Origin of the sequence: Streptomyces cyaneus (assembly GCF_004028635.1) — a bacterium.
GTDB lineage: Bacteria > Actinomycetota > Actinomycetes > Streptomycetales > Streptomycetaceae > Streptomyces > Streptomyces cyaneus.
In genome coordinates this window covers 562,715-676,241 of record NZ_RQJW01000006.1, presented here as the reverse complement: position 1 = coordinate 676,241, position 113,527 = coordinate 562,715, and the positions used below count along the sequence as shown (strand labels likewise).

The following is a 113,527-nucleotide window of genomic DNA, read 5'->3' as shown; positions in this document are numbered from 1 at the left end:
GCTGCCGCTGTGGTGCGGTGCGCTGACCGCGATTCCGACGGGCCCGAGCCCGTTTCCGCCGGATGTGCGGGTGACGGAGAAGCAGGCCGAGCAGATCGTGGCGGCGATCGGGAACGCCCTCGACGGGGTGTGTCTGACTGTGGAGGAGCTGGGCGAGGCGGTGGTCGCCCGCACCGGTTCCTGGGCCGGTGACCTGGTGATGCCCGCCTTCCAGGACCTGTGGCCGCGCTGGCGGCAGGTACTGCACCGGGCGGGCCAGTCGGGCGCACTGTGCTTCGGCCCGAACCGGGGGCGGAAGGTGACGTACACACGGCCGCCGGAGTTCGAACCCGGACCGGTGCCGGGGCCGGCGGCGCTGCGCGAGCTCGTACGCCGGTATCTGCGCGCGTACGGCCCGGCGACGCCCCAGCACTTCGCCAAGTGGCTGGCGGCGCCCGGGGGTTGGGCAGTCAGCCTCTTCAGGGGGCTGGCTCAGGCGGGGGAGGTCGAGGAGGTCGCCTTCGAGGGGGCGGCGGCCTGGGTGGCGGCAGGTGACACGGAGTTCCCCGTCGGACGGGTGCGTGGCGTGCGGTTGCTGCCGTACTTCGACGCGTACGCCATCGCCGCGCAGCCGCGGGAGTCGCTGTTCCCCGGGGAGGCGTACCGGCGGGCGCTCGCGGGTGGCCAGGCGGGGAACTATCCGGTGCTGTTGGTGGACGGGGTGGTGGCCGGGGTCTGGCACCAGCGGCGCCGGGGCCGTCGTACGACCGTCACGGTGGAGCCGATCGGACGGCGCCTGACGGCGCGGCAGGAGCGGGAGTTGGGCGAGCAGGTGGAGCGGGTGGGGGAGGTACTGGAGGCGAAGGCGGAGTTGGTGGTCGGAGAGGTGACGGTCGGCCCCCATGCGTGAGGGGCGCGCAGACGGGTGTGAGGTTCGCGCCGGGCACGCTCAGGCGTCGGGCTTGCGGGCCTCGAAGAGGTGGCGGGCGCTGTGCGCGACGAAGGGGCCGTCGGTCTGGATCTGCTCGTGCAGGGCGCGCAGTCGGGGTCGGTACTCCTCGACGGTGAAGCCGGGGACCATCCACACCACCTTGCGCAGGAAATGGACGACGGCTGCGATGTCGTAGAACTCCATGCGCAGCCGCTCGGCCCGCACCTCGACGATCTCCAGACCGGCCGCCTCGGCGTCGGCGCGCTCATGGTCCGGGTGGCGGCCGGCGCTCTGCTCCTGCGGGAGGGGGCCGAGGAAGTACTCGACCAGCTCGAAGACGCTGCGGGGCCCGACGTGCTGGGCGAAGTACGTGCCGCCGGGCTGGAGGAGGCGGGCGATCTCGGCCCAGTGCGGGCTGACCGGGTGCCGACTGCTGACGAGGTCGAAGGCGCCGTCGGCGAAGGGCAGCGGGGCGTCCTCGGGCGAGGCGACGACGGCGACGCCGTGCGGGCGCAGGAGCGCGGTCGCCTTGGCGATGTTCGGCGGCCAGCCCTCGGTGGCGACGGCGAGGGCGGGTGCCTCGGGAGCGGCGCGGCGCAGGGCGAAGTCGAGCACCTCGCCTCCCCCGGTCTGGATGTCGAGGGCGGCGGTGGACCGGGCGAGCCGCTCGGCGAGGGACGCGGCATACCCCCATGACGGCCGCGCCTCGGTGGCCCGCCCCTCGAACCAGGAGAAGTCCCAGCCTTCGGTGGGCACGGCGGCCCCTTCGGCGACAAGGTCCTCGAAGGTACGGGTGCTGTGCTGCGGGCGCGGCTCCTTCATACGGTGATCGTCCCAGGGCGTTGTCAGCGGGCGCCGCTCATTTTTCCGGGGCGGACAGAACGAGCAGTACGTGTTCGTCGTCGCCGTGGTGGATCGTGTCGGCGCGTTGGAAGCCGTGGCGTTCGAGGAGTCGCACGGAGGCGGTGTTGTCGTGGAAGGGGTCGGCGTACAGCGGACGGGTCGTCTCCAGCGCGAGGAAGAGGGCGAGGGCCTTGGTGCCGATGCCCCGCCCCCAGTACGGCCGCCCGAGCCAGTAGCCGAGGAAGCGGCGGTCATCGTCCCACCAGGAGATGACGCTTCCGGCCACGTCGTCCCCCACCGTGACCGTCTGCACGAGGCAGGTCTCGTCCGGGAGGACTCTCGTCCTCCAGTGCTTCAGGAAGGCCTCGCGCGGCCGAGGCGTGAATCTCGACCGCCGGACGGCCTCCGGGTCGTGCTCGTAGGCGAGGAAGGCCTCGAGGTCGGCGTCCCGCACGTCTCGGAGCCGTACGTCTGCGTAGTCGTTGTCGCTCAGTTTTTCGCCCATGCCCAGGAGTGTGGCAGGAGCCACTGACAACGCCCCTGCGCCGACGAACGGTCCGAACGCGCTACGGCACCAACGGCCGCACTTCCTCGGCCACGAACCGAACGAACCCCTCCGGGTCGGGCTCGTCCCCCGTCGGCTGCAGCACCACGGTGTCGGCACCGGCATCCGCGAGCCGCTGCACCGCCTTCGCGACGGCGCCGGCGTCCCCGGCGACACCGAGGTCGGGCACGGCGGCGAGCCCCTCGGCTTCGAGTTCGGCCCTGAGCCGGGCGGGACCGTCGACCCCGGTGGCGGTGAGCAGATAGACGACGATGCGATGTGGCTCGGCACCGGCGCGTCCGGCGGACTGGCGCCCCTCGTCGATGAGTTGCCGCGCCTTGCGCACCACGTCGGGCGAAGCCGAGGCGGTGAGCAACGTCCCGTCGGCCGCCTCACCGGCCAGCCGCAGCGAGCGCGGCCCGGTGACCCCGGCGATGACGGGTACCGGCTCGGCGGGCGGCCAGTCGAGGGCGACGTCGTCGAGCTTGACGTACCGCCCCTCGACGGTGACCCGCTCCCCGCGCAACAGGGCCCGCAGCACGTCGAGATGCTCGCGCAACAGAGTCACCGGCGACTCGACCCGAGCCCCGACCTGACCCATCCAGTCCTGCACACCGTGCCCGACGGCGAGGATGGGACGGCCCGGGAACATGCGGCGGAGGGAGGCGACTTCCATGGCGGTGATGGCGACGTTCCGCAACGGGACGGGGAGGAGTCCGATGCCGACCCGCACGCGTTCGGTCCACGCGAGTGCGGCTGCGGCCGTGGAGATCCCTCCCTCCCGGAAACAGTCCTCCCAGAGCCAGAGCTCTTCGAGGCCCGACTCGTCGGCGAGGCGAGCGACGGATCGGAGTCGTTCGGGGGCGAGTTGGGGGCGGAAGATTGCACCGAGTCCGGTCATGGGGGTTTTCCTACCCGGCCGGCACTCGGCGGACAACAGAGTTTTGAAGAGGCTCCCAGGAGGTGTCCGACGCATGGGACGACGGTGGCGTGATGGGCCGGGGACGATGGTCGTGCACGGCGAGCGGGGTGACGTTTCGGTTCCCCTGGAGGTCGCGTCGTCGTATCGGGCCCGTACGAAGGGGCTCCTGGGGCGAGACTCCGTCGACGGGGCGATGCTGCTCACGCCCGCCAGCGGCGTGCACACCTTCCGCATGCGCATCCCCATCGACGTCGCGTACCTCGACCGCAAGCTCACCGTCATCGCCGTACGCACCATGAAACCCGGCCGCCTGGGCCTGCCCCGACTCCGCTCACGGCATGTGCTGGAGGCGGAGGCCGGGGCGATGGCGGGGTGGGGGGTGCGGGTCGGAGTGCGGGTCGGGGTGCGGGTGCCGGTCGAGACCGAGTGACGAGCCTCAAAGCCTTCGCACGAGCCGGACAGCTGATCGGTCACTCTGCGTCGATGTCGGGTCGGATCTCCACGGTGAACACCGCGTCCTCGGGCCCGTCGCCTTCCCTGTCCTCCCAGACGATCACGCGCACATGCCTCTGCCCGGCGCCCCCCATCTCCCACTCGGTCACCAGGTCGGTGACGACGAGGGCTGCGACGTACTCGGCGGTCTCTTCAGGATCGTCGGTGACGACGGTCCCCCGCCACCGCTCAGGACGGCTGCCGTAGGGGCCCCAGCCCTGTGAACCGTGCGGCTCGTCCACCCGGTACACCCAGCCCTTCTCGGTGCCCATGGCACCGATCCTGCCACTCGAGGGGGCCATGCGCTGTTCGGATCGGCCTCCCCCTCCAGCCGGCGAGCAGGACGTTCACGTCAGCCCTCCGTACGCGGGAACGACACCTCCACCCGCCGGTTCTTCTTACGCCCCGCCTCCGTCGCGTTCGAAGAGATCGGGTACTGCTCGCCGTACCCCCGTACCTCGTACGTGACCGTCGAGTCGTTCAGTTCCGCTTCCAGGATCCCCTGTACGGCGTTCGCGCGCTTCCTGGACAGGACGTCGCCGTGGGCCGAGGAGCCGAGGTTGTCGGTGAAGCCGAAGACGCGGATCCGGGGGGCTTTCTGGGTCTTGATCTCCTCGGCGATCTCCGAGATACGGGCCTTCGCCTCGCCGGTCAGCTTCGCGCTGTCCTTGGGGAAGAGGACCTCCGCCTGGAGGGCGAACTTCACGTCCGTGTTGGTGTCTTCCCGGCGTTCCTCACCGGCCTGGTCCTCGACGACCTGCTTGATGTCCAGGACCTTGGGTTCCGCAAGGGTCGCCCCCTCGGGAAGCTTGAGGTCGGGGTCGTTCGCGTCCACTTCGACGGGCGCGGCGGCTGTCGCTTCGGTACCGGGCGGGACGACGGGGTCGTCGGCTGCGTCGGCTGTTGTGGCGCCGAGGATGTGGGTGGCGAGCATGACTGTGGCTGCGGTGAGGGTGATCGAGATGCGGGTCATCGGGCGCCTCATCCGGAGATCTGGATGGCCGCGGCGGCGAAGGTCGGCAGCTGGAAGGTGACCTCGGCGGTGTCCGTGGGCGGAGAGGGGAACTGCATGAACACGGCCAGGCTCTCGCCGGCTTTGAGGGACGAGAAACCCGTGGTGGTCAGCGGACGGCCGTCCGTGTCACGCAGGACGTAGTACCGCTTCTTGCTTTTCGAGTCGACGAGTGTGGCACCGCCGAGCGACCTGCCGTTCCTGATGATCTCGGTCTCATTGCCGCTCAACGCGGACGGGACCGAGATGCTCTTGGCCCCGTCGTTCTTCAGGTTGCCGTTCACGGTGATGAAACCGCCAGAATCCCGCTGGGCAGAGGTGATCTGGAGGAGCAGTCCGTCCGAACCCTTCAACTCCGCCAAGGGCTCGTCCGCCTGTCCCTCTTGGGCACTCAGGTCGGATCCACCGTTGGTGGGAGCGGAAGCCGAAGCCTGCGGCTTCTTGTCGTCGTCCCCTCCACCGCCACAGGCGGCCACGCCGAGGGCCAGACCAGCCGCAACGGTCAGCGCGACCATCCCCCTGTGGGCCTTCGTCGTGAACCGAATGCTCATGCCTCTGCTTCCTTCGTCACTCGTCGTTCGCTTGTCAGTCGGCCAGATGGACGTCGAAGAGGTCCTCAGGGTCCGGAAGGGTGGTCGGATCGTCCGGGTCCGGGTCCCAGTTCTCGTCCTCGCAGGTGAGTTGCGGCAGTGGCAGTACGTCGTTCCCGTCGCCGCCCCCGGAGCCCTCGCCGGGGAGTTCGAACGTGCACCGGGGCTCGATCACGGCAGTGGCGAACGCCACCGACTTCTTGTTCGCATTGCCGGGGACGATCGAGTCTCCGACGGGCTTGTCCGTCCTGACCTCGACCTCGTAGCGCAAAATCCCTGGATCGCAGCTTTCTACATGCGCATCGTTCTGCGCCGCGAGCTGATCTGCCCGCCAGCACGACAGATCCAGGCCCTCCACGTCACCGTCGAAAATGTCCTGCCACTTCGTCGGGTCGAGTACGTCCTCCACCCACTTGCCCGCGAGTTGGTCCCGCGTGTCCAGCGCCGCCGCCAAAGCTGCCGCGTCCGCCGCAGTTTGGGCGCCGTTCCGGTTTGCCGCGGCCTGGCCGACCGCAAGGTAAGCGAACGCGAGAAAAAGCAGGCCCGCCACCACCGTGATGTAGATGGGGAAGGCCTGCCCGGCGTCGCCGTACCTTGGTGGTCGCATCAGCCGCCGGTCACCTCGGTGATCTTGTCCGTGATCGCATCGAAGATCGTCTGACCGATGTCCGTCCCCGTAATCGCCAACACGATCGCCACAACCACCGCGATGATCCCCAGATACTCCACCGCCGTCTGCCCCTTGTCGTCGCGAGCGGCACGGGAGCGCAGGTACTCGACGGTCGTGTTGATCCAGTTGCTCATGGTGTTCCCCTCCGGTGTCCGGCGATCGCTGAGCGCTTGGCTCATGCACAGGAGAAACGTAAGCGTGAATACCGGAAACACCAGAGGGTCCCTGGGCCCAATTCCGGGCCCCGGCCGAAAACCATCGCTGTGTCATCGCCGGTCAACTCCGTCCTGGGTGTGAACCCGGGGCCGTACCCAGCCACTTGGCCGCCGCTTCCGCGCGACTGGTGCTATGGAGTTTGGCGAAGATCCTGTTGATGTGGTTCTTGACCGTCTTCTCGCTGATGAAGCAGGCGGCGGCGATCTGCTGGTTGTTCATGCCCGATGCGATGAGGTCCATGATCTCCGCCTCCCTCCTGCTCAGCTGGAACCGCGACCTGTACGACGACGACTGTCCCATATCTGGTTGCAGTTGCGAAAGCGGTTCCTCGAAATTCCCTGTAGCGGTTGGATCCTTGGCGTTTGCTTGCGCGAGGGACGCCAAAGCCGTGGAAGTGAAGTGGGGGCGGCCGTCCTTCATGTCCCGCACCGCCCTGACCAGTTCGTCCGCCGTGAACTCCCCGTGCACCAGATAGCCGACCGCCCCTCGACGCATCGCCGCGCGGACCGTCTCCGACTCCCCGCTGTACGTCAGCATCATCACCGGGGCTGTACGGACAAGGTGCGGGAGCGCCTCGATGCCGTCCATGCCCGGCATGCGGACGTCCAGGAGAATCGCGTCGGGGCGGTGCTGGAGGGCGGCCTCGTGGGCCTCGTGGCCGTTGGTCGCCTCGGCCACGACCGTTATGTCCTCGTGGGCGGAGAGGAGAGCCGTCAGACCTGCGCGGACCACTGGGTTGTCGTCGGCCACGACGATCCGGAGGGGGGTGTTCATGTGGTCGCCTTTGTTGTCGTCAGGGCTGCCAGCGGGAGTTCCAGTCGGACCTCCGTGCCGCGGGAGTGGCTGCCCTTGCCGAGGTGCATGCGGGCGCCGATCGAGGCAGCTCGTTCGGCCATGCCGATCAGACCGAAGTGGCCTGACCGGCGGAGGTGTTCGGAGCTGGTGTCGGTGGGCAGTCCCTGCCCGTCGTCCTGGACCGTCAGATGCAGCACGTCGCCCTGGACACCTGCTCGTACGTCGACCCGGGTCGCGTTCGCGTGGCGGTGGGCGTTCTCCATGGCCTCCTCGGTGATGGTGAGGAGTTGACGGGCGACGGCCGGCGGCACCGGAGGTGCGGGGGCCTCGCCCATGGAGACGTATGCGGCTCGCATGCCGGTACGGGTCGCGAAGTCCTCGATACGAGCGGCCAGTTCCGACGCGATGTCCGTCGCCTGGTCCGGATCGGACTCGCGGCGCAGGTCCGCCAGAAGTTCCCGGGACTCCGCCGCGGCTCGGCGGGCGGAGCGTGCCACCAGTTCCGCCTGCTGCCTGATGCGGGCCGGGTCCATCGAGGCCGACGCCGAGGAAGCCGCCAGCCCCTCCGCCGCCAGCGCCACACCGTGCAGCGTCTTGGCCACCGAGTCGTGCATCTCGCGGGCCAGGCGGGCTCGTTCCGCGCTGACCGCCTCCGTCACCGCCAGGCGGGCCTGGATCGTCGTGAGGGCCTGGGTGGCCGTGCCGAAGCGGAGCATGAGGTTGCGCAGGGACGAGCCGAGCGCACCCGTTATGACGCACAGGCCCGGCAGGAGGAGCTTCTCCGCCAAGCCGCTGCCCGCCTGCGCGTCCCTGTTGATCGCGTAGGCCAGCAGCAGGATCAGGGACTGCGCGCTGGCGAACACCGCCGCGCCCCGGTAGCCGTAGACGATGCCGGCCAGGAGCGGGGTGCAGACGCTGACGTAGGCCAGGGTGGTGTCCGGGCCGGCGGAGATCAGCAGGAGGGAAGTGAAGAGGGTGTCCACCGCCAGGAGGGTGGGGTGGCGCAGGAGGAGCGGTCCGAAGCGTTCCCAGTCGCGGAACAGGGCGTACGAGGCCATGAAGGTGATGACCACCGCCGCGCCCACCAGCCGGGTGCCCAGGCCCGGTGCCGCGTTGAGCAGGGCCCCGGGTGCCGCGAGCGCGATCATGGCGAGGCGGAAGCCGAAGACCTGGCGACACATCGCCTGGAGGGCGTTTATCTGGAGGGGGATCTTCGACGACTGCTCGACTTCCCCGGACTTCCCGGAAGCCCCGCGGCGTCGCAGACGCCGGAAGCCGACCCTCCGTACGCCCGTCCCTGGGCCTGTGCCTTGGCCTGTGTCTGTGCCTGTGTCTGTGCCTGTGTCTGTGCCTGTGTCTGGTGGCCCTGCCCCTGCCCCTGCGCCTGACCCCGAACTCGTCTCCGACCCCGCACTCCTCCCCGACCGCGACCCCGACCCCGACCCCGTCCTCATCCTCACCGGCACACCCGCCATCGCCCGCCCTCCCCTCTACTCCCCCGTCAACGACCCGAAGTCCGTCCCCGACCCCAGCAACAGCCCCGCGCCCAGCAGGATCATCGTCGCCGGGACCATGAACGTCGTGATCATCATCGTGGCCTTGGGTACCGCCCGAGCCGCCTTCCGCCGGGCGTTCTGGGCGTCCGTGCGGCGCATGTCCTTCGCCAGCGCCACCAGCGTGTCGACGATCGGCGCGCCCAGTTCCTCCCCCTGCTGGAGTGCCGTCACGAACATCGCCACCTGCTCGGAGTCGTTCCTGCGCCTCAGCTCCGCGAAGGCCTGGCGGCGGCTCATGCCGAGGTCCATCTGGCGCAGGGTGATGCGCAGTTCGTCGGCCCAGGGGCCCTCGTACTTCGAGGCGACCCGGTCCAATGCCTGGCGGAAGCCCAGGCCCGCGCTCACCACCACCGCCAGTACGTCCAGGAAGTCCGGCAGGGTGCGTTCGATCTCGTCCTTCCTGATCCGGATCGCCGACCAGATGCCGACCTCCGTCCAGAAGGCGCCGAAGGCCAGGAGGAGGAGAGCTATCAGTACCTGGCCGCGCAGGAGGAACACCAGGAAGCCGACCGCGCCCAGGAAGCCGTACACCGCACGCCTGGCCGCATAGCGGTCGATGGTCAGGCCGCCGGGGTTGCCCGCGAGGTCGATCTTGCGGCGGTACTTGGCGACCAGCTTCGGGCCCATCAGGCGCAGCACGGCGGGGGCGTAGCGCATGCCCATGCGGTCGATGAGCGAGTCCACGGCGCCGGTGCGGGTCGCGCCGATCTCCAGGGCCAGCGCCAGATCGCCGGGCAGTTTCGCCTCCGCGCGGTACATGCGGATGCCGGCGAAGATCCCCCACACGCTCAGGGCGGCCACCAGCGCCAGGAGGAATCCCAGTGGTCCCAGTCCCATCATCGTCCCCATCGTCTTCGTCCTCCCTGCCCGCGCCTCAGACGTCGATCCGCGACAGGCGGCGGATCAGGATGAAGCCGACCGCGTACAGCCCGAACGCGATCAGCACCGCCGCCTGGCCCGCCGGCGAACCCGTCATGCGGTCCAGGGCGCCGTCCTTCACGCCGTTCATCAGGAACAGGGAGCCGACGCCCAGTGCCGGGACCGCGTACGACGTCATGCTCACCTGGGAGAGCTGTGTACGGACCTCGCGTCGCGTCTCCTTGCGCTCCTCCAGCGTCTCCGTCAGGTTCCGCAGCGCGCTGACCACCTGGCCGCCGGCCCGGTTGGACAGCACCAGCGTGGTCACCAGGACGACCAGCTCGCGGGACGGCAGGCGTTCCGTGAGCTCACCGAGAGCGTCGTCCATGGAGGCGCCCAGGGCCAGCTGGTTGGAGACCTTGGCGAGTTCCTCGCCAGCCGGGGCCTCCAGTTCCTCCGCGGCCAGGCCGATGGCCGTGCGGAGGGCGAGGCCCGCGTGGGCGGCGTTGGCCAGGATGCGGGCCAGTTCGGGGAGTTGGTTGATGAACTTCTCGATGCGCTTCTGGCGTTGCCAGTTGAGGAACTGGACCGCGGCCCAGATGCCCAGGAGGCCCGCGATCGGGCCGAAGAAGGGCGCGAGGGTCGCCTGGCCGATCAGCCACAGGCCCGCCACCGTCGCCAGCATGTAGACGAAGAACTCGCCCGGGGTGACGTCCAGGCCGGTTGCCGCCAGGCGGAGTTCCAGCCGCTTTCCCAGCTTCGTACGGCGCAGGCGACGGTCCAGGTCCGTGAAGCGGCGCCGGCGGCCGCCGGATCCGGTGAGCTGGCCGGTGGAAGTCAGGCGGTCGACCAGGGCCTGGCGCTGGGCCCGGCCGGCGGCGTGGGCGTGGACGCCCACCACAGCCAGGGCGCAGGTCAGCAGGGCGACGCCGGTCGTGAGGGTGATGCGGGTCTGCAGGTCCATGGGTGGGTCCTACCTGGCTTCTCGGGTGGCGAGCTCGAGCGGGGACTGGGCGACGCCGAAGGCCTGGGGTATCGGCTGGCTCGCCATGTAGAGGCGGTCCGCGGTGCGGCGCGGGAGGGGGTAGTACGCGAAGGCGCCGTGGACGCGGCCGTCCGGCGTCATGGGATGGGCGTTGAAGCGGGCCGCCGTCGCCAGGCGGTACGGCTCCGCGCCGTGGCTGTCCAGGATGGCGATCTCGGTGATCCTGCGGGCGCCGTCCGGGAAACGGGTCAGCTGGATGATCACGTCCACCGCGCTGTTGATCTGGTCGTGCAGCGCCTCGAAGGGGACCGTCACGTCGGACATGGACGCGAGGGTCTTCAGTCGCATCAGGGCGTCCTCCGTGCTGTTGGCGTGCACGGTGGCGAGGGAGCCGTCGTGACCGGTCGACATCGCCTGGAGCATGTCCAGGGACTCACCGCCGCGGACCTCACCGACGACGATGCGGTCGGGGCGCATGCGCAGGGAGTTGCGGACCAGGTCGCGGATGGTCACCTGGCCCTTGCCCTCCACGTTCGGCGGGCGCGACTCCAGCCGGATCACATGGGACTGCTGGAGCTGGAGTTCGGCCGAGTCCTCGATGGTGATGATGCGCTCGCGCTCGGGGATCAGCCCCGACAGGGCGTTGAGCAGCGTGGTCTTGCCCGTGCCCGTGGCGCCCGAGACGATGATGTTGAACTTCGCCTGCACCAGCCCGGCCAGCAGATACACCATGGGCTCGTCGAGCGAGCCGAGGCCGATCATCTCGTGCAGGGTGAAGGAGCGGGGGAAGCGGCGGATCGTCAGCGTCGCGCCGGTGAGCGCCAGCGGCGGGATGATGACGTTCACGCGCTCGCCGGACGGCAGACGTGCGTCCACCATGGGGTTCGACTCGTCCACGCGCCGGTTCACCGTCGAGACGATCCGCTCGATGGTCTGCATCAGCTGGTCGTGGGAGGGGAAGCGCAGCGGCAACTGCTCGACGCGGCCCGCGCGTTCGACGAAGATCGCGTCCGGGCCGTTCACCATGATCTCGGTGATCGACGCGTCCTCCAGCAGCGGCTCCAGGATGCCCAGCCCGAGTGCCTCGTCGACGACCCTGCGGATCAGCTGCGAGCGCTCGACCGTCGACAGCACCGGGCCCTCACGGCTGATGATGTGCCCGAGCACCCGCTCCAGGCGGGCCCGGCGCTCGGCCGCGGCAAGCGAGCTCATCTCGGCGAGGTCGATCTCCTCCAGGAGCTTGGCCCGGTACGAGGCGACCAGGTGGCCGTCCTCGCCCCGCCCGGTGTTCTCCTCGGGGGTGTTGATGCGTGACCTCAGGCTCATGTGGATCCTCGTTCAGTGGTCGAGCGGCATGGTCGCGGTCTTCTGGGCGTCGTCGAAGTTCCAGCCGGGGACGATCGACGGGATCTCGACGACGGCGGTGACGGTGACCTCGTCGCCGCCCTCCGCGGGGACGCAGGTGACGGACAGCCAGTCGCTGATCGCGGTCGCACAGGCGTCCTGCGCGCTCTCGTCCAGCGAGGCCGCCCGGGCGCCCGCCCTGGCCGCGGTGCCGGCCTGCTGGGCGGTGTAGGCGATGAGCCCGACCTGTACGCCGGCCATGGCGACGAGGATCAGGATCGGGATGAACCCGAGGTACTCGATGGCGACCTGGCCGCGGTCGCGGCCTTCGCGGCCTTCGCGGCGGGGGAAAAGTCGGTACGACATCTCAGTCCTTCTCCTCCTGCACGGCCCCCGCATGGCCCTCGACGGTGAACGGGAAGCCGATCGAGCCGGGGAAGAGGACGGGCACCTCCAGCTGCACATCGGCCGTCACGTACAGGCCGTTCGCCTCGCACTGCACACCGGCGCCGCCCTCCCACGCGCTCGGCAGATGCTGTAGCCCGGCCTCCTCGCAAGCCGCCTGCCCCTCGGAGGCCGCGCCCGCCCGCGCTGCCTCGTCCGCAGCATTCCCCGCCAGTGAGAATGTGTATCCCAGCAGCACGAACTGCCACACCAGCACCAGGGTGATGATGATCAGCGGGGTCATGCCGAGGAACTCGATGGTGACCTGGCCCTTGTCGCCCCCGATCCGCCGCCCCTGGTCCCTCCGCCTCTCCTTGTCCCTCCGCCGCCCCTCGTCCCCCCGCCGCCCCCTCACCGCCCGAGCTCCTTGCGCCGCCGGAACGTCAGCGCCGTACGGTCCCCGCCCCGCGCCCGGCCGTTGCGGCGCTGGTGGGCCGCGCCCTCGGTGCCCTTGACCAGGCCCAGCTCCCCCGCGAGCGCCCACAGGGCCTGTTTGACCGACCCCTTGCTGTCCAGCTCGTGCACCCGGCCGGCGTCGACCGCGCCCTGGAGTTCCTTGAAGTTGGCGGGGATCGCGGTGCTCGCGATGCCCGTGCCGGTGATCCGCTGGATCAGGGCGGGCTGGATCTCCGTAGCGCGCGAGTAGCGGTTGACGACGATCGTGGTCTCCTCCGCCTTGCGGATCTGCAGGCGGTCCCACATCCGTACCGTCCGCTTGGCGCCGCGCACCGCGACCACGTCCGGGGTGGTGACGAGGAGCGCCGTGTCGGCCATCTCCACGGCGGCCGCGCTCGCGCCGGTCAGCTGGGCGCCGCAGTCGACGACGACGACCTCGTAGCGGGAGCGCAGGGCGCTGACGATGTGGCGGGCGGCGCGGTCGGTGACCTCCTCGCCGCGTTCGCCGTCGCCGGGGGCGAGGAGCAGGGCGACCCCGGTGTCGTGCCGGAACACCGCGTCCGCCAGCACGCGCGGGGTGATGTCGTTGATGGTGGCGAGGTCGACGACCGAGCGGCGGAACTGGATGTCGAGGTAGGCGGCGATGTCGCCGGTCTGCAGGTCCATGTCGAGCAGAGCGGTGCTGCGACCCGACGCCTGGGCGGCGAGGGCCAGTTGGATGGCGGTGAGGGTGGTCCCGACCCCGCCCTTCGCACCGCTCACCGTCACGACCGTGCCGCCGACGCCGCTGAACACATCGCCGCCGGCGCCCAGATGCCGCCGTACGCCCACCGACCACTGGGCCACGGCGTGGACGCGGCTGGCCAGCTCCTCGTAGCTCAGCGGCAGGGCGACCAGGCCCCGCGCGCCGTAGTCCATGGCGGCCTGGAAGAGGCCGGGGCCGGCGTCGGAGGTGACGAGGATGACGCCCACCGCGGGGAAGCGGAGGGCGACCTCACGGATGAGTTCCAGGGCCGGGACGGGGCCGATGCGCTCGTGGACGACGACGACCTCGGGCAGCTCGTCGATGGACTCGGCGGCCAGCCGGGCGAGGGTGTCGACGAGCTGGGTGGAGTCGGCCACCGGGGCCACCGGCTCGGCGTCGGGGAGCTGGCTGAGCAGCGTCGTGAGGGACCGGACCGCGTCCGCGTCGCCGACCGCCGGGAGGATCCTCGTGGGCATGGGGGCCTCTCACTTGTCCTTGGCGAGTTCGTAGGTGCGGTCCGTCGCGTCGACGTCGGAGCCGGTACCGGGTGCCACCAGGGCGAGCCGGACCTCGTCGGCGAACGACTCGGCGTACGTGATGCGCTGAGCGTCGATGGTCTGGAGGGCGAAGGTGATCGGGAAGGCGTCGGTGGGCTCGCGGTCGCGGTCGTCGGCGTCCGGCTTGAGGGTGATCGGCTCGCCCACGTCGATGACCCTGGCGTTCTCCACGATCAGCTTGGACTGGTCGGGGTCGCCGTCGCGCTGCCCCTGGAAGGTGGCGTAGACGTTGACCGTGGAGCCCGGGGTGATCTTGCCGGCCACGCCGGTCGCCGCGTCGATCATGATGGCGATCTCCTGCTCGCCCGACTTCAGGGCGGGCTGGTCGACGATCATGTCGCTCTGGAGCAGGGAGCCCTTCTGCAGGGTCGTGACGGCGATCTTGCCCTGGATCTCGCGGAGGTCGGTGACCGCGTTCTCCGACAGCCACCGCTCGGGCATCTCGGTCTTCTCGAACTGGCCGGCGCTGAGCTGCGTGTAGGGGGCGACGTTCGCCTTGACCCGGTAGGCGGTGACCTCGGGACCGACCTTGGACTTCACGTCGTTGATGACGGAGAGGACGCCGGCGAAGGCGCCGAGGGCGCACACGACCGACAGGAGCAGGAGTATCACGCCGCGGCGCTGACGGGAGTTCATGAACCGGACAACCTCATTGGGGGAATCGGTCGGGAGCGGTCGGGTGGGTCGGGGCGGCCTTGAGCGGCCGGGGTCCGGTCAGCCTGCGCGGGCCGGTTGCTCGTGGGCGGGCGGGAGGGCGGAGCAGAAGACGCAGCGGTCGCCGATGACGTCGATGCCGCACCAGTGACAGGAGTTCTGCCGTACCGAGGTGACGAGCTGGTAAAGCACCGACAGGTCGGGCAGATAGGCGCAGAACTCGATCAGCTTGGGCGTCCCCCACCAGGTGGCCGACTCGGCGGGCAGCACCGCCTCGCGCAGGCCCTGCGCGTTCCAGACCTTGACCAGGTTGGAGGTGACCCAGTCGGACTGCAGCTGCCCCGGGGCGACCAGCATCGACGTGCGGAACTCCGGGCCGCTGAGGGTGGCGCCGGGGGCGATCCGGACCAGTTGCGGGGTCGGGTGGGCGAGCACGCCGAACTGGCTGCCGGGCACCCAGGACTTGGCGTGCGACTTGAGGTCCACGGGGACGCGGTCCAGCTTGGCGACGGAGCCGAGGAGCGCTCCGGCGTGGATGTAGTGGGTGAGCAGCCGGCCGGCCGAGGCGAGGACGCCGGGGCTGAGGTCGCAGGAGGCCAGCTGCCGCAGCTGGCGGGCGAGGACGGCGAGTCCGAGGGGGGGCAGTTCGGGGCGGAACACGGCGATGCGGTCGCTCTCCAGCAGGGACCGTACGGTGTGCAGCCGCTGCTCCACGGCCCGGGGGACGGCCTGGGAGCAGACGACGACCACATGGCCGTACTGCTCGATCAGCCCCTGTATGTCCTCCAAGGACCGCTCCAGCGGCTCCCGGTCGAGGTCCCCGAGCACGACGGCGGGCACGGTTCGCTCGTCCTGCGCCGGCAGCGCCATGTCGGCGCTGGTCACGGCAATGGCAGTTGGCACGCGCAGCTCCCCGATGACTTCATTGCGTGACTATCTCAGCACTGTATCCACGGCTCTGCGGCCGGAAAACAGCTTCTGTCCAGCCGAGAAGCAACTCCACTCGCACAAGTCACGCCAAAACGGGGCAGGTTGCGCACACGGTTTCTCCACTACCGGAATCTCTTGACAGGTGAATTGGTCTGGACCAAGTTGTTCAGCATGTCTCTTGTCATGTCCATACGCAGCAGATTCCGGGTGGGCGCGGTCACCGCCGCCCTCGCCCTCGCCTTCCTCCCCGCAGGCCCCGCCTCGGCCGCGGACGTCAACAACGCCAAGAACGCCGGCTTCGAGTCCGGCCTGAGCAACTGGACCTGTTCCGCGAACAGCGGCACGACCGTCTCCGCACCGGTGCACGGCGGCTCGGCCGCGCTCAAGGCCACCCCGGCCGGGCAGGACAACGCCCGCTGCACCCAGGCGGTGGCGGTGAAGCCCAACTCCACGTACACGCTGAGCGCGTGGGTGCAGGGCGGCTACACCTACCTGGGCGTGACGGGCACGGGCACGACCGACGTGTCGACCTGGACGCCGGACTCGACGGCCTGGAAGCAGTTGTCGACCACCTTCACCACCGGCGCCTCGACGACCTCGGTGACGGTGTACACGCACGGCTGGTACGGGCAGGCGGCGTACTACGCGGACGACGTGTCCGTGTACGGCCCCGACGGCGGCGGTGGCACCGACCCCTCCCCCACGATCCCGGGGGCGCCCAGCGGCCTGTCCGTGTCGGGTACGACGTCCTCGTCGATCTCCCTGGCCTGGAACACGGTCTCCGGCGCGAGCGGCTACAACGTCTACCGCAACGGCACGAAGGTGACGGCCGTGACCGGCACCTCGGCCACCGTGACCGGGCTCGCGGCCTCGACGTCGTACTCCTTCCAGGTCACGGCGACCAACGCGGCCGGTGAGTCGGCGAAGTCGGCGGCGGTGACGGGCACGACGAACACGCCGACCGGCCCCGGCCCCGCGCTCCCCAAGCACGCGGTGACCGGCTACTGGCAGAACTTCAACAACGGCGCCACCGTGCAGAAGCTCGCCGACGTCCAGTCCCAGTACGACATCATCGCCGTCGCCTTCGCGGACGCGACCTCGACGCCGGGTGCGGTGACCTTCAACCTGGACTCGGCCGGGCTGGGCGGCTACACGGTCGACCAGTTCAAGGCCGACATCAGGGCGAAGCAGTCGGCCGGGAAGAAGGTCATCGTCTCGGTCGGCGGCGAGCGCGGCACGGTGGCGGTGAACGACGCGGCGTCGGCCACGAACTTCGCGAACTCGGTGTACTCGCTCATGCAGACGTACGGCTTCGACGGCGTCGACATCGACCTGGAGAACGGCCTCAACGCGACCTACATGACACAGGCGCTGCGCTCGCTCTCGGCGAAGGCGGGCTCGTCGCTGATCATCACGATGGCACCGCAGACCATCGACATGCAGTCGACGTCGAACACCTACTTCCAGACCGCGCTGAACATCAAGGACATCCTCACGGTCGTCAACATGCAGTACTACAACAGCGGTTCGATGCTGGGCTGCGACGGCAAGGTCTACAGCCAGGGCTCGGTGGACTTCCTGACCGCCCTGGCCTGCATCCAGCTGGAGGGCGGCCTGGCCCCGTCCCAGGTGGGGCTGGGTCTGCCGGCCTCCACGCGGGGCGCGGGCAGTGGGTACGTGTCACCGTCGATCGTGAACAACGCCCTGGACTGCCTGACGAAGGGCACGAACTGCGGCTCGTTCAAGCCGTCGCGGACGTACCCCGACCTGCGGGGCGCGATGACCTGGTCGACGAACTGGGACGCGACGGCGGGCAACGCCTGGTCGGGCGCCGTCGGCCCGCATGTGCACGGGCTGCCGTAGGGGCCCTCACCCCATGGGCCGGTAATGGCCGAGCACCCAGGCCAGCTGCGGGAACCACTCCTGCAGTCGCGTCCGGGGCTTGGCCTCCACCACGCACTCGTAGAACCTGCCGTCCACATGGACCACGGCGACCATCAGGGCCTTGCCGTCCGGGCTCGCCCGGTAGTGGACGCTGCGGACCTCGGGCCACTGGAACTCGATGGTGAGGCCGGACATCTCGAAGGCGACGCCGGACGCGTCGACGACGACCGCATTGCGTTTGTCGATGGCCAGGAACTCCGGGCCGGCCGGAGCGGGCTGGGGCGGGACCTGGCCGTAGGGAGGTTGGCCGTAGGGAGGCTGTACGGGCGCGTGTGGGGGCGGCACGGGCGCGTACGCGGGCTGCGCGGGCGGGAACTGCGGTGGGGGCGGGCCGAAGCCGGGGCCGGGTGATGGTGGCTGCTCGGTCATCCGTCGGGTCCTCGGTCCTCGTACTCGTTGGAACTGATTCGGCTTGCGGTGAAACATTCTCCCAGCCCTGCCGCATCAGTGAAGTGAGGACCTCATCGGCAGCCGGCGCACCGGTGCACAGCAACAGGGGGAACGCATGAGACAGGCCCGCGCGGACGAGTACGCGCAGTTCGCGGTGGCCAGGGCCGGGCATCTGTACCGGTCGGCCTGTCTGCTGACCGCCGGGGACACCCATCTCGCCGAGGACCTCGTCCAGGAGACCCTGGGCCGGATCTACGTCCGCTGGGGACGGGTGTCCCGGGTGGACAACCCCGCCGGGTACGCGCAGACCGTCCTCACCCGCACCTTCCTCGCCCATCAGCGGCGGCGCAGCAGCACCGAGCGGGCCACGGACACGATTCCCGACCGGGCGGCGGCCGACGGCGGACACGGTGACGTGTCGCTGCGGCTCACCCTGCTTCAGGCCCTCGCCCGGCTGCCCGCCAAGGACCGGGCCGTGGTCGTCCTGCGGTACTGGGAGGACCGGTCCGTCGAGGAGACCGCCGACGCGCTGAACGCCAGTTCCGCCGCGGTGCGCACGCGGTGCACCCGGGCGCTCGGGCGGCTGCGCGCGCTGCTGGGCGAGGACCTCGGCGAGTACGCGGCCCGCTGAACCGCGCCCCCTCTCTCACGACCCCCAATCCCGAGCGACCCCAATCCCGAGAAACGGTGGTTTTGCCATGCCTGTGGAACACGACGAGGACCGCTTCGAGGGGCGGCTCAGTCACGCCCTGCACGACGCCGGTGACCGCTTCGACGCCGACCGGACCGCGCTGGTCGCCGCCGGACAGGCGCGGGGGCGGCGGCTGCGGCTGAGGCGGCGGGCCGCGGTGGTGGGCGGCGCGGCCGGGATCGCGGCGGTCGCTGTGGGCGGGGCGCTGCTGGTGCCCTGGGGCGGTTCGCCTGCCCCGCTGCCGTCCAGTTCCAGCGTGGCCGAGCAGCCGTCCGGCACACCGACGCCGTCCGCCGTCCCCCTGACGAGCCGCGAACTCATCGCGACGCTCGAAGATCTGCTCCCCGAGGGCAAGGTCAGCGAGCAGCAGGCACGGGGCACCGGGGATTCGATGCTGCCGCCGTACGTCCACCTCGTCTACGACGACGGCCAGGGCCCGGGGGCCGTCGGCGTCAGCCTGAACCGCGTCGAGCCCGGCAGCGACCAGGCCCGCGAGGCGATCGACTGTCCGGACAAGACGCTGGTCCCGCACGACAGCTGCGTCTCCACCAGGCTGGCCGACGGCTCGCTGCTCAAGCTGTTCCAGGGGTACGAGTATCCCGACCGGCGCGTCGACACCAAGATGTGGTCGGCCGAGCTGATCACCCCGGCGGGACAGCATGTCTCCGTCAACGAGTGGAACGCCGCCGCCCAGAAGGACGCGCCGATCAGCAGAAGCGAACCTCCCCTGTCGATCACTCAGTTGAAGGAGCTGGTGACGGCCCAGGTGTGGCGCAAGTACGTCGAATTCATTCCCGAGGACCCCAAGAAGCCGAAGCCTTCGGCCACTGCGAGCACCGCCGTCGAACCGGGCGTGGACTCGGTCCTGGCCACGCTCGTCCCGCTCCTGCCCAAGGGGGTCGAGGTCGTCGAGAAGGGCAACGACTACACGTACCTCGTCCTCGACGACGGCAAGGGCAGGAGCTACGTCCAGATCGACGTCCAGCACGGCATGGGGGACAAGGAAACCGTCGACCAGCTCTTCGGGGACGACGCCGAGACGCTGCCCGACGGCACGAAGGTCACCACTCGGCGCACCGGCGGCGACAAGGGTGTCGAAGGCGCCGTGATGTGGACCGTCGACACCCTCCGCGCGGGTACGGACGGCTTCCGTGTCGTCATCAGCGCCTTCAACTCCGGCAACCAGCACGACGCCCCGACCCGCGAGACCCCCGCCCTGACCATGAAGCAGCTCCGGGAGATCGCCCTCAGCCCGGAGTGGGACCAGTACCGCTAGGCCGTCAGAAGAACTCCGACCACGGCTGGTCCCAGATCTGCTTCACGCACAAAACCAGGAACAGCAGGCCCGCGGTCGCCAGCATCACGTTGCTCAGCGGGCCGTTGCGCCACTGGCTGGGGGTGCGGGAGGAGTTGAGGAGCCAGATCAGGGTGCCGGCGAGGAAGGGCAGGAAGGCCGCGCCCAGGACGCCGTAGATGATGATCAGGCGGAAGGGCTGGCCCTGGAAGAGCAGGACGATGGGCGGGAAGGTCAGCCAGAGCAGGTAGGCGCGGAAGGGCCAGGAGCGCTCCCGCTCGCCCGAGGCGACCTCCTCGCCCTTCAGCTCCTCCCGCCCCCGGTAGCGGGCCACGAAGTCCGCGAACATCAGGCTCACGCCGTGCCAGACGCCGATGAGGGAGGTGAAGGAGGTGGCGAAGAAGCCGATGAGGAAGAACTTCGCCGTCGCCGTGCCGTACTTGTCCTCCAGGATGTCGCTCAGCTGGATCAGGCCCTTGTCGCCGCTCGCGATGGCGACGTTCGCGGAATGCAGCAGCTCGGCGCCGACGAAGAGCATCGCGATGACGAAGATGCCGGTGGTGGCGTAGGCGACGCGGTTGTCGAGCCGCATGACCTTCATCCAGCCGGTGTTCGTCCAGCCCTTGGCGTTGACCCAGTAGCCGTACGCGGCAAGGGTGATGGTGCCGCCGACGCCGCCGATCAGGCCGAGGGTGTTGAGGATCGAGTCCTTCTCGTCGGGCAGGACGGGCAGCAGGCCCGCGAAGGCGTCGGGGATGTTCGGGGTGACACGGATCGCGAGGTACACCGTCACCACGAACATGACGCCGACCAGGACCGTCATGACCTTCTCGAAGACGGCGTACTTGTTGAACCAGACGAAGACCAGGCCGACCAGCCCGCAGGCGATGGCCCACCATTCGAGGTCCATGACGTGCGGGAACAGTGCCTGGAGCGGGAGCGCGCTCGACGACATCGCCGCCGCGCCGTAGACGAAGCCCCAGATCACGACGTAGATCGCGAAGAAGTACGTGGTCCAACGGCCGAGGCTCGTCCAGCCGTCGAAGAGGGTGCGGCCGGTGGACAGGTGCCAGCGGCCCGCTGCCTCGGCGAGGGAGATCTTGACCAGGCAGCCGACGATCGCGGCCCAGAGCAGGGTGTAGCCGAAGTTGCTGCCCGCGATGAGGGTGGCGACGAGGTCGCCGGCGCCGACGCCGGTCGCGGCGACGACGATGCCGGGACCGATGTACCGCCAACTGGACTTACGGGGCCGGGAGTCCGCCTCGCCGGCCTGTGATGCCGCTGTGTTTCCCGTGGTGTCCGCCATGAGGGTCAAGAAAGCTCAAAGGCGTCGGTCGGACAAGAGGGCGTGCTCGATCTCCACCCGATGTGCTCATGGGTGTTTGGGGCGGGCACTACGGCTGTCGCCGACCGCAACCGTCGGACCCACATGTCGCGAGCTCGAACCACACCGTCTTGCCCGACCCGTCCTGGTGGCAGCCCCAGCGCCGGGCGAGCGCGTCCACCAGGAACATCCCCCGGCCGCTCTCCGAAGCGCCCGCCTCCAGCACCCTCGGAACGCGCCGGCCGCCGTCCCGGACCTCGCAGCGCAGGAGCCCGTGCGCGGCGAACAGGGTGAGCCGGAAGCGGCTCGCGGAGTGCAGCAGGGCATTGGTGGCCAGTTCGCTCACCAGCAGCTCGGCCACGTCCGACAGGTCGTCCAGGTCCGCGAGCCCCCATCCCTCCAACTGTCGACGGACCTCCGCGCGGGCCTCGCGGACCGCGGAGGGACGGGGGTCGTACTCGACGCTCAGATGACCGGCCCCCAGGGGCGGTTGAGGATACGAAGCGAACTGAGGGCCGGGATCCGGGAAGCGCGCCCCGTCGAGGTGCAGCATGGGTCCAGGGTGGCGGGCACGGGGGTACGGCGCACGGGGAGGAATACCTGATTCCATACCTGTGCGGCCGGCTGTGCCCATGGCTGTGCGGGTACTCCGCTACCCGTACTGCAGCCGCACGCTCGCCCCTTCCCCGTCGTCCCGGACGTCGACGTACGCGCACACCTGCCGGGCGAACCACAGCCCCTGCCCCGGTTCCAGTTCCGCGCTCGGCGGCGGTACGAAGCCCGCCAGCGGGTCGTCGACGCGGCGGGCGGTACGCAGTTCGCAGACACAGGCCGGAGCCTCGCCCCACAGCACGGCGCCGTCGAGCGGGCCGACGGCGGCGGCCGCCTCGGTGACGGCCGTGGCGAACAGCTCCGCGTCCGCGGCGGACAGCCCTCGCGCGCCCGCCCAGGCGCCCACGACGTCGCCGGTGAGGGCCGGGCCGGTCAGGCGCTCGGCGTCAGGGGCGGGCGGGGGCAGCGGTACGGCGTCGAGTTCGGCGGCGAGGCGGACGGGGTCCTCGTACACGCCCGTGCCCGGGTGGGCGCGGCGGGCGGCGGCGACGATCGCGGGGCCCGTGACGCGCGAGTCGTAGGCGCACAGGGCGGTCGTCGCGAGCGGGGCGAAGAGGAGGTTGGCGAGCGCCTCGTAGCGGATCCACTCAGCGGTCTCGCGCGGCGAGCGGCCCGCGCGGCCGCCCCAGACGGGTTCCATGAGCAGATGGATACGTCCGCCGGGGCCGGCGTGCGCGGCGAGGTATCCGGCGCCCTGCGCGACCGCGTTGGCTGCGGAGCCGGTGTACCACTCGGTGTGCGGGACGAGGCCGACGCTCTTGGCGTCGGTGCCGAGGGCGTCGCGCAGGAGGTCCAGGTTGCCGGGGGCGGCGATGGCCACGGGCGGGGGTTCGCCGGGGGCGCCGAGGGCTTCGGTGAGGAAGGGGAGGGCGGCGGCGAGGAATTCGTCGTCGGCCTCGAAGACGGTCATGCGGTGGTCGAATCCGGGGTGGGTGGGGATGGGGGTGGGTTGAGTGGTCACGGGTCCGGGCTCCCTCTTGGTGCGATGGGTGCGATGGGTGGATGGGTGCAGTGGATGTGCTGGATGCGATGGGTGCTGTGAATGCGATGGGTGCGGCGGGTGGGAGTCGAGGGCGGGGCGGCTGGGCGGCCGACTCGGTGGCCGGCTCGGTGGCCGGAGGGCTCAGCTTTGCGCCGCCATCCAGGCCGCGATCTGGCTGCGGTTGCTGAAGCCGAGCTTGCCGAGGATGCGTTCGACATGGCCTTCGGCGGTGCGGCGGGCGATGACCAGGCGGTCGGCGATCTGCTGGTTGGCGAGTCCCTGGGCGACGAGTTCGGCGACCTCGGTCTCGCGGCGGGTGAGGCGGACCCCGGCGGCGGGGTGCGTGAGGCGGACCCCGGTCGCCGGGTGGGAGGACCGCGGCCGGCCGCTCGGTCTGCGTGCGGGCGCGGACCGTTGGGGCTGTCTGCCGTCGTGGACGGCGTACTCGACGGCCTCCGCCAGGTCGAGCCCGGCGCCGCGTTCGTACGCCCGCTCGAAGCCGGGTCGGCCCAGGGCCTCGCTGGCTCGGGTCTCGCTGTCGTGGCGGGTCGAGTTGAGGGCCGCCGAGCCCCAGCGGCCGCGGTCGATGCCGGCCCAGGTGCGGTCGGCGGCGCCGAGCAGGACGGCCGCGCGCTCGGGGGCGTCCGCCTGGGTGGCGATGCGGGCCAGGAGGTCGAGGGTGAGGGCGATGCCGATGACGTCGTGGACGGCGAGTTTGAGGCGCAGGGCGTGACGGGCGTGGTGCTCGGCCCGGCGCCAGTCGCGCTGCACGGTGTGGGCGAGGGCGAGCATCCGCAGGACGTACGAGTGCACCCACTCCTCCCCGTGCCGTTCGCACATCCGGCGCACCCCCTCGCAGACCTCGACGGCACGCTCGGCCTCGCCCAGGAACCCCAGGGCGCAGGCGAGTTCGACCTGGTCGAGGCCGTGCAGGCTTAGGTGCTGGCCGGGGACGGGGCCGCGGGCGACGCTGGCCTCGAAGTGCTTCAGCGCGGTCGGCAGATCGTCCATGAAGAGGGTGATGACGCCGATGACGTACTCGGCGTGGGCGGCCTCGGCCTCGTCGTCGAGGTCACGGGCGAGGGCGTGCGCGTCCCGGGCACGGGCGAGGCCTGCGGCGAGGTCATGGGTGGCGGCGGCGAGGAGCCCGGCGATCCACAGGCCGCGGGCCCGTTCCCGGGTCGGCTCCGGGTTGGCGGCCAGGGCGCGGTCGAGCCAGTAGCGGCCCTCGCGGGGGGCGCCGCAGGCGTGCCAGTAGAACCACAGGGTGCCGGCGAGACGCAGTCCGGCGAGGCATTCGCCCGGGGTGGCGAGGCTGAAGTCGAGTGCGCTGCGGAGGTTGTCCTGGTCGGCGCGCAGCCGGGCGACGATCTCGCGCTGGCCCGGTCCGAACCAGGCGCTCTCGCAGGCGGTGGCGCGCTGCAGCATCCAGTCACGCTGGCGGCGCCGGGCCGCGGGCTCCTCGCCGGGCAGCCGGCGCAGGCGGTCCAGACCGTAGTGGCGGAGGGAGTCGAGGAGGCGGTAGCGGATGCCGTCGGGACCGGACTCGCGGGACAGTACGGACTTGTCGACGAGGCCGGTGACGGCGTCGAGAACGTCGTAGTCCCGCACAGGCGCCGCCGCCCCTTCCGCCTCGCCCTGCTCACCTCTCGGGTCGTCCGGCGTCGAAGCGTCGCCCGCGCACACCGCCTCCGCCGTCTCCAGGTCGAAGCTCCCCGACAGTACCGACAACCGTGCCCACACCAACTGCTCGCGCTCGGTGCACAGTTCGTGGCTCCAGTCGACCGCGGCCCGCAGGGTCTGGTGGCGGGGCAGGGCAGCTGGGCTGCCGCCGGTGAGGAGGCGGTAGCGGTCGTCCAGGCGGTCGAGGAGTTGGTCGACGTCGAGGACGCGCATGCGGACAGCGGCGAGTTCGATGGCGAGGGGGAGGCCGTCGAGACGGCGGCAGAGGCGGGCGACGGCTGCCCGGTTCGCGGCGGTCAGGCGGAAGCCGGGCACCACCGCGGCAGCTCGGTCGGCGAACAGGGCGAGGGCCGGGTAGCCCTCGGGGCCGGAGAGGTCGCCGTCCGGGTCCGGGACCGGCAAAGGCCGTACGTCCAGGAGGTGTTCCTCGGTGAGGCCCAGGCGGTGGCGGCTGGTGGCGAGGATCCGCACGCCGGTCGTGCCGTACAGCAGGGCGGCGGCGAGTTCGGCGCAGGCCGGCAGCAGGTGTTCGCAGTTGTCGACGAGCAGCAGCAGCCGACGGTCCCTTACCTGCTCCACCAGCGCCTGCAGCGGCGGCCGCGCGGTGTGGTCGTGCAGGTCGAGCGCGTCGGCGGCGGCGAGCGGGACGAGCGCGGGGTCGTGCAGGCCGGAGAGGTGCACGACGCGCACGCCGTCCGGGAAGGTGCGCCGGACACCGGCCGCGATGCGGGCGGCGAGGCGGGTCTTGCCGACGCCGCCGGGGCCGGTCAGGGTGACCAGCCGCGTCCTGGCCAACAGCTCGCGCCCTGCGGCCAGTTCGCCGCGCCGGTCGACGAAGCTGGTCGTCTCGACCGGCAGTTGTTGGTCCCGTCGTGGCGCTGATCCGCCCATGATCAGCCGTTCCTCCGGGGTGGTGTCGAAGGGAGCCGAGGAGCAAGGGAGCCGAGAAATAAGGGAGTCGGGGAACGCAGGAGTCGAGGAGCAGGAAAGTCGTGGAGCAAGGGAGCCGGAGGGTGCGCCGGTCCCCGCCTTTGCCGCCGCTCCCACCGCTCCCCCTTGCGCGGTTTCTCACCCTCCCCCGCCCGTGCGCCGGGACGCACGCCCGGCTCACACCCCCGAGTGGACTTCGTCCGGGACCGCTCGCCACGCAGTGCGCGCGCGTACACTGCGCGGCTGATTTTCGAATGGTTCACGCCATCAATCACCGTGTCACCCTTGACCTGTCCATGCCACCGGCCCACGATGAGCGCCACACCCGCACCACGCAGTACGTCGCAGTGAACCCCACCCCCCACTCCCACAAGGAGAATTCATGCGACTTCGCACACGCGGCTCAGGCGCCCGCAGCGGCAGACGTACCGCCGCGCTCGCCACGCTGCTCGCCCTCGCCCTCGCGGCGCCCCTCTCCGCAAACATGTCCGCGAGCGCCGACAGCGCCACCAAGGCGGCCTCTTCGAACGATGACGCCCGGCAGTACGAGGTGCACATGCACTCGACCGCCAAGGACCGCACCGCACTTCAGCGGACGGGTGTGACCGTGGACGAGGTGCACGGCCACGGCGTCGTCGTCTCCGGCCGCACCGATCAGATCAAGAAGCTGCGCGACCTGGGTTACGACGTCACCCCGCTCGGCGCGGTCCCCGACCGCTCCTCGGGCGAGGACGACATCCGCCTCTACGACTTCCCCTCCGGCGACTCGCGCTATCACAACTACGCGGAGATGACGAGCGAGATCAACTCGATCGTCTCGGCCAACTCCTCCATCGCGAGCCAGCGCGTGATCGGGCAGTCGTACCAGGGCCGGAACATCGTCGCCATCAAGATCAGCGACAACGTGGGGACCGACGAGTCCGAGCCGGAGGTCCTCTTCACCCATCACCAGCACGCCCGTGAGCACCTCACCGTCGAGATGGCGCTCTATCTGCTGCGCGAGCTGACCTCCGACTACGGCATCGACTCCCGGGTCACCAGCATGGTGAACAACCGCGAGGTCTGGATCGTGCCCGACCTCAACCCGGACGGCGGCGAGTACGACATCGCCACCGGCTCGTACCGGTCGTGGCGCAAGAACCGGCAGCCCAACTCCGGTTCCTCGTACGTCGGGACGGACATGAACCGGAACTGGAACTACCGCTGGGGCTGCTGTGGCGGTTCGTCCGGGTCGCCGTCCTCCGACACCTACCGGGGCGCGTCCGCCGAGTCGGCGCCGGAGGTCAAGGTGGTCGCCAACTTCGTGCGCAGCCGCGTGGTCGGCGGGGTCCAGCAGATCAAGGCCGGGGTCGACTTCCACACGTACAGCGAGCTGGTGCTGTGGCCGTTCGGGTACACGAACTCCGACACGACGACCGGCATGACGGCCGACGACCGGAACGCCTTCGCGACCGTCGGACAGAAGATGGCGGCCAGCAACGGCTATACGCCGGAGCAGTCCAGTGACCTGTACATCACCGACGGGTCGATCGACGACTGGCTGTGGGGCAGCCAGAAGATCTTCGGCTACACCTTCGAGATGTACCCGTCCTCCAGCTCCGGGGGTGGCTTCTACCCGCCCGACGAGGTGATCGAGCGGGAGACGTCCCGGAACCGGGATGCGGTGCTGCAGCTTCTGGAGAACGCCGACTGCATGTACCGGTCCATCGGCAAGGAAGCCCAGTACTGCAGCTAGTCGGATTCCTCGAAGTAGGCGTCCAGTACCGCGTCCAGCTGCTCGTCCCACTCCTTGAAGCGGCTCCTGGCCGCCGCCTCGATCTCGATCGGGTACCAGCGGCGGTCAGGAGTGTGCACCGTGATGGTGAAACGCTTCCCGAAGCGCGCGGCCTCCGTCTCGATCGCGCCGATCTCGTCCCAACGGAACTCGCACTCCTGGTCGTCCAGGGAGAGACGGACGCCCTTGTGGTCGGCGACGATACGGGCCCGGCGGTCGGCGGCATCGAAGACGGGGCCGTCGACCGGAGCCTCTTCGTCGGCCTCGTCGGCTTCCGCGTCGGGCTCGTCGGCGGCCGCGTCATCGGCCTCCGCGTCGGGCTCGTCGGCGGCTTCGAGATCCGTGTCCCCGGAGTCCGTCTTCTCGGAGTCCGCTCTCACCGAATCCGACTTCTCGGAGGCGGACTCCTCGGCCACGTCCTCGTCCTTCACGTCCTCCCGCTTGACGGACGCGGGCGAGGTGAGCCCGGGGATGAAGGCCGGGTCGAACCCGGCGCCTTCCAGGGGCTGGCTGCCTGAACCTATGCGCTGCTCCACAGCGGAGCAGTATGGTCGACAACCCTGTGTCCCGCGCAACCAGCCCCCGCATCGTTACACGAACAAGCTCGCTGCATCCATCAGCGCGCTCCGCGCGCGGGCGCCGCCATTGACGTGCGAGGCGAAGACCGGGCGGCCCTACCAGCAGGGCAGGGCCGCCTCCATCTCTGCGCCATCAGGCAACGGCAGCCGGCGCAGAAAGGCACCATCGCCGCTAGACGAACAAGCTCAAAACCGCCGCCACCACGAACCCGGCCACCGACAGCACACTCTCCAGCACGGTCCACGTCTTCAAGGTGTCCCGCTCACTGATGCCGAAGTACTTGGCGACGATCCAGCTGCATCCATCAGCGCGCTCCGCGCGCGGGCGCCGTCGTCGACGTGCGAGGCGAAGATCGAGCGGTCCCACCACCAAGGCAGGACCGCCACCACCTTCGCGCCACCAGGCAAAGCAACCGCCGCACAAAGCCGCAATCGCCCCTAAACGAACAAGCTCAAAACCGCCGCCACCACGAACCCGGCCACCGACAGCACACTCTCCAGCACGGTCCACGTCTTCAAGGTGTCCCGCTCACTGATGCCGAAGTACTTGGCGACGATCCAGAAGCCGCCGTCGTTGACGTGCGAGGCGAAGATCGAGCCCGCCGAGATGGCCATGATGACGAGAGCGACGAAGGGCTGGGAGTGGTCGCCCCCGGTGAGGAGGGGGGCGACGATGCCGGCCGTCGTGACGATGGCGACCGTCGCCGAGCCCTGGGCCACGCGGAGGACCACCGAGATCAGGTACGACAGGACGATGACCGGGAGGCCGACGTCGTTGAAGGTGTCGGAGAGGGCCTGGGCGACGCCGCTGGCCTTGAGGACGGCGCCGAAGACACCGCCCGCGCCGACGACGAGCAGGATGTTGCCGACCGGCTTGAGCGAGGAAGTCGACACCGTTTCCAGGGACTTGCGGGACCAGCCGCGGCGGATGCCCAGCAGGTAGTACGCGAGCAGCAGGGCGATCGTCAGGGCCACGAACGGGTGGCCGAAGAATTCGATCACCGAGCGGGTGGTGGACGGGTCCAGGGCGATCGAGGAGAACGTGGCCGCCAGGATCAGCAGCAGCGGCGTACCGATGATGCCGAGGACCGTGGCGAGAGGGACGGGCTTCTCCTGTGGTTCGACCCCCGCCGCACGCTGCTCGTTGATCACTGCCTGCTTCGCCTCGTCGGCCGCCTCGACCATGTCCTGCGGTACGGCGACGAAGATGCGCCGCCCGATCCAGCCGGAGAACGCCCACGCGGCCAGCACCGCCGGGATGCCGCAGACGACGCCCATGAGGATGACCCAGCCCAGTTGGACGTGGAGAAGGCCCGCTGCCGCGACCGGACCGGGGTGCGGGGGCAGGAAGGCGTGGGTCATCGACAGGCCGGCGAGCAGCGGCAGGCAGTACAGCAGGATCGACTTGCCCGAGCGTTTGGCCGCCGCGTACACGATCGGCGCGAGGACGAAGATGCCGACGTCGAAGAAGACCGGGATACCGAAGATGAGGCCGGTGAGGCCCATGGCGAGGGGGGCTCGCTTCTCACCGAAGAGGTTGAGCAGACGCGACGCCAACACCTCCGCGCCGCCGCTGACTTCGAGGATGGCGCCGAGCATGGTGCCCAGGCCGATGATGATCGCGACATGGCCGAGGATGCCGCCCATGCCGGACTCGATGGTGGAGACGGCGTCCGAGCGCTGGACGGTGCCGAAGAGTTCGGTGACCGAGAGGCCGGCCATCAGACCGACGGCTATGGAGACGGCGAGGAGGGCCACGAAGGGCTGCAGGCGCGTCTTGATGATCAGGAAGAGCAGAAGCGCGATGCCGATGGCGGCGACCGTGAGCAGTCCGGCCGTACCGTCGATGAGGAGGAGCAGTCCGCCGGTGTGGGGTGGTGTCTCGGCTGGGGCGGATGCGGCGAGCGGGAGGGACAGAGGGGACATTCGGGGGTCCTCGCGGTAAGTACATAAAGCTTTCGGGCAGGGGGGATCGCGGCATGGCGTCCCAGGGGTGGCGGACACCATGCCGGTTACGGCGTGCGGGGGGGAGTTGAGGAGGCGGCGGCGTCAGCCGAGTACGGCCAGCGCGTCGATCTCGATGAGGAGCCCTGCCGGCAGACCGACGTAGACCGTCGTGCGCGCGGCGGGCGGCTGGGTGAGCCCCTGCTCCTCGAAGTAGGTGTTGTAGATGTCGTTCATCTCGGCGAAGTGGGCGACGTCCGTCAGATAGACGCGGATCATCATGACGTCGTCCCAGGAGGCACCGCCCTCCTCCAGGATCGCCTTGACGTTGGCGAGGGTCTGGAGGGTCTGCTCGCGCAGGGTGGGCCCGGCGGGCGTCGGGGGCTTGCCCTCCTCGGCGGGCAGGAAGCCGACCTGGCCCGCGACCTGGAGGATGTTCCCCTTCTTCACGCCGTGCGAGAACTTCGCGGGCGGCGTGGTGTGGGTCTTCGGGGTGAGCGCGATCTTCTCGGTCATACGGTGCCTTTCGCTGAGGTCCTGCCGGAGTACTCGCCGCTGATGTCGTCCGCCGTACGGCGCACCAGCGGGAGCAGGGTGAGGAGTTCGTCGGCGGTGACGACGACGTTCGGCGCGGAGACCGACATCGCGGCGACGACCCGGCCGTCGGCACCGCGGATCGGCGCGGCGACGCAGTTGATGGACTCCTCGTGGCCACCGAGGTCGGTGGCCCAGCCCTGTTCGCGCACCTTGGCCAGTTCCTTGAGGAAGGCCTCCGGATTCGGCGTCGAACGGGCCGTGTACATGGGGTAGTCGAGCTTGTCGGCGAGGGCTCGGCGCTCGTGCTCGGCCAGGTCGGCGAGCAGCAGCTTCGCGACGGCGGCGACGGTGATGGCGACGGGCTTGCCGATCCGCGAGTACATCCGCACGGGGTACCGGCTCTCGACCTTGTCGATGTACAGCACCTCGTCCTCCTCGTACACCGCGAGGTGCACGGTGTGCCCGCACTGCTCGTTCAGCCGTACGAGATGGGGGTGGGCGATCTCGCGGATGTCGAGGTTCTCCATCGCCTCCTGGGCGAGGGCGATGAGGCGGGCGCCGAGGCGGTAGCGCTGGTCGGACTGGCGGTAGACCATGCCGTGCTCGTGGAGCGTGCGCAGCAGGCGCAGGGCCGTGGACTTGTGGACGCCCAGGCGGTCGGCGACCTGCCCGAGGTCGGCGGGGCCCTCCGCGAGCAGCGGCAGGATGCTCAGCGCTCGGTCGACGGTCTGGCTCATGGCGTACGTACCTCCTCGTCGGCCCGCTCAGTGGCTTGCGTCCAGCCGGGGCCGAGTCGAAGTTTCTCCCACGCCGGGTCGTCGAGGGCGACCAGGCGGTCGGCGTGGTCGCGGGAGGGGGGCGCGGCGAGGTCGCCGGGGGCGGTGAGGGCGGCGGCGGCCCAGAGGTGACCGTGCCGGAGGCGGTCGCGGAGGGGGAGGGCGCGGAGGGTGGCGGAGAGAAAGCCGGCGGCGAAGGCATCACCGGCACCGGTGCTCGCTACGACGTCCACGGCGAGGGCGGGTTCGAAGGTGGCCCGGGTGGGGGCCGGCCGGGGGTGGGTGTCGCTCGCCCGCGCTTGCGGGGTGCCGCCCATCTTTGGGTCGGGAGCCGCCCCAGCGGCACGACTGCCCGCAGGCTGGGTGGGACGACTGGCCGCAGGCTGCGTCGCACGACCGACCTCAGGCTGCCTGGGACAGCTGGCGGCGGCTTGTGACCGGCCGCTGTCGGCCGACCCAAGGGGCGCGGGGAACTGCGCGCCCAGCCCACGACTACCCGCACCCGACACGAATGCCGTAGCCCCCACTCCTCCCTGCTTCACCACCAACACCTGCGGCTCGGGCAACGCAGCCCGCACCGCCTCCGGTCCCTCCGAAATCCCCCACGCCTCCTCCGCCTCGTCCTCCCCCACGAAGACCACGTCGGCCCCCCGCGCCAGCTCCAGCAGCACGTCCGGCCCGTCGCCGTCCCCCCACAGCCCCGCCCGATAGTTGACGTCGAACGAAACAAGGGGGCGCCCCGCGCGCGGAGCCGTCAGCTGCCGCATCAGCCCCAGGCACCCCTCCGACAATGCCGCCGTGATCCCCGACAGATGCAGAACCCGTCCAGAACGCACCGCACCCAGGTCCACGTTCTCCACGGACATCGCCGAAGCCGCCGACCCCGCCCGGTAGTACGCCACCTCATGCGCGTCCGTGCCCCTGTCCCCGGCCGTGCGGAAGTACACGCCCGTGGGACGCCTCGGATCCCGCCGCACGGACACGACATCGACGCCGTACCTCCCGATCGCCTCAACGAGGTGGTCGCCGAACCCGTCAGCGCCGACTCGGCTGACCCACCTCGTGCGGTAGCCGGCGGCAGCCAGTGCGCACGCGACGTTGGACTCCGCACCCCCGATCCCCCGCTCGAACGACGGCACATCGGCGAGGCGCCCCGGCCGCGTGGGCAGGAACGTGACCATGGACTCGCCGAGCGCGACAACGTCGACAACGTCGACGACGTCGAGGGCATTGCGGAGTCCGGTGTCAGTCACGATCGTCGTAGCTCCTCGGCGGCTCAGCGGGACGCGGCTTTCGTTGACCCCGCGTGGCCGAGATGTTAGACAGCGGTAAGCGATATACGCAATGGGCGTTGCAGAAGTTGCAACGCCCCAGATCAGGGAGGTTCCATGAGCAACGAGGCGCTCGCCCGACTGGCCGAGGAACGCGTCGATCACCGCTTCAAGGGCCTCCCCCCGGACGCCGACGGCCTGACCGTCGCCGAGCTGGCCGCCCAGCGCCGCAACCTCTTCACCGACGGCTTCGCCACCCCCGTCCTCGCGCTCTCCGCCGAGCGGCTGGAGCACAACCTCGACCTCATGGAGACGTACGCCGCCCGCCACGGCCTCGCCTTCGCCCCGCACGGCAAGACCTCCATGGCCCCCCAGCTGTTCCAGCGCCAGATCGAGCACGGGGCGTGGGGCATCACGCTCGCGGTGCCGCACCAGGTGCGGGTGGCCCGGGCGTACGGCATCGAGCGGATCTTCCTCGCCAACGAGCTCGTGGACCCGGCGGCCCTGCGCTGGATCGCCGGCGAGCTGGCGACCGACCCCGCCTTCCACCTCATCTGTTACGTCGACTCCGTGCGCGGCGTGGAGCAGATGGACGCCGCGCTGCGCGACGCCGGGGCCACCCGCCCGCTGGACGTGGTGGTCGAGCCGGCGGCCGGCGAAGGTGCCCGTACCGGCGTCCGTACGGAGGCGGAGTGCGCGGCGGTCGCGGACGCGGTGGCGGACGTGTCGACGCTGCGACTGGTCGGCGTCGCGGGATACGAGGGCGAGGTTCCGCAGGCGACTCCCGAGCGGGTGCACGCGTGGCTGAGCCGGCTGGTCGCGCTGGCCGCCGACTTCGACAAGGCGGGCCGTTTCGCGGGGCTCGAGGAGATCGTCGTCAGCGCCGGCGGCAGCGCGTGGTTCGACGCGGTGGCGGACGTGTTCGCCGAGATCCCCGAACTCTCCCTCCCCGTACTGAAGTTGCTGCGCTCGGGCGCGTACGTCTCGCACGACGACGGCCACTACCGCAAGCTCACCCCGTTCAACCGGGTCCCGCAGGAGGGCGCCCTCGAACCCGCCTTCCGCCTCTGGTCCCAGGTCGTCTCCCGCCCCACCCCCGACCAGGCCTTCGTCAACGCGGGCAAGCGGGACGCGGCGTACGACCTCGACCTGCCGTTCGCCCAGGTCGTCCGCCGCGACGGGGTGGAACGCCCGGCCACCGGTATCTCGGTGACCGCCCTGTCCGACCAGCACGCGTGGCTGCGGACGACCGAGGAGGCGGACCTGGAGGTCGGGGACTGGCTCGGCATGGGGCTGTCCCATCCGTGCACGTCGTTCGACAAGTGGCAGCTGATTCCGGTCGCGGAGGCGGACGGGACGGTCGTCGACTACATCCGCACGTTCTTCTAGGCGACAGGGGAGGCATCGGCCATGGAAGAGCTGGTGATCCGGGACGCGGAGGTCGTCGACGGCAGCGGCGGCCCCTCCTACCGCGCCGACGTGGTCGTGGACGACGGCAGGATCGTGTCGATCGTGCAGGAAGCGGCCGCGGCGGGCTGTCAACGCCCCGAGGCGCGCCGGGAGTTGGACGCGGAGGGTCTCGTCCTCTCCCCCGGCTTCATCGACATGCACGCCCACAGCGACCTGGCGCTGCTGCGGGACCCCGACCACAGCGCCAAGGCCGCGCAGGGGATCACCCTTGAGGTCATCGGCCAGGACGGGCTGTCGTACGCCCCCGTCGACGACCGCACCCTCGCCGAGGTCCGCCGCGCGATCACCGGCTGGAACGGCTCCGGCGACGACATCGACTTCGACTGGCGCACGGTCGGCGAGTACCTGGACCGACTCGACGCCGGTTTCGAAGGTCGGGGCATCGCCGTGAACGCGGCGTACCTGATCCCCCAGGGGACGGTCCGCGCGCTCGCCGTCGGCTGGGAGGACCGGGAGGCGACGCCGGACGAGCTCGACCGGATGCAGCAGTTGGTCGCGGAGGGCATGGAGCAGGGCGCGGTCGGCCTGTCGTCCGGGCTGACGTACACGCCCGGCATGTACGCCAAGGACGCCGAGCTGACGGAGCTGTGCCGGGTGGTGGCGTCGTACGGCGGCTACTACTGCCCGCACCACCGCTCGTACGGGGCGGGGGCTCTTCAGGCGTACGAGGAGATGGTGGCGCTGACGAGGGAGGCGGGCTGCGCCCTCCACCTGGCCCACGCCACGATGAACTTCGGCGTGAACAGGGGCAGGGCGCCGGAGCTCCTGTCACTCCTGGACAAGGCACTGGAGTCCGGGGCCGACATCACCCTCGACACCTACCCCTACACCCCCGGCTGCACGACCCTCGTCGCCATGCTGCCGAGCTGGGCGAGCGAGGGTGGCCCCGAGGCGGTCCTGGCCCGGCTGTCGGACGACGCCACGGCCGAGCACATCCGCCACCACATGGAGGTCATCGGCGCGGACGGCTGCCACGGGGTGCCGATCGAGTGGGACACGATCGAGATCTCGGGCGTGAGCGACCCGGCGCTCGGGGACTTCGTCGGCCGTACGGTCCAGCAGTCGGCGGACGCGCGGGGCGAGGCCCCCTGGGTGACCGCGCGCCGCCTGCTCCTCGACGACCGGCTGGGCTCGACGATCCTCCAGCACGTCGGCCACGAGGAGAACGTACGGACGATCATGCGGCACCGCGTCCACACCGGCGGTTCGGACGGCATCCTGCAGGGCACGAAGCCGCATCCGAGGGCGTACGGCACATTCCCGCACTATCTCGGCCGGTACGTACGGGAGTTGGGCGTCCTGTCCCTGGAGGACTGCGTGGCCCATCTGACCTCGCGCCCGGCGGCGCGGCTACGACTGCCGGACCGGGGACTGGTCCGCGAGGGCTACCGGGCGGACCTGGTGCTGTTCGACCCGGCGACGGTGGCGGCGGGTTCGACGTTCGAGGACCCGCGGCGGCTGCCGACGGGCATCCCCCACGTCCTCGTGAACGGCCGTTTCGTGATCGAGGACGGCCGCAGGACGGACGTACTCGCGGGGCGGGCGGTCCGCAGGACACCAAGGTGATCCACCGCGGTGACCTGAGGGCCCCCCGCCGCACGAGGTGTGGCTACGGCTTGGGCAGCACGCACCCGCTCGCGCTCAGGTCGAGCTTGTTGTCGACTCCGAAGCAGGCGGGGATCTGGTAGATCTCCTGGGCGTAATTGATGCCCTGACGGACCGTGACGTTGCCGCTCTCGTCGACCTCGCACGGGTTGTTGACCGTGCAGCGCTCGCCGTCCTCGTTGCCGGTGTTGTTGACGGCGACGACCTTGTTGGTGGCCTGGTCGATGACGGGAGAGCCGGAGGTGCCGCCGATGGTGTTGCAGGCGGAGGTGTAGCGGACCGAGTCCTTGAAGGTCCAGTCGCCTTCCTTGAGGCGGTACGCGAACCCGTCGATGTTGCAGTTGTACAGCCGCTTCCAGTAGCCGGAGGCGACGGTGATGGCGGTACCGGCGACCGGGTGGGTGTCGGCCACGGAGAGCGCGTTGATGTTGTACGAGCTCTTGATCTGCGCGTACGTGGTGGTGAGTTGATAGAAGGCGACGTCCGTGTCGGTCATCGTCCCGTAGGCGATCTTGCTGGCACGCAGGGTGCCGACCCGGCTGCCCGAGGAATTGAGCAGACTGAACGTACGGCTGGAGGCCCGGTCGACCACGACCTGACCGGGGCCCGGCATGCCGGTCTCCAGACAGTGGCCGTTGGTCATCACCAGCGCCGGGTCGTTGTCCTCCGAGTCCGAGAAGCGGACGACGGAGCCGGAGCAGTTGCTGAGCGCCACGGTGCCCGCGAAGTTGACCGCCTGGACCTTGGGGCGGTTCAGGACCTGGCCAACGGTGTCCGCGGTGGAGGCGACGGTGTCATTGACCACCGACGTGACCGAGCCCGCGTCCACGCCCTTGCCGAAGGAAGCGGCCGAGTCCACGGGAGCCGCGACCGCGGGTGCGGCGCCGGCCCCGGCTATCGCCAGGGCGAGGAGGGCGGCGCCGAGAGGTTTTCTCATGTGGGGGTCCCCTCATACGAAGAGAGGTGACCGAAGAATTTCCGGTCACCCGCATTTTTGTCATGCGCATTGTCACGCAAGAGGGGGGTGCGGACAAGGAGTTACTGACTGGTGAATAAAGGCCGTAGGGGTTTCCCTATCACGCGACGGGAGCGCGTTGGGTCGACGGCGCAGGACGTTCACGAGAGCGGGATGAGATCACCACAGTCGGCGCAGTCGGCACAGGAGGCACGGGAGGCACAGGAGGCACAGAAGTCCCGCTACTTGGGGCCCTTCGTGTTCCCCAGCCCACGCCCCGGCTTGTCGTCACGCCCGCCGCCCGGTGCCGTCGTGCTCGTCGTGGCGGTCGGGGCCGCGCTCGTGGTGGAAGGGGTCGGCGAGGAACCGTCGGCCTTGCCGTCCTCGGTGGCCGTGGCCGCGGCGGACGCGGAAGCACTCGGCGAGGCGTCCGGGGCCTGAGTGGTCGACGACCCGCTGTCGTCGGACGGGCCGGGCGTGGCCGGGTTGCCGTCCGTGGGGTCGGTCGGGATCGCAGCGTCCCCCGCCGTCGGGCCCGTACGGTCCTGCTTGCCCCGCGAGCCGCCCTCCGGCGACGAGCCGGACAGCGAGAAACCGGCGATCAGCGCAGCCGCCGACACCGCCCCCACCGCGCCGACCACCACCACCGCACTCCGTGAGCGCCAGGCGGCGGGCTTGCGGCGCGCACGCCGCCCCGAGCCGCCCGCCCGACGGCCACGCCCCGCACCCGCACCCGCAGCCACGCCCGTGCCGCCGGCACCTGAGCTCTCGCCCTGGTCGTAGCCGTGGCCGTAGGACACCTCGTCACCCACCCGAGGCAGCTGCGCCGTCTCGTCGTACGCGTTCTGCCAGCCGTGTGCGGCCGCCGGGTCCGCGTACTGCTCGTAGGCGGGGGATGCCGTCCACTGCGGGTGGTACACGTTCGGCGGCGCCTGGGGCGGCTCGTTCTCGCGCTCAGGTGGCCTGGACATGACCGCGCATTCTAGGCAGGGAGCAGCCCGTGGGACAGCTACCGGCGATAACAGCCCAAACCCCCGCGTCTCACGTGTCGGAAAACACGGCCCAGCGGGCTTTGCCGGGCCGTAAGCTCCTTGACATGCAGGTGATCCAGTCGACCAAGCTCGCCAACGTCTGTTACGAGATCCGGGGCCCGGTGCTCGAGGAGGCGATGCGGCTCGAGTCGGCAGGGCATCGGATCCTCAAGCTGAACACCGGAAACCCGGCCGCGTTCGGCTTCGAGTGCCCGCCCGAGATCCTGGAGGACGTCCTGCGCAACGTGTCGTCGGCCCACGGGTACGGCGACGCGAAGGGGCTGCTCGCGGCGCGCCGAGCCGTCGTCATGCACAACCAGACCCTCGGCATCGAGACCGACGTCGAGCACGTCTTCATCGGCAACGGCGTCTCCGAGCTGATCGTCATGGCGATGCAGGGGCTGCTCGACGACGGGGACGAGGTGCTGGTCCCGGCGCCCGACTATCCGCTGTGGACCGCCGCGGTCTCCCTGTCCGGCGGCACCGCCGTCCACTACCGCTGCGACGAGCAGTCCGACTGGATGCCCGACCTCGCCGACGTCGAGCGCAAGGTCACCGACCGCACCAAGGCCATCGTCATCATCAACCCCAACAACCCGACGGGGGCCGTGTACGACGAGGCGATGCTGCGCGGACTGACGGACATCGCCCGGCGGCACAACCTCCTCGTCTGCTCCGACGAGATCTACGACAAGATCCTGTACGACGGCGCCACGCACACCCCGACCGCCGCCGTCGCCCCCGACCTGCTGACCCTCACCTTCAACGGCATGTCGAAGGCCTACCGGGTCGCCGGGTACCGGGTGGGATGGGTGTCGATCTCGGGTCCCCGCGCCCACGCGGACTCCTACATCGAGGGCCTCACCATCCTCGCGAACATGCGGCTGTGCGCGAACATGCCCGGTCAGCACGGGGTCGTGGCCGCCCTGAGCGGACGGCAGACCATCAATGACCTGGTGCTGCCCGGGGGCCGGCTGAAGGAGCAGGTGGATGTCGCGTATGACCTGCTGACGCAGATTCCTGGCGTGACGTGCGTACGGCCCAAGGGGGCGCTGTATCTGTTCCCGCGCCTCGACCCCAAGGTGTTCAAGATCAAGGACGACCGGCGGATGGTCCTTGACCTGCTGCGACGCGAGAAGATCATGGTCGTCCAGGGCAGTGGCTTCAACTGGCCCGAGTCGGATCACTTCCGGATCGTGACGCTGCCGACGGTCACGGATCTGCGGGACGCGGTGGGGCGGATCGGGCGGTTCCTCGACGGGTACAGCCAGCCCTGACGCTCACGCTGCGTGTGCGGGCGGTCTTGTTTTGCGAACGGCTCAACTTTAGACGAAATCTAAGCTAGGATGGCTTCCTGTCAGCGCACAGGAGGCCATCCCCATGTACGAACCGATCCGCACCAAGTCGGTCCACAGCACGATGGCCGGCAATCCCACCGACTTCCCCCACCGGTCGCGCGAGGAGGAGCTGGACATCCAGCTCGCGGGGCATCTCGCGGCGCTGCTCGCCGTCACGGACGAGTTGCGCGCGGCGGCGCCCTCGCAGGACCTGGACATCGCGGCCGAGCGGCTCGCCGGCCAGGTGGCCCGGCTTCGGGAAGGACGTAAGCCGGCCCGCGCGTCGGCCTCCGGCGGTCAGTCGAAGCTTGCGGCCCTGCATGAGCGGGCGCATGCCCTTGCCGGGCGGGCGCTGGTCGTCGCCGCGTCGCGGGCCGATACGGCGGCAGCGATTTTGGCTGCCGAGCGCATGGATGCGCACGCTGCTGCACAGGCCGAGCCGCAGGAATTGACCGGCGTCGGCTGATCCCCCCTGAACGGCCCCGGTCCGCGTGCACCCGCAGCGACGCGCGGACCGGGTGCCACAGCACTGCGTTGGCTTTGGCCGACGTTCGCCTTCGCCGTAGGGGTCGTTGTCGTGTCGCGGCTGCCGGTTCGTCGTGGCTTGTCGCGCCCACGCGGCGGAGCCGCATATCGACACAGCCCCGCGCCCCTAAAAGCCTTGCAGTGGCCCCGTGTTGTACCGGGACCGGTATGACACCTGCCGTTCATCCCTGTTGACGGGGAACGTTGGATTCCGCGAGCACTCTCCCCTGCGTGAGACGTATCGCAGGGATCGTCCTCGCGGTTCTGCTGATCGGTGGCGTGGTGGCCGCCGTCGTCGCGGGTCGCAGTGATGAGGACAAGGGCACGGCAACGAAGACCGTGCAAGCAGTCATCGGATCGGAGAAGGCGGAGTTCTTCGCCGATCCCGACGTGGTGAAGGCCCTCGCCGCCAAGGGCTACACCGTGAAGGCCGAGACCTCCGGGTCGTGGGCCATGGAGGGGCTGGACCTCGAGGGGTACGACCTCGCGCTGCCGTCGAGTCAGGCGCCGGCCGTCGAACTCGCCGCGAAGTACAAGGTGACGGGGTCACTCCCCCGCCCCTTCTACTCGCCCCTCGTCGTCGTGGCGCACAAGAACGCCGCCGAGGTGCTCGCGGCGAACGGGCTCGCCACACTGGACGAGGCCCACCGGGGCACGCTGAGGATGGCCGCCTATCTGGACGCCGCCCGCGCCGACCGCACCTGGCAGCAGCTCAAGGGAGCCGGGAAGTACGGGGAGTTGACGGGCACGCTCTACCTGTCCAGCACCGACCCCGAGACCTCCAACTCCGGCGCGCTCTACCTGGCCGCCGCCTCCTACGTCGAGAACGGCGGCAAGGTCGTCGCCTCCGCTGCCGAGGTGGACCGCACGGCACCGCTGCTGCACAAGCTGGTCAGCGTGCAGGGCGCCCAGCAGTCCGGCAGCGACGCCGCGTTCCGGGACTTCGTCAGCGGTGCCGGCAATCCGCTCGTCGTGGTCTACGAGTCGCAGGTCGCCTCGCTCCTGACGGACGGGGAGCAGCCCGACGACCTGGTCGTCCTCTACCCCGACACCACGGTCAACAGCGACCACACCGCCGTACCGCTCACCGAGGACGGCAAGGCCGTCGCCGAACTCCTCTCCGACGACCCGGAGTTGCGGCGGCTCGCCCTCCGGCACGGGTTCCGGCCGCAGGGCGCCGCCGCCGAGTTCGCCTCGGCCACCACCTACCTCAAGCAGGAACTGACCGGCGTCCGCCAGGCGCCCGTGCCCACCTCCAAGGTGCTGCACGAGCTGGCGCGACGGGCGCGCGGATAAGGGGGACAGCACTTCATGAACAGCAACGACGACACCTTCGTACTGACCCCGCCCGAGCCCGTGGCCACCGTGCCGCGGGAGAAGGCCGGCGGGCTCGTCCCCGTCGACGACGCCGTCCGTACCGAGATGGCCGAGAAGGCCTCCGCCTATGTCGAGGGGCTCGCCGCCCTCGACGCCCGCTCCCCCGAGTTCGCCGGCAAGGTCGGTGAGATCGCCGGCCTCGGTGCCGGTGAGATGCGGACGGCGGCGGCGCAGTCCAACCGGATGCTGGAGCGGACCATCCGGAGCCTGCCCGACACGGGCGGGGACGCCCAGTCGCAGGTCGCGGGCTCGCTCGTCGAACTGCGGCGGGTCGTGGAGGACCTGGACCCGCGGGACCTGCCCGCCTCCAAGGGGCGCAAGCTCCTGTCCAGGCTTCCCGGTGGTAACAAGCTGCGCGACCACGTCGCCAAGTACGCCTCCGCGCAGGGGACCCTCAACAAGATCGTGGGGTCCCTGCGGGGTGGCCAGGACGAGCTGCGCCGGGACAACGCCGCGCTGCAGACCGAGCGGGTGCGGCTGTGGGAGACCATGGGCAAGCTCCAGGAGTACGTCGTGCTGACGCAGGCCCTGGACACGGCCGTCGAGCAGCACATCACCCAGGTCCCGGACCCTCAACAGGCCGACAGTCTGCGGGCCGACGTCCTCTTTCCCGTCCGGCAGAAGCACCAGGACCTGCTCACCCAGCTCGCGGTGTGCGCGCAGGGATACCTCGCCATGGACGTCGTACGGCGTAACAACGAGGAGCTCATCAAGGGCGTCGACCGGGCCGCGACCACGACCGTCTCGGCCCTGCGGATCTCCGTGATGCTGGCGTCCGCGCTCGACAACCAGAAGAAGGTCATCGAGCAGGTCAACGCCCTGCGCGGGACGACCGAGGATCTGATCCGGGGCAACGCCGAGATGCTGGCGACCCAGAGCGGCGAGATCCAGCGCATCGCCGCCGACCCGGCCGTCGGCGCGGAGACCCTGCGCTCGGCCTTCCAGCAGATCTACCGCACGCTCGACGCCATCGACACCTACAAGGTCCAGGCGACCGAGGTGATGGCGACGACGGTGGAGAACCTGACAGCCGAACTGCAGCACGCGAGCACCTACTTGGAGCGCAGCCGTTCGCAGGGCGCGCTGGAGGGTGGGCTCGGATGAGACAGCACCGAGGCCCTCGACGCCTGCTCGCCGGCGCCCTCGCCGCGCTGGCCCTGCTGACGGCCTGCACCCCGGAATCGGACAAGGCCGCCGACGACCCGAACGCCCCGCAACCCGGCACCCTCCGCGTCCTCGCCTCCAGCGAGCTCAGCGACATGACGCCCGTGCTCGACCGGATCGCCGACGACACCGGCATCAAGGTCCGGCCCACCTACATGGGCACCCTGGACGCCGTGGAACTGCTGGCGAAGGGCAAGACGGACGGGCAGTACGACGCCCTGTGGCTGTCCTCCAACGACTATCTGCGGCTGCGGCCCGACGCGGCGAAGAAGGTCGTGTCCGAGACGCCGGTCATGTCGAGCCCGGTCGCCATCGGGGTCAGGACCACGGCGCTCGGCGGGCTCGGCTGGAAGCCGGACGACGTCACCTGGTCGCAGGTCGAACAGGCCGTGCGGGACGGCCGTCTGACCTACGGCATGACCGACCCGGCCCGCTCCAACTCCGGCTTCGCCACCCTCGTCTCCGTCGCCTCGGCCCTGTCCGGCGCCCAGTCGGCCCTGACGGACGCGGACGTCGACAAGGCCACGCCCCGGCTCAAGGAGTTCTTCAAGGGGCAGAAGCTGACGTCGGGGTCTTCGGGCTGGCTGGCGACGGCGTACGAGCGGCGCGGGAACGTCGACGCCCTGCTCAACTACGAGTCCGTCCTCAAGGGCATCCCTGGCCTCACCGTGATCCGCCCCCGCGACGGCGTCGTCACCGCCGACTACCCGCTCTCCTCCCTCGCGTCGACGAGCGCCGCGACCCGCGAGGACGTCCGGCGCCTCACCGAGGCCCTGCGCACCGAGGACATCCAGCGGCTGATCACCGAGCGCACCCATCGCCGTCCGGTCGTCGCCTCCGTCCCGCCCGCGTCCGGCCTCGACCCCGCCCGGCGGCGCGAACTGCCCTTCCCGGGCAGCCGTTCCGTCGCCGACGGCCTGCTCGACTCGTACGAGAACGAGCTGCGCCGCCCGTCCAGGACGGTCTACGTCCTCGACACCTCGGGCTCGATGGAGGGCGACCGCCTGGAGCAGCTGAAGCGGGCGCTCGCCGAACTCACCGGCGACTTCCGCGAGCGCGAGGAGGTCACGCTGATGCCGTTCGGGTCGGACGTGAAGAGCGTGCGCACCCATGTCGTGGAGCCGGCCCGCCCGAAGCGGGGGCTCGACGCCATCCGCGAGGACACCGAGGCGCTCACCGCCGAGGGCGACACGGCGATCTACACCTCGCTGGAGAAGGCGTACGAGCATCTGGGCGCCGGACGGTCCCAGGACACGTTCACATCGGTCGTGCTGATGACGGACGGCGAGAACACCACCGGCGCCGAGGCGGCGGACTTCGACGCCTTCTACGCCGGGCTCGACCGCGACCGGCGGGACACGCCCGTGTTCCCCATCCTCTTCGGCGACTCCGACCGCTCCGAGCTGGAGCACATCGCCGAGCTGACCGGCGGCCGCCTCTTCGACGCCCAGGAGGGCTCGCTGGACGGCGCCTTCGAGGAGATCCGTGGCTACCAATAGGACGGGTACGAGCAAGGCAGTGGCGTACCTGGAGTCCCGCAAGAACATCGCGGGGAGCGCGTGCGGGCTGGTCGGGCTGGTGCTGACCTTCACGGGGGTGGCGGGACCGTACTGGCCCGTCGTGGTCGCGGGACTGTACGGCGCGGGCGCGCTGATCGCCCCGCCGGAGCGGCCCGCGCTGCCCGACTTCCCGGATCCGTCGGCCCAACTGGACGAGCTGCGGGGCGACTTCGAGAAGCTGCGCGGCTATCTGACGGACGTCGAGCTGTCGGTCACGGCGGCCGCGCGACTGCGTGAACTGACCGAGCTGCTGACCGCGTTGCTCGACCGGGGCTGGGTGGCCGAGCTGCTCGCCCACGACCCGGAGGGCGTGCATGTGCTCTCCCGGATCGTGCGGCGCGATCTTCCCGAGGCCGTCGACAGCTTCGTACGGACGCGGTGGTGGACGCGGATGACGCCCGGCACCGAGTCGCCCGAGCTGCATCTGGAGCGGCAGCTCGGGCTGTTGAAGAAGGACACCGAGCGGCTGGCGGCGGGTCTGCGCGAGGTGGAGGCCCGCCGCCAGGAGTCCCACACCCGGTATCTGGAGGACCGGGGCGGGACGGGTGGCATTACCGCCTGACGTACACCGTCGCCGACGCGGACGACGCGCTGTGCAGGTCGTCGCCCGGCCAGCTGACCGTGTAGTCCGCGTCGCCCCGGGTGCGCGGCAGATCGTTGATCGTGAACGTGCCGTCCGCGGCGACCGTCACCGACGACAGGGTGCCGGTGCCGAGCCGGTCGGTCCGCGTGACCTTCAGGACCGCCCGGTCGGGCAGCGCCTTGCCCTGTGCGGTGAACGTGCCGGTGATCTCGACGCCCGTGCTCAGGGAGCCCTCCTCGGGCGCGGTGAGCGCGATCGAGGTGGGTGCCTTGCCGACGGACACCGTGGTGGTGACGTCCTCGGCGGGGCGGTGGGTCAGGTCGCCGAGGTAGGAGACGGTGTAGGTGGCGTCGCCGACGAGGTCGGGCTCGTCGAGGACGGTGAACGTGCCGTCGGCCTTGACGGTGAAGGTGCCCAGCTCGTGGGTGCCGTTCGCGTCGGTGCGGGTCGCCTTGACCTTCAGGGGCTCGGCGGGCGCCGGGCCGTCCTGCTCCAGCTTGCCGCGCACGGCCAGCGGTTCGCCCGCGGCGGCCTGGGCGGGGCTGTGGGTGAGGCCGCCGGTGAAGCGGGCGTCGTACTGGACCGCCGGGGGCTGGATGATGTGCAGCCAGTACTGGCCGCCGGTCGCGTTGGTGGTCACCGCGAACAGCCGGGAGCCGTCCGCCGACCACTCCATGCCGCGGGGTACGACCTTGTCGCCGTCGAGGCTGCCCTCGAAGACGAACTCCAGCGGGGCCGTCGAGTCCGTCGGGTCGGCGGGCTGCACCAGCAGGTCCGGCGTCGAGCCGGTGGCCGCCGCGCCGCGCGCGATGTACTTGCCGTCGCCGCTGAAGGCGACCGAGCTGGCCGTGGCGCCGTCGGGCAGGGCCTGGTAGCCGGTGGCCGCGTCGGACAGGTCGGTGGTGTTCAGCAGCCGCGTCCCGGCGGTGGCGTCGGCCACGGCGACCTTGCTGCCGTCGGCGGACAGCGCCAGGTCCTTGAGGTCCAGGGCGCCCTTGCCGTCGGCGTCGGCGAAGCGCCGCGCGGCGTCGCGCACGGGGCTGGGGCCGCTGGTGTCGTAGACGGTGAGGAAGGGGTTTGCGGCCTTCGCGTTGAGCGGCTGGCCCATGAGCATCCGGTCGCCGGCTCCGGCCTCCAGCAGGAGATCGCCGTAGTCGTTCCAGCCGGTGCGCGTGTGCGTTCCGTCGATGACCGCGTCCAGGTAGGTCTCGGCGGTGGCGCACTGGGAGACGTTGGACGCGAACGGCGTCGTGAAGTAGACCTGGCCGCCGGACTGGGCGACCTCGCGGCCGCAGTAGTCGGTGTTGGCGTAGGCGACGACGGTGCGCTGGTAGGTGGTGGTGTCGATGGCCTCGATCCGGTCACGCAGCCCGGCGTAGAGCTTGCTGCCGTCGGCGCTGACCGCCAGGCCGGAGACATGGGCCTGGTTGGTGGTGATCGTGGTGAGACGCTCGCCGGCGAAGTTGTAGACGGCGATGGTGCCGGAGTTGAGGTAGTAGCCGACGTTGCTGTCCGCCACGAAGACGCGCTGGTGGACGTTGTCGACGGCCAGCGCCGAGTACGACGAGATCGGCAGCTTGGCCACGGCGTCGGACGCCGCCGCGTGCGCCGCGGGTGCGACGGCGACGGTCAGTCCGGTCCCGGCGAGTGCGGCGGCGAGCAGCGTGGCCGCGAGACGTCTGGGACGGTGTGCAGTATTCAACTGTGCCCCCCACAGGCTGAATTGAGCGCTCACTGGGGTCAGTGACGCTCCTGTGGAGACCATGTAACAGTGGTGAAGATCCCGCGATCAAGGCGGCGCGACCGCACAAACGACCGAAATGCAGGCGAGGGCCTGTCGCCGCGCTCCTCCCGTCGGGGCGGACGGGAGCATGCGACGACAGGCCCACAGCCCCGCACGCCGTTGTACGGAACCTCGCCGGTCTGTGGTGCTGTCACCGCGGCCGGCCGTGACGATGTTGCTGGTCAGGGCACGATCGGAGCCGGCCGCGGCGTATTGGGGGCTGTACTCAGCCCAGGCGCTGCACCAGCGCGTTGTACTCGTCCCACAGCTCCTTCGGCGTGTGGTCGCCGAAGGTGTTGAGGTGGTCGGGGACGAGCGCGGCCTCCTCGCGCCAGACCTCCTTGTCGACGGTGAGCAGGAAGTCGAGGTCGGAGTCGGCCAGCTCCAGGCCGTTGGTGTCCAGCGCGCCCTTGGCCGGCAGGATGCCGATCGGGGTCTCGACGCCCTCGGCCTTGCCGTCGAGGCGCTCGACGATCCACTTCAGGACGCGGCTGTTCTCGCCGAAGCCGGGCCAGACGAACTTGCCCTCGTCGTTCTTGCGGAACCAGTTGACGTAGTAGATCTTCGGCAGCTTGGCCTGGTCCTTGTCCTTGGCGACGTCGACCCAGTGGGCCATGTAGTCGCCCATGTTGTAGCCGCAGAAGGGCAGCATCGCGAACGGGTCGCGACGCAGCTCGCCGACCTTGCCCTCGGCGGCGGCGGTCTTCTCGCTCGCCACGTTGGCGCCGAGGAACACGCCGTGGTTCCAGTCGAAGGACTCCGTCACCAGCGGTACGGCGGTGGCCCGGCGGCCGCCGAAGAGGATCGCCGAGATCGGCACGCCCTTGGGGTCCTCCCACTCGGGCGCGATGATCGGGCACTGGGAGGCGGGGACGGTGAAGCGGGCGTTGGGGTGGGCGGCCGGGGTCTCGGACGCCGGCGTCCAGTCGTTGCCCTTCCAGTCGGTGAGGTGGGCCGGAGTCTCCTCCGTCATGCCCTCCCACCAGATGTCGTTGTCGTCGGTGAGGGCGACGTTGGTGAAGACCGAGTTGCCCCACAGCGTCTTCATCGCGTTGGCGTTGGTGTGCTCACCGGTGCCGGGTGCGACGCCGAAGAAGCCGGCCTCGGGGTTGATGGCGTACAGGCGGCCGTCCTCGCCGAAGCGCATCCAGGCGATGTCGTCGCCGATCGTCTCGACCGTCCAGCCGGAGATCGTGGGCTCCAGCATGGCGAGGTTGGTCTTGCCGCAGGCGCTCGGGAAGGCAGCGGCGACGTACTTGGACTCGCCCTGCGGCGGGGTCAGTTTCAGGATCAGCATGTGCTCGGCCAGCCAGCCCTCGTCGCGCGCCATCACCGACGCGATGCGCAGGGCGTAGCACTTCTTGCCGAGCAGGGCGTTGCCGCCGTAGCCGGAGCCGTAGGACCAGATCTCGCGGCTCTCCGGGAAGTGGGAGATGTACTTGGTCTGGTTGCACGGCCAGGGGACGTCCTCCTGGCCTTCCTCCAGCGGGGCACCGACGGAGTGCACGGCCTTCACGAAGAAGCCGTCCTCACCGAGCTCGTCGAGGACGGCCTGGCCCATGCGGGTCATGGTGCGCATGGAGACGGCGACGTAGGCGGAGTCGGTGATCTCCACGCCGATCGCGGAGAGCTTCGAGCCGAGCGGGCCCATGCAGAACGGGACGACGTACATGGTCCGGCCGCGCATCGAGCCGCGGAAGACGCCCTTCTCACCCGAGAAGACCTCACGCATCTCGGCGGGGTCCATCCAGTGGTTCGTCGGGCCGGCGTCCTCCTCCTTCTCGGAGCAGATGAAGGTCCGGTCCTCGACGCGCGCGACGTCGGTCGGGTCGGAGGCCGCGTAGTACGAGTTGGGGCGCTTGATCGGGTCGAGCCTCTTGAAGGTGCCCTTCGCGACGAGCTCCTCGCTGAGCCGGTCGTACTCGGCCTCGGATCCGTCACACCAGACCACGCTGTCCGGCTGCGTCAGTTCAGCGATCTCGTTGACCCACGAGATCAGCTCCTGGTGGTTTGTGGGGACGACGGGGGGAGCCGCGATGTCGCGCGCCACGGTTGCTCCTAAGTGAGGGATTTTGTCCTGAATATGCCCTTGTATGCCCCGTGGGGGCCGCGACCCGGATGCTTCGCGGACTGACTGCTGTCTGGATCTTCCGCGCTCATCCGGTGCCGACCGCACTCATTTGATCATCCGACGCGTCCGCCCATATGTCCAGAGGGCGTCACAGGTGAGCGGCGTGAGCATCGCCACTCATCGAGATGTTTTCAATGCGTCACCACGGCTTCACCCCGGGTGCGCCCGTTCCGGGTACCCCATGAGAGGATGGCCACTTCTGGGCTCTCATCTCGCCGCGCTGATACGTAACTTACGGTTCCGTAGGTACGATGCCCCGCATGACTGCGCCCGTCCCCGACGCGCCCAGGGACACGCGAGCCGCCGGCCGCGGTTCCGACGCGCCCTCCTTGCCGCACCAGATCGCGCACCACGCCCAGCACCTCACGGAGGAGATAAAGCCCAGACTCCGGGGCTGGCTGCATCTGGGCATGTTCCCGGCCGCACTCGTCTCGGGCCTGGTGCTCACCGCCCTCGCAGACTCACCGCGGGGCCGTCTCGCCTGCGGGATCTTCGCCCTCACGGCCTGCCTGCTGTTCGGCGTGAGCGCGCTGTACCACCGGGGCAACTGGAGCCCGCGCATGGACGGCTTCCTGCGCCGACTGGATCACGCCAACATCTTCCTGATCATCGCGGGCACCTACACACCGCTGACGATGCTGCTCCTGCCGGGGGCCAAAGGTCAGTGGCTGCTGTGGGGCATCTGGGCCGCCGCCGCGGCGGGCATCGTCTTCCGCGTCTTCTGGGTCGGCGCCCCGCGCTGGCTCTACACCCCCTGCTACATCGCGATGGGGTGGGCGGCCGTCTTCTTCCTGCCGGACTTCATGCGCACCGGCGGCATCGCGGTGCTGGTCCTGGTGATCGTCGGCGGCCTCCTCTACAGCGCGGGCGGCGTGATCTACGGCATCAAGCGCCCGAACCCGTCACCGCGCTGGTTCGGCTTCCACGAGGTCTTCCACTCCCTCACGCTGGCGGCGTTCATCACCCACTACGTGGGGATCTCACTGGTGGCGTACCAGCACGGGTAGTACCGCGCAGCACCCTTTCCCCATCAGGGCCACGGCTTGCGAGCCGTGGCCCTTTTGCGTGCCCGCAGCAGATCCTGCCTCCCAACAGCAGATCCCCATTGACAGTCACTAGATTTTGAGAGTTACTCTCATTTCACGGAACCTGTCACTTCAGACCCTCGCCGTTGGTGGGCGCTCGGCGCCCTGGTCGCGAGCATGCTGACCCTCGGCTTCGACTTGGCGCGAGCACCGGCCAGCAGCAGTGGATGGCCGACGCGTACGTCGTCGTCTTCGCGGCCCTGATGCTCCCCGCGGGCCTGCTCGGCGACCGCTTCGGGCGGCGGCTGATGCTGATCACCGGGCTCGGGATCTTCCTCGCCGGCTCGCTGATCGGCGCACTGGCCGGCGACGTGAACACGGTGATCGCCGCCCGTGCGGTGATGGGCGTCGGAGCAGCGCTGGTCACCCCGCTCGCGCTCTCCGTGCTGCCCTCGCTCTTCGGCCCCGAGGAGCGCACCAAGGCCGTCGGCATCGTCTCCGCCGCCTCGGCGCTCGGTCTGCCACTGGGCCCGATCATCGGCGGCTGGCTGCTGAACCACTTCTGGTGGGGCTCGGTCTTTCTGATCAACGTCCCGATGGCCGCGATCGGCATCGCCGCCTGCGTGTTCCTGCTCCCGGAGACGAAGGACCCCGCCTCCCCGAAGGTCGACACCGTCTCCACCGCGCTCACCGCGACCGGCCTCGGCGCACTGATCTACGCGACCATCGAGGCGCCCGTCCGTGGCTGGGGCGACTCCCTGGTGCTCGCCGTGCTCGGAGCCGCCGTCCTCCTGATCGCCGCGCTGGTGCTGCGCGAGCGGCGCGTCGAGCGGCCGATGCTCGACATGGCCCTGCTCGCCCACCGCGGCTTCCTCTTCAACACCGTCGCCGCGACCCTGGTCATGTTCGTCCTGTCCGGCCTGCTGTTCGTGCTGCCGCCGTACCTCCAGGCGGTCCTCGGCCACGACGCCCTCGGCACCGGCGTCCGGCTGCTGCCGATGATGGGCGGCATCCTGGTCGCCTCACGGACGGCCCCTCCGGTCGTCACCCGGTTCGGTGCCCGTGCCACGGTGAGCGCGGGCCTGGTGGTGCTGGCCTTCGCCGCGTTCCTCGGCAGCCGTACGACGGTCGACTCGGGCTACGGCTTCACCGCGCTGTGGCTCTCCCTGACCGGTCTCGGCTTCGGCTTCTCGCTCATGCCGGCCATGAGCAACGCCCTGGGCACCCTGCCCCGCGACCGCGCCGGCTGCGGCTCGGGCCTGCTGATGACGCTGCGTCAGGTCGGCGGCGCGATCGGCATCGCGCTGCTCGGCAGCCTGCTCGCCGGCACCTTCCGGGACCGGCTCGACGTCACCGGGCTGCCCGCGCGGGCCGCCGACACCGCCGGGGAGTCCGTGGTCGCGGCGCACCTCGTCGCCGAGCGGGCGAGCCCCGAAAGGGCAGCCGAGCTCGCGGCCTCGGCGAACAGCGCCTACGTCCACGGCATGGGCGTCGTCCTGCTGGTGTGCGGGATCGCGGCCCTCGTCTCCGCGCTGCTGGCGGCCGCGTTCCTGCCGGGCACGCCCGATGCCCGTGAGTCCGAGAGCCCGGACATGGCTGCCGAGCGGGCCGATGCCCGACAATGAGCCCCATGACCTCCGCACACTCCTCTCCCCTGACCGACCGCCCCCAGCTGGGGCTTCGTGAGCGGAAGAAGATCAAGACCCGGACGGCGATCCGCGACGCGACGTACGCGCTGATCAAGGAGCAGGGCTACGACGCCACCACGATCGAGCAGATCGCCGAACGCGCCGAGGTGTCGCCGTCCACGGTCTTCCGGTACTTCCCGACGAAGGAGGACATCGTCCTCACGGACGAGTACGACCCGATCCTGCTGGAGGAGCTGCGCAAGCGGCCGGCGGACGAGCCGTGGATGGAGTCCCTGCGGTACGTCATGCGGCTGGCGATCAGCGCCGGGCTGGCGGAGGGGCCCGAGGTCGTCCGGCTGCGGTCGCATCTGCTGGTCCAGGTCCCGGCGGTGCGGTCCCGGATGCTGGAGAGCATGTCGGTCACCGGCCGGATGCTCGCCGAGGCCGTCGCCGAGCGCAACGGACTCGACCGGGACAGCCTGGAGGCGCGGGTCTACACGATGTCCCTGATCGGCGGCCTCGCGGAGATCTCCCTGTACTGGGCCGAGAACGACTTCAAGGACGACCTCCACGACCTCCTCGACCGCACCCTGGACGTCATCGAGCACGGGCTCCCCGGGAAAAACGCCTGAGGCGCGAGCCCTGTGCCGTGACATCCTGACCAGGTGAACGGTCCCGAGATCCGCGTCGAATTCGCCCCCGAGCTGCGCCTGTTCCTGCCGAACGGACGGCGTGCGGGCGGTGCCGCCCAGGTGAGCACCGACGGTGTCTCGACCCTCGGCCATGTCGTCGAGTCCCTCGGCGTCCCGCTCACCGAGGTCGGCGCCCTGGTCGTCGACGGCCGCGAGGTGCCGGTGGCGCACATCCCGGCGCCGGGCGAGTCCGTGACCGTACGGCCCGTCCAGCGCCCCCAGCGGGTGCCCGGCGCTCCCCTGCGCTTCCTGCTCGACGTCCACCTCGGCACCCTCGCCCGCCGTCTGCGCCTGCTCGGCGTGGACACGGCGTACGAGTCGACGGACATCGGCGACCCGGCGCTCGCCGCCCGCTCGGCCGCCGAACAGCGGGTCATGCTCAGCCGCGACCGGGGCCTGCTGCGCCGCCGCGAACTGTGGGCCGGCGCTTTCGTCTACAGCACCCGCCCCGAGGACCAACTCCGCGACGTCCTGGAGCGCTTCCGCCCCGAGCTGCAGCCCTGGACGCGGTGCACCGCCTGCAACGGCCTGCTCAAAGAGGCCACCAAGGACGAGGTCGCGGACCAGTTGGAGGGCGGGACGCAGCGGTCGTACGACGTCTTCGCGCAGTGCACGCAGTGCGGGCGGGCGTACTGGAAGGGCGCGCACCACGAACAGCTGGTGGCCATCGTGGAGCGCGCCCTCGCCGAGTACGCCGACCCGAGCTAGCGCCGGGTCACATCACCCTTCCCGCAGGCGATTCCGTCCCTGTTGCGGTCCAACCGCAGCGGGTCGTCCTTGCCGTTGACCTTCAGGCGGCCGTAGTCGTTCCTCTTCAGCCAGTCGCACCGGGACTTCGTCGTCGCCTTCACGGTCGGCGGGAAGTCGGTCGGGACGCAGACGTTGGCGGAGCCGTAGTGCCGGTCGCAGCCGGAGACGGTCGGGCTGACCTTCTGGGAGTTCCGCTTCTTGCCCGGGCCCGTGACCTTGCCCTTGAGGCCGTCGGCGAAGTCATGGACGTGCGGCGAGGCGTCCGTGGCGCTCAGGGCCTGCGGGCCCTGGAGGTGCACCCACTTGGCGACCGACGGCACTCCGTTGGCGTCGACCGCGAAGAGCATGTACCAGCCGGGCGGGGCCAGGTTGGGGTTGCTCGTCACGTTCAGGTCGACGTTGTTGCCGTCCACCGACAGCGGCAGGTCGACGAACCGCTGGTTCGGGTCGGAGGAGTGGGTGACGGCGGCCGGGCGGATCAGCTCGGCCTTGGCGATCGGCCGGTCTACGGTGATCCGCTGGGTGTCGCCGTACGTCCACTCGGTGTCGATGACCGACGTGATCGTCGGGCGCGGGCCCTTCAGCAGATACGGCGGGGTGTAGATCGACACGTCGTGGTTCCAGGAGCCGTTGCCCGGGTTGTCGCCCGTCGTCATCACGCGGCCGTCGGGGAGCAGGAACGCCGAGGAGTGGTAGCCGCGCTCCTCCGGGTCGGGGGCCACCGGGTCGAAGGTGTTGGTCGCCGGGTCGTACAGCGACGACTCGTACACCGGGTCGGCCCGGTTGTGCAGCGCGCCGCCGGTCTCCAGGACCTTGCCGTCGGGCAGGAGTACGGCGGAGACGTACATCTTGCCCTGGTTGCCGGTCTGGGCGACCTTGCCGTTGCCCAGGTCGACCGTGCCCTGCGGCAGCGGCGGGCCGGCGACGTAGGACGGGTTGGCCTGCTTGAGGTCGATGACGTCGGTGAGGCGGTTCGCGTTGGGGTTGGAGTCGATGTTGCCGCCGCCGAGGGTGAGGACTTTCTGGTCCTGCGCCGGGGGCAGCAGCACGCTCGCGGACTGGTCGCGCTCGTCCTTGTTCTGCAGGCCCGGGATCTGGGTGACCGTGTTGGCGTTGTAGTCGTAGATCGCCGACCCCGTGCCCGGGATGTTGTTGCCGAAGACATGGCTGCCGGAGTAGAAGAGGCGGCCGTCCTGCATGAGGATCATCGACGGGTACAGGCCCCAGTAGGACCAGGTCTGGTTGACCTTCCAGAGTTCGAGCCACTTCTGCTCGGCGTCCGACCACAGCTCGGCGGTCACCGAGCCGGTGGAGTCCTCCTTCAGGCCGCCGAAGGAGATCACGTCACCGTTGCCGAGGATCGTGGCCGACGGGTACCAGTGGCCGTCGTTCATGTCGTTGGTCTTGCTGTACGTCTCGGTGACCGGGTCGAAGACATACGAGTCCTTGTAGCCCTCGTAGCCGTGCCCGCCCGGCACCGGATACGCCTTGTTGCCGCTCATCACGAGCACGCGTCCGTCGTCGAGCTGGACGTGGCCGGCGCAGAACATGTCCTTGGGCGTGGGGATCTGCTTGTACGTGCCGTTCTGCGGGTCGTAGACCGCGCTGGTGAACGTACCCGCCTCGAACATCTGCTCGCTGTTGCCGGAGCCGGCGATCAGCAGCACCTTGCCGTTGTTGAGGACGACGGAGTGCATGGAGCGGACCGGGTTCTGGGTCGGCAGCACGTCCCAGCGGCCGTTCGCGCACTCCTGCGCCGTGCCCGTGCACACCGGGTCGGGGACGGGGGCGGCGACCTGGTCCATCGTGTAGTCGTCGGTGGTGACGGAGCCGGTGCCGTAGACGGAGACGCCCCAGGCGATCCGGTCGGTGCCGGCGGGCACCTCGGGCGTGCGGACCGTCGCCCCGGTCCAACCCGCCGCCATCTCCAGCGTCTTGAGGTCGGTCCAGTACTGCCAGCCCGCCGTGGTGTCGTGCCGGAAGAGGGTGATCGAGGTGTCGGGGGTGGTCGACTTGTACCAGAGCCCCAGGTCGTACTGCTTTCCCACGGTGACCACGGGCGCGCACTCGGCGGACTCGGTGATCAGCGCCTTGCGGTCGCCCTCGACGCGCCGGGTCAGCGTGACCTTCATGGCTTTGCTGCCGGAGTGGGCGTCGGCCACCGTCTCGAAGGTGAAGTCGTTGTCGCCCCAGCCGGACTTCTTCCAGCAGGAGGGCATGTCGTCGGTGCCGGCGGTCTCGAAGCCGGGGTTCCTGATGAGGTTGGCGGCGGAGGCGGACTCGGGTGAGGTGAGGAGGAGGCCCCCGGTGAGGCCCATGAGGGCCAACAGAGCCGTTCTCCGTCCGGATCTCATGCAGTACTCCTTGCTGTGCGGCTCCTGCGCGGCAGATAGACCAGCGCCTCGGTACCGACGAAGCGCAGGACGAACGTGATGACCAGGGCCAGCGCGGTGGCGGGCAGCACCGCCAGCCCGAACTGCCCCACCAGCAGCGCGATCAGCGGGATGCGCAGCACCAGGTCGGCGTTGGCGAGCAGCGCGAACCGGACCGTGCGGTCGGCCCAGTGGCGGTGCCGGCGCCGGTCGCGGAACAGCAGCTTCTCGATGAGCAGGAAGTTCCAGGCCACGCCGAACTGGTTGGCGACGATCTCCGCGGGGAGGTAGTGCAGCCCGGCCCGGGTCATCGCCCACAGCGCGAGAAGGTTCGGCACGAAGCCCGTCAGTCCGATCAGCCCGAACACCACCATCCGGGCCAGCGGGTCGGCCGTACGCAGCCCGGCGAGGTGGCGCAGGAAGCGCCGCCCCTCCGCCGACGTGGACTTGGACTCCCCCGCGAACCGCTCCTGGAAGACGAACGGCACCTCGGTGACCGCGCGCGGACGGCTCCGCACGGCCAGCTCCAGCAGGATCTTGTAGCCGAGCGGCTTGAGGGCCTCCGCGGTGATGTCGCTGCGGCGGATGGCGAAGAAGCCGCTCATCGGGTCGCTGATGCCGTGCAGCCTGCGCGGGAAGAGGGACTTGGTCAGCCAGGTCGCCGCCCGCGACACGGCCACGCGGTAGCTGCCCGCGAGCCCGGCCCGGCTGCCGCCCTTGATGTACCGGGAGGCGACGACGAGCCCGGCGTTCGCCCGCTCGCCGGTGGCGACCAGGTCCGGGACCAGGGACGGCGGGTGCTGGCAGTCGCCGTCCATGACGACGATCCAGTCCGACCCGGCCGCCTTCATGCCCTCGACGACCGCGCCGCCGAGCCCGCCGACGGGTTGGTCGCGGTGGATGACGGTGACGGGGAACGGGCAGTCCTGGGCGGCCTCCTCGATGACCTGCGGGGTGTCGTCGGTGGAGTCGTCCACGAAGACGACCTCGCAGGGCAGCCGGGACGGCACCGACTCGGTGATCTGGTGCAGCAACTGCCGTACGTTCGCCGACTCGTTGAAGGTCGGTACGACGATGGTGACGGCGCCCGGCTCGGGCACCTCGACACCCTCTACGGTCGGATCGCCCAGCTCTCCGGGAGCGCCGGGGGCGGTGTATTCCTGGCTCATCGCACGCCTCCGGCGGCTGTCTGGATCTGGCGGATCTCGATGCGGTCGTCGCCGCGGCCGAAGACGGCGACCGGCGCCGAGTGCTCGATGGCCGCCTTGACGTTGGGCAGGTCGACCGCGTCGCGCCGTACCGTCGGCGAGGCGACGACGTAGTCGAGGTCCTTCCAGCCGCGCGGCATCGTCTTCGTCACGGCCGGATCGAGGTCGGCCTTGTAGAACCAGATGGCACCGCGCCCGGGCTCGTACCCCGCGTGCACCAGGTCGAGCCACAGCGCGTCGTCGACGAGGACCCGGGTGTCCTCGGGGTCCGCCACCTCGGTGGCCAGCCACTTCGAGGCGGCCTGGTAGGGCGCGTTGGCGTCGGCAGTGACGGCGGTGCGGTCGCCGTCGTACCAGCGCGGGACGACATAGGCGCCGGCGGCGATGGCGAGGACGGCCGCCAGGGCGTACCGACCGCCGGTGACGTACCGCTTCTCCTCCTCGGAGCGCCGTCGCCGCAGTACGGCGTGGGCGACGGAGGCGGTTCCTCCGGCGAGGACGAGGGCGAGGAAGGGCAGCGCCTGGATGACGTACATCGCGGGCAGGTAGCCGCTGGGGCGCATGGCCACCAGGGCGAGGATCACCACCGCGCACGACGGTCCGGCGAATGCCCGGGCGGTGACCGACCAGCGCCAGGTGACCAGGAGCAGCAGGCCGCCGGCGAGACCGCCGAGGATGAGGACGCGGTCGTAGTAGAGCCAGGACTGCAGGACGCCGTGGGAGCCGGAGCCCTGGTCGAGGATGAAGCCCGAACCGGGCCTGGTCATCTGGTACTTGATGCCGTCCCAGAGCGAGACGTGCCCGCTGCCGGAGAACAGCTCGCCCTTCAGCAGGGCGAAGAGCGGATACGACAGGCCGATCAGCGCGCAGGCGGTGACGGCGCCGGTCAGGGCGAACTTGCGGGTGTCGCGGTGGCTGTGCCGCCACATGGTGACGAAGACGGCCGGGAGGACGAAGAGCATCGTCTCCTTGGTCAGCACGGCCGTGGCGGCCGCGATGCCGGCGCCGAAGTGGTGCCAGAGGTGGCGGCTCGGGGAGGCGGCGAGGGCGAAGGCGAGCAGCGTCCACATCACCGCGAGGTTGTCGAGGAAGATCTCCCGCTGGAGGACGACCGACAGCGGCGAAAGGCCGAACAGGACCATGCCGAGCCCGGCCGCCCAGCGCGGCAGGGACAGCCGCCGCCCGAGCACGTACACCAGGGCCGCGCTGACCGCGCTGATGACGAGCATCGCGGCGCGCATGGTGCCGACGGTCATCGACTCGGGGCTGAGCGCGGCCGGGATCCAGGTCAGCAGGGCTATCTGGATCCAGCCGAGCGGCGGATGGTCGTACCAGTACGTGTAGTGGGCGAGGCCCCGGCCCTCCTGGACCGCCCAGGCCTGGGCGAGGTAGGTGCCCTCGTCGTCGCTGAGGGTGGGGTAGTCGGCGATGTTCCAGCCCTGCACGAGGAGGATCGCGACCAGGAGGGCACCGCAGAGGATCAGGTCGGGTCGGGAGGAGCGGAGACGGTTCGGCGGGGCCGTTCGGCCGGTCGAACGCGTTTCTGGGACAGGTTGTCTCTGCGCGGGGACCTTCGGAGTGGTCACCGCGGGAAGGGTGGAGGTCACGCAGGGACGTCCTCTCGGAGGTCTCGGGTCACTTCGGCGGAGGTGAGATGTGCGCCCACATGACTGGTCAGCTCCCAGTCGTTCTGACCGCGCTGCTCACGCCATACGGCGCGGACGGCGGCCCCGGCGAGGAGCACCTGGTAGAAGGGACCGCCCACGATGAGCTTCAGATAGTGGACGAAGCGGACGCGCAGCCCGTACTGCTTGCCGAAGTCGTGCAGTCCGACGACCTCGAAGACGAAGGTGACGAGCGCGGTGACGGCCGGCAGGAAGGTGATGAAGGCGACGGTCACGGACACGTCGAGGAACACCGCGATCGCGATGTTGAGCGGGATGATGAGCCCGGTGAAGGCCTGCATGAACGGCGTCATGAGCGTGTACCGGGCGAGCAGCCGCTGCCCGAAGGTGGGCAGTTGCTTCCAGTCCTTCTTCCGGTAGACCTGCAGGAAGCCCTGGTTCCAGCGGGTGCGCTGCTTCAGCAGCGACATCAGGCTGCCGGGCGTCTCCTCCTTGGTCACCATGTCGGAGTCGTAGGCGACGACGACCTTCTTGCCGACGCTGGACAGCCGCACGCCCAGATCGCAGTCCTCGGCGAGGCAGTTCGGGTCCCAGCCGTCGGCTTCCCGCAGCACATCGGTCCGTACGAAGACGGTGTTGCCGCCGAGCGGGATGAACCCCTTCTGCGCGTGCAGGTGCAGTCGCGACCGGAACCAGAAGAAGTACTCCAGGCAGTTGCGCAGGCTGTACCAGCTGGAGTGGAAGTTGATCAGCTGGACCCCGCCCTGGACCACGTCCGCCTTCGTCGTGCGGAACGCGTGGTCGACGTGCGCGAGGAGCTCCGGGTGGACCTGGTCCTCGGCGTCGAAGACCCCGACGACGTCGCCGCGGCAGTGCGGCAGCGCCGTGTTCATGGCCTTCGGCTTGTTCTTCTTCTCGTGGGTGTCGACGACGACACGGACCCGCGGGTCGCGAGCGGCGGCCCGTTCGGCCACCTCGGCGGTCTCCGGGTCGTCGTGCCCGACGATGACGATGATCTCGAAGTCGGTGTGGGTCGACTCCAGCAGGCGCTGGATGGTGTGGTCCAGCACGGCCTGTTCGTGCCGGGCCGGCAACAGCAGCGAGAACGACACGTGCTCGCCGCCGTCCGGTCTGCTGAACCGGGTGGAGGCGAGCACCTCGGGCGTACGCCACGCGTGCATCTGCCACCACAATGTGAAGGCCGCCATCCAGAACAAGGCCAGCGAGACGACGGCTATGAAGACAGACGTAAGCAACAGATCCCCCCAGATCCCCAATGCCCCCTGCCGCGACAGCGCGTCACATCTGTCGCGGAACTGTGTAGACATTAAGGGCGATCTGTGAAGTCCGCAGGCCGTTTCCATGAAGAGCGCGTTTCATCACAACGAGCCCCGAGAGTGAACAATTCGAACGCAGGTCGCGTAACTGCCCCTTGTCCGCAGCCGTTTCAGCTGGTCAGCGCGGTCCGCAACTGGTCCGGATCGGTGGTCGGGGCATCGCACGTGAAGTTTCGACAGACGTAAGCCGCAGGTTGACCCTGCTGCAGGGGCCGGTCGGCGAGGAGCGGAAACTCGTCACTCTCCGGAGATCCCACGGCCACGACCGCGCCCGGCGCGGTGCCGAGGAGCGCCGTACGGTGCAGTGCTTTTGTGCCCTCGTCGGACAGGGACGGGCCGACCACCGCGATCTCACGCGGCCCGTCGAGGTTCGCCTCCGCCACCGCGAGCCCCCAGCCGATGAAGCGGGGGACGCGCGGGCCGAGGGCCTTCACGACCCCCAACGCCCGCTCGGCGGCGAGGCGATGAGGCTCAGCACCGGTCTGCGCGGCGTAGCTCAGCAGGGCACCGGCCGCGGCACTCCAGCCGGAGGGGGCGGCGTTGTCGGTGGGGTCCTGGGGTCGGCGGATCAGCTGCTCGGCGTCGGCGGCGGTGTCGTAGAGGGCGCCGGACTCCTCGTCGGTGAAGCGGGCCAGGACGTGGTCGAGCAGGAACCCGGCGAAGTCCAGCCAGACGCCCTCACCGGTGACGGAGGCGAGCGCGAGGAAGCCCTCGGCGACGTCGCCGTAGTCCTCCAATACACCCGCGTTGGCGCCGACCTGGCCGTCCTTGCTGGTGCGGGCGAGCCGGGCGTGGTCGTCGAGGTGCAGCCGTACGAGGAGGTCGGCGGCGCCCAGGGCGGCATCCACCAGGTCGGGGCGGTCGAAGTAGGCGCCGGTCTCGGCGAGGGCGGCGATCGCGAGGCCGTTCCAGGCGGCGACGATCTTGTCGTCCCGGCCGGGGGCGGGGCGCTCGGCCCGTGCGGAGAGCAGGCGTTCCTTGACGGAGGCGACCTTCTCGGCGTCGAACACGCGCTCGCTCTGCGGGAGTTGGAGGACCGAGGAGCCGTGCTCGAAGGTGCCTTCCTCGGTGACGTCGAAGTAGTGGGCGGCGAGTTCGGCGTCGTCGTCGCCGAGCACCTCGCGCAGCTGCTGCGGAGTCCAGACGTAGTAGGCGCCCTCGACGTGCTTGCCCGTCCCGTCGTCGCTGTCGGCGTCGAGCGCGGAGGCGAATCCGCCCTCGTTGGTGCGCAGTTCGCGCACCATGAAGTCGGCGGTCTCCAGGGCGACCCGCCGGGCCAGCTCCGAGCCCGTGGCACGCCAGAGGTGGGCGTAGCCGCGGCAGAGCAGGGCGTTGTCGTAGAGCATCTTCTCGAAGTGCGGCACGACCCAGTCGCGGTCGACGGAGTAGCGCGCGAACCCGCCGCCGAGCTGGTCGTAGATCCCGCCGCGGGCCATCCGCTCGCAGGTGTCCTGCGCCATCTGCAAGGCGCCCTCGGATCCGGTCCTGGCATGGTGGCGCAACAGGAACTCGATCACCATGGACGGCGGAAACTTGGGCGCGCCGCCGAACCCGCCCCGCTGCGGGTCGTACTCCCGGGTGAGCCCGAGCAGCGCCTGGGCGAGCTCCTCCTCACCGGGCGCCTCGGTACCGCCGTAGGAGATCTCCCGCCCGGCGAGGTCCCGCACGATCTTCCCGGCGACCTCGTCGACCTCCTCGCGCCGGTCGGCCCAGGCACTGCTGACGCCCTCCAGCACCTGCCGGAAGGACGGCATGCCATGCCGGGCGGCGGGCGGGAAGTAGGTGCCGAAGTAGAAGGGCTCGGCGTCGGGGGTGAGGAAGACGGTCATGGGCCAGCCGCCCTGGCCCGTGGCCGCCTGGACGGCCTCCATGTAGACGGCGTCCACATCGGGGCGTTCCTCGCGGTCGACCTTGACGCTGACGAAGTGGGCGTTGAGGTAGTCGGCGGTCTCCTGGTCCTCGAAGGACTCGTGGGCCATCACATGACACCAGTGGCAGCTGCTGTAGCCGACGCTGAGCAGCACGGGCACGTTACGCTTCCGGGCCTCCTCGAAGGCCTCCGCGGACCAGGGCCACCAGTCGACCGGGTTGTCGGCGTGCTGAAGGAGGTACGGGGACGTCTCGTGCGCCAGTCGGTTCGGCATGGTGTCCATCCTGCCGCAGTACCCGGCCATCACGCGTCCGCACCTCGCCTCCACCGACGCCCAGCTGCAAAAGCTGGTCATGACTGCGGGGAAGAAGACCGAAGAGCGTCAGTGGCACTTCTTCTCCTGGCGGCGCGGGGACCGCAAGGGCCCGAAGATGAACCCGCCATCTGTGCTCGGCGCCGGGGTGCGGAATTCTGCGCGGCCCGAAGGGGTCGGACTCCTCGCCGCAGGGCTTGCGGAGAGGTAAAACGCCTGTGGAGCCCGCGTAAGTCCCCGCAAGCCGGGGCAGTGGGTGATGAAGCAGGAACCACCGAGCGGCAAAGCCGCCTGGAATCCTGGCCTTGAAGGCCAGGGGGAGGCCAAATGCGAGACAGCCATCGGACCGATGCCGAGCGGCTGTTGGCCCGGGCCGTGGAGGAGGAAGTGCGGCGCTCGGGCGGGCGCACCGACGGACAGGTACTGATGTCACGGGCGCGCGGGGCGTTGGACGCCATGGCGCAGACGGCGGCCGAGGAGTACGAGGCGTATACGCGCGCACTGGACGAGGCGGAGGCCGGCCGGCTGACGTTCGGGCAGCGGTTCGCGCGGGAGGGCGGCAGTACGCCGCTGATGGTGGCGGGCGTCGCGGCGCTCGCGGCCGTCGTCACCGACCTGGCGCTCGGCACGGGCACGGGCACCGCGGTGGGCGCGGGCGTGACCGTCGGTGTCGTGGGCGCGGCGGCGACGGTCGTGAAGGTGGCCGGCACGCATCTGCCGGCCGCGCATCATCGCGCAGGTGCCGTGGGCCAGCCCGGCGGCCCGCAACAGCTGCGGCTGCAGTGGCTGACGGCGCTGGAGGTACGGGGCATCCGTCCCTTCCTCGACCAGCAGCGGGTGCTGAGCGCGTCCACCGGTCCGAAGAAGCCCGGGCCCCGGCTGAAGGGCGCGGACAAGAGTGCGGCGGCCCGTGGGCGCAGTGTGCTGGAGCAGTCGTTCGGTCAACTCCCGGAGCCGGTGGGCCCGTTCGCGGGCCGTAGGCAGGAGATGGCCCGTATCCGGCAGTGGGTGCAGGCGGCACGCGCGAGTACGGAGACGAAGCCGACGGTCGTCGTGCTGCACGGGACGCCCGGCAGTGGTCGTACGGCATTGGCGGTCCGTGCGGCCCACGACCTGAAGGACCAGTTCCGCGGTGCGTGCGTGGTGGACCTGCGCGGCGACACCGCGGAGGAGCCTCCCCTGTCCACCCGGGACGCGCTGCTGCATCTGCTGAACCGGCTGGGCGCCCCGCGCGAGCAGCTCCTGTTCCGCGAGCGCTCCTCGGCGGACCAGCAGGTCAAGCGGCTGAGCGAGCTCTACCACCAGCACCTCACCGGCCTCCCGGTCACCGTCGTACTGGACGACGCCTCGGACCCGGAGCAGGTCCGCACCCTCGTTCCCGAGCGCTCCGACAGCCTGGTCCTGGTCACCGCCCGCGAGCCCCTCGACCTGCCCGCCGATCTCGCCGCCTGGGTGCACCAGCTGCCGGTGGAGTCGCTGGACGCGGCCGGCGCGGAGGAGCTGCTGAGCGCGGCGGCGCAGGATTCCTCGGGGCCCTACGACGCCGAATCGGCCGACCGGATACGGGAGTTGTGCGGCGGGCTGCCGCTGGCGCTGTGCATCGCGGGCTCGTCGCTGGGGCCGCGTTCACCGCGCACGCTGGCGACGGACCTGGGTGCGTACGGCCCGGTGGAGCCGATCGAGCGGGTGCTGTGGCTGCGCTACACCGACCAGTCGGAGTCGGCGAGGCGCCTGCTGCGCAGGCTCGCCCTGGCGGGCCGGGCCTCGCTGGGCGCGGCAGCGGCGGCATCGCTGCTGGCCACGGACGAGGCGGAGGCGACCCGCCACCTGGCGGCCCTGTCCCGGTCGGGCCTGATCGACCACGTCCGCGGCAACCGCTACCGCCTGCACGACCTGGTCCGCGCCTTCGCCCACGCGCGCCTCCTCGACGAGGAGGAGCCGTCGGAGCGTACGGCGGCACAGGAACGGCTGATCGTGAACTACGCCGACCTCGCCGACTCCGTCCTTCGCCTGGTCGACGGCAACATGTCGACCCGCTCGGACCGCTTCAGCCCGCACGGCTTCACCTCGCTGGACGACGCGCTGCGCTGGCTGGACGACGAGTCGAGCTTCATCACGGCGGCCCTGCGGCACGCGGAGGACGTGAACCAGGCGGCGGTCCTCAACCTGCTGGGCGCGCTGTGCGACTACTGCCTGCTGCGCGGCGACCTCTACCGGCTGGGCGAGATCAGCGAGCTGGCGCAGGCCGTGGACCAGGGCCTGCTGGTCCGCTCGGTGCAGTGGCGCACCGGCATCGCGGCCCGCCAGCTCGGCGAACTGGACAAGGCCCGCACGACCCTGACCTCGGTGGTCGACCTCTACATGGAGGCCAACCACGACGCCGGCGCGGCCCGCGCCCTGTGCTCCCTCGGCATCACGCTGCATCACCAGGGCAATCTCACCGAGGCGGCGACCAAGCTCCGCGAGGCCCTGGAGCTGCAGTCGGCCCCCGCCCTGGCGACGGACCGCGCCTGGACGATGCACGCGCTGGCGGCGGTGGAACGCGACCGCGGCCGCATCTCCGAGTCACTGGACCTCCTGACCGACTCCCTCGCCCTGCACCACGCGGGCGAGTCGATCCACGGCGAGGCCTGGGCCCACTTCCAGCTCGGCCAGCTGTCCCTGCGCATGGGCGACGTACCGCGCGCGGAGTCGGAGCTGCGGACGGCCCTGGAGCTGTACGGCCGCACCCGCGACGCCCGCGGCGAGGCCTGGGCGATGACCCAGCTCGCCCGCGCCCGCCTGGTCGCCGGTGACCCGTCCCCGGCGGTGGACGGCCTGCGCCAGGCGGCCTCCCACCACCGCGACAACGAGGACGCGCGCGGAGAGGCGTGGTCCGTCTACTACCTGGGCCAGGCCCTGGAGGAGACGGGCAACCTGGACCTCGCGGTACGGGAGCTGGAACGTTCCCGCACGATGTTCTCCCGCATGCGGGACGTCTACGGCCTGGCGTGCGCCCGGCACCACTCGGCGCGGGTGACGCGGGACCAGCGGGCGGCCCAGACGGGCTCCCTGCGCAACTCCGGTTTCGCACGCCAGCTCCTGGTCGACGCCCGCGCCGACTTCCAGCGCATCGGCGTGGCACACGGCGAGGCATGGACATGCCTGGAGCTGGCGGTGGTGGACGCCGGGAACACCCGCACCCAGCAGGCGCTGGCCCTGTGCGACGACGCGGTCGCTCTGTTCGCGTCCTACGGCGACCGCAGAGGCGAGGACTGGGCCCGCTTCCTGCGCTGCACGTTGCTGCCGTATGCGGCGCCGGGGGGTGTCGAGGTCGGGTCGGCTGTGGCGCAGGAGGAGCTGGCCCAGCTCGGGCGCGCCGGGCATGCGCTGCGGGACGGGAAGCTGAACGACTACGTCGAGGCGTATCTGCTCCTGCTGGAGCGCGGGGTGAACCTGGAGGAGGGGTGGCAGGCCTGGCGGCTCGGCATGGTGCCCAACCGACATGCGCGCGAGGTGATGGGGGTGGGCGTCGCGGCCGGGACGTAGGCCCGCGCAACGTCGGCGGGCGCAGGCCTCGCGAACGTCGGCGGGCGCAGGCCCGGCGGATCGTCGATCCGTACGGTTCCGTCACACCCGTCTGTAACGGAGCGTGCCCGCCGGCGCCCAGCCGTCCGCCCGTCAGCCCCGCTGCGACTTCGCCGTGCCGGAGGCCGTGCTGTCCTGGGCGTCCCCGGCGTCCGCCTTCGGGTCCGGGGCCTCCTTGAAGTCGACCTTGCTCATGTGGCGGTTCATGGACTTCATCAGGCCCCACACCGCCAGCGCCATCACCGCGAAGATGATGAAGCCGAGGACACCGGGGGTGACCTTGTCCTCGTCCACCTCCTTGGCGAGGGTGGCGAGCTGTGTCATTGCCAGGCTTGCGCTTGCGCTCATGTCAGGCATTGTCGCGGATGCCCGCAAAGAGGTCGTCCTCGGGGAGGGAGGTATCGACGAGGGACTTCGCCAGCTCGTACTCCTCCGTCGGCCAGACCTCCTTCTGGAGCTCCATCGGGACGCGGAACCAGCCGCCGTCCGGGTCGATCTGGGTGGCGTGCGCGATCAGGGCCTTGTCGCGGATCTCGTAGAAGTCGGCGCACGGAACGTGCGTGGTGATCGTGCGCTCGGTGCGCTCGAACTCGTCCCAGCGCTTGAGCCAATCCCCGTACGGCGACTCCAGGCCGCGGTCGAGCATGGCGTGGTGCAGCGCCTCGGTGCGGGGGCGGTTGAAGCCCTGGTTGTAGTAGAGCTTCTGCGGCTGGTACGCGGGCCCGTACTCCGCCTCCGGGTACTTCTCGGTGTCCGCCGCGCCCTCGAACGCCACCATCGAGATCTTGTGGGTCATGATGTGATCGGGGTGCGGGTAACCGCCGTTCTCGTCGTAGGTGGTGATCACCTGCGGACGGAAGGAGCGGATCTGCTTCACCAGCTCGCCGGCCGCTTTGTCGACGTCCTCCAGGGCGAAGCAGCCCTCGGGAAGCGGGGGGAGCGGGTCGCCCTCGGGCAGACCGGAGTCGACGAAGCCGAGCCACTCCTGGCTGACGCCGAGGATCTCGCGGGCCTCGTCCATCTCCTTCTTGCGTACCTCGTGGATGTGCTCCTCGATGTACTTGTCGCCCTGCAGCTTGGGATTGAGGATGGAGCCGCGCTCCCCACCCGTGCAGGTCACGACCAGCACGTCCACCCCCTCGGACACGTACTTCGCCATGGTCGCCGCGCCCTTGCTCGACTCGTCGTCGGGGTGGGCGTGGACAGCCATCAGTCGCAACTGGTCAGTCAAGACTCAATCCTCAGTAAGTCGGCGCCCGGTGTGAACCGGCGCGATCGGCGGCTTCTATAGTGACCGAATCGGGGGGCGGATAATTCCGGGGTACGGCCCGCAGGCCCCTTTTGGGAGATCCGTCCCGCCCCTGCCGAGAGGACGATCATGAGTACGGCGAGCACGCGGCTGCCCGAGGGCCGCTACGGCCGCTCCTCGGACGCGCGCTCCGACCGCACGCTCAAGGTCGTGGGCGCCGCCCTCGGGGTGGCACTGCTGGCGCTGGTCGGCTACCTCGGTTACCACTACGTCGGCCAGAACAAGATCAGCGCCGAGGTGATCGAGTTCGACGCCGGCAAGGACGCGGTGAAGGTCCACCTGGAGGTCCGCAAGGACGCCGGTGCCTCCGGCTACTGCACCCTGCGCTCCCAGGCGGAGAGCGGCGCCGAGGTCGGCCGGGCGGACTTCCGCTTCGACGGTGACGCCACCCGGATCGACAAGGTCGTCACGCTCCGTACGACGTCCCAGGGGACCACGGCCGAGCTGCTCGGCTGCCACGCCGACTGACCCCCCTCGACCGACGCCGACCGACCGCCGACCAAAACCGACTGAACCTGGTCGACATCGACCGCCTTCGCCCGGAATCCATAGGCGCTGACCTGCGTTGACGTGATTCTGATGGCTTATGTCCTCCCCCTTCGGGCATTGAATTGTTAGGCTCGTGGTTTCGCCCATCCGTGAAGGAACATCCTTCTGGGTAGGGCGATGCTTTGTATTCCCAGTACCTACGAGGAGCACCTGTGACCCAGACCAGCGAGAACGTCACCTGGCTGACCCAGGAGGCGTACAACCAGCTCAAGGCCGAGCTGGAGTACCTGTCTGGTCCTGCGCGCACGGAGATCGCCGCCAAGATCGCGGCCGCGCGCGAGGAGGGCGACCTGCGCGAGAACGGCGGGTACCACGCGGCCAAGGAGGAGCAGGGCAAGCAGGAGCTCCGAGTGCGCCAGCTGACCCAGCTCCTGGAGAACGCCAAGGTCGGCGAGGCACCGGCCTCGGCTGACGGTGCGGTCGCGCCCGGCATGGTCGTGACGATCGCCTTCGACGGCGACGAGGACGACACGCTCACCTTCCTGCTCGCCTCGCGCGAGTACGCGAGCGCCGACATCGAGACGTACTCCCCGCAGTCCCCGCTGGGTTCCGGCGTGATCGGCCACAAGGTCGGCGAGGACGCGGAGTACGAGCTGCCGAACGGCAAGAAGGCCTCGGTGACGATCCTGAAGGCCGAGCCCTACAGCGGCTGACCGGGACCGTGCGGCGGTCGAACCCGCCCGGCATGTCCTTGACGAGCCCCCGGCGCCCACGTGGCGCCGGGGGTTTCGTCACGCCAGGGGGTTCGTCGCAGCGGAGGTCGTCACGCCGTCGCCGAGCGGTACTTCCGTACCGCGAGGGTGCGGAATATCACGATGATCAGGACCGAGTAGATCAGCGAGGCCCAGACCGGGTGCTGCATGGGCCAGGCGTCCGACGGTGACTGACCCGGGTTGGCGAACAGCACACGGCAGGCCTGCACGGTGGCGCTGAAGGGATTCCACTCGGCGATGTGCCGCAGCCATGGGGTCATGTGGCTGGTGTCCACGAACGCGTTCGAGATGAAGGTGACCGGGAAGAGCCAGATCAGCCCGCTGGACGTGGCCGCCTCGGGCGTACGGACGGACATGCCGATCAGGGCACCGATCCAGGTGAACGCATACCCGAGCAGGAGCAGCAGCCCGAAGGCCCCCAGCACCCTGCCGGCGTTGGTGCTTCCGTCCGAGCCGATGCGCCAGCCGACCAGCAGGGCGACCACGGCCAGGACGACCAGGGTCAAAGCGGTCTGGACGAGGTCGGCGAAGGTGCGCCCGGTCAGCACCGCGCCCCTGGCCATCGGCAGCGAGCGGAAGCGGTCGATGAGCCCCTTGTGCATGTCGTCGGCGATGCCCGCACCGGAACTGGCGGTGGCGAAGGTGACGGTCTGCGCGAAGATGCCCGCCATCAGGAAGTTCTTGTAGTCGACGGCGCTGGTGCTGCTTCCGATCTGCATGGAGCCGCCGAAGACGTAGGTGAACAGCACCACGAACATGATCGGCTGGATCAGCCCGTAGATGATCATCTCGGGGATCCGGGACATCCGGATGAGGTTGCGTTTGGCGACCACGATCGAGTCCCGGACGGACTGGCTGACCGGGTTGGCGGCCGGTGCGACCCGCACCGCGTCGGTGAGGGAACTCATTTGACGGCCTCCTTGCCGTTCTCCTCGTCCTTCGCCTCGGCCAGGTGTCCTGTCAGGGACAGGAACACGTCGTCGAGGGTCGGGCGGCGCAGCCCGATGTCGTCGATCTCGATGCCGCGGGTGTCGAGCTCGCGGATGACCTCGGCGAGGAGCTTGGCGCCACCGGTCACGGGCACGGTGAGCTTGCGCATGTGGTCCTCGACCGTGGTGTCCCCCTTGCCGAAGCCGCGGAGCACCTCGGAGGCGGGCTGGATGTGCTCGCGCTCGTGCACCACGACCTCGACGCGCTCGCCGCCGGTGCGGGCCTTGAGCTGGTCGGAGGTGCCCTTGGCGATGACATGTCCGTGATCGACCACGGCGATCTCGTGCGCGAGGTGGTCGGCCTCTTCGAGGTACTGGGTGGTCAGCAGCAGCGTCGTACCGCCCGAGACCAGCCGCTTTATGACCTCCCACAGCAGCTGACGGTTGCGCGGGTCGAGGCCGGTCGTCGGCTCGTCCATGAACATCACGGGCGGTGAGACCACCAGGGCGGCCGCGAGGTCGAGGCGGCGGCGCATGCCGCCGGAGTAGGTCTTGGTGGGGCGGTCGGCGGCGTCGGCGAGGTCGAACTGGTCCAGCAGTTCGACCGCGCGAGCCTTCGCCGCCTTCGCCTTCATCTGGTAGAGCTGGCCGACCATCTGCAGGTTCTCGCGGCCGGTGAGGTACTCGTCGACCGCCGCGAACTGGCCGGACAGGCCGATGGAGCGGCGTACGGCGTCGGGATGTTTGAGGACGTCGATGCCCGCGACGACCGCCGAGCCGCTGTCGGGGCGCAACAGGGTGGTCAGACAGCGGACGGTCGTCGTCTTGCCCGCGCCGTTCGGCCCGAGCAGACCGAGGACCGTGCCCTCGGGGACATCGAGGTCGACGCCGTCCAGAGCCCTTACGTCACCGAAGGTCTTCACCAGGCCTTCGGCATAGATGGCGCCTGGCATATGAATCTCCACGTCGTCGGGGAAACTTCGGAAAGCCTAGGGTTTGCACTTTTCGTTCCGCTAGCAGCACGCCATTGCTCAGCGGTGCGGCGGGGATACGAGACACACCATAACGCGATGTATCGCGTCTCTCAATGGAATTACCCGAACGAGTGACAAAGGGCGTGCGACCTGGGCTTTCGCCCGCCGGCGCCTCGCGCCTAGGGCCTCGCGTCTCAGCCGATGACCGTGTAGCCCGCCTCGCGCAGGGCCTGGCCGACCTCGACGCAGTGCGCGGTGCCCTTCGTCTCCAGGTGCAGCTCGACCTCCGCCTCCGTGAGCCCGAGCCGAGGGTCGGTCCGTACGTGGCTCACATCGAGGACGTTAGCGTCCACCACTGACAACACCCCGAGAAGCGTGGCGAGCGCGCCCGGCCGGTCCGTCAGGCGCAGCCGTACGGCCAGGTAGCGGCCCTGCGCGGCCATGCCGTGCCGCAGGACACGCTGGAGCAGCACCGGGTCGACATTGCCGCCGGACAGCACCGCGACGACCGGGCCCTCGAAGGCGCCGGGGTCGCTCAGCAGCGCCGCGACCGGGCTCGCGCCGGCCGGTTCGACGACCAGCTTGGCCCGCTCCAGGCACAGCAGCAGGGCGGTGGCCAGTTCGTCCTCGGTGACCGTGCGGACCTCGTCCACCAGGTCGCCGATGATCCGGAACGGCACGTCACCGGGCCGGCCGACCTTGATTCCGTCGGCCATCGTCGCCGGGTTGTCGACCGCGACCGGGCGCCCGGCCGCGAGCGAGGGCGGGTACGCCGCCGCGCCCGCCGCCTGTACGCCCACGATCCGCACGTCGGGCCGCAGCGCCTTCACCGCCGTCGCGATGCCGGCCGCGAGCCCTCCGCCGCCGATGCCGACGACGATGGTCCGCACCTCCGGGCACTGCTCGAGGATCTCCAGGCCGACCGTGCCCTGGCCCGCGATGATGTCCGAGTGGTCGAAGGGGTGGATGAACACCGCGCCCGTCTCGGCCGCGTACTCCTGTGCGGCGGCCAGCGTCTCGTCGACCACCTGGCCGTGCAGGCGCACCTCGGCGCCGTAGTCCCTCGTGGCGCTGATCTTCGGCAGCGGGGCGCCCTTCGGCATGAACACCGTGGAGCGCACGCCGAGCAGCGACGACGCCAGGGCGACGCCCTGCGCGTGGTTGCCGGCGCTGGCGGCCACGACCCCCGCCGCGCGCTCCTCCGGGAGCAGCCCGGCGATGCGGACATATGCGCCGCGCAGCTTGAACGATCCCGTCCGCTGGAGGTTCTCGCACTTGAAGTGCACCGGCGCGCCCACCAGCTGGGACAGGTGCCTGCTGCCCTCCATCGCCGTCACCCGCGCCACGCCCGTCAGCATCTTCTGGGCGCCGCGTACGTCGTCGAGCGTGACGGGAGGCAAGGAGTCAGCCGTGCTGTAGCTCATGACTCAAGTCTCGCAGTTCACAGGCGCGAGGCCCTGGTGTGACCAAGCACCGAGATGTGTTTGCGCAGCGCCGGTACACCCCGCGTCCGGGCCGCGTACCCTGTCCCCCAACCCAGCACCCCCTTCATGAAGTGAGCCCCCGGCCATGCCCACAACACCTGAAATGTCGATGGACATGACGACCGTCGCTGACAGCGGTCTCCTCGACACGCTGCAGCACGAGGTGGCGGTGTTCGCCCGTCGTGCCGAACAGACCCGGCTCGGTGGGGTCGGGCAGGTGCGCAACTCCATGGACCGAGCCGCATACCTGCTGCTCAACCGCCTCGACAAGGAAGGTCCCATGGGCGTCAAGGCGCTCGCCGCGAGCATGGGGATCGACTCGTCGACGGTCACCCGGCAGGTGGCGCCGCTCGTCGACACGGGGCTCGTCAAGCGGACCTCGCATCCTGAGGACGGGCGCGCGGTGGTGCTCCAGCTGTCGCCGCGCGGGCAGTCGCGGCTGGAGGAAGTGCGTTCGTCCCGGCGTCAGTTGATGGCCGAGCTGACGCACGACTGGGCGCCGGAGGAGCGCGAGGCGTTCTGCACGCTCCTTACTCGCTTCAACACCGCGTTGTCCTCGCGGATGGCGGCGCAGGGGATCGCGGGCGCGGAGTCGCCTACGGCGTCTTGAGGGACGGCGGTCTTTGGAGCGGGGCTCTGTGAAGCGGGCTTTGTGGAGCGGGGCTTTGTGGAGCGGGGCTTTGTGGAGCGGGGCTGCTGACTAGCGGGGCGCTTCTGACTGGCGGGGCGTCTGAGGAGCGCGATTCGGTGGGGGTGCTTCGCCGACGGCGCGACAGAGGCCCATCGGATCTCGCCCCCGCCGCCCCTACCCGTCCCGTCCTCCAGGGGCTGCCGCCCCTTCGACCCCGCATCCTGGGGGCTGCCGCCCCCAGACCCCCGCTTCGGCCCTGAAGGGGCCTCGTCCTCAAACGCCGGACGGGCTGGAATGCCCGGGCCTGCGTCGGGATGTGACCGTCGGCGTGGCGCAGAGCCCCCAGCGGGTGGGCGGGGGATCGGGACGGTGACAGCCTCGTCCTCAAACGCCGGACAGGCTGAATTGCCGGGGCCGGCGTCCAGAAGCGAAGCCCCCAACTCGGGGATGCCTACCGGCTCGGGCATTCCAGGATGGGTGCCGCTCCCGGCTCTTGACCCCGGGCTGTCGCTGGCCTCATATGAAACCGGGGCCCCTTCTGCGGGGGCCGGTTCCTCAGGGCGTTCAGGCGGGAGGGGCTCGGTGGGACGACGGCGTGCGGCCCAGGATGCTCGCCGGGGCCGGGAGTTCGAGGCGTTTGTCGCGGGCGCGGCAGGGCGGCTGTTGCATGCCGCCACGCTGCTCACCGCGGAGCCCCCGGACGACAACCCGCGCGCGCGGCGCCTGCTGACGCTGTCCCTCGCGCACACGTACGCGTGCTGGGACCGGCTGCGCGGCGAGGACCCCTATGACCGCGCCCGGCAGTACCTGGCCACCCGCTTCTCCCGAGCCGCCTGGCATCAGTACGGCAGCCTGGGCGCCCTCGGCCGGACCCGCCCGCACCCCGACAGCCCGCTCGCCCGGCTCTCCCCGCAGGAACGCCTGATCCTGGTGCTGCGGCTGTACGAGGGGGTCGCGGAGGAACAGGCGGCGGCCCTGCTCGGTCTGCCCACGGAGCGTGTCCACGCGATCTGCGACCGGGCGACGGCGACCCTGCTGCATCCGCCGCGGGGACCCGCACCGACCGTGCTCGAAGCGAAGGTGGCGTCGCCGTGAATCGCATCGAACGTGAGGCGGCCGCACGGCGGATCATGGAGCGCACGCCGCCGTCGGTGCCGCCGGAGCTGTATGCGGAGGTCGTGCGGCGCGGTGGCCGCATGCTGCGCCGCAGGACGGCCGCCGTACGCCTGATGTGGCTGCTGCTGTTCGCCGCGACGGTGACGTTCGTGGTGTGGGCGCTGCTGGCCCAGCCGTGGGTGGAGCCGCCGTCGGAGACGACTCCACCACTGACGGGCTGGTGAACCCTTCCTGCGGGGCCCTGGACTAGCCGAGCGCCTGCTGGAGGTCCTCCAGGAGGTCGTCGACGTTCTCGATGCCCACGGAGAGGCGGACGAGGTCGGCGGGGACCTCCAGGGCCGAGCCGGCCGCGGAGGCGTGGGTCATGCGGCCGGGGTGCTCGATGAGGGACTCGACGCCGCCCAGGGACTCGCCGAGCGTGAACACCTTGGCGCGGTTGCAGACCTCGACGGCCGCCTCCTCGCCACCGGCGACCTGGAAGGAGACCATGCCGCCGAACGCCCGCATCTGCTTCGCGGCGACCTCGTGACCGGGGTGGTCGGGCAGGCCCGGGTACAGAACGCGCGTCACGCGCGCGTGCCGGGTGAGCATGTCGGCGATCCGCGTGGCGTTCTCGCTGTGCCGGTCCATGCGCACCGACAGCGTCTTGGTGCCGCGCAGTACCAGCCAGGAGTCGAAGGGCCCGGCGACCGCGCCCATCGCGTTCTGGTGGAAGGCCAGTTCGTCGCCCAGGTCCGAGTCGCTGACGATCAGGGCGCCGCCGACGACGTCCGAGTGGCCACCCATGTACTTGGTCAGGGAGTGCACCACGACATCGGCGCCGAGGGCCAGCGGCTGCTGGAGGTACGGCGTGGCGAAGGTGTTGTCGACGACGAGCTTCGCGCCCGCGTCCCGGGCGATCTGGGCTACGGCGGCGATGTCGGTGATGCCGAGCAGCGGGTTGGACGGGGTCTCCACCCAGACGACCTTGGTCTTCGGGGTGATGGCGGCCCGTACGGCGGACGGATCGCTGGTGTCGGCAACCGACCACTCCACGCCCCACCGGGCGACGACCTTCGCGAAGAGGCGGAACGTGCCGCCGTACGCGTCGTTGGGGATGACCACGTGGTCGCCGGGGCTGAGCAGCGTACGCAACAGGCAGTCCTCGGCCGCCAGTCCGGACGCGAACGCGAGACCCCGACGCCCGCCCTCCAGGGCGGCGAGGTTCTCCTCCAGGGCGGTCCTGGTCGGGTTGGCGCTACGGCTGTACTCGTAGCCGCCGCGCAGGCCGCCCACGCCGTCCTGCTTGTAGGTCGAGACCTGGTAGATCGGCGGGACGACTGCGCCGGTCAGGGGATCGGCGGTGTTGCCCGCGTGGATCGCCAGGGTCTCGAAGTGCTGACTGATGTGCCTGTCGCTCATGGGCAACGAGCGTAATGCGCGAACGGACCTGATGCCGGACGGCGGGGTTTCCCGGCGCAATCCCACCCTCGAGGGCAGGACACGAGGTGGTCCCACGGCCGCACTCTCGCAGCGCGGCCCCGACCCACCCACCGGCCGTTGGCGCTACGCGCACCCCCACCCAGCCGCACAGAACCCTTTTTCCACAGGCTCCCGACCTCGTTGGCCAATTGTCGGCGGCGTCTGGAACGCTGGAGGCATGGAGATTCTCTGGGTCCTGATCGCGCTCGTCATGATCGGCTTTGTGGTGGTGCCGTTCATGAGGCGTCGGCGGGGCATGATCGAGCAGGTCCCGCCGGGCCACCCGGACGCCGCGGACCCGGCGAACTACGGCTTCGTACTGCAGGAGGAGCTGGACATCCGCATGCCCGGCCCCGACCAGGACCTGCTGGACGTCCTGGACCTGGTGCAGCGCACCCAGGACTACCGCGCGGCCTCGCAGCTGCTGGCCGGCACGGAGGCGGAGGGCGAGGTGCGCTGGCAGCGGGTGCAGGCCTTCGCCGGCGCCGCGTCGCTGGAGCTGCAGCAGCGGCCGGGCGGGGTCAGCGAGTCGCCGGGCGGGCAGTGGCTGCGCGTGTGGCGGGCCGAGCAGCCCAAGGACGCGGGCGGGGCGGCCGTACACGCGGAGTTCCTGGTGCAGCAGGCGTGGCGCACGGCGACGCCGGGCACGGACGAGTTCCGGATCATCATGGAGGAGGCGAAGTCGGCGTGCGGCGACGCGGCGCTGCTCGCCCCCGGTGACCCGATCCCGTACATCATCGAGCTGTCGGTCGCGCGCGGACTCGCCTACTCCCAGCCGGAGTTCGAGCAGCTCTGGCTGAAGATCCTGGACCGCGCCCCGGCCCACATGGGCGCACACCTGGCGGCCCTGCACTACTGGTGCGAGAAGTGGCACGGCTCGCGCAAGCTCGCATACGACTTCGCGGAAGCGGCCGCGGCCCGCGCACCCCAGGGCTCCCTCCTCGCCGCGATGCCGCTTTTCGCCGTCTTCGAGCATCTGCCCGAGGTGAACCTGGTCAGTGGCTTCTACCAGAGCGAGGTCGTGACGAAGGCGATCCACGGCGCGCTGTACGCGGTGCACGCGGCCCGCCCCGACGACCCGATGCTGGCGCACGTACGCCATCTGCTGGTCTTCTTCCTGGTCCGCGGCGAACGCTGGGCGGAGGCCATGAACCAGCTGATAGCGGTCGACGGCCACGTAGGCGCGCTCCCCTGGACCCTCTCCCCCGACCCGGCAGCGGAGTTCGCGGTCTACCGCGCGCTGGCAGTGGCGGGCTACGAGGCGAACGGCGGCAGCCCGGCGACGCTGCCGCACTGAGCGACCTCACTGCCGCCGTCGACCGGGCGAGGGCGCGGGGCGGAATCTGAGGACGCGGCCGTACGTTGAAGGGGGTACCGCCCGGTGGGGAGTTGCCCCTGCCGACGTACCGCAGCCGTGGCCCCGGCCCGCGAGGTCCGGGGAGCCCGTGACCCGCGAGTCCCGTGAGTCCCGCGAGGAAGGAACCCTCATGCTCTTCGGCCGTACGCCCGTCCTGCCCACTCCCGAGCAGGCGCTGCAGGGCCGCCCCGAGCCGGCCTTCACGGTCCCCGACCGCCACACGGTCCTCGGCAACCCGCTCCTCGGCCCCTACCCCGAGGGTCTTGAGATCGCCGACTTCGGTCTGGGCTGCTTCTGGGGCGCCGAGCGTAAGTTCTGGCAGCTTCCGGCGGGCGTGTGGACGACCCTGGTCGGCTACCAGGGCGGCCACACCGAGAACCCCACCTACGAGGAGGTCTGCTCGGGCCTGACCGGCCACACCGAGGTCGTCCGCGTGGTCTTCGACCCGAGCGTGATCTCGTACGAGCGCCTCCTGAAGACCTTCTGGGAGGCCCACGACCCCACACAGGGCTTCCGCCAGGGCAACGACGTCGGCACCCAGTACCGTTCGGCGATCTACACCCACAGCCCGGAACAGGCCAAGACGGCCGAGGCCTCCCGCGCGTCGTACCAGAAGGTCCTGACGGGCTCGGGCTACGGCACGATCACGACCGAGGTCCTTCCGGTGGACGGCCGGGCGTTCTATCCGGCGGAGGGGTACCACCAGCAGTACCTCGACAAGAACCCGGCCGGGTACTGCGGAATCGGCGGGACCGGGGTGTCCTGCCCGATCGGCGTGGCGAAGGCCGACGGCTGATCCGACCGGCTCTTCACAGCGGCTGACCGTACGGGGCCGCCTTCCTCTCGAACGCGAGGGAAAGGCGGCCCCGTTTCTTTATGGCCATAACGGGGCGCCGAACTATTGACAGTAAACCGATAGCATGACCGAACCCACCACGATCACCCTCATCGCCCTCCCTTGACCGAAAAAGCATGCAATTCACCACGACAAGTTACCTATTCGGGCAATACATAACAAATCGACCAAACAATTGATACCTATATCATCGCGGGCATTTTCCCGAATACGACACAGACATGCCCTGTGGGCCACGGCCGGCGTGGCGACCCTGGGATTCCTCATCGCGCTGGAGATCGCCGCGCGCCATTACGGCATACCGGGGCCGATCACCAGTCAGGCCCGAGAGGTGATATTCGCCCCCAAATCGGGATTTCTGCTGTACGCCAGCATGGCGTTGATGATGGTGGTGCTCACCTGGCGGCAGCGGTTCATGGCGATCGGTGCCGCGATCGGTATCGATGTCGTCTTCGTGCTGGTGCGGTGGGTGTTCGACATCAGGACGACCGACGGCCACCCCTTCGGCAACGGCGCGTTGTGGGTGATCCTGGGCTGTGCGGTCATCGCCGTCACGCGCCGCACCGGCCGGGAACGCATCCTGCTGCTGAAGGGCGTCGGACTGAGCCTGCTGCTGGTGGCCGGCCGTAAGACGGGCGACGCCTGGCTGCTCATCACGGCGAAGACCCGACCGACGGTGCTCGACCAGTATCTGGCGACCGCCGATCACGCGCTGGGCAACCCGTCGTGGCTGGTGGGCCGGATCGTCAGGGCCACCGGTCCGATCGGCCCCCATGTTCTCGACTTCGTCTACGTTCAGCTCGCGGTGGCCGCGGTCGTCATCGCGCTGTACCAGCTGCGGAACGTGGCTGCCGAGCGCCGCTTCCCGAGCCATCATCTGGTGCGCACCTTTTTGCTGATCGGCCTCCTCGGGCCGGGCATCTACATGATCTTCCCGGTGGTGGGACCGATCTTCGCTTACGGCACGGGCGCCTTCGGCACCGGCGGTGGGCACTGGGCGTTGGCCAACCTGTGGCCGGACGTGCCGCCACCGCTCAATACCCCGCACGCGATGGTGTACGACCAGATCACCCCCCGCAATTGCATGCCCAGCCTGCACACCGCATGGGCCACCGCGATCTTCATTCATTCCCGCAAAGGCCCGCGCATTCTGCGTTTCGCAGGCACGTTCTGGCTGATTTCCACGCTCGGCGCCACGCTGGGATTCGGCTACCACTACGGCGTGGATCTCATTGCCGGCGTGGTGTTCGTGCTCACGATCGAGGCAGCCCTGCGCTCGCACCAACGCGGCTGGGATCGGTCAGGAATCCAGCTGGTCGCCTACGGCGTGACCGTCTTCGCCGCGCTCTTGCTGTCGTATCGCTATCTGCCGATGGAAATGGCCACACATCCGTGGGTGTCCGGACCACTTCTCATTCTGGCGATGATCTCGGTGATCCAGGGCTACATGCGGACCACCAGAGCGTGGGAACCGAAGGCGGTGGCAGCGCGGCAACCGGAACCGCAGCCCGAACTGGTGTGAATCACGTCGCGCGGCTGTCGGACCCTGCTGCTTTCATGGGGTCATGGGTGGTACGGGTGACACGGGCGACACGGGTGGCACGAGCAGCAGAAGCGTCGTCGTCGAACGGCGCATCGCCGCAGGTCAGGGGCCGTTGTGGGAGGCCCTGACCGACCTGCGGGGCATGGAGCAGGTGCTCAGCGGTGTCACGCGCGTCGATGTCCTCACGGAGGGGGTCTTCGGCGTCGGTACGCGGTGGCGGGAGACCCGTCGGATGTTCGGCAAGGAAGCCACCGAGGAGATGTGGGTGACCGCCTGCGAAGCGCCCGAACGCTATGTGGTGGAGGCCGAGTCGCACGGCACCCACTACATCTCGGAGTGGGTGCTGCGGCCGGACGGCCCGTCGGCGACGACGGTCCGTATGACGTTCACGGCCGCGCCCTCCGGCGGTGTCACGCGTCTGCTCGCCAAGCTCCTGGGCGGCGTGGGCGCACGGGCGGTGAGCAAGGCGGTCGCGAAGGACCTGGACGACGTCGCTTCGGCGGTCGAGGGCCGCGGCCGCTGAGCCGCGCCCGACCGGAAGCACCTCCCACCTCTTTCGAAAACATCTGCGAATTAGGCGCCGCGCAGGCCTAGGCTCCTCCCCATGCCGCTTCGCAGAGCGTTACAGGTGCTCTTGGCCCTCGTCGTAGCCCTGACCGGCGCGTTCGGGGCCGGTACGGGGACGGCGCTGGCCGCGGAGGGCCCGGCGCAGTCCGATCGGCAGCTGCTGTTCTACAACCACGCCTACGGAGTGCTCGACCGGGAGACCGCCGACGCCATCGAACACTCCACGTATCTCCGGGAGTTCGCGAACTTCCATGTCCGCACCACGACCGGGTCCGGCGGACAGACCTGGACCGGCCGGTATCTGATGGGCCGGGAGACGTATCTCGAACTGTTCGGGGTGGGCGATCTGCCCGGCCAGGACGGCACACTCGGCGCAGCCGGGATGGGCGTCTCGACCGAGCGGGCCGGTGATCTGAGCGCGGTGATCGCGCGGCTGCGGGAGCAGGGGATCGCCGAGCCGATCGAGTTCCGTCAGACTCGTGACTTCGGTGACGGGGTGCCGGTGCCGTGGTTCGACGCCGTTTTCACCACCGATCAGTACGACGCCTTCGGTGCCTGGGGGATGGAGTACCTCCCGGAGTACTTCGCCGATCCGCGGAGCAACACCGAGCCGGCGGGTTTTCCCGGGGACGTGGGCCGGGAGCGGTACCTGTCGGACGGCTACCGCGAGCACCTGATGCGTGACGTGACCTCCGTGCACCTCGCGGTGACCGAACGCGACCTGGCCGCCACGGTGCCGTTGCTGCGGGCCGGCGGGTTCGGCGTCCGGGACGTGGCGGGCGGTGGGGTCGTGGCGCGGGGCGGCGGGACGACGATCCGCTTCGACGCGGTCGCACGCGACCGAGCGGGCCTGCGTCAGGTCGAGTTCTCGCTGAACCAGGCGGTGCCGTACCGGCACGAGGAACGCATCGGCCGGTCGACCCTCACCGTCGGGCCAGGCGCTCGCGCCGTGTGGAGGTTCGGCACCTGACGGGAGCCAGGGACGGGGGCGCCCCCACACCTACGGAGCCGACGTCCCCGTACCCGTCGTACCCGTACCCGTCGTGCCGGCAACCCCCGCCTTCGTCGCGTCGGTGCCCCAGCTCGCCAGCAACCGCAGCGCCTCCGCCGACGGCGACCCCGGCTCCGCGTGGTACGTGATCAGGCTCTGTTCCGAGCCGTCAGGCAGGCGGAACGACTCGAAGTTCAAGGTCAGCCCGCCCACCAGCGGATGCCGCAGGTGCTTGACGCCGTAGCTCTTCTCCTTGACGTCATGGGTGGCCCACAGCCGGCGGAACTCCTCGCTCTTGACGGAGAGTTCGCCGACCAGGGCGGACAGGAGCGGATCGTCCGAGTGGCAGCCCGCGTCCATGCGGAGGTAGCTGACCATGTCGTACGCCTTCTGGTCCCACTCCACGAACAGGTCGCGGTACTCGGGCCGCAGGAACACCAGCCGCGCCCAGTTCCGCTCCTGCGGCGGCAGCTCCGACCAGTCGCCGAAGACCGCCGCCGCCATCCGGTTCCAGGCGAGGATGTCCGAGCGCCGACCCGAGATGTACGCGGGCACGCCGTCGATCGAGTCCAGCAGCTGCCGCAGCGCAGGCCGCACCTGCTCCGTCCGCGCGACCTGCTTCTTCTTGTGCTGCTTGGGCTTCGCGAGGTGGGTGAGGTGCGCGTGCTCGGCGTCGCTCAGCCGCAGTGCCCGCGCGATCGCGTCCAGGACCTCCGCCGAGACGTTGCGCCCGTTGCCCTGCTCCAGGCGTGTGTAGTACGCCACGGACACCCCGGCCACCTGCGCCAGCTCCTCGCGGCGCAGCCCCGGCACCCGGCGGTGCCGCCCGAAGTCGGGCAGCCCGATGTCCTCCGGCTTCAGCCGGGCACGCCGGGTGCGCAGAAACTCGCTGAGCTCGGCGCGCCGGTCCAGGCCGGCACCGGGGTCGACGCCCGGGCCGGAGGCGGGCCCCGTCGTGGATTCGGGCTTATCGTCCATGCCTCAAGTATTCCCGGTCGTACGCACACGAGCCTGACCCCGTCAGTGGTAGGACCGGTGAACGTACGAACAACCGAGGTCTGGGTGACTCCGCCGCGTTCCAGCAGGCTGGATCCCGTGCCCGGACCGAAGCAGCAAGTCAGAAGGCAGCCGGGCGCGCAACCCCTCTAGGAGAACCCCGGCATGACCACCGTTGCCGCATACGCCGCACCCGCCGCCAAGGCTCCGCTGGAGCGCACCACCATCGAGCGCCGTGCCGTCCGCGAGCACGACGTGCTGATCGACATCAAGTTCGCGGGCATCTGCCACTCCGACATCCACCAGGCCCAGGAGGGCTGGGGCGAGGCGATCTTCCCGATGGTCCCCGGCCACGAGATCGCGGGCATCGTCTCCGAGGTCGGCCCGGGCGTCACGAAGTACAAGGTCGGTGACCGCGTGGGCGTCGGCTGCCTGGTCGACTCCTGCCGTGAGTGCGACAACTGCAAGGCCGGCCTGGAGCAGCACTGCACCGGCGGCTCGGTCGGCACGTACAACGCCGTCGGCAAGGACGGTGAGCCCACCTACGGCGGCTACTCCGAGAAAGTCGTCGTCGACGAGAACTTCGTCCTCCGCATCCCCGACGGCCTGTCCCTGGACGTCGCCGCACCGCTCCTGTGCGCCGGCATCACCACGTACTCCCCGCTCAAGCACTGGGGCGCGGGTCCGGGCAAGAAGGTCGCCGTGATCGGCCTCGGCGGTCTCGGCCACATGGGCGTCAAGATCGCGCACGCGCTCGGCGCGGAGGTGACGGTCCTGTCGCAGTCGCTGCGCAAGAAGGACGACGGCCTGAAGCTGGGCGCCGACCACTACTACGCGACCAGCGACCCGAAGACCTTCGAGGAGCTCGCCGGCTCCTTCGACCTGATCCTCTCCACGGTGTCGGCACCGCTGGACTTCGGCGCCTACCTCAGCCTGCTCAGGACGGGCGGCGCCCTGGTGAACGTGGGCGCCCCGGAGGAGCCCATCGCCCTGAACCTGTTCTCGCTCATCGGCGGCAACAAGACCCTCGCCGGCTCGATGATCGGCGGTATCGCCGAGACCCAGGAGATGCTGGACTTCTGCGCCGGGCACGGCATCGGGGCAGAAATCGAGCTGATCGACGCGGACCAGGTCAACGAGGCGTACGAGCGGGTGCTCGCCAGCGATGTGCGGTACCGCTTCGTGATCGACACGGCGACGATCTGATACGGATCACCCTGACCGAGGGCCCCGGAGCCGCACTGCTCCGGGGCCCTCAGCGTGTCGCCGTACGACGCGTCGAGGAGCAGGGTCAGCGCCCCGAAGCAGAGCGGCCGCATGGCACCCGGCAAACTCACGGCACCGGTCGCAAGCGCGAGCACGTCGCGACGGCGGCCCCGTGCCCGACGCCGACGGGGCACGAAGCGGCTGGAGGCGGAGCACCGCAGAAGCAGAGCCACCCCTCCCTAAGACCGATGTGCCGTGCGGCCGACCTGACTAGCGTGAAGGCAGGAGCCCGTCCGAACCGTGTGCACGAGGAGGCAGACCCGATGTCCGTCCAGCTCAACCACACCATCGTCGCCGCGCACGACAAGAAGGCGTCGGCCCAGTTCCTCGCCGACCTCCTGGGCCTGGAGGTCAGCCCGCAGTACGGTCCGTTCATCCCGGTCGAGATCCCCAACGGTGTGACCCTGGACTACCTGGACTCGCCCGGCAGCATCGCGCCGCAGCACTACGCGTTCCTGGTGTCGGAGGACGACTTCGACACGATCTTCGGCCGGATCCGCGAGGCCGGACTGACGCACTGGGCCGACCCCGGCCACCGCCGCCCCGGCGAGATCAACCACAACGACGGCGGCCGCGGCACCTACTTCGAAGACCCGAACGGCCACAACCTGGAGATCCTGACCAGGCCTTACGGCAGCGGAGGCTGACGCTGTCGAAAGGCCGCGACGGCCGACTCCAGGTTTGCGCGGCTGGTGCGGGTGTCGGGGTGGTCGGCACCCAGGGTGCGCTCGCGGATGTGCAGGGATTCGCGGTGGAGTTCCACGGCCTGGCGGTAGTCCGCGAGTTCCAGCAGTACGCCGGCCAGGCGGTCGCGGCTGCCGAGGGTGTCGGGATGCTCCGGGCCCAACAGGCGGTTGTCGATGGTGAGCTGGATCTGGCACAGGGCGAGCCGCTCGGCACTCAGACCGGCCTCTTTCAGCACTTCCCCGAGGTCTTCCACGGTACGGCGGGCGTCGCGCATCGGCAGTTGAGGGTCCTGGCCACCCAGCAGGAGCGGGGCGTGCGGGGCGAGGACACGGGCCATCGCCCACCCGGGTCTGCCGGTGGCCCGCACGTCGGCCACGGCTTGCATCAGGGACCGCGCGACGGCTGAGTGCCAGCGAAGGGGATCGGCCGACTCCTCGGCCAGGGCGATGATGTTGATCTGCCGGACCAGGGGATCCAGGGTGATCGTCCGGGCGCCGTTGTGCGTGGCCAGGGCGTCCGGGACGCCGAGGAGCCCGTACCGGTTCAGGCCGGCGAGTACGGCGTCCAGGGCGCCCTGGTCCACCGTTTGCCGAACGGCCGTCTGCAGCAGGTCCGTCGTGATGAGCGACAGGGGGATGGGCGCCTCGCCGAACAGGGCCAGCAGCCGCAGCAGCGGGCGGGCCAGGGCGTACCCCTCGCTGCCCAGTTGGTCGAGTGAGAGTTCCCAGGTGTGGCGGACCGTCTGGCGTGCCACCTCCGGGTCGGCCGCGTTGGGGTCGGCCGATCCCAGCAGCGACCGCATGTCCTCCATCAGGGCGCTGCGGTAGGCCATGAACGTCTGGAAGCGGCTGGTGGGCTTGGCGAGGTAGTCGCTGGTCGAGCGCAGGGCCAGCGGCAGACCGCCGAGCCGGGCGGCCAGCGCCTCGGCCTCGCGCAGCGTCCCCGCCCTGGGTGCGGTGTCCAGCAGAACCTGCGCGGCCGCGTGCACGGTCAGCGGCCCGAGGCGTACGACCTCGGCACACGGCCCCCAGGTGTCCGTACTGGTGTCCCGGCTCGTGACGAGCAGGAGGCCGGGGCGGGGGCGCCGAAAACGGCGTCGTGGCCGCGCTGTGCCGCCCTCCGGACGGATCCAGCCGCGATAGTCCCGTATCTTCTCCGACCCCGGGCCGATCATCCCCGTCTCGTCGGCGTCGTCGATGACCAACAGCCACTTGTGCGCCACGACGAGCTGCTGCCACACGACGTCCGGCAGGTTCTCGTGACCGGCGTTGGCCCGTTCCAGCGCGCTCACCGGCAGACCGCAGGCGAGCGCGACCTGTGTGAGGTGCTTCGCCAGGTCGGCCTGGTTTCGCCAGTGGACCCAGAAGACGGTGTAACCGGCGTTCCTCGCCTCGGCGCACAGGGTCGCCGCCACCGTGGTCTTGCCGATGCCGCCCACTCCACTCAGCACCGCGAACCGGCCCGCCGGGGCCCGTAACAGCCGTGCGAGGTGCTCCAGCTCCGGTTCGCGTCCGCGCACCCGGTCCGGGACGACATGCGGCGCCCGCAGGGAGCTCAGCCCGGCGGTGGTCGCCGCCTCCACGTGGGTCAGGGGTCCGGACGGCGCCGCCTCTCCGTCGAGATACCTGCTCAACAGCCCCAGGAGGACGGCCGAGAGCGCGAGCGAGCCGAAGATCGTCCAGGCCACCCAGGGATTGCGCACCCAGCCGGGCACGGACTCGCTCGCGTAGTTGGTCACCGGCCCCAGCAGGACCGTGACCATCGCCAAGGCCCCGGCTGCCGCCGCCCCCAGCCGCGCCCGGCGTTTGTGTCGCACGCTCTCCCCCTGCCGGCATGCCGGTCCACTGCCAGCATGATGGCGGAGCGGAACGGGGCTTCGCAGCCGACCTGTGGCAACAGCTGAGAACGGAAGGCCGGCGAGGTCCCGAGCCGCACCGTCTCCGGGTGAGGCTGAGCGTCATCCCCGGTACGGCGGCGCGGCCCCCCAGTTCCACCGTGGCACCGGCTGCTCCGCCGGCGGCACCGCGTCCGGTCCCGAGAAGTACACCGCCAGCCGTGTCCCCCACTCCACGTACGCCAGAAACGCCGAGCGGAACTCGGCGTCCGTCGGCAGGCCCGCCTCGTCGGCCGCGTCCTGGATGAGGTTGACCCAGCGGCGGCGCTGGGGCTCGGTGATCCCCCGGCCCATGTGCTTGGCGACCATGTGGCCGTGGCCGCCCTGGGTCTCGGAGTAGGCGGGTGGGCCGCCGAAGACCTCGCCGAGCCAGAGCGCCACGTGCATCGCATGGGCCGGGTCCAGGTCCGCGAACAGCGGGGCCAGGAGGTCGTCCTTGAGGACCTTGTCGTAGAAGACCGACGTCAGGCGGGTGAACGCCTCCGCGCCGCCCGCCCAGGTGTACAGCGTCGGCACCGAGGCGCCCGTGCCGCGCACCGCCGTCGGCTTGTAGTGGCGCATCTCCTCGATGTGCGAGATGTACGGGCGGATCTCGGCGAGGAAGTCGGGGAACAGCTCCGACTCGCGAAAGCCCTCGATGTGGTCCTGCGTCGAGGTCCAGGTGATGCGCAGGACGTAGTGCTCGAAGTCCTCCTCGCAGCGGGCGAGTTCGTAGTCGACACAGTGCTCGGACGCGGCCAGCTGGGCCGCGGCGCGGGTGTAGGCGGCCAGGAACTCGGCCGATTTCTGCTCGGGAATGCGGTACCGGATGTATTCCACCGTGTGAGCCGTCATGGCCTCAACGAAACACGAACCGCCCGCCGGAAGCTGCACTTCCGGCGGGCGGTTCGCTCACGGCTCACATGGGTGCCGGTGGATCACTTGCCGTAGTACGCGTTGTAGATCGAGACCGTCGACTTGTTGCCCTTCTTGTCGGCGACCTTGGCGTGGAAGGAAATGGCCTTCCCCTTCGCCGGGTTCTTCACGGTGATCTTGCCGTCCTTGACCTCGAGCTTCTTCCAGGTCTGGCCGTAGTCGTACGACACGTACACGTGCAGCGACTTGAGGTTGCTGCCCGCGGCCGAGCCCACGACGGTGACCGGGAACGTCACCTTCTTGTCGGCCTCGACCCGGCTGTCCAGGCCGGTCTTGGCGTTGAAGCGGACCGTGGAGGCCGGGAGCTTGACCTCGTCGCCGGTCGGCTTCTTGGAGCGGAAGGTCCAGCTCGCGTCGATCCGGGTGGAGGCGGCGGCGACCTTGGCGCTCCGCTTGACCGAGGTCGTCAGCTTGTACTCGGCCTCCGCGGCCGGGACCTTGAACGGGTTCCCGCCGAACAGCGGGTCGTCATTGGTGCCGATCTTGGTGCCGTTGCGGTACAGGCTCGTGGTGACCCCGGTGAAGTCCGACGAGCCGGCGTGCTTGTTGGCATCGGCGAACAGCGGCAGGGAGCCGTAGATCTCGTTGCCGGAACGGTACAGGCCGTATTCCGTGTTGATGTGCGGGCCGAAGACCGCCGTGTTGAAGGTCTTCGAGTAGCTCTGGCCCGCCTTGAAGAGCTGCGGGAGGCCCAGCGTGTAGAACGCGTCGGCGATCGGGAAGCCGTCCGCGTCCTTGCCCGCGTACTGCTGGAATTCGAACGTCCACTGGATCTTGTCGGACGTCGACAGGTACAGCGTCCGCGAGCCCGGCAGCTTCTGCTCGATCGGTGTGCTGATCGCGATGTCCCCGGGGAAGAAGCCCACGGGCAGCAGCGCACCGGTCTTGTCGGGGGCCGCGGCACCGAGGTTGTTCTTCACCTTGGCGAGCTCGCCCGCCTTGAAGTGGCGGACCTTCTTGCCCTGGATCTTCTTGACCTTGGCGGTGGTGGCGACGTCGTACTCGGCGTCGGCACCCTTGGTCCACTGGCCGTTCCACGTCTGGCTCAGGCCGCTCGCGATCTCCGGACCCAGGTGCGCCATGCGCAGGTCGGCGAAGGACTCGAGCCCGACGCCGATGCCGATGCCCGCCGGGTCGTAGAAGTAACCCGCCATGGCGAGCACCTGCTTGGCCTGTGCGTCCGGCACGGTGATGTCGGCCGACCTGGTCGTGCGGGCGTCGATCGTCACGGAGGTGTTCTTGGTGACGGACAGCTTCGGCTGGACCACCCAGTCGAGGCCGCCTTCCAGGTTCACCCAGTCCTTGGCGATCCAGGCGTCCAGCAGATACGTGCCCTTGGGCAGCCGCATCTTGGTCGTGCCGGACTCGACGACCGGCACCTGGTAGGCCCGGTCCGTCCCCAGACCCGAGTAGCCGAGCAGGACGGTGTTGTACTCGGGGGCCGGCTTGCCGTCCTTGTCGAGGTGCTTGACGGTGACGTCGTACGACTCCACCTCACGCTGCACCGCGGCGGCCGTACGGACACTCTGCCCGTCGCCCTTCGCCGTCACATACGCGGAGTAGGCGCCGTCGACCGTGCCGCCCAGCTTGGTGTTGACGGTCAGGTCGACGGAGGCCTTGCCGCCCGCCGGGACCGTCACCTTGGTCGCACCGAGCTTGAAGAAGCCCGCGGGAGCCGCCTGCCCCTTGGGGTCGGTGGCGGTCGCGGAGAGGGTGAGCGTGACGTCCTTCGTACCGAGGTTGCGGTACGTCAGCGCCTTGGTGACCGGCTTGTCGTCGGTGTGCGGCCACTGCTGCACCCCGAAGCTCACCGACACCGGGTCGGCGATCACGGTCTGCTTGATGGCCTGGTCGACCTGGATACGGCCCGAGCCCTGCTGGAACGGCGTGTACTTGCCGCCCTTGGTGGAACCGGTCAGCGCGCCCTTCAGCTCGGCGTACGTCCAGTCCGGGTGCTGCTGCTTGAGGATCGCCGCCGCGCCCGCGACATGCGGGGTCGCCATCGACGTACCCGAGATGGTCAGGTAGCCGGCCGGCTTCTCGCCGACTTCCTGCTCGATGAGGCTGCCCTTGGCGGACGCGGCCGTGATGTCCACGCCCGGGGCGGTGACGTCCGGCTTGATCGCGCCGTCGCCGAGCCGCGGGCCGGTGCTGGAGAAATCGGCGAGCTTGTCCTTGTCGTCGACGGCGCCGACGGTGAGGGCTGCGTCCGCGCTGCCCGGCGAACCGACCGACTCCGGACCGGAGTTGCCCGCCGCGATCGCGAAGAGGATGCCCTTCTCGGCGGACAGCTTGTTGACCGCCGCCTCCAGCGGGTCGATCTCCGGGGTGTCGCCGCCGCCCAGGCTCATGTTGACGACCTGGGCGCCCTGCTCGGCGGCCCACTCCATACCGGCGAGGATGCCGGAGTCGTCGCCGAAGCCCTGGTCGTCGAGGACCTTGCCGTTGAGGACGTCGGCGCCGGGGGCCACGCCCTTGTACTTGCCGCCGGACTTCGCGCCGGTGCCCGCCGCGATGGACGCGACGTGGGTGCCGTGGCCGACCTTGTCCTCCGCGGTGGCGGCCGGCGTGAAGTTCTTGGCCGCGATCACCTGGTCCTTGAGGTCCGGGTGGGTCGCGTCGACGCCGGTGTCCAGTACGGCGATCTTGACGCCCTTGCCGTCGTAGCCGGCCGACCACGCCTTGGGGGCGCCGATCTGCGCGACCGACTTGTCGAGGCTGGCCTTGCGGACGCCGTCGAGCCAGATGTGCGCGATGCCCGAGGCGGTGTTGTCGCCGTTGGTGAGCGCGTCCCACAGCTCGGGCGTGTCCTGGTGCGGGGTCTGCACCGCGTCCGCGTTGAGGGACTTCAGGGTCCGGCGCAGCTTGCCCGCGTCCCGGACGTCCGCCTTGGCGCCGGCCGCGGCGCCCCGATAGCCGACGATGACCTTCAGGCCCTTGGCCTGGGAGGTACGGGTCGCGGACTTGCTCAACTCGGTGATGTCGAACAGCCGCTGGTCGAGCTTGCCGGTGGCGACCAGCCGCGCCGCGTCGGCCGGGGTGACGAGCGTGTGCCCGTCGGCCTTGCGTATCTGTACGGGTATGTGCTGGCGCCCCTTCGCCCGCTCCAGGCCGACCACGCGGCCCTTGAAGTCGACGGAGACCCGGTCACCCGTGATCAGGGTGATGCGGTGGGGGGACGTGTGGGAGGCAGCGGCGCGGTCCTTGGCGCCGGACGCGCGCTGCTCCGGTTCGGCCGACGCCGGGCTGGTCATTCCCGCGGCGAGGGCGACGGCGGCCGCCGTGGCGACAGAGGCCGCGCATGTTCTTCTGACTTTTCTGCGCAAGTTTCCCCCTTGCAGAAGGTCCGGGTGAATTCCCGTTCACCCGGCCGGGGGTGGTCCCGCACGCATGCGCGTAGCCCCCCGGAATACGCAGTATGCCGAGGGGCGATCAGACACCTCAATAGATGAGAAGACGGTAAGAAGCGCGTCCGCCGACTGTTACGCGCCGGCCTGAACTCTGTTACGAACTCGTCGAGTTACGCCCCCGCGTTCTCCTTGACAGTGATGCGCCCCTTGCGAATGGTCGCCACCCGCGGGGCCTTTTTCGCGATCGCCGAGTCGTGGGTGACCATGATGAAGGTCAACCCGAGTTCCTTCCACATGCGTTCGAGTACGTCCATGATCTCGTCGCGCATCGACTCGTCGAGGTTGCCGGTGGGTTCGTCGGCCAGCAGCACCTTCGGCTCCTTGACCAGCGCGCGGGCGATGGCGACGCGCTGCTGCTGGCCGCCGGACATCTCGCTCGGCAGATGCCCGAGTCGCTCGCCGAGCCCGACCGACTTCAGCGCCTCGGCGGCCCGTTCGCGCCGGTCCTTCGTCTTCACGCCGAGGGGGACGAGGGCGGTCTCGACGTTCTCCTGTGCGGTGAGGGTGGGGATGAGGTTGAAGGACTGGAACACGAAGCCGATGTTCTCGCTGCGGACCCTTGTCAGCCGGGTCTCGGAGAGCCTGGCCAAGTCGGTGCCGTCGAGGACGACTTCGCCGGAGGTGGGCCGGTCCAGACCGCCGAGCATCTGGAGGAGGGTGGACTTGCCGCCGCCGGTGGGGCCCTGGATGACGAGGCGATCGCCGTCGGCGATGGTGAGATCGACTCCGTCGAGCGCGTCTACGGATTCCCTGCCTCGGGTGTAGCGCTTGGTGACGTTTCTGAGTTCGTACATGGTGGTTGCTCCTGGGTGGGGTTCGGGGGTGGATCGGATCGTTTGCGACTGCGGGTCGTGGGGGCTGGTCGCGCAGTTCCCCGCGCCCCTGAGGGCGTTGCAGTCCCGCCTGTGCAGCGGCGGGCATGCGTGCCGCCTGGGCTACTCGACGCGCCTCAGCGCATCCGCCGGACGCAGTCGCGACGCACGCCAGCCACCGAAGGCGCCGGCAATCAGCCCACCCGTCACCGCAAGGCCAACCGCGAGCGCAACCGTCGTAAGACTCACCGGCGCAGTCAGCGCCACATCCAGCGTCGCGCCGGCCGTCTGCCGCCCGGGCCCACCGCCCCCGAAGCCACCGCCCCCCGGACCGCCGCCCATACCGCCACCACCGCCGCCGCCGCTGCCGCCCAACTGCGCCTGCAGCGTCGGACTGATCGCCGTCACGACGTACGCCCCGGCGAGCCCGATCGCGATACCCAGCGCACCGCCGAGCAACCCGTTGACGATCGCCTCGCCGACGACCTGCCGGGTCACCCGGCCCGACTTCCAGCCCAGCGCCTTCAGCGTGCCGAACTCCCGCACCCGGCGCGACACCGCCGAGGAGGTCAGCAGCCCGGCCACCAGGAACGCGGCGACCAGCACGGCGATGGACAGCCACTTGCCGACGCTGGTCGCCAGCGAGGACGCCGTCGACAGGGAGCCCGACACCGTGTCCGCGAGGTCCGCGGAGGTCGTCACCGTCGTACCGGAGATGTTCTTCTGGATGGTCGACTTGACGGAGTCGATCCGCTGGGAGTCGGTCGCCTTGACGTAGATCGTGGTGACCTTGTCCTTCGCGTCGGCGAGCGTCTGCGCCTGCTTCAGCGGGATGTAGAGGTTGGCGGCCGCGTCCCCGCTGTCGGGCGTGGCGATGCCGATCACCTTGAACTTGGTTCCCTTGACGGTGACCGTGGAGCCGACCTTGAGCTTCTTCTCCTTGGCGTAGGAGGTGTCGGCGACGACCACCTCGGCGTCGGTCTCCGACGTCTTGAACGTACGGCCGCTGGTGATCTTCGACGAGGTCAGCGGGCCGAGCGCCGGCTTGGTGACGTCGGTGCCGTAGACGGAGTAGTTGTTGACGTCGAAGTCGGCGCCGCCGCCGCGCACTTCACCCTGCGGCTGGCTGCTGCCGCCCCCGCCCTGGCCGGGCCCGCCACCCTGCTGGCCACTACTGCTGCTCTGGTCCTGCTGGAACTGACCCCGCGTGAACTGCCCGCTGACCTTGATGACCTGCAGGCTCAGCCCGCCGACCGCGTCCGAGACACCGCTTTGGTCGCCGACCTTGGTGACGGTCGAGCTCGCGAGCGTCTGGAAGCCCTGGACCATGACCCGGTCGGTGCTCTGCTCCTCGTCGGAGTCGCTGTCCTGCGCGTCGAACTGGAAGCGCGGCCGCTCGGAGCTGTTCGCGGTCGGCGCGGCGGCCTTGGTGACGGTCATGTCCGTGCCCAGGCCGTACAGGGACTGCAGGACCTTGTCCTGGGCCTTGCTCATGCCGGAGGACACGGAGTTGACCACGATGACCAGCGCGATGCCCAGCGCGAGTCCGGAGGCGACGACGAGGGCCGCCTTTCTGCGGCGGCGCAGCTCGCGCCTCAGGTAGGTGAAGAACATGCGCCGCAAGCTAGGGACGGCGCGTGATGAAGGGATAAAGCCGGAATAAGAGGAGCATGAGAAGGCTGGGACCTACCCCGGAAACACCGATGCCGCCCCTGAGGGCGGCATCGGTCAGCTGTGCGTCGCGTCAGACGGCCGAACCGGCCTTCCACTGCGCCCAGTCCATGTTCCAGCCGTTGAGGCCGTTGTCCGGCGCGATCGTCTTGTCGCCTGTGTTCTGGACGACCACGACGTCACCGACGATGGAGTTGTTGTAGAACCAGTAGCCGGCCGTGCCCTTGTCGTTGGCGCCCTTGGTGTCGGACAGGCCCACGCAGCCATGGCTGGTGTTCACACTGCCGAAGATGGACTTGGCGCCCCAGTAGTTGCCGTGCACGAAGGTGCCGGAGTTGGACAGGCGGATGGCGTGCGGCACGTCCTTGATGTCGTACTCGCCCTTGCCGTCGTCGTCCGTGAAGCCCACGGTCGCGCCGTTCATGCGCGTCTCCTTGAACATCTCGGACATCACCATGATGCCTTCGTAGGTCTTGTTCTCCGGCGAACCGGCCGAGATCGGGATGGTCTTGATGGTCTTGCCGTCCTGCGTGACCTTCATCTGCTTGGTCTTCGCGTCGACGTACGAGACCTGGTTGCGGCCGATCTTGAAGGTGACCGTCTTCTCCTGGACGCCGTAGACACCGTCGGAGCCCTCGACGCCGTCCAGGGCCATCTTCATGGTGACGGTCGAACCCTCCTGCCAGTACTCGTCGGGCCGGCAGTCCATGCGCTGGTCGTTGAACCAGTGGCAGACGACTTCCTGGCCGCTGGTGGAGGAGACGGTGACGCCCTTCTGGACGGCCGCCTTGTTGCTGATCGCCTTGTCGAAGTTGATCGACACGGGCATACCGACGCCGACGGTGGAGCCGTCTTCCGGCGTGAAGTAGCCGAGGAAGCTGTTGTTCGGGGAGACGGTGGTGAAGGAGGCGTTCTCGTGGGCCTCCAGGCCCTTGGAGTCCTTCGCGGTCACCGCGACCTTGTAGGTCGTGGAGCGCTCCAGCTGGGCGCTGGGCTTCCAGCTGGTCTTGTCGGCGGATATCTCGCCCTCGACCGCGGCGCCGTCGGCGGTCGTCATCGTCACCTCGGTGAGCGTGCCCTTGCTCACGGTGACGGCGGCGGAGTTGTTGATGGAGGCGTTGTCGGTGCCGTCCTCGGGCGTGATCTTGATCTGGGCCTCGGAGGTCTTCTTGGCGGCCGCCTCGTCGACCTTGGCCTGCGAGGAGTCGCCGCCGTCACTCCCGGAGGCGTTGTCGTCGCCGCCGGAGCAGGCAGAGAGCACCAGGACACCGCCGAGCAGTGCGGACGCGACCGCCAGGCCCTTGCGCCGCTTACTGTTCGTCATCACACGCTTCTCCATTGTTCCCGAATCCCCAAAACAGCCCGAGAGTCCCCGTCAAATCTTCAACGCTACGACCGGTTCGTCCCGTTCCACATTCCTTGCATGTGTGGGGCACACCACGTCCGCCGGGGCGGATGGTGCGGGTCTCGGTCAGTGCGCCCCATGAGACGACGAAACCCCGGGCGGCGGTTGCCGCCCGGGGTCACGATTTCCCCAAGCCGCGTCAGCCGACCCTCTTGACCCCTTCAGCACCCTCAGCGCCTTCAGCGCCTTCGTCGTCGAAGTCCTCGTCGACATCATCGTCGTCGAGGTCCCACTCCGGCGAATCCGGGTCGTACCCGATGCGCTCGCTGGACCAGGAGGCTTGCGCGAGGTCGATCCCAGGCACCTCGCTGACCAGGTCGAACGGGTCGATGAGATAAGCGAGGGCTTCCGCCGTGTCTTCCGTCACAGCGCTTTCGGCGTGGGCCCGTTCGTCGGCCGGCATGGTTTCGTCGCCGGCGATCCGCCGTAGCGCGGCCTTGGTCAGGGCGTCCTCGTCCTCCACTTCGAGAACGAGTTCCACGCGAAGCCGTACAAAACGTGATGTTTCTGGTGTACTCATGCCCGGAGCGTACGGCTCATTTCCCCCGTGACTTTCCCGTGACCCGCGACTTTCACTAACATCGCCCCACACGGCCAATTCGCCAGCGCCACAAGGGGATCGATATTCCGTGTCCGCCGCTCACCGATCGTCGTCCACCGCACGCCGATCGCTGCTGACCGCCACCGCCGCGGGGGCCCTGCTGGGCGCCCTGTGGTTCGTGCCCTCCGCCAACGCCACGGGGGACGAGCCGGCGAGAACGGAGCCTTCGGCGGCCCCGTCGACGCAGGTCACACAGCAGGCGCGGGCCGCCTCCGAGAGCACGGACGACACCGCCGAGGACAGCACCCGGCTCGCCGACACCGGAAGCTTCGACACCACGCCGTACATCGTCGGCGGGACCGCGTTCCTCGCGCTGGGCGCGGGCTTCGTCGCCTATTCGGTGCGCCGCGAACGTCTCGGATTTTGAATTCGCTTGACGCTTCCTTGACATGGGCTTCATAGTCCGCCCATGAAGAGATCATCGGGCGTGCGTGTAGCCGCCACGGTTGCCGTGAGCGCGCTGTCGCTCGCCCTTGTCACGGGTTGCGGGGGTGACTCCGGCGGTTCGGACGCGAAGGCGCTGAGCTCCGCGGAGTTGAAGAAGGCGATCATCGCCGCAAGCGATGTCGACGGATACAAGGTGGACGCCTCCGGCAAGCAGCTGCCGAAGTCCAAGGACGACATCAAGAGCAGCGAGGACAAGTGCGTCCCGCTGGCCTACGCCATGGGCGGCCTCGCGCCGGGCGACTCGGCCTCGAACGCGGCCGTGATGGCCACGGAGGACAAGAAGAAGCCCTCCGACACCGCCTCCAAGTCCCTGGAGGACCTGAGCGAGGGCGAGTTCGAGGACTCCTTCGCCGACGCGCTGAGCCTCAACATGACCGTCGTGGGACTCTCCTCGTACGACGGTGACGGCGCCGAGCAGACCTTCAAGTCCGTGTCGGACGCGGTGGAGAGCTGCTCCGGGGGCTTCCCCGTCACCATGCAGGGCACGGATCAGAAGATCACCAAGATCAGCTCGGAGAAGGCGTCCGGGGCCGGTGACGAGTCGGTGGCGTTCACCGCGAAGAGCGACCTGGAGGACGGCGACGTGGGCACCACGCACGTCGAGGTCGTCCGGCACGGCAGCACCATCGCCACGTACTACACGATGAACCTCGGTCTGATGATGACGGACAAGGCGTACGACGTCCCGGCCGCCCTCATCGACGCGCAGGCCGCGAAGCTGAAGTAACCCGCACTCGCCGCACCGGGGCCCCGTCGCACGTACGACGGGGCCCCCTTCCATGCCACGGTGGCGTCCTGGGAGTTACGGAATCACTGGAGCGGCCCGGTGACCTTCTCCACCGCCACGACCAGCTCCCCACCCCGCACGAACGCATCGGCCGCGGCGAGGTCGGGCGCCAGGAACCGGTCCGGCCCCGGGCCCTGGACTCCGGCGGCCCGTACGGCGTCGATGACCGCCTGCGAGGCCGGTGCCGGGGCGAGCCCTTCCCGCAGCTCGATGGCGCGGGTGGCGGCGTAGAGCTCGACCGCCAGGACACGCGTGAGGTTGTCGACGGCGGTACGCAGCTTGCGGGCGGCGGACCAGCCCATGGAGACGTGGTCCTCCTGCATGGCGGAGGAGGGAATGGAGTCGGCGGACGCGGGAACGGCCAGCCGCTTCAACTCGCTCACCAGGGCGGCCTGCGTGTACTGGGCGATCATCAGCCCCGAGTCGACGCCGGCGTCGTCGGCCAGGAACGGCGGCAGCCCGTGGCTGCGGTTCTTGTCCAGCAGCCGGTCGGTCCGGCGCTCGGCGATGGAGGCGAGGTCGGCGACGGCGATAGCGAGGAAGTCGAGCACGTAGGCGACGGGCGCGCCATGGAAGTTGCCGTTGGACTCGACGCGCCCGTCGGGCAGGACGACGGGGTTGTCGACCGCCGACGCCAGCTCCCGCTCGGCGACGAGCCGGGCGTGGGCCATGGTGTCCCGCCCGGCACCGGCGACCTGCGGAGCACACCGCACCGAGTACGCGTCCTGGACGCGGGGCGCGTCGTCCTGGTGATGTCCGGTCAGCCCCGAACCCTTCAGCACGGCCAGCATGTTGGCGGCGGAGGCGCCTTGTCCCGGATGCGGCCGGATGGCATGCAACTCGGGTGCGAGCACCTTGTCCGTCCCGAGGAGCCCTTCAAGGCTCAGCGCTGCGGTGACGTCGGCGGACTTGTAAAGGGTGTCGAGGTCGGCGAGGGCCATGACGAGCATCCCGAGCATGCCGTCGGTGCCGTTGAGGAGGGCGAGGCCCTCCTTCTCCCGCAGCTCGACGGGTGCGATGCCGTGGGCGGCGAGAAGTTCTCCAGCAGGCCGCACACTCCCGTCCGGACCCTCCGCCTCCCCTTCCCCCATCAGCGCGAGGGCGCAGTGCGAAAGGGGAGCGAGGTCGCCGGAGCAGCCGAGGGAGCCGTACTCGTGGACGACGGGCGTGATGCCGGCGTTCAGAACGTCAGCCATGGTCTGCGCGACCTCCGGCCGCACACCGGTATGCCCCGAGCAGACGGTCTTGAGCCGCAGGAACATCAGCGCCCGTACGACCTCGCGCTCCACCCGCGGCCCCATCCCGGCGGCGTGCGAGCGCACGATGTTGCGCTGCAGCTGGGCCCGCAGCTCCTGGCTGATGTGCCGGGTCGCCAGGGCCCCGAAGCCGGTGGAGACGCCGTAGACCGGGTCGGGCTTGGCCGCCAACGCCTCCACGATCTCGCGCGCCGCGCCAAGCGCCGCCACCGCCTCCCCCGACAACTCCACACGCGCCCCACCGCGCGCCACGGCAAGAACGTCGGACGCGGTGACCCCGGACGTCCCCACCACCACAGTGTGCATATCCATATTCAGGAGCGTACGCAGTGAAGACGAAGATGTCACTAGTGGGCGGCTGGTACGACCCTTACAACACCGGCGTCAACCGCCACTTCCCAGCACCGGTCGGCATCATCCAGCCCGTCCGGCGTTTGAGGACGAGGCCCGTTCAGGGCCGAAGCGGGGGTCTGGGGGCGGCAGCCCCCAGGGACGGGTCGGGTAGGGGCGGCGGGGGCGAAAACCCGCGAGGCCCGCCCCCGCGCCGGGCACCGTCACGGCAGGCGGCCACGGAAGCGCCGCCGTTCCACGACCCCCTCCCCGGAGGGCTCCGCGTCAGCGAGCCGCACCACAGGATCGTCCGGCCCCTCCCGCCCCGCAACAACAGGCTTCCCGGCCCGAACCGCCTTCGCCTGGTACTGAGCCGCATCAGCAAGCCGAAACAGCCGCCGCGCAGAGCGAACCGGCCCGATGGCATCCTCCGTGGACGCCACCCCACACGCGACCCCTTCCCCCAGCTCCAACTCAGCGGCACGCCGGCACAGTTCATCGGCAGCCTTCACCACATCATCGGCGGGCGCCCCGACGACAAGCAGACAGAACTCGTCACCGCCGAGCCGAGCCGCAAGAGCCCCGGGCAGCATGGCACCACACAGCGACAACACCGACCCGAACCGCTCCAGAAGCCGGTCGCCCACGGCATGCCCCCGCGTGTCGTTCACCCGCTTCAGCCCATTGAGATCGCAGACGACGAGGCTCACGACGACACCGTGACCGCGGTGCCGCTCAATGGCCTCCTCCAACCGCACATCGACAGCCCGCCGATTGGCCAGCCCCGTCAACGCGTCGGTGAACGCCAGCCGCCGAGCCTCCTCCAGCCGCTCGCACTGCGCTATCCCGGCGGCCACGACGGAGGCCAGCACCGTCGCGAAGTCGGCGTCCTCACGGTCGAAGACAGGCGCACCGGCGGAACGGGCTACATACAGCTCTCCCCAAGCACGCCCGTTCAGCACGATCGGCGCCACGACACAGCAGCCCCGTCCACGACGCCGCAGGGCGGCCACCCGCTGGTGGCAGTACCCGGGATGACCGGTGGAGGGACCCTCGGCCGTCTCCACCCAGGCGTTGGGCTCACCACCGGCGGCCCACCGCTCGTGCAGGAATTCGGTGATCTCCGGGAACTGATGCACGGGATAGGCCTCGTCGCTCGGAAACTCCTCTTCCCCCCGAGCCCGGTCCCCCACATTCACGAGCACCCGCAACCGCCCGAGCTCCCGCTCCCACACCGACAGCGCCGCAAAGCTCCCGGCCAAGGCCCGACACGCCCCGAGCGCCGCCGCCCGCCAGGACTCACGCGGGGTGTGCGCCGCCGCCATCCCCTGCGCCAACGCCACTACGGCCGCGAGCCGTCTGTCCTCACCCATCACTCCAGGCTAGGTAGTTTTGCGCCGATTTGGGACGTTGGTGTGGCGAACGGGGAGCAATCCGCCCCTCCCCGCCAGCGATCCACCGCCCCACCGGCAACTCCTGCCACCCCACCAGCAATCGCCCCGCCCCCCAACCGGTCACCCCACCCAACCCCCAAAGGGCCCCCGTCACTCCCCCGGCCACTCAGGCCGCCGCTTCTCGTTGAACGCCGCCACCCCCTCCGCCCGGTCCCCGGAAAACGCCGTCGCCCGCCAAGCCGCGTCCTCGACCTCCAGCCCGGCCCGCAGGTCCAGCCCATGCCCCACCCGCAGCGCACGCTTGGCCGCCCGCAGGCCGACCGGTGAGTTCACGGCGATCCGGCCCCCGAGCGCCAGGGCCTCCTCCCGAGCCCGCCCCTCCTCGACCAGCACATCCACCAGCCCCAGCTCCCGAGCCTCACCAGCCTCGACGCGCCGCGCAGTGAAGATCAGCTCCGCCGCCCGAGCAGCCCCCACTCGCCGAGGCAGCAACTGCGTACCCCCACCCCCTGGAATCACCCCGACCGACACCTCGGGCAGCCCCACCACAGCCGTACGGTCGGCCACGATCACATCGCAGGACAAAGCCAGTTCGAAGCCACCCCCCAGGGCGAAGCCGTGCACCGCCGCGATCGTCGGCACCGGCAACTCCAGCACCCCCGTGTAGGCCCCCCGCGCCACGGGCCGCTGCCGCACCAGATCCGCGTCGCTGAACGAATTCCGCTCCTTCAGATCCGCCCCGACACAGAACGCCCGCTCATGCGTCGAGGTCAGCACCACCACCCGTACGTCACGGTCGGCCCCCAGCGCCGCACACGCCCCCGCGATCGAACGGGCCATCTCCGTCGACACGGCGTTCATGGCCTTGGGCCGGTCGAGGACGAGCTCCGCGACATGCCCGACGCCGCCGTCGCCGTCGCCGTGTCGCCGCACCAGCACGAACTCTCCGTACCGCTGCTCACTCATGACACCCTCCAGTTAACGCGGGTTAACAACACTCATCCCGATCATCGCAGTCGGACCCCGCCAGGGAAAGGCCGGTCCCGACACCCCGTTCGAGTGACATCCCGCCCAACTCCCGCCCTACCGCCAACGACAGCGCATAACGTGCGCGAGCCACGGCGCATCGGGGGCGCGAGCGGGTTGGGAGGGGTCGTGATGAGTCGGACCACGGAAACAACGACGGAAACCGTGACGGTCGGTGAGGACGGACAGACCACCACCCGACTCTTCGGCCCCCGCGGCCGCCACCGGCGCCCCCGCCCCCGCAAGGTCCTCCTGGCAGCCGGCGGCCTGGCCCTGGCGGCCGGCGCCCTGAGCCTCGTACGCCTGACCCCAGACACCGAAGTAGCGGGCCTGGGCGCAACGGAAACGGAGCCCGCCTCGGACTCCGACCCAGGCATGGACGCGCACACGCGCACGGACAACTCGGCAAACGCCGCCGCCACCGTCCCGACGGCCGCCTCACAGCCGAGCCCGTCCGCCACCTCCGTCATGGGCGGCCTGAACACGACACCGACAACGACCACGATCGTCGTACCGAAACCGAACACCACAGCGCCGGCAGGCCCCGGCACGCCGTCGGCAGACACCCCGGCACACCCGTCCGCACCCCGCCCACCAGCGCAGACCAGCCAGACACCCCAACCGGCCCCGCCCCAGCCCCCCAGCCGACCGACGACAAATCCCCCGGCCCCCCAGCCGGATCACCCCGACGAGGACTCAGTCTGCGTGCCGGTCATCGGCCTTTGCGTAGATTCCCTGGCCGACGGCAACTGACAAGATCGCTCACTGCAACGCCCCAAAGGGGCGCGGGGAACTGCGCGACCAGCCCCCACACACCCGCAGCCGACACACCACAGTCAGCTGAACGGCGCTCAGTCCCCCGAGGACGCCCTCCGCGTCAAAAGCCAAGGCTCCACCACACCAAGCCCCCGCACCGGCCGCTGCCACATCGGCTGCAGCGCAAACCGATACACCGGCGGCTCCTCCCCCTCCTTCTCCGCGGCGGCAGCGGCTTCCGCGGCCTCCGCCTCCGACGCAGGCGCTTCACCCGTTCGGATGAGTTCCTCCGCGAAGGCGCTGTCGACGAGAACGGCGTCACGCGGAGCTATCGACGTGAGCCGGGAGGCCAGGTTCACGGTCGTACCGAAGACATCGCCCATACGGGTGGTCACCGTGCCGAAGGCGATGCCGACGCGCAGCTCGGGCATCGTCTCGTCGCCCGCCATCGTCTCGATGAGCCGCAGGGCGATCTCCGCCGCGACCCCCGCGTCGTCGGCCGCGTACAGGACCTCGTCGCCGAGCGTCTTGACCAGTCGCCCGCCGCGCGCGGCCACCAGGTCGGCCGCCGTGGTCTCGAAGGCCTCGACGAGTTCGCCGAGTTCCTCCTCCTCCATACGGCGGGTCAGCCGCGTGAACCCGACGAGGTCGGCGAATCCGACCGCCAGCCTCCGGTCGACCATCTCCTCGTCGTCGGCGGCCTGGATGACGCGGCCGGCCGAGGCGGCGAGCTGGCGGCGCCAGACGTAGACGAGGAACTCCTCCAGCTCGGGCAGGAGCAGCTCGATGATCGGGTACGTCACCTCGGTGCGCGTCATCCCCGGCTCCGGCGGCTCGGTCAGCCCCTCCAGGAAGGAGTCGATCTGCCACTCGGCGAGCCGCGCGGTGGTCTGTCCGGTGGACCTGGCCACCTGCACGGCCATGGCCTCGCTGAGCAGCCCCGCCTCGACGAGACCGGCGAGGCGCCTGAGCGCCAGTACATCTGCCTCGGTCAGCGCCTTGGCCTGCCCGATGTCGGCGAAGCCCATGGCCCGCCAGAACCGGGACGCCAGCTCCATGGAGACTCCGGCGCTGCGGGCCGCCTGAAACGGGGTGTAGCGCCGCTCGGCGCCGAGGATGAGGCCTTCGAGGCGCAGGGCGAGCGGATCCTCGCCGGGGTCGGCGGCGTGGGGGTCCACCCGGCCGTCCGCGCCCGTGCCGGAGCCCGAATCGTCGACGGTCACGCCTGCTGCCCTTCCGATCTGCCGCGGTCAGTAAATCGACCGGCCTTCACTTTACGGCAGGTGTGGGCCACCTCACTCCCGAGAGGCGTACAGCCCCACCCGCACCTACGCCGGCCTCAGATGCACGATGTCCCCCGCTCCTACGGGCTCCTGCACCCCTTCCGCCGTGGCCAGCACCAGCCGTCCGTCGCCGTCGATGGCGACCGCCTCCCCGGTGATCGACCGATCCCCCGGCAACTCGGCCCGCACGACCCTCCCCAGCGTCGCGCACCCCGCCGCGTACGTCTCCTGCAGCCCGCTCACCACCGGGTCCCCCACCGCGGCCCGCCAGCGCCCGTACCACTCCTCCAGCGACCGCAGCACGCCTCGCAGCAGCGGATCCCGGTCCGTGCTCACGGCTCCGGCGAGGGCCAGTGAGCCCGCCTGGGGCACCGGCAGCTCGTCCTCACGCAGGGTGACATTGATGCCGACGCCGATGACCACGCCTTCGTTCCCGGCCCGCTCCGCCAGGATCCCGCCGGCCTTTCGCTCCTCGCCACCGACAGTCACCAGCAGGTCGTTGGGCCACTTGAGTGCCGTATCGACGCCGGCGGCCCGCGACAGCCCCGTGGCCACGGCGACGCCCGTGAGCAGCGGCAGCCACCCCCAGCGGGCGGCCGGCACCTCGGCCGGGTTCAGCAGCACGGAGAAGAACAGGCCCGAGCGGGCCGGTGCCGTCCACTGCCGGTCCAGCCGCCCCCTGCCCGCCGTCTGCTCCTCGGCGACGAGGACGGCGCCCTCCTCCGCCCTGCCCTCGGTGGCCAGGGCCACCAGATCGGCGTTCGTGGAGCCGGTACGCTGCACGACCTCGATGTCGCAGTAGAGCCCGCCGTGTCCGCCGTCCTTGACCAGCCCGCGGCGCAGCGCGGCGGCGTTCAGCGGCGGACGTTCCAGGTCGGACCAGCGGCTGTCGTCTGATGCATCTCGCGGCGTCATGCAAGCCACCCTAGGTGTGTGAAACGCCGCACTGCTGATTCGTAGGCACCCCACTACGCTACGGATGAGTAACCGTCCCCCCTTTTGAGCAGGCAGGGAGCGCCATCCCGATGTCCGAGCCGGAAGAGCGTCACGAGATCCAAGGGATCGACATCCACACCACCGCGGGCAAGCTCGCGGATCTCCAGCGCCGTATCGAGGAAGCGACGCACGCCGGCTCCGCTCGCGCCGTCGAAAAGCAGCACGCCAAGGGCAAGTTGACGGCTCGTGAGCGCATCGAGCTGCTCCTCGACGAGGACTCCTTCGTCGAGCTCGACGAGTTCGCCCGGCACCGCTCCACCAACTTCGGCCTGGAGAAGAACCGCCCGTACGGCGACGGCGTCGTCACCGGGTACGGAACCGTCGACGGCCGCCCCGTCGCCGTGTTCTCCCAGGACTTCACCGTCTTCGGCGGTGCGCTGGGCGAGGTCTACGGCCAGAAGATCGTCAAGGTCATGGACTTCGCGCTGAAGACCGGCTGTCCGGTCATCGGCATCAACGACTCCGGCGGCGCCCGCATCCAGGAGGGCGTGGCCTCGCTGGGCGCGTACGGCGAGATCTTCCGCCGCAACACGCACGCGAGCGGCGTCATCCCGCAGATCAGCCTGGTCGTCGGCCCGTGTGCGGGCGGTGCGGTGTACTCCCCCGCCATCACCGACTTCACGGTCATGGTCGACCAGACCTCGCACATGTTCATCACCGGCCCGGACGTCATCAAGACCGTCACCGGTGAGGACGTCGGCTTCGAGGAGCTGGGCGGCGCCCGCACCCACAACTCCGCCTCCGGCGTGGCCCATCACATGGCCGGCGACGAGAAGGACGCCATCGAGTACGTCAAGCAGCTGCTGTCGTACCTGCCGTCCAACAACCTGTCCGAGCCTCCGGCGTTCCCGGAGGAGGCGGACCTCGCCGTCACCGACGAGGACCACGAGCTGGACCGCATCGTGCCGGACAGCGCGAACCAGCCGTACGACATGCACACGGTGATCGAACACATCCTGGACGACGCCGAGTTCTTCGAGACGCAGCCGCTGTTCGCGCCGAACATCCTCACCGGCTTCGGCCGGGTCGAGGGCCGCCCGGTCGGCATCGTGGCCAACCAGCCGATGCAGTTCGCCGGCTGCCTCGACATCCAGGCCAGCGAGAAGGCGGCCCGCTTCGTGCGGACCTGCGACGCCTTCAACGTGCCCGTGATCACCTTCGTGGACGTGCCCGGCTTCCTGCCCGGCGTCGACCAGGAGCACGACGGCATCATCCGCCGAGGCGCCAAGCTGATCTACGCCTACGCGGAAGCCACGGTCCCGCTCATCACGGTCATCACCCGCAAGGCCTTCGGCGGCGCCTATGACGTCATGGGCTCCAAGCACCTCGGCGCCGACATCAACCTCGCCTGGCCGACCGCCCAGATCGCCGTCATGGGCGCCCAGGGCGCCGTCAACATCCTGCACCGGCGCACCATCGCCGAGGCGGAGGCGAACGGCGAGGATCTGGAGGCGGTGCGCGCCCGGCTGATCCAGGAGTACGAGGACACCCTCCTCAACCCCTACATCGCGGCCGAGCGCGGCTACATCGACTCGGTGATCATGCCGTCCGACACCCGCCGCCATGTCGTACGCGGCCTGCGTCAACTGCGCACCAAGCGGGAATCCCTGCCTCCGAAGAAGCACGGCAACATCCCCCTCTAGGCCTGCTGGGAGCCGCCATGAACATCAAGGTCCTACGGGGCAACCCGACACCGGAGGAGCTGGCCGCCGCACTGGCGGTGGTCCGCGCCCGCGCCGCGGCGGCAGCAGCCACGCCGTCCGGCGCACCCAAGCCGCGGGACGGGTGGTCGGACCCGTCCCGCATCGCCTCACACCGGCTGCCGCAGCCGGGGCCGTCGACGTGGGCGCGCACGTACTGGCCCGGTTAAGTCAGAGGGTCGCCGCCAGGACTTCGGCCATCACCTCGTACCCCGCGTCATTCGGGTGCAGGTGATCGCCGAAGTCGTACGCCGGCCGCAGCCGATCCGGATCCGCCGGATCGGCCAGCGCCCGGTTGAGGTCCACCACCGCGTCGTACTCTCCCGAGCAGCGAATCCATTCGTTCAGCTCGTGGCTCACCTTGGCCGCATGCTCGCCCCAGTGGTCCGAGCCCCCGAACGGCAGCAGCGTGCAGCCGACCACCGTCAGCCCGGCCGCCCTGCCCTGGCGTATCAACTCCCGGTGCCCGGCGACGAGTTCCTCCGCCTCCACCACCGGCGCCGGTTTGTACGTCGGCTGCTCGTCCGTCTCGCCGAACCCGATGTCGTTGAGGCCGAGCAGGACGACGAGGGTGTCCACGCCGGGCCGGTCGAGGACGTCCCGGCGCAACCGGTGGACGCCCTTCTCGCCGTACCAGGCCGAGTCGTTGAGCAGCAGATTCCCGCCGATCCCCGCGTTGAGGACCGGCCGCCCCGTGCGCCCGGCGAGCGCGTCGGACCAGCGCCGGTCCGCACCCACCGTCGAGCCGAACCCGTCCGTGATCGAGTCGCCGAAGAGGGCGACGGCGTCCGCACGGCCGGCGTCGACCTCCACGGCCGACAGGAAGTACCAGGACTCGGTGACCGCGTCGAAGCCCTCGCCGCCCACCTCCGCCGACAGATCGCCCTCGCCCCGGTAGCCGGCCGTGAACGCCTGCGCGTGGAAGGTCGCGGGCCCGGTCGCGGCGTCGAAGTACAGGGTCACGGTCAACGACTCCCCGGCGACGACGGCGAGCGGGACGTCATCGCTGACGATCTCCTCACGCGCCGGTATCCGGGCCTCGTCTGCGCCCCCGAAGGTGAGCCGCGTGAGCGACTCCGGCTCCACGGCGGCTCCGACGGCCGTACGCCCCACGCTCGCGCCCGCGAGGCGCACGGGCGAGGTGCCGTACGCGTTGGACAGCCGCACCCGCACCCGGTCACCGCCCGCCGACAGCCGTACGACCTGCCGCAGCGACTGGCGCCAGAAGCCCTCGCGGGACCAGTTGGGTGTGAAGCCCTCGCCGGGCAGCTGAGGTGACGCGGTCCAGGAAGCCGTGAACATGGCAGCACATCCTCCAAACGGAACTGAAGCACCTTTAACTAAAGGGACCGTAGCACCGTTTGCGGGAAAGTTGAGTATGCGTACTCAGGCGCCGCCCCGGACCCCCGATCGACGATGGAAGGCATGCTGTGGTCCGACCCCGAGAACGAGCCGCCCAAGGAACTGCGCGACATGCAGGAGATGTTGCGGCGGCTGGGCGTTCTCATGGCGCTGGCCATGGTGCTCGCGATGATCGTGCTCGGGCTGAGGTGAGCCCGGCCGGGCACGCCGATACGCTGACCGCATGACTGATCAGCCGCGCCGCCGACTCGTCCTCGCCTCCCAGTCCCCCGCCCGGCTCAATCTGCTCCGCCAGGCCGGGCTGGACCCCGAGGTCATCGTGAGCGGCGTCGACGAGGACGCCGTCACCGCGCCCACCCCCGCCGAGCTGGCGCTTGCCCTGGCCGAGGCGAAGGCCTCCGTCGTGGCGGCGAAGCCGGAGGTCAAGGGCGCGATCGTGATCGGCTGCGACTCTGTCCTCGACCTGGACGGCGAGGCCCTGGGCAAGCCGGCCGACGCCGAGGAGGCCACGGCCCGCTGGAAGTCGATGCGCGGCCGCGCGGGCACACTGCAGACCGGCCACTGCGTCTACGACACCGCAACCGGCCGCTACACCTCCGCCACCGCCTCCACGGTCGTCCGCTTCGGCGAGCCGACCGACGAGGAGATCGCCGCGTACGTCGCCTCCGGCGAACCCCTCTACGTCGCCGGGGCGTTCACCCTCGACGGCCGCTCGGCCCCGTTCATCGACGGCATCGACGGCGACCACGGCAATGTGATCGGCATCAGCCTGCCGCTGGTGCGGCGACTGCTGAGCCAACTGGGCATCGGCATCACGGAGTTGTGGGCGCCGGCGGAGGGGTGACCGGGGAACCGCCCGCAGGGGAGCCGTCGCCGCCCTTGCCCCCGTCGGGAGCGGCGTCGGCGGGCTCCTCGGAGGTGGGCGTGCCCTGGGCGTCGTACGTCATCAGCAGCAGCACTATCAGGCCTAGTACGACGACCATGAACAGGAACGCCGTCCAGCCCACCAGCCCCCAGGCGAACGCGCCCAGCAGCCCGTGCACCACGGCCGCGCTGATGAGCAGGATGCGCCCGAAGCCGGCCGGGGCGCGGTCGCGCACGGCCACGAGCAGGGCGACCAGCCCGCACAGCGCGAAGTAGGCGCCGAAGACCAGGCCGCCGATCTTCGAGGACATCGACATCACGTCAGGGTCCAGGCCCGCCAAGGACATGTCCTGCCGATCGACGACGACGCCGAGAAACCACTGCAGCGCCGCGACGCCGAGCCCCTCGACGAAGAGCACGACCGCCACCACCCACGCCACCGGCCTGCGTACCACCGGTCCCCACCCACTTCCGAGCTCCGCGCTGTTACCCCAAGTACGTACGAGACATCGCGAACGCTACTAACGGGTAAACCCCGGGACAAGGGTTCGGGCGACAGCAAAGAATCATTGGGCCATTCGTAGGGATTCCACAAAGAAACCGAGTGGCCCGCAGCACGTGATGACAGAGACCTTGACCACAGCGGAGGGCTAGGGTTTCCGGGAAGAGACCTGCGTGCCGAGGCGCGACATGGGATTTCGCAGGTCGAGCGAGCCTGGAATCACGCTCCGTGTGGGCAAGCTCACCACTGGGGACGGGTCGATGTGGCGTGTCGGCAGTCCCTAAACTCGGCTTGTTTCAAGGAGGGAGCCTCAATCGTGCGCAAGGTGCTCATCGCCAACCGTGGCGAAATCGCTGTCCGCGTGGCCCGGGCCTGCCGGGACGCCGGGATCGCGAGCGTGGCCGTCTATGCCGACCCGGACCGGGACGCTCTGCATGTCCGCGCCGCGGATGAGGCGTTCGCCCTGGGCGGTGACACTCCGGCCACCAGCTACCTGGACATCGACAAGGTGCTGAACGCCGCGCGTGAATCCGGGGCGGACGCGATCCACCCCGGCTACGGCTTCCTCTCCGAGAACGCCGACTTCGCCCAGGCCGTTCTGGACGCCGGTCTGATCTGGATCGGCCCGCCGCCGCAGGCCATCCGCGACCTCGGCGACAAGGTCGCCGCCCGGCACATCGCCCAGCGGGCCGGCGCCCCGCTCGTGGCCGGCACCCCCGACCCCGTCTCCGGGGCCGAGGAAGTCGTCGCCTTCGCCGAGGAGCACGGCCTGCCGATCGCCATCAAGGCCGCGTTCGGCGGCGGCGGCCGCGGCCTGAAGGTCGCCCGCACGCTCGAAGAGGTGCCGGAGCTGTACGACTCCGCGGTCCGCGAGGCCGTCGCCGCCTTCGGCCGCGGCGAGTGCTTCGTCGAGCGCTACCTCGACAAGCCGCGGCACGTGGAGACCCAGTGCCTGGCCGACTCCCACGGCAACGTCGTGGTCGTCTCGACGCGTGACTGCTCGCTGCAGCGCCGGCACCAGAAGCTGGTCGAGGAGGCCCCCGCGCCGTTCCTCTCGGACGAGCAGGTCGCCGAGCTGTACTCCTCCTCCAAGGCGATCCTGAAGGAGGCCGGCTACGTCGGCGCCGGCACGGTGGAGTTCCTCGTCGGCCTCGACGGCACGATCTCCTTCCTGGAGGTCAACACCCGCCTGCAGGTCGAGCACCCGGTCACCGAAGAGGTCGCCGGCATCGACCTGGTGCGCGAGATGTTCCGCATCGCCGACGGCGAAGCCCTCGGCTACGACGACCCGCCGCTGCGCGGCCATTCCTTCGAGTTCCGTATCAACGGCGAAGACCCGGGCCGCAACTTCCTGCCCGCCCCTGGCACGGTCACCACGTTCTCCGCGCCGTCGGGTCCGGGCGTCCGCCTGGACGCGGGCGTCGAGTCCGGCAGCGTGATCGGCCCGGCCTGGGACTCCCTGCTGGCCAAGCTGATCGTCACCGGCGCCACCCGCGAGCAGGCGTTGCAGCGCGCGGCCCGTGCGCTGGCGGAGTTCCAGGTCGAGGGCATGGCCACGGCGATCCCGTTCCACCGCGCGGTGGTGCAGGACCCGGCGTTCGCGCCGGAACTGACCGGCTCCAGCGAGCCGTTCACGGTCCACACCCGCTGGATCGAGACCGAGTTCGTCAACGACATCAAGCCCTTCGCCGCGCCCGCCGACACCGAGGCGGACGAGGAAGCCGGTCGTGAGACGGTCGTCGTCGAGGTCGGCGGCAAGCGCCTGGAGGTCTCCCTGCCGGCCTCCCTCGGCATGACCCTGGCCCGCACCGGCCTCGCCGCCGGCGCCAAGCCCAAGCGGCGCGCGGCCAAGAAGTCCGGCCCCGCGGCCTCCGGCGACACCCTCGCCTCCCCGATGCAGGGCACCATCGTCAAGGTGGCCGTCGAGGAGGGCCAGGAGGTCAAGGAAGGCGACCTGATCGTCGTCCTCGAGGCGATGAAGATGGAACAGCCGCTGAACGCGCACAAGTCCGGCACCGTCAAGGGCCTGTCCGCCGAGGTCGGCGCCTCCCTCACCTCCGGCGCGGCGATCTGCGAGATCAAGGACTGAGCCGTACGACGTCCTGAGGCGCCCGGTGGACTGAGCGATCAGCCCACCGGGCGCCTCTTTCTCGGTGTCCGGCGGCCGATGGCATGCTGAGCCCACGGAACGAGTGAAGGAAGGGCAGGTGAACCCCATGGCCCGGCCGCCGGCAGGCATGCGCGCCGATGCCCGCCGCAACTACGAGCGTCTGGTCACCGAGGCCCGCTCCGCCTTCGCCGAACGCGGCACGGACGCGTCCCTGGAGGACGTGGCCCGCCGCGCGGGCGTCGGAATCGGCACGCTGTACCGCCACTTCCCCAACCGCGACGCCTTGCTGAGCGCGGTCTTCGAGGACGCGGTCGGCGACCTCCTGACCCGCTCCCGAGAACTCCTCGACACCCCGGAGCCATGCGCGGCCCTGGTGACGTGGCTGCGCGCGATGGTCACCCATGCGGGCGAGTACCGCGGCCTGGCCAGGTCCCTGATGTCCGTCTCGTACGACAACACCTCGGCCCTGGCCCAGTGCAGCGGCCCGATCAGGGAGGCGGGCGGAGCGCTGCTGGCACGGGCGCAGGAAGCGGGCGCGGTCCGGGAGGGCGTGGCGATCACCGACCTCCTCCAACTCACCCACGCAATCGCATTGGCGGCGGAGGAAACACCGGGAGACCCGGGCCTGGCGGACAGACTGCTGCACTTGACGTTGCGGGGACTCAAGCCGACTTAAGGGGCGCGGGGCTGTATCGATATGCGGCTCCGCCGCGTGGGCGCGACAAGCCACAAACAACCGGCACTCGCGCACCACCACAACCTCCTACGGCGAATAGGCGAACGGCGAGCCTAACGCCGCCGCAAATCCGCAACCCGGGCCCGCTCCCGCTCTGCCGGCCCCTGCTCCCCGAGCACCGCCGCAGCGGACCGCAACCCGGGCGCCGGCGCCTGTCCCCGCCTCGGCCCCGGCAGAGCACGCCGCCGCGCCGGGACCTCGTCACCCCCCGGGTTCCCGGTCGCCCCGGCCACGGCGATCTGCACCCCCTGGTCGGCCAGAGCCTGCAACTCGGTGTGGGCGCGGTCGTCGTGAGCCGGCGGATCATCGGTGACGAGCCGTGTGATGACCTCCGTGGGCACCGTCTGGAACATGGTGTCCGTACCGAGCTTCGTATGGTCGGCAAGGACGACGACCTCCGCGGCCGCCTGCACCAACGCCCGGTCGACGGACGCCGAGAGCATGTTGGACGTGGACAGCCCACGCTCGGCGGTGAGGCCGCTCCCGGAGATGAAGGCCCGCGACACCCGCAGCCCCTGCAGGGACTGCTCGGCGCCGCTGCCCACCAGCGCGTAGTTCGAACCGCGGAGCGTGCCGCCGGTCATCACGACCTCGACCCGGTTGGCATGGGCCAACGCCTGTGCCACCAGCAGGGAGTTGGTGACGACGGTCAGTCCGGGGATGCGAGCGAGCCGGCGGGCCAGCTCCTGCGTGGTGGTCCCCGCCCCGACGACGATCGCCTCGCCCTCTTCCACGAAGTTCGCGGCGAGGTCGGCGATGGCCGTCTTCTCGGCGGTCGCGAGATGTGACTTCTGCGGAAAGCCGGACTCCCGCGTGAACCCGCCCGGCAATACCGCACCGCCATGCCGGCGGTCGAGGAGTCCTTCTGCCTCCAGTGCGCGCACGTCCCGCCGTACGGTCACTTCGGAGGTCTGGACGACGCGGGCGAGCTCACGGAGCGACACGGCCCCGTTCGCTCGCACCATTTCGAGGATCAATTGGCGACGTTCTGCAGCGAACACGAAACTGACAGTAACCCCAACGACCGTCTGGTTTCAGCAGTTTGCGCCGAATAACAGAAGTTGTTCGTACGCAAGGGCGAGAAGTGGTATAGGGCCTAGTCCCGCCGCCTATGCCGTACGCATGCTCGACAACTCCCCGTGACCAGCGAGGAGTTGGTTTTGGCCGTCAGATCTCGCCGCCGGCCTTCCTCGTGTGCAACTGCCGTGCCACCTCGGCGATCGACCCCGAAAGGGAGGGGTACACGGTGAAGGCGTTCGCGATCTGTTCGACCGTCAGATTGTTGTCGACCGCGATCGAGATCGGGTGGATCAGTTCCGAGGCGCGCGGCGCCACGACCACACCGCCGACCACGATGCCCGTACCCGGACGGCAGAAGATCTTGACGAAGCCGTCCCGGATGCCCTGCATCTTGGCGCGCGGGTTGCGCAGCAGCGGCAGCTTGACGACCCGGGCGTCGATCTTGCCCCCGTCCACGTCCGCCTGGGAGTAGCCGACGGTGGCGATCTCGGGGTCGGTGAAGACGTTCGAGGACACTGTCTTCAGGTTCAGCGGGGCCACCGCGTCGCCCAGGAAGTGGTACATGGCGATACGTCCCTGCATCGCCGCGACCGAGGCCAGCGCGAAGACGCCGGTGACGTCACCGGCGGCGTACACGCCCGGCGCGGTCGTCCTGGACACCTTGTCGGTCCAGATGTGCCCGGACTCGCGCAGCTTGACGCCGGCCTCCTCCAGGCCCATGCCCTCGGAGTTCGGGATGGCGCCGACGGCCATGAGGCAGTGGCTGCCGCTGATGACACGCCCGTCGGCGAGGGTGACCTCCACCCGGTCGCCGACGCGCTTGGCGGCTGCGGCGCGCGAGCGGGCCATGACGTTCATGCCGCGGCGCCGGAAGACGTCCTCCAGTACGGCGGCGGCGTCCGGGTCCTCACCCGGCAGCACCCGGTCCCGCGACGACACGAGGGTGACCCGCGACCCGAGCGCCTGATAGGCGCCGGCGAACTCGGCACCGGTGACACCGGAGCCGACCACGATGAGCTCCTCGGGCAGCTCGGTGAGGTCGTAGACCTGGGTCCAGTTGAGGATGCGCTCACCGTCGGGCTGGGCGTCGGGCACCTCGCGCGGGTGACCGCCGGTGGCGATCAGGACGGCGTCGGCGGTGAGGGTCTCCTCGGTGCCGTCGGCGGCCCGGACGACGACCTTGCGCGAGCCGTCGAGGCCCTGCATGCCCTCCAGCCGGCCACGGCCGCGCAGGACCCGGGCGCCGGCACGCGTGACGGAGGCGGTGATGTCGTGGGACTGGGCGAGCGCGAGCCGCTTGACACGCCGGTTGACCTTGCCCAGATCGACGCCCACCACCCGTGCGGGCGTGTCGATGTGCGGCGTGTCGTCGGCGACGATGATCCCCAGCTCCTCGTACGAGGAATCGAAGGTGGTCATCACCTCGGCCGTGGCGATAAGAGTCTTCGACGGCACGCAGTCGGTGAGCACCGACGCCCCGCCCAGACCGTCGCAGTCGACGACGGTCACCTCCGCGCCGAGTTGGGCGGCCACCAGGGCCGCCTCGTATCCGCCGGGTCCGCCACCGATGATCACGATCCGAGTCACGTACTCCATTGTCCCGCACGCATCACCGTGCCACTGCCTGGGGGCCCGCCCGAGACACCACCGTTACGGGAGGGGAGGACGATTCGTCTGCCGTACCCTCTGTGCATGTCGCTCTACGCCGCGTACGCCGGCAATCTCGACGCGCGGCTGATGACCCGCCGCGCCCCGCACTCGCCGCTGCGCGCCACCGGCTGGCTGAACGGGTGGCGACTGACGTTCGGGGGCGAGCAGCTGGGCTGGGACGGCGCGCTGGCGACGCTCGTCGAGGAGCCGAAGGAGCAGGTCTTCGTCGCGCTGTACGACATCGCCCCGATGGACGAGGAGTCCCTGGACCGCTGGGAGGGCGTCGGCCTGGGCATCTACCGGCGGCTCCGAGTGCGCGTGGACACCCTGGAGGGCGAGGAGCCGGCGTGGGTGTATGTGCTGAACGCCTACGAGGGCGGGCTGCCGTCGGCCCGCTATCTGGGCGAGCTCGCGGACGCGGCGGAGTCGGCGGGTGCACCGCACGATTACGTGATGGAGCTGCGGAAGCGACCCTGCTGAGCATCCCCGGTCTCACCACCCCCTCCCGCCCCACCGATCGCGCCCCTTCGTTGGAAACGACAAGACAACGATCGCCATCCCGTGAGCTCTGTCATCTACGCGCGTAGGCCCAAACCGGCTACCCTCAGTCGCGTGAACGCATCTCTTCTTCCGGACGACATCCAGGGCGACCCTCACGCCGCCGCCGACGCCGCCGCCGCGCGCCTGCGCGAACTCACCGGCGCCGAGACCCACGACGTCGCCCTCGTGATGGGCTCCGGCTGGGCACCGGCCGTGGACGCCCTCGGCGCACCCGATGCCGAGTTCCAGGTCACCGAGCTGCCCGGTTTCCCGCCGCCGGCGGTGGAAGGGCACGGCGGCAAGATCCGCTCGTACAAGATCGGCAACAAGCGCGCCCTGGTCTTCCTGGGCCGCACCCACTACTACGAGGGCCGTGGCGTGGCGGCCGTGGCCCACGGCGTCCGCACCGCGGTCGCGGCCGGCTGCAAGACGATCGTCCTCACCAACGGCTGCGGCGGCCTGCGCGAGGGTATGCGCCCCGGCCAGCCGGTCCTGATCAGCGACCACATCAACCTCACGGCGACGTCCCCGATCGTCGGCGCGAACTTCGTCGACCTGACGGACCTGTACTCGCCGCGCCTGCGCGCCCTGTGCAAGGAGATCGACCCCACGCTGGAGGAGGGCGTCTACGCCCAGTTCCCCGGCCCGCACTACGAGACCCCGGCCGAGATCCGCATGGCCCGTGTCATCGGCGCGGACCTGGTGGGCATGTCGACGGTGCTCGAGGCCATCGCGGCGCGCGAGGCCGGCGCGGAGGTCCTGGGCATCTCCCTGGTGACGAACCTCGCGGCAGGCATGACGGGCGAGCCCCTCAACCACGAGGAGGTCCTGCAGGCGGGCCGCGACTCGGCGACGCAGATGGGCTCGCTGCTGGCGCAGGTGCTGGGGCGACTGTAAGGCGTTTCCTCGCCCCCGCCGCCCCTACCCTTCCCGTACCTGGGGGCCTGCGGCCCCCAGACCCCCGCTTCGGCCCTGAACGGGCCTCGTCCTCAAACGCCGGACGGGCTGGGTTGCCTGGGCCGGCGTCGTGAGGTGAAGCCCCAGAAACTCAGCCCCTCCGGCGTTTGAGGAGCGGGGGTCCAGGGGGCGGAGCCCCCTGGCGGGGTCGAAGGGGCGGAGCCCCTTCAAGGACGGGACGGGTAGGGGCGGCGGGGGCGAAGAAAAAAGCCCGCCCCGCCCCGCACCGAACGACACGAACGAGAGGTTGACCGACGTGCACGACGATCTCATCGCCCGGGCCCAGGCATGGCTCGCCGAGGACCCGGACCCGGAGACCCGCGACGAGCTCGCCAAGCTCATCGACGCCGCGGACATCGAAGAACTCGCCGCACGCTTCAGCGGCACCCTCCAGTTCGGCACCGCGGGCCTGCGAGGGGAACTCGGCGCCGGGCCCATGCGGATGAACCGCACCGTCGTCATCCGCGCCGCAGCCGGCCTCGCCGCGTACCTCAAGAAGCAGGGCCACACGGACGGCCTCGTCGTCATCGGCTACGACGCCCGCCACAAGTCGGAGGACTTCGCCCGCGACACGGCCGCCGTCATGACCGGCGCAGGCCTGCGCGCCGCCGTACTCCCCCGCCCCCTGCCCACGCCCGTCCTCGCGTACGCCATACGGCACCTCGGCGCGGTCGCCGGCGTGGAGGTCACCGCCAGCCACAACCCGCCCCGCGACAACGGCTACAAGGTCTACCTCGGCGACGGCTCCCAGATCGTCCCGCCCGCGGACATCGACATCGCGGAAGAGATCGCCGCCGTCCCGTCCCTCACCGTCGTCCCCCGCCCCACGGAGGGCTGGGAAACCCTCGACGACAGCGTCCTCGACGCCTACCTCGCCCGCACCGACGCGGTCCTCGCCCCCGACTCCCCCCGCACCGCCCGCACCGTCTACACGGCGATGCACGGCGTCGGCAAGGACGTCCTCCTCGCCGCCTTCGCACGCGCCGGCTTCCCCACCCCGGCCCTGGTCGCCGAGCAGGCCGACCCCGACCCGGACTTCCCCACCGTCGCCTTCCCCAACCCGGAAGAGCCCGGCGCGATGGACCTGGCCTTCGCCAAGGCCCGCGAGACGGACCCCGACCTCGTCATCGCCAACGACCCCGACGCCGACCGCTGCGCCGCGGCCGTCAAGGACGGCGAGGACTGGCGGATGCTGCGCGGCGACGAGGTGGGGGCGCTGCTCGCCGCCCACCTGGTCAACCGCGGAGCACAGGGCACCTTCGCCGAGTCGATCGTCTCCTCCTCCCTCCTCGGCCGTATCGCCGAGAAGGCGAACCTCCCCTACGAGGAGACCCTCACCGGCTTCAAGTGGATCGCCCGCGTCGACGGCCTGCGCTACGGCTACGAGGAGGCCCTCGGCTACTGCGTCGACCCCGAGGGCGTACGCGACAAGGACGGCATCACGGCGGCCCTCCTGCTCACCGAACTCGCGTCCACCCTCAAGGCGGAGAACCGCACGCTCCTCGACCTGCTCGACGACCTCGCCCTGGAACACGGTCTGCACGCCACCGACCAGCTCTCGGTCCGCGTCCAGG

The 113,527-nt window shown here is 70.1% G+C and carries 102 protein-coding genes and 2 pseudogenes (2 of these 104 cut by a window edge); 43 read left to right on the top strand and 61 right to left on the bottom strand.

The window, feature by feature from the left end; genetic code table 11:
- Positions 1-889, top strand: the 3' portion of a protein-coding gene (locus EHO50_RS25270) for a winged helix DNA-binding domain-containing protein (protein ID WP_128433433.1). Its footprint begins 272 nt before the window's first position; 889 of the gene's 1,161 nt are visible here — the last part of the coding sequence; its start codon lies beyond the left edge, outside the window; its stop codon occupies positions 887-889.
- A gap of 39 nt (positions 890-928) precedes the next feature.
- Here EHO50_RS25270 and EHO50_RS25265 read toward each other — a convergent pair whose 3' ends face one another.
- From EHO50_RS25265 to EHO50_RS25255, 3 genes are all read right to left on the bottom strand, one after another.
- Entirely contained in the window at positions 929-1,732 is an 804-nt protein-coding gene (locus tag EHO50_RS25265) for a class I SAM-dependent methyltransferase (RefSeq protein ID WP_128433432.1), read from the bottom strand.
- 37 nt (positions 1,733-1,769) lie between these two features.
- Positions 1,770-2,258, bottom strand: coding sequence for a GNAT family N-acetyltransferase (locus EHO50_RS25260; protein ID WP_128433431.1), 489 nt, complete (start codon positions 2,256-2,258; stop codon positions 1,770-1,772).
- Between the two features lie 61 nt (positions 2,259-2,319).
- The gene (locus EHO50_RS25255) at positions 2,320-3,198 is read right to left on the bottom strand and encodes an LLM class flavin-dependent oxidoreductase (RefSeq protein ID WP_128433430.1); all 879 of its coding nucleotides are present in this window, start codon (positions 3,196-3,198) and stop codon (positions 2,320-2,322) included.
- 73 nt (positions 3,199-3,271) lie between these two features.
- Here EHO50_RS25255 and EHO50_RS25250 point away from each other — a divergent pair, with 73 nt between their 5' ends.
- A complete protein-coding gene (locus EHO50_RS25250) occupies positions 3,272-3,649 on the top strand; it encodes a DUF192 domain-containing protein (protein ID WP_128433429.1) in 378 nt (125 codons plus the stop codon).
- A gap of 40 nt (positions 3,650-3,689) precedes the next feature.
- On the opposite strand, the gene EHO50_RS25245 is transcribed toward EHO50_RS25250, so the two are convergent.
- The 15 genes from EHO50_RS25245 to EHO50_RS25175 all read right to left on the bottom strand — a co-directional run bounded on the left by EHO50_RS25245 (position 3,690) and on the right by EHO50_RS25175 (position 15,403).
- The gene (locus EHO50_RS25245) at positions 3,690-3,983 is read right to left on the bottom strand and encodes a hypothetical protein (protein ID WP_128433428.1); all 294 of its coding nucleotides are present in this window, start codon (positions 3,981-3,983) and stop codon (positions 3,690-3,692) included.
- An 80-nt stretch (positions 3,984-4,063) separates the two neighbouring features.
- Positions 4,064-4,684 carry an OmpA family protein gene (locus EHO50_RS25240; RefSeq protein ID WP_128433427.1) on the bottom strand — a complete coding sequence of 207 codons (621 nt, stop codon included), beginning with the start codon at positions 4,682-4,684 and terminating at the stop codon, positions 4,064-4,066.
- An 8-nt stretch (positions 4,685-4,692) separates the two neighbouring features.
- Complete coding sequence (locus EHO50_RS25235; protein WP_128433426.1) at positions 4,693-5,274, bottom strand: hypothetical protein; 582 nt, start codon at positions 5,272-5,274, stop codon at positions 4,693-4,695.
- A gap of 34 nt (positions 5,275-5,308) precedes the next feature.
- Positions 5,309-5,920, bottom strand: a complete 612-nt coding sequence (locus EHO50_RS25230; protein WP_128433425.1) for a pilus assembly protein TadG-related protein — start codon at positions 5,918-5,920, stop codon at positions 5,309-5,311.
- A complete protein-coding gene (locus tag EHO50_RS25225; RefSeq protein WP_128433424.1) occupies positions 5,920-6,117 on the bottom strand; it encodes a Flp family type IVb pilin in 198 nt (65 codons plus the stop codon). Before EHO50_RS25225 ends, EHO50_RS25230 begins: the two co-directional genes overlap by 1 nt.
- 142 nt (positions 6,118-6,259) lie before the next feature.
- Complete coding sequence (locus EHO50_RS25220) at positions 6,260-6,973, bottom strand: response regulator (RefSeq protein WP_128433423.1); 714 nt, start codon at positions 6,971-6,973, stop codon at positions 6,260-6,262.
- A complete protein-coding gene (locus tag EHO50_RS25215) occupies positions 6,970-8,448 on the bottom strand; it encodes a sensor histidine kinase (protein WP_425472254.1) in 1,479 nt (492 codons plus the stop codon). The genes EHO50_RS25220 and EHO50_RS25215 overlap by 4 nt, the downstream gene beginning before the upstream one ends.
- Positions 8,449-8,484: 36 nt before the next feature.
- Positions 8,485-9,387: a DUF5936 domain-containing protein gene (locus EHO50_RS25210; RefSeq protein ID WP_181449695.1), complete on the bottom strand. Its 903-nt coding sequence runs from the start codon at positions 9,385-9,387 to the stop codon at positions 8,485-8,487.
- A 37-nt stretch (positions 9,388-9,424) separates the two neighbouring features.
- Positions 9,425-10,372: a type II secretion system F family protein gene (locus EHO50_RS25205; RefSeq protein WP_128433421.1), complete on the bottom strand. Its 948-nt coding sequence runs from the start codon at positions 10,370-10,372 to the stop codon at positions 9,425-9,427.
- Between the two features lie 9 nt (positions 10,373-10,381).
- Positions 10,382-11,719, bottom strand: a complete 1,338-nt coding sequence (locus tag EHO50_RS25200) for a TadA family conjugal transfer-associated ATPase (protein WP_128433420.1) — start codon at positions 11,717-11,719, stop codon at positions 10,382-10,384.
- Between the two features lie 12 nt (positions 11,720-11,731).
- Positions 11,732-12,103 carry a TadE/TadG family type IV pilus assembly protein gene (locus EHO50_RS25195; protein WP_128433419.1) on the bottom strand — a complete coding sequence of 124 codons (372 nt, stop codon included), beginning with the start codon at positions 12,101-12,103 and terminating at the stop codon, positions 11,732-11,734.
- Position 12,104: 1 nt separating this feature from the next.
- Positions 12,105-12,425 carry a pilus assembly protein gene (locus tag EHO50_RS25190; protein WP_128433532.1) on the bottom strand — a complete coding sequence of 107 codons (321 nt, stop codon included), beginning with the start codon at positions 12,423-12,425 and terminating at the stop codon, positions 12,105-12,107.
- Between the two features lie 107 nt (positions 12,426-12,532).
- Positions 12,533-13,798 carry a CpaE/TadZ family protein gene (locus tag EHO50_RS25185; RefSeq protein WP_128433418.1) on the bottom strand — a complete coding sequence of 422 codons (1,266 nt, stop codon included), beginning with the start codon at positions 13,796-13,798 and terminating at the stop codon, positions 12,533-12,535.
- A 9-nt stretch (positions 13,799-13,807) separates the two neighbouring features.
- Positions 13,808-14,515, bottom strand: a complete 708-nt coding sequence (gene cpaB, locus EHO50_RS25180; RefSeq protein WP_128433417.1) for a Flp pilus assembly protein CpaB — start codon at positions 14,513-14,515, stop codon at positions 13,808-13,810.
- Positions 14,516-14,593: 78 nt separating this feature from the next.
- Positions 14,594-15,403: a hypothetical protein gene (locus tag EHO50_RS25175; RefSeq protein ID WP_128433531.1), complete on the bottom strand. Its 810-nt coding sequence runs from the start codon at positions 15,401-15,403 to the stop codon at positions 14,594-14,596.
- 243 nt (positions 15,404-15,646) lie between these two features.
- Between EHO50_RS25175 and EHO50_RS25170 the strand changes: the two genes are divergently transcribed.
- Positions 15,647-17,326, top strand: coding sequence for a chitinase (locus tag EHO50_RS25170; protein WP_246101402.1), 1,680 nt, complete (start codon positions 15,647-15,649; stop codon positions 17,324-17,326).
- 6 nt (positions 17,327-17,332) lie between these two features.
- Here EHO50_RS25170 and EHO50_RS25165 read toward each other — a convergent pair whose 3' ends face one another.
- Positions 17,333-17,776 (bottom strand): hypothetical protein, encoded by a 444-nt coding sequence (locus EHO50_RS25165; RefSeq protein WP_128433415.1) that lies wholly within the window; start codon positions 17,774-17,776, stop codon positions 17,333-17,335.
- 136 nt (positions 17,777-17,912) lie between these two features.
- Between EHO50_RS25165 and EHO50_RS25160 the strand changes: the two genes are divergently transcribed.
- Both EHO50_RS25160 and EHO50_RS25155 read left to right on the top strand, forming a co-directional pair.
- Complete coding sequence (locus tag EHO50_RS25160; protein WP_128433414.1) at positions 17,913-18,428, top strand: SigE family RNA polymerase sigma factor; 516 nt, start codon at positions 17,913-17,915, stop codon at positions 18,426-18,428.
- Between the two features lie 67 nt (positions 18,429-18,495).
- Positions 18,496-19,764: a hypothetical protein gene (locus EHO50_RS25155; protein ID WP_164904930.1), complete on the top strand. Its 1,269-nt coding sequence runs from the start codon at positions 18,496-18,498 to the stop codon at positions 19,762-19,764.
- Between the two features lie 4 nt (positions 19,765-19,768).
- Here the strand turns inward: EHO50_RS25155 and EHO50_RS25150 are convergent, their stop codons facing one another.
- The 4 genes from EHO50_RS25150 to EHO50_RS25135 form a co-directional block, all read right to left on the bottom strand.
- Positions 19,769-21,088 (bottom strand): Nramp family divalent metal transporter, encoded by a 1,320-nt coding sequence (locus tag EHO50_RS25150; protein WP_128433413.1) that lies wholly within the window; start codon positions 21,086-21,088, stop codon positions 19,769-19,771.
- A gap of 88 nt (positions 21,089-21,176) precedes the next feature.
- Positions 21,177-21,659, bottom strand: coding sequence for an ATP-binding protein (locus EHO50_RS25145; protein ID WP_246101400.1), 483 nt, complete (start codon positions 21,657-21,659; stop codon positions 21,177-21,179).
- A gap of 99 nt (positions 21,660-21,758) precedes the next feature.
- Positions 21,759-22,679: an MEDS domain-containing protein gene (locus tag EHO50_RS25140; protein WP_246101398.1), complete on the bottom strand. Its 921-nt coding sequence runs from the start codon at positions 22,677-22,679 to the stop codon at positions 21,759-21,761.
- A gap of 162 nt (positions 22,680-22,841) precedes the next feature.
- Positions 22,842-25,274: an ATP-binding protein gene (locus EHO50_RS25135; RefSeq protein ID WP_128433412.1), complete on the bottom strand. Its 2,433-nt coding sequence runs from the start codon at positions 25,272-25,274 to the stop codon at positions 22,842-22,844.
- Positions 25,275-25,695: 421 nt separating this feature from the next.
- On the opposite strand from EHO50_RS25135, the gene EHO50_RS25130 reads away from it, so the two are divergent.
- Positions 25,696-27,048: a M14 family metallopeptidase gene (locus EHO50_RS25130; protein ID WP_128433411.1), complete on the top strand. Its 1,353-nt coding sequence runs from the start codon at positions 25,696-25,698 to the stop codon at positions 27,046-27,048.
- Here EHO50_RS25130 and EHO50_RS25125 read toward each other — a convergent pair.
- From EHO50_RS25125 to EHO50_RS25100, 6 genes and pseudogenes are all read right to left on the bottom strand, one after another.
- Complete coding sequence (locus EHO50_RS25125; protein WP_128433410.1) at positions 27,045-27,623, bottom strand: hypothetical protein; 579 nt, start codon at positions 27,621-27,623, stop codon at positions 27,045-27,047. The genes EHO50_RS25130 and EHO50_RS25125 overlap by 4 nt on opposite strands.
- A 214-nt stretch (positions 27,624-27,837) precedes the next feature.
- Positions 27,838-27,972, bottom strand: a pseudogene (locus tag EHO50_RS44120) (GntT/GntP/DsdX family permease); the annotation flags it as partial.
- A 131-nt stretch (positions 27,973-28,103) separates the two neighbouring features.
- Positions 28,104-29,591 (bottom strand): GntP family permease, encoded by a 1,488-nt coding sequence (locus EHO50_RS25115; RefSeq protein WP_128433408.1) that lies wholly within the window; start codon positions 29,589-29,591, stop codon positions 28,104-28,106.
- A gap of 123 nt (positions 29,592-29,714) precedes the next feature.
- Positions 29,715-30,125, bottom strand: coding sequence for a RidA family protein (locus tag EHO50_RS25110; RefSeq protein WP_128433407.1), 411 nt, complete (start codon positions 30,123-30,125; stop codon positions 29,715-29,717).
- Entirely contained in the window at positions 30,122-30,883 is a 762-nt protein-coding gene (locus EHO50_RS25105; RefSeq protein ID WP_128433406.1) for an IclR family transcriptional regulator, read from the bottom strand. The genes EHO50_RS25110 and EHO50_RS25105 overlap by 4 nt, the downstream gene beginning before the upstream one ends.
- Positions 30,880-32,103: a sugar kinase gene (locus EHO50_RS25100; RefSeq protein ID WP_128433527.1), complete on the bottom strand. Its 1,224-nt coding sequence runs from the start codon at positions 32,101-32,103 to the stop codon at positions 30,880-30,882. The genes EHO50_RS25105 and EHO50_RS25100 overlap by 4 nt, the downstream gene beginning before the upstream one ends.
- A 207-nt stretch (positions 32,104-32,310) precedes the next feature.
- Between EHO50_RS25100 and EHO50_RS25095 the strand changes: the two genes are divergently transcribed.
- Complete coding sequence (locus tag EHO50_RS25095) at positions 32,311-33,582, top strand: amino acid deaminase (RefSeq protein WP_128433405.1); 1,272 nt, start codon at positions 32,311-32,313, stop codon at positions 33,580-33,582.
- A gap of 21 nt (positions 33,583-33,603) precedes the next feature.
- Complete coding sequence (locus EHO50_RS25090; RefSeq protein WP_128433404.1) at positions 33,604-35,229, top strand: N-acyl-D-amino-acid deacylase family protein; 1,626 nt, start codon at positions 33,604-33,606, stop codon at positions 35,227-35,229.
- A 43-nt stretch (positions 35,230-35,272) separates the two neighbouring features.
- Here EHO50_RS25090 and EHO50_RS25085 read toward each other — a convergent pair whose 3' ends face one another.
- A complete protein-coding gene (locus EHO50_RS25085) occupies positions 35,273-36,205 on the bottom strand; it encodes a trypsin-like serine peptidase (protein ID WP_128433403.1) in 933 nt (310 codons plus the stop codon).
- A 260-nt stretch (positions 36,206-36,465) separates the two neighbouring features.
- Positions 36,466-37,194, bottom strand: a complete 729-nt coding sequence (locus EHO50_RS25080; RefSeq protein ID WP_128433402.1) for a hypothetical protein — start codon at positions 37,192-37,194, stop codon at positions 36,466-36,468.
- Positions 37,195-37,319: 125 nt separating this feature from the next.
- On the opposite strand from EHO50_RS25080, the gene EHO50_RS25075 reads away from it, so the two are divergent.
- The 6 genes from EHO50_RS25075 to EHO50_RS25050 all read left to right on the top strand — a co-directional run bounded on the left by EHO50_RS25075 (position 37,320) and on the right by EHO50_RS25050 (position 43,778).
- Positions 37,320-38,531, top strand: a complete 1,212-nt coding sequence (locus EHO50_RS25075; RefSeq protein WP_128433401.1) for a pyridoxal phosphate-dependent aminotransferase — start codon at positions 37,320-37,322, stop codon at positions 38,529-38,531.
- A gap of 103 nt (positions 38,532-38,634) precedes the next feature.
- Positions 38,635-39,057 carry an SCO4983 family protein gene (locus tag EHO50_RS25070; RefSeq protein WP_128433400.1) on the top strand — a complete coding sequence of 141 codons (423 nt, stop codon included), beginning with the start codon at positions 38,635-38,637 and terminating at the stop codon, positions 39,055-39,057.
- A gap of 290 nt (positions 39,058-39,347) precedes the next feature.
- Positions 39,348-40,412, top strand: a complete 1,065-nt coding sequence (locus tag EHO50_RS25065) for a hypothetical protein (RefSeq protein WP_128433399.1) — start codon at positions 39,348-39,350, stop codon at positions 40,410-40,412.
- Positions 40,413-40,427: 15 nt separating this feature from the next.
- The gene (locus tag EHO50_RS25060) at positions 40,428-41,597 is read left to right on the top strand and encodes a toxic anion resistance protein (protein WP_128433398.1); all 1,170 of its coding nucleotides are present in this window, start codon (positions 40,428-40,430) and stop codon (positions 41,595-41,597) included.
- A complete protein-coding gene (locus tag EHO50_RS25055; RefSeq protein WP_128433397.1) occupies positions 41,594-43,156 on the top strand; it encodes a substrate-binding and vWA domain-containing protein in 1,563 nt (520 codons plus the stop codon). The genes EHO50_RS25060 and EHO50_RS25055 overlap by 4 nt, the downstream gene beginning before the upstream one ends.
- 19 nt (positions 43,157-43,175) lie before the next feature.
- Positions 43,176-43,778: a hypothetical protein gene (locus EHO50_RS25050; RefSeq protein ID WP_128433526.1), complete on the top strand. Its 603-nt coding sequence runs from the start codon at positions 43,176-43,178 to the stop codon at positions 43,776-43,778.
- Here the strand turns inward: EHO50_RS25050 and EHO50_RS25045 are convergent.
- The gene (locus EHO50_RS25045) at positions 43,768-45,501 is read right to left on the bottom strand and encodes an Ig-like domain repeat protein (RefSeq protein ID WP_181449686.1); all 1,734 of its coding nucleotides are present in this window, start codon (positions 45,499-45,501) and stop codon (positions 43,768-43,770) included. The two genes, EHO50_RS25050 and EHO50_RS25045, sit on opposite strands and share 11 nt — an antisense overlap.
- A 307-nt stretch (positions 45,502-45,808) precedes the next feature.
- A complete protein-coding gene (locus EHO50_RS25040) occupies positions 45,809-47,632 on the bottom strand; it encodes a phosphoenolpyruvate carboxykinase (GTP) (protein WP_128433396.1) in 1,824 nt (607 codons plus the stop codon).
- A 341-nt stretch (positions 47,633-47,973) separates the two neighbouring features.
- Between EHO50_RS25040 and trhA the strand changes: the two genes are divergently transcribed.
- From trhA to EHO50_RS25020, 4 genes and pseudogenes are all read left to right on the top strand, one after another.
- Positions 47,974-48,720, top strand: coding sequence for a PAQR family membrane homeostasis protein TrhA (trhA, locus tag EHO50_RS25035; RefSeq protein WP_128433395.1), 747 nt, complete (start codon positions 47,974-47,976; stop codon positions 48,718-48,720).
- 195 nt (positions 48,721-48,915) lie between these two features.
- Positions 48,916-50,363, top strand: a pseudogene (locus tag EHO50_RS25030) (DHA2 family efflux MFS transporter permease subunit).
- Positions 50,364-50,368: 5 nt separating this feature from the next.
- Complete coding sequence (locus EHO50_RS25025) at positions 50,369-50,998, top strand: TetR/AcrR family transcriptional regulator (RefSeq protein ID WP_484422068.1); 630 nt, start codon at positions 50,369-50,371, stop codon at positions 50,996-50,998.
- Between the two features lie 33 nt (positions 50,999-51,031).
- On the top strand, positions 51,032-51,766 hold the full coding sequence (locus tag EHO50_RS25020; RefSeq protein WP_128433393.1) for a Mut7-C RNAse domain-containing protein: 735 nt from the start codon (positions 51,032-51,034) through the stop codon (positions 51,764-51,766).
- On the opposite strand, the gene EHO50_RS25015 is transcribed toward EHO50_RS25020, so the two are convergent.
- The 5 genes from EHO50_RS25015 to EHO50_RS24995 all read right to left on the bottom strand — a co-directional run bounded on the left by EHO50_RS25015 (position 51,763) and on the right by EHO50_RS24995 (position 60,494).
- Entirely contained in the window at positions 51,763-54,162 is a 2,400-nt protein-coding gene (locus EHO50_RS25015; RefSeq protein WP_128433392.1) for a galactose oxidase early set domain-containing protein, read from the bottom strand. The genes EHO50_RS25020 and EHO50_RS25015 overlap by 4 nt on opposite strands.
- Positions 54,159-55,349, bottom strand: coding sequence for a glycosyltransferase (locus EHO50_RS25010; protein ID WP_128433391.1), 1,191 nt, complete (start codon positions 55,347-55,349; stop codon positions 54,159-54,161). Before EHO50_RS25010 ends, EHO50_RS25015 begins: the two co-directional genes overlap by 4 nt.
- On the bottom strand, positions 55,346-56,995 hold the full coding sequence (locus tag EHO50_RS25005) for an ArnT family glycosyltransferase (RefSeq protein WP_128433390.1): 1,650 nt from the start codon (positions 56,993-56,995) through the stop codon (positions 55,346-55,348). Before EHO50_RS25005 ends, EHO50_RS25010 begins: the two co-directional genes overlap by 4 nt.
- Positions 56,992-58,269 carry a glycosyltransferase gene (locus tag EHO50_RS25000; protein WP_128433389.1) on the bottom strand — a complete coding sequence of 426 codons (1,278 nt, stop codon included), beginning with the start codon at positions 58,267-58,269 and terminating at the stop codon, positions 56,992-56,994. The genes EHO50_RS25005 and EHO50_RS25000 overlap by 4 nt, the downstream gene beginning before the upstream one ends.
- Before the next feature lie 191 nt (positions 58,270-58,460).
- Complete coding sequence (locus EHO50_RS24995; protein ID WP_128433388.1) at positions 58,461-60,494, bottom strand: thioredoxin domain-containing protein; 2,034 nt, start codon at positions 60,492-60,494, stop codon at positions 58,461-58,463.
- Between EHO50_RS24995 and EHO50_RS24990 the strand changes: the two genes are divergently transcribed.
- Positions 60,493-60,744, top strand: a complete 252-nt coding sequence (locus tag EHO50_RS24990) for a hypothetical protein (protein WP_128433387.1) — start codon at positions 60,493-60,495, stop codon at positions 60,742-60,744. The genes EHO50_RS24995 and EHO50_RS24990 overlap by 2 nt on opposite strands.
- A gap of 116 nt (positions 60,745-60,860) precedes the next feature.
- Positions 60,861-64,061 carry a tetratricopeptide repeat protein gene (locus EHO50_RS24985; RefSeq protein ID WP_128433386.1) on the top strand — a complete coding sequence of 1,067 codons (3,201 nt, stop codon included), beginning with the start codon at positions 60,861-60,863 and terminating at the stop codon, positions 64,059-64,061.
- Positions 64,062-64,193: 132 nt separating this feature from the next.
- Here EHO50_RS24985 and EHO50_RS24980 read toward each other — a convergent pair whose 3' ends face one another.
- The gene (locus EHO50_RS24980; protein WP_164904928.1) at positions 64,194-64,457 is read right to left on the bottom strand and encodes a hypothetical protein; all 264 of its coding nucleotides are present in this window, start codon (positions 64,455-64,457) and stop codon (positions 64,194-64,196) included.
- The gene (mca, locus tag EHO50_RS24975; protein ID WP_164904938.1) at positions 64,450-65,310 is read right to left on the bottom strand and encodes a mycothiol conjugate amidase Mca; all 861 of its coding nucleotides are present in this window, start codon (positions 65,308-65,310) and stop codon (positions 64,450-64,452) included. The genes EHO50_RS24980 and mca overlap by 8 nt, the downstream gene beginning before the upstream one ends.
- Before the next feature lie 168 nt (positions 65,311-65,478).
- On the opposite strand from mca, the gene EHO50_RS24970 reads away from it, so the two are divergent.
- Positions 65,479-65,877: a DUF4307 domain-containing protein gene (locus tag EHO50_RS24970; RefSeq protein WP_128433383.1), complete on the top strand. Its 399-nt coding sequence runs from the start codon at positions 65,479-65,481 to the stop codon at positions 65,875-65,877.
- A 233-nt stretch (positions 65,878-66,110) separates the two neighbouring features.
- A complete protein-coding gene (gene greA / locus EHO50_RS24965) occupies positions 66,111-66,611 on the top strand; it encodes a transcription elongation factor GreA (protein WP_128433382.1) in 501 nt (166 codons plus the stop codon).
- A gap of 110 nt (positions 66,612-66,721) precedes the next feature.
- On the opposite strand, the gene EHO50_RS24960 is transcribed toward greA, so the two are convergent.
- The 3 genes from EHO50_RS24960 to ilvA all read right to left on the bottom strand — a co-directional run bounded on the left by EHO50_RS24960 (position 66,722) and on the right by ilvA (position 69,998).
- Positions 66,722-67,579, bottom strand: a complete 858-nt coding sequence (locus EHO50_RS24960) for an ABC transporter permease (RefSeq protein WP_128433381.1) — start codon at positions 67,577-67,579, stop codon at positions 66,722-66,724.
- Complete coding sequence (locus EHO50_RS24955; RefSeq protein ID WP_128433380.1) at positions 67,576-68,553, bottom strand: ATP-binding cassette domain-containing protein; 978 nt, start codon at positions 68,551-68,553, stop codon at positions 67,576-67,578. Before EHO50_RS24955 ends, EHO50_RS24960 begins: the two co-directional genes overlap by 4 nt.
- Before the next feature lie 215 nt (positions 68,554-68,768).
- Positions 68,769-69,998 carry a threonine ammonia-lyase gene (gene ilvA, locus EHO50_RS24950; RefSeq protein ID WP_128433379.1) on the bottom strand — a complete coding sequence of 410 codons (1,230 nt, stop codon included), beginning with the start codon at positions 69,996-69,998 and terminating at the stop codon, positions 68,769-68,771.
- A gap of 163 nt (positions 69,999-70,161) precedes the next feature.
- On the opposite strand from ilvA, the gene EHO50_RS24945 reads away from it, so the two are divergent.
- The 3 genes from EHO50_RS24945 (at position 70,162) to EHO50_RS45200 (ending at position 72,029) form a co-directional block, all read left to right on the top strand.
- Entirely contained in the window at positions 70,162-70,668 is a 507-nt protein-coding gene (locus EHO50_RS24945) for a MarR family winged helix-turn-helix transcriptional regulator (RefSeq protein ID WP_181449694.1), read from the top strand.
- 603 nt (positions 70,669-71,271) lie between these two features.
- Positions 71,272-71,784 carry a sigma factor-like helix-turn-helix DNA-binding protein gene (locus EHO50_RS24940; protein ID WP_246101394.1) on the top strand — a complete coding sequence of 171 codons (513 nt, stop codon included), beginning with the start codon at positions 71,272-71,274 and terminating at the stop codon, positions 71,782-71,784.
- Positions 71,781-72,029, top strand: a complete 249-nt coding sequence (locus tag EHO50_RS45200; protein ID WP_246101392.1) for a hypothetical protein — start codon at positions 71,781-71,783, stop codon at positions 72,027-72,029. The genes EHO50_RS24940 and EHO50_RS45200 overlap by 4 nt, the downstream gene beginning before the upstream one ends.
- A gap of 22 nt (positions 72,030-72,051) precedes the next feature.
- Here EHO50_RS45200 and EHO50_RS24935 read toward each other — a convergent pair whose 3' ends face one another.
- Positions 72,052-73,206 carry a cystathionine gamma-synthase gene (locus EHO50_RS24935; protein ID WP_128433378.1) on the bottom strand — a complete coding sequence of 385 codons (1,155 nt, stop codon included), beginning with the start codon at positions 73,204-73,206 and terminating at the stop codon, positions 72,052-72,054.
- A gap of 238 nt (positions 73,207-73,444) precedes the next feature.
- Here EHO50_RS24935 and EHO50_RS24930 point away from each other — a divergent pair, with 238 nt between their 5' ends.
- From EHO50_RS24930 to EHO50_RS24910, 5 genes are all read left to right on the top strand, one after another.
- The gene (locus tag EHO50_RS24930) at positions 73,445-74,563 is read left to right on the top strand and encodes a hypothetical protein (protein WP_128433377.1); all 1,119 of its coding nucleotides are present in this window, start codon (positions 73,445-73,447) and stop codon (positions 74,561-74,563) included.
- 190 nt (positions 74,564-74,753) lie between these two features.
- Positions 74,754-75,419: a peptide-methionine (S)-S-oxide reductase MsrA gene (gene msrA / locus EHO50_RS24925; protein WP_128433523.1), complete on the top strand. Its 666-nt coding sequence runs from the start codon at positions 74,754-74,756 to the stop codon at positions 75,417-75,419.
- 304 nt (positions 75,420-75,723) lie between these two features.
- On the top strand, positions 75,724-77,001 hold the full coding sequence (locus tag EHO50_RS24920) for a phosphatase PAP2 family protein (protein WP_128433376.1): 1,278 nt from the start codon (positions 75,724-75,726) through the stop codon (positions 76,999-77,001).
- Between the two features lie 43 nt (positions 77,002-77,044).
- Positions 77,045-77,545: an SRPBCC family protein gene (locus EHO50_RS24915; RefSeq protein ID WP_128433375.1), complete on the top strand. Its 501-nt coding sequence runs from the start codon at positions 77,045-77,047 to the stop codon at positions 77,543-77,545.
- Between the two features lie 81 nt (positions 77,546-77,626).
- Positions 77,627-78,559, top strand: a complete 933-nt coding sequence (locus EHO50_RS24910; RefSeq protein WP_425472253.1) for a DUF5829 family protein — start codon at positions 77,627-77,629, stop codon at positions 78,557-78,559.
- Between the two features lie 30 nt (positions 78,560-78,589).
- On the opposite strand, the gene EHO50_RS24905 is transcribed toward EHO50_RS24910, so the two are convergent.
- Positions 78,590-79,558, bottom strand: coding sequence for a helix-turn-helix transcriptional regulator (locus tag EHO50_RS24905; protein ID WP_128433374.1), 969 nt, complete (start codon positions 79,556-79,558; stop codon positions 78,590-78,592).
- Positions 79,559-79,741: 183 nt separating this feature from the next.
- Here EHO50_RS24905 and EHO50_RS24900 point away from each other — a divergent pair, with 183 nt between their 5' ends.
- Positions 79,742-80,782: an NAD(P)-dependent alcohol dehydrogenase gene (locus EHO50_RS24900; protein ID WP_128433373.1), complete on the top strand. Its 1,041-nt coding sequence runs from the start codon at positions 79,742-79,744 to the stop codon at positions 80,780-80,782.
- A 323-nt stretch (positions 80,783-81,105) separates the two neighbouring features.
- Positions 81,106-81,489: a VOC family protein gene (locus tag EHO50_RS24895; RefSeq protein ID WP_128433372.1), complete on the top strand. Its 384-nt coding sequence runs from the start codon at positions 81,106-81,108 to the stop codon at positions 81,487-81,489.
- Here EHO50_RS24895 and EHO50_RS24890 read toward each other — a convergent pair.
- From EHO50_RS24890 to EHO50_RS24860, 7 genes are all read right to left on the bottom strand, one after another.
- Positions 81,471-83,345, bottom strand: a complete 1,875-nt coding sequence (locus tag EHO50_RS24890; protein WP_128433371.1) for a tetratricopeptide repeat protein — start codon at positions 83,343-83,345, stop codon at positions 81,471-81,473. The two genes, EHO50_RS24895 and EHO50_RS24890, sit on opposite strands and share 19 nt — an antisense overlap.
- A gap of 141 nt (positions 83,346-83,486) precedes the next feature.
- Entirely contained in the window at positions 83,487-84,257 is a 771-nt protein-coding gene (locus EHO50_RS24885; protein ID WP_128433370.1) for a group II truncated hemoglobin, read from the bottom strand.
- 83 nt (positions 84,258-84,340) lie between these two features.
- Entirely contained in the window at positions 84,341-87,664 is a 3,324-nt protein-coding gene (locus EHO50_RS24880; protein ID WP_246101390.1) for a S8 family peptidase, read from the bottom strand.
- A 194-nt stretch (positions 87,665-87,858) separates the two neighbouring features.
- Entirely contained in the window at positions 87,859-88,542 is a 684-nt protein-coding gene (locus EHO50_RS24875; RefSeq protein ID WP_128433369.1) for an ABC transporter ATP-binding protein, read from the bottom strand.
- Positions 88,543-88,683: 141 nt separating this feature from the next.
- Positions 88,684-90,174, bottom strand: coding sequence for an ABC transporter permease (locus EHO50_RS24870; RefSeq protein WP_128433368.1), 1,491 nt, complete (start codon positions 90,172-90,174; stop codon positions 88,684-88,686).
- A 130-nt stretch (positions 90,175-90,304) separates the two neighbouring features.
- Positions 90,305-91,555, bottom strand: coding sequence for a L,D-transpeptidase (locus EHO50_RS24865; RefSeq protein ID WP_128433367.1), 1,251 nt, complete (start codon positions 91,553-91,555; stop codon positions 90,305-90,307).
- 220 nt (positions 91,556-91,775) lie between these two features.
- On the bottom strand, positions 91,776-92,156 hold the full coding sequence (locus tag EHO50_RS24860; protein ID WP_128433366.1) for a hypothetical protein: 381 nt from the start codon (positions 92,154-92,156) through the stop codon (positions 91,776-91,778).
- Positions 92,157-92,265: 109 nt separating this feature from the next.
- Here EHO50_RS24860 and EHO50_RS24855 point away from each other — a divergent pair, with 109 nt between their 5' ends.
- Together EHO50_RS24855 and EHO50_RS24850 are read left to right on the top strand one after the other, a co-directional pair.
- Complete coding sequence (locus EHO50_RS24855; RefSeq protein WP_246101388.1) at positions 92,266-92,604, top strand: hypothetical protein; 339 nt, start codon at positions 92,266-92,268, stop codon at positions 92,602-92,604.
- Positions 92,605-92,646: 42 nt separating this feature from the next.
- The gene (locus EHO50_RS24850; protein WP_181449685.1) at positions 92,647-93,411 is read left to right on the top strand and encodes a hypothetical protein; all 765 of its coding nucleotides are present in this window, start codon (positions 92,647-92,649) and stop codon (positions 93,409-93,411) included.
- 83 nt (positions 93,412-93,494) lie between these two features.
- On the opposite strand, the gene hutH is transcribed toward EHO50_RS24850, so the two are convergent.
- The 5 genes from hutH to EHO50_RS24820 all read right to left on the bottom strand — a co-directional run bounded on the left by hutH (position 93,495) and on the right by EHO50_RS24820 (position 100,431).
- Positions 93,495-95,033 (bottom strand): histidine ammonia-lyase, encoded by a 1,539-nt coding sequence (hutH, locus tag EHO50_RS24845; protein ID WP_128433518.1) that lies wholly within the window; start codon positions 95,031-95,033, stop codon positions 93,495-93,497.
- A 248-nt stretch (positions 95,034-95,281) separates the two neighbouring features.
- Positions 95,282-96,430 carry a GGDEF domain-containing protein gene (locus EHO50_RS24840; RefSeq protein ID WP_128433365.1) on the bottom strand — a complete coding sequence of 383 codons (1,149 nt, stop codon included), beginning with the start codon at positions 96,428-96,430 and terminating at the stop codon, positions 95,282-95,284.
- A 171-nt stretch (positions 96,431-96,601) separates the two neighbouring features.
- Entirely contained in the window at positions 96,602-97,417 is an 816-nt protein-coding gene (locus EHO50_RS24835; protein ID WP_128433364.1) for an enoyl-CoA hydratase/isomerase family protein, read from the bottom strand.
- Between the two features lie 911 nt (positions 97,418-98,328).
- Positions 98,329-99,456, bottom strand: a complete 1,128-nt coding sequence (locus EHO50_RS24825) for an adenylate/guanylate cyclase domain-containing protein (RefSeq protein ID WP_128433363.1) — start codon at positions 99,454-99,456, stop codon at positions 98,329-98,331.
- Positions 99,457-99,561: 105 nt separating this feature from the next.
- Complete coding sequence (locus EHO50_RS24820) at positions 99,562-100,431, bottom strand: biotin--[acetyl-CoA-carboxylase] ligase (protein WP_128433362.1); 870 nt, start codon at positions 100,429-100,431, stop codon at positions 99,562-99,564.
- Between the two features lie 110 nt (positions 100,432-100,541).
- Here EHO50_RS24820 and EHO50_RS24815 point away from each other — a divergent pair, with 110 nt between their 5' ends.
- Both EHO50_RS24815 and EHO50_RS24810 read left to right on the top strand, forming a co-directional pair.
- Positions 100,542-102,155, top strand: a complete 1,614-nt coding sequence (locus EHO50_RS24815; protein ID WP_128433361.1) for an acyl-CoA carboxylase subunit beta — start codon at positions 100,542-100,544, stop codon at positions 102,153-102,155.
- A 17-nt stretch (positions 102,156-102,172) separates the two neighbouring features.
- On the top strand, positions 102,173-102,382 hold the full coding sequence (locus EHO50_RS24810) for an acyl-CoA carboxylase epsilon subunit (protein WP_128433360.1): 210 nt from the start codon (positions 102,173-102,175) through the stop codon (positions 102,380-102,382).
- 1 nt (position 102,383) lies between these two features.
- Here the strand turns inward: EHO50_RS24810 and EHO50_RS24805 are convergent, their stop codons facing one another.
- The gene (locus EHO50_RS24805; protein WP_128433359.1) at positions 102,384-103,514 is read right to left on the bottom strand and encodes an SGNH/GDSL hydrolase family protein; all 1,131 of its coding nucleotides are present in this window, start codon (positions 103,512-103,514) and stop codon (positions 102,384-102,386) included.
- 123 nt (positions 103,515-103,637) lie between these two features.
- Here EHO50_RS24805 and mmpB point away from each other — a divergent pair, with 123 nt between their 5' ends.
- Together mmpB and EHO50_RS24800 are read left to right on the top strand one after the other, a co-directional pair.
- Positions 103,638-103,766 carry a morphogenic membrane protein MmpB gene (gene mmpB, locus EHO50_RS45675; protein ID WP_281288241.1) on the top strand — a complete coding sequence of 43 codons (129 nt, stop codon included), beginning with the start codon at positions 103,638-103,640 and terminating at the stop codon, positions 103,764-103,766.
- A 31-nt stretch (positions 103,767-103,797) separates the two neighbouring features.
- The gene (locus EHO50_RS24800) at positions 103,798-104,418 is read left to right on the top strand and encodes a Maf family protein (RefSeq protein ID WP_128433358.1); all 621 of its coding nucleotides are present in this window, start codon (positions 103,798-103,800) and stop codon (positions 104,416-104,418) included.
- Here EHO50_RS24800 and EHO50_RS24795 read toward each other — a convergent pair.
- A complete protein-coding gene (locus EHO50_RS24795) occupies positions 104,387-104,893 on the bottom strand; it encodes a hypothetical protein (protein ID WP_128433357.1) in 507 nt (168 codons plus the stop codon). The two genes, EHO50_RS24800 and EHO50_RS24795, sit on opposite strands and share 32 nt — an antisense overlap.
- Positions 104,894-105,256: 363 nt before the next feature.
- Between EHO50_RS24795 and EHO50_RS24790 the strand changes: the two genes are divergently transcribed.
- Together EHO50_RS24790 and EHO50_RS24785 are read left to right on the top strand one after the other, a co-directional pair.
- Positions 105,257-107,029 (top strand): acetyl/propionyl/methylcrotonyl-CoA carboxylase subunit alpha, encoded by a 1,773-nt coding sequence (locus tag EHO50_RS24790; RefSeq protein WP_128433356.1) that lies wholly within the window; start codon positions 105,257-105,259, stop codon positions 107,027-107,029.
- Positions 107,030-107,177: 148 nt separating this feature from the next.
- Entirely contained in the window at positions 107,178-107,726 is a 549-nt protein-coding gene (locus tag EHO50_RS24785; protein ID WP_128433516.1) for a TetR/AcrR family transcriptional regulator, read from the top strand.
- Between the two features lie 113 nt (positions 107,727-107,839).
- Here the strand turns inward: EHO50_RS24785 and EHO50_RS24780 are convergent, their stop codons facing one another.
- Both EHO50_RS24780 and EHO50_RS24775 read right to left on the bottom strand, forming a co-directional pair.
- On the bottom strand, positions 107,840-108,787 hold the full coding sequence (locus EHO50_RS24780) for a DeoR/GlpR family DNA-binding transcription regulator (protein WP_128433355.1): 948 nt from the start codon (positions 108,785-108,787) through the stop codon (positions 107,840-107,842).
- A gap of 166 nt (positions 108,788-108,953) precedes the next feature.
- Entirely contained in the window at positions 108,954-110,402 is a 1,449-nt protein-coding gene (locus EHO50_RS24775; protein ID WP_128433354.1) for an NAD(P)H-quinone dehydrogenase, read from the bottom strand.
- 96 nt (positions 110,403-110,498) lie between these two features.
- On the opposite strand from EHO50_RS24775, the gene EHO50_RS24770 reads away from it, so the two are divergent.
- The 3 genes from EHO50_RS24770 to EHO50_RS24760 form a co-directional block, all read left to right on the top strand.
- Positions 110,499-110,936, top strand: coding sequence for a gamma-glutamylcyclotransferase family protein (locus tag EHO50_RS24770; protein ID WP_128433353.1), 438 nt, complete (start codon positions 110,499-110,501; stop codon positions 110,934-110,936).
- Positions 110,937-111,068: 132 nt separating this feature from the next.
- Complete coding sequence (locus tag EHO50_RS24765; RefSeq protein WP_128433352.1) at positions 111,069-111,893, top strand: purine-nucleoside phosphorylase; 825 nt, start codon at positions 111,069-111,071, stop codon at positions 111,891-111,893.
- 316 nt (positions 111,894-112,209) lie between these two features.
- A protein-coding gene (locus EHO50_RS24760; RefSeq protein ID WP_128433351.1) for a phospho-sugar mutase crosses the window boundary here: on the top strand, positions 112,210-113,527 show its 5' portion. Its footprint extends 314 nt past the window's final position; only the first 1,318 of its 1,632 coding nucleotides appear in the window; the start codon lies at positions 112,210-112,212; its stop codon lies beyond the right edge, outside the window.

Excerpts from the sequence above, each read along its gene's own strand:
- EHO50_RS25200 (WP_128433420.1), bottom strand. The coding sequence starts at position 11,719 with ATGAGCCTGAGGTCACGCATCAACACCCCCGAGGAGAACACCGGGCGG.
- EHO50_RS25205 (WP_128433421.1), bottom strand. The coding sequence starts at position 10,372 with ATGGACCTGCAGACCCGCATCACCCTCACGACCGGCGTCGCCCTGCTG.
- EHO50_RS24815 (WP_128433361.1), top strand. The coding sequence starts at position 100,542 with ATGTCCGAGCCGGAAGAGCGTCACGAGATCCAAGGGATCGACATCCAC.
- EHO50_RS24875 (WP_128433369.1), bottom strand. The coding sequence starts at position 88,542 with ATGTACGAACTCAGAAACGTCACCAAGCGCTACACCCGAGGCAGGGAA.
- EHO50_RS24775 (WP_128433354.1), bottom strand. The coding sequence starts at position 110,402 with ATGGAGTACGTGACTCGGATCGTGATCATCGGTGGCGGACCCGGCGGA.
- EHO50_RS25025 (WP_484422068.1), top strand. The coding sequence starts at position 50,369 with ATGACCTCCGCACACTCCTCTCCCCTGACCGACCGCCCCCAGCTGGGG.
- EHO50_RS24850 (WP_181449685.1), top strand. The coding sequence starts at position 92,647 with ATGAAGAGATCATCGGGCGTGCGTGTAGCCGCCACGGTTGCCGTGAGC.
- EHO50_RS25080 (WP_128433402.1), bottom strand. The coding sequence starts at position 37,194 with ATGTCCAGGCCACCTGAGCGCGAGAACGAGCCGCCCCAGGCGCCGCCG.
- EHO50_RS25220 (WP_128433423.1), bottom strand. The coding sequence starts at position 6,973 with ATGAACACCCCCCTCCGGATCGTCGTGGCCGACGACAACCCAGTGGTC.
- ilvA (WP_128433379.1), bottom strand. The coding sequence starts at position 69,998 with ATGAGCTACAGCACGGCTGACTCCTTGCCTCCCGTCACGCTCGACGAC.
- EHO50_RS25155 (WP_164904930.1), top strand. The coding sequence starts at position 18,496 with ATGCCTGTGGAACACGACGAGGACCGCTTCGAGGGGCGGCTCAGTCAC.
- EHO50_RS24840 (WP_128433365.1), bottom strand. The coding sequence starts at position 96,430 with ATGGGTGAGGACAGACGGCTCGCGGCCGTAGTGGCGTTGGCGCAGGGG.
- EHO50_RS24800 (WP_128433358.1), top strand. The coding sequence starts at position 103,798 with ATGACTGATCAGCCGCGCCGCCGACTCGTCCTCGCCTCCCAGTCCCCC.
- EHO50_RS24960 (WP_128433381.1), bottom strand. The coding sequence starts at position 67,579 with ATGAGTTCCCTCACCGACGCGGTGCGGGTCGCACCGGCCGCCAACCCG.
- mmpB (WP_281288241.1), top strand. The coding sequence starts at position 103,638 with ATGCTGTGGTCCGACCCCGAGAACGAGCCGCCCAAGGAACTGCGCGAC.
- EHO50_RS25165 (WP_128433415.1), bottom strand. The coding sequence starts at position 17,776 with ATGACCGAGCAGCCACCATCACCCGGCCCCGGCTTCGGCCCGCCCCCA.
- EHO50_RS25145 (WP_246101400.1), bottom strand. The coding sequence starts at position 21,659 with ATGCTGCACCTCGACGGGGCGCGCTTCCCGGATCCCGGCCCTCAGTTC.
- EHO50_RS25265 (WP_128433432.1), bottom strand. The coding sequence starts at position 1,732 with ATGAAGGAGCCGCGCCCGCAGCACAGCACCCGTACCTTCGAGGACCTT.
- hutH (WP_128433518.1), bottom strand. The coding sequence starts at position 95,033 with ATGCACACTGTGGTGGTGGGGACGTCCGGGGTCACCGCGTCCGACGTT.
- EHO50_RS24995 (WP_128433388.1), bottom strand. The coding sequence starts at position 60,494 with ATGCCGAACCGACTGGCGCACGAGACGTCCCCGTACCTCCTTCAGCAC.
- EHO50_RS24900 (WP_128433373.1), top strand. The coding sequence starts at position 79,742 with ATGACCACCGTTGCCGCATACGCCGCACCCGCCGCCAAGGCTCCGCTG.
- EHO50_RS25260 (WP_128433431.1), bottom strand. The coding sequence starts at position 2,258 with ATGGGCGAAAAACTGAGCGACAACGACTACGCAGACGTACGGCTCCGA.
- EHO50_RS24910 (WP_425472253.1), top strand. The coding sequence starts at position 77,627 with ATGCCGCTTCGCAGAGCGTTACAGGTGCTCTTGGCCCTCGTCGTAGCC.
- EHO50_RS24785 (WP_128433516.1), top strand. The coding sequence starts at position 107,178 with ATGCGCGCCGATGCCCGCCGCAACTACGAGCGTCTGGTCACCGAGGCC.
- EHO50_RS24990 (WP_128433387.1), top strand. The coding sequence starts at position 60,493 with ATGGTGTCCATCCTGCCGCAGTACCCGGCCATCACGCGTCCGCACCTC.
- EHO50_RS25225 (WP_128433424.1), bottom strand. The coding sequence starts at position 6,117 with ATGAGCAACTGGATCAACACGACCGTCGAGTACCTGCGCTCCCGTGCC.
- EHO50_RS24860 (WP_128433366.1), bottom strand. The coding sequence starts at position 92,156 with ATGAGTACACCAGAAACATCACGTTTTGTACGGCTTCGCGTGGAACTC.
- cpaB (WP_128433417.1), bottom strand. The coding sequence starts at position 14,515 with ATGAACTCCCGTCAGCGCCGCGGCGTGATACTCCTGCTCCTGTCGGTC.
- EHO50_RS24985 (WP_128433386.1), top strand. The coding sequence starts at position 60,861 with ATGCGAGACAGCCATCGGACCGATGCCGAGCGGCTGTTGGCCCGGGCC.
- EHO50_RS25160 (WP_128433414.1), top strand. The coding sequence starts at position 17,913 with ATGAGACAGGCCCGCGCGGACGAGTACGCGCAGTTCGCGGTGGCCAGG.
- EHO50_RS25085 (WP_128433403.1), bottom strand. The coding sequence starts at position 36,205 with ATGAGAAAACCTCTCGGCGCCGCCCTCCTCGCCCTGGCGATAGCCGGG.
- EHO50_RS24865 (WP_128433367.1), bottom strand. The coding sequence starts at position 91,555 with ATGACGAACAGTAAGCGGCGCAAGGGCCTGGCGGTCGCGTCCGCACTG.
- trhA (WP_128433395.1), top strand. The coding sequence starts at position 47,974 with ATGACTGCGCCCGTCCCCGACGCGCCCAGGGACACGCGAGCCGCCGGC.
- EHO50_RS24835 (WP_128433364.1), bottom strand. The coding sequence starts at position 97,417 with ATGAGTGAGCAGCGGTACGGAGAGTTCGTGCTGGTGCGGCGACACGGC.
- EHO50_RS24915 (WP_128433375.1), top strand. The coding sequence starts at position 77,045 with ATGGGTGGTACGGGTGACACGGGCGACACGGGTGGCACGAGCAGCAGA.
- EHO50_RS25110 (WP_128433407.1), bottom strand. The coding sequence starts at position 30,125 with ATGACCGAGAAGATCGCGCTCACCCCGAAGACCCACACCACGCCGCCC.
- EHO50_RS25255 (WP_128433430.1), bottom strand. The coding sequence starts at position 3,198 with ATGACCGGACTCGGTGCAATCTTCCGCCCCCAACTCGCCCCCGAACGA.
- EHO50_RS25010 (WP_128433391.1), bottom strand. The coding sequence starts at position 55,349 with ATGAGCCAGGAATACACCGCCCCCGGCGCTCCCGGAGAGCTGGGCGAT.
- EHO50_RS25250 (WP_128433429.1), top strand. The coding sequence starts at position 3,272 with ATGGGACGACGGTGGCGTGATGGGCCGGGGACGATGGTCGTGCACGGC.
- EHO50_RS25105 (WP_128433406.1), bottom strand. The coding sequence starts at position 30,883 with ATGAGCCAGACCGTCGACCGAGCGCTGAGCATCCTGCCGCTGCTCGCG.
- EHO50_RS25130 (WP_128433411.1), top strand. The coding sequence starts at position 25,696 with ATGCGACTTCGCACACGCGGCTCAGGCGCCCGCAGCGGCAGACGTACC.
- EHO50_RS24955 (WP_128433380.1), bottom strand. The coding sequence starts at position 68,553 with ATGCCAGGCGCCATCTATGCCGAAGGCCTGGTGAAGACCTTCGGTGAC.
- EHO50_RS25245 (WP_128433428.1), bottom strand. The coding sequence starts at position 3,983 with ATGGGCACCGAGAAGGGCTGGGTGTACCGGGTGGACGAGCCGCACGGT.
- EHO50_RS24945 (WP_181449694.1), top strand. The coding sequence starts at position 70,162 with ATGTCGATGGACATGACGACCGTCGCTGACAGCGGTCTCCTCGACACG.
- EHO50_RS25095 (WP_128433405.1), top strand. The coding sequence starts at position 32,311 with ATGAGCAACGAGGCGCTCGCCCGACTGGCCGAGGAACGCGTCGATCAC.
- msrA (WP_128433523.1), top strand. The coding sequence starts at position 74,754 with ATGCTCTTCGGCCGTACGCCCGTCCTGCCCACTCCCGAGCAGGCGCTG.
- EHO50_RS25090 (WP_128433404.1), top strand. The coding sequence starts at position 33,604 with ATGGAAGAGCTGGTGATCCGGGACGCGGAGGTCGTCGACGGCAGCGGC.
- EHO50_RS25150 (WP_128433413.1), bottom strand. The coding sequence starts at position 21,088 with ATGGCGGACACCACGGGAAACACAGCGGCATCACAGGCCGGCGAGGCG.
- EHO50_RS24930 (WP_128433377.1), top strand. The coding sequence starts at position 73,445 with ATGGAGATTCTCTGGGTCCTGATCGCGCTCGTCATGATCGGCTTTGTG.
- EHO50_RS25100 (WP_128433527.1), bottom strand. The coding sequence starts at position 32,103 with ATGGTCACGTTCCTGCCCACGCGGCCGGGGCGCCTCGCCGATGTGCCG.
- EHO50_RS25070 (WP_128433400.1), top strand. The coding sequence starts at position 38,635 with ATGTACGAACCGATCCGCACCAAGTCGGTCCACAGCACGATGGCCGGC.
- EHO50_RS25055 (WP_128433397.1), top strand. The coding sequence starts at position 41,594 with ATGAGACAGCACCGAGGCCCTCGACGCCTGCTCGCCGGCGCCCTCGCC.
- EHO50_RS25240 (WP_128433427.1), bottom strand. The coding sequence starts at position 4,684 with ATGACCCGCATCTCGATCACCCTCACCGCAGCCACAGTCATGCTCGCC.
- EHO50_RS25210 (WP_181449695.1), bottom strand. The coding sequence starts at position 9,387 with ATGGGACTGGGACCACTGGGATTCCTCCTGGCGCTGGTGGCCGCCCTG.
- EHO50_RS24820 (WP_128433362.1), bottom strand. The coding sequence starts at position 100,431 with ATGACGCCGCGAGATGCATCAGACGACAGCCGCTGGTCCGACCTGGAA.
- EHO50_RS25170 (WP_246101402.1), top strand. The coding sequence starts at position 15,647 with ATGTCCATACGCAGCAGATTCCGGGTGGGCGCGGTCACCGCCGCCCTC.
- EHO50_RS24810 (WP_128433360.1), top strand. The coding sequence starts at position 102,173 with ATGAACATCAAGGTCCTACGGGGCAACCCGACACCGGAGGAGCTGGCC.
- EHO50_RS25190 (WP_128433532.1), bottom strand. The coding sequence starts at position 12,425 with ATGACCCCGCTGATCATCATCACCCTGGTGCTGGTGTGGCAGTTCGTG.
- EHO50_RS24770 (WP_128433353.1), top strand. The coding sequence starts at position 110,499 with ATGTCGCTCTACGCCGCGTACGCCGGCAATCTCGACGCGCGGCTGATG.
- EHO50_RS24935 (WP_128433378.1), bottom strand. The coding sequence starts at position 73,206 with ATGAGCGACAGGCACATCAGTCAGCACTTCGAGACCCTGGCGATCCAC.
- EHO50_RS25015 (WP_128433392.1), bottom strand. The coding sequence starts at position 54,162 with ATGAGATCCGGACGGAGAACGGCTCTGTTGGCCCTCATGGGCCTCACC.
- EHO50_RS24805 (WP_128433359.1), bottom strand. The coding sequence starts at position 103,514 with ATGTTCACGGCTTCCTGGACCGCGTCACCTCAGCTGCCCGGCGAGGGC.
- EHO50_RS25215 (WP_425472254.1), bottom strand. The coding sequence starts at position 8,448 with ATGAGGACGGGGTCGGGGTCGGGGTCGCGGTCGGGGAGGAGTGCGGGG.
- EHO50_RS25235 (WP_128433426.1), bottom strand. The coding sequence starts at position 5,274 with ATGAGCATTCGGTTCACGACGAAGGCCCACAGGGGGATGGTCGCGCTG.
- EHO50_RS25075 (WP_128433401.1), top strand. The coding sequence starts at position 37,320 with ATGCAGGTGATCCAGTCGACCAAGCTCGCCAACGTCTGTTACGAGATC.
- EHO50_RS24970 (WP_128433383.1), top strand. The coding sequence starts at position 65,479 with ATGAGTACGGCGAGCACGCGGCTGCCCGAGGGCCGCTACGGCCGCTCC.
- EHO50_RS25195 (WP_128433419.1), bottom strand. The coding sequence starts at position 12,103 with ATGTCGTACCGACTTTTCCCCCGCCGCGAAGGCCGCGAAGGCCGCGAC.
- EHO50_RS25115 (WP_128433408.1), bottom strand. The coding sequence starts at position 29,591 with ATGTCCCCTCTGTCCCTCCCGCTCGCCGCATCCGCCCCAGCCGAGACA.
- EHO50_RS25185 (WP_128433418.1), bottom strand. The coding sequence starts at position 13,798 with ATGCCCACGAGGATCCTCCCGGCGGTCGGCGACGCGGACGCGGTCCGG.
- EHO50_RS24895 (WP_128433372.1), top strand. The coding sequence starts at position 81,106 with ATGTCCGTCCAGCTCAACCACACCATCGTCGCCGCGCACGACAAGAAG.
- EHO50_RS24905 (WP_128433374.1), bottom strand. The coding sequence starts at position 79,558 with ATGGACGATAAGCCCGAATCCACGACGGGGCCCGCCTCCGGCCCGGGC.
- EHO50_RS25135 (WP_128433412.1), bottom strand. The coding sequence starts at position 25,274 with ATGGGCGGATCAGCGCCACGACGGGACCAACAACTGCCGGTCGAGACG.
- EHO50_RS24870 (WP_128433368.1), bottom strand. The coding sequence starts at position 90,174 with ATGTTCTTCACCTACCTGAGGCGCGAGCTGCGCCGCCGCAGAAAGGCG.
- EHO50_RS25175 (WP_128433531.1), bottom strand. The coding sequence starts at position 15,403 with ATGGCGCTGCCGGCGCAGGACGAGCGAACCGTGCCCGCCGTCGTGCTC.
- EHO50_RS24885 (WP_128433370.1), bottom strand. The coding sequence starts at position 84,257 with ATGACGGCTCACACGGTGGAATACATCCGGTACCGCATTCCCGAGCAG.
- mca (WP_164904938.1), bottom strand. The coding sequence starts at position 65,310 with ATGGCTGTCCACGCCCACCCCGACGACGAGTCGAGCAAGGGCGCGGCG.
- EHO50_RS24980 (WP_164904928.1), bottom strand. The coding sequence starts at position 64,457 with ATGCCTGACATGAGCGCAAGCGCAAGCCTGGCAATGACACAGCTCGCC.
- EHO50_RS25060 (WP_128433398.1), top strand. The coding sequence starts at position 40,428 with ATGAACAGCAACGACGACACCTTCGTACTGACCCCGCCCGAGCCCGTG.
- EHO50_RS25230 (WP_128433425.1), bottom strand. The coding sequence starts at position 5,920 with ATGCGACCACCAAGGTACGGCGACGCCGGGCAGGCCTTCCCCATCTAC.